Origin of the sequence: Pseudomonas bharatica CSV86, from assembly GCF_000319305.2 — a bacterium.
Taxonomy (GTDB): Bacteria; Pseudomonadota; Gammaproteobacteria; order Pseudomonadales; family Pseudomonadaceae; genus Aquipseudomonas; species Aquipseudomonas bharatica.
In genome coordinates this window covers 228,837-342,982 of record NZ_AMWJ02000001.1, presented here as the reverse complement: position 1 = coordinate 342,982, position 114,146 = coordinate 228,837, and the positions used below count along the sequence as shown (strand labels likewise).

94 protein-coding genes and 13 pseudogenes (2 of these 107 cut by a window edge) are annotated in these 114,146 nt (G+C 64.8%); 39 read left to right on the top strand and 68 right to left on the bottom strand.

All coding sequences use genetic code 11. The features are described 5' to 3' along the window. A protein-coding gene (locus tag CSV86_RS01590) for an FAD-binding oxidoreductase (protein WP_009397186.1) crosses the window boundary here: on the top strand, positions 1–447 show its end. Its footprint begins 984 nt before the window's first position; 447 of the gene's 1,431 nt are visible here — the last part of the coding sequence; the start codon falls outside the window, past its left edge; it ends in the stop codon at positions 445–447. A 312-nt stretch (positions 448–759) separates the two neighbouring features. Here CSV86_RS01590 and CSV86_RS01585 read toward each other — a convergent pair. Continuing rightward, positions 760–1,788 (bottom strand): annotated as a pseudogene (locus tag CSV86_RS01585) (IS110 family RNA-guided transposase). A gap of 884 nt (positions 1,789–2,672) precedes the next feature. Here CSV86_RS01585 and CSV86_RS33200 point away from each other — a divergent pair. Together CSV86_RS33200 and CSV86_RS31575 are read left to right on the top strand one after the other, a co-directional pair. Beyond that, a complete protein-coding gene (locus CSV86_RS33200) occupies positions 2,673–2,759 on the top strand; it encodes a hypothetical protein (protein ID WP_376699742.1) in 87 nt (28 codons plus the stop codon). Positions 2,760–2,822: 63 nt separating this feature from the next. Further along, positions 2,823–3,197 carry an IS66 family transposase gene (locus CSV86_RS31575; RefSeq protein WP_152028203.1) on the top strand — a complete coding sequence of 125 codons (375 nt, stop codon included), beginning with the start codon at positions 2,823–2,825 and terminating at the stop codon, positions 3,195–3,197. 401 nt (positions 3,198–3,598) lie between these two features. Here CSV86_RS31575 and mobH read toward each other — a convergent pair whose 3' ends face one another. The 3 genes from mobH to CSV86_RS01565 all read right to left on the bottom strand — a co-directional run bounded on the left by mobH (position 3,599) and on the right by CSV86_RS01565 (position 7,271). Next, positions 3,599–5,395 carry a MobH family relaxase gene (mobH, locus tag CSV86_RS01575; protein ID WP_037059631.1) on the bottom strand — a complete coding sequence of 599 codons (1,797 nt, stop codon included), beginning with the start codon at positions 5,393–5,395 and terminating at the stop codon, positions 3,599–3,601. 204 nt (positions 5,396–5,599) lie between these two features. Beyond that, the gene (locus CSV86_RS01570) at positions 5,600–6,520 is read right to left on the bottom strand and encodes a nucleotidyl transferase AbiEii/AbiGii toxin family protein (protein ID WP_009397192.1); all 921 of its coding nucleotides are present in this window, start codon (positions 6,518–6,520) and stop codon (positions 5,600–5,602) included. Beyond that, positions 6,513–7,271 carry a type IV toxin-antitoxin system AbiEi family antitoxin domain-containing protein gene (locus CSV86_RS01565; protein ID WP_009397193.1) on the bottom strand — a complete coding sequence of 253 codons (759 nt, stop codon included), beginning with the start codon at positions 7,269–7,271 and terminating at the stop codon, positions 6,513–6,515. The genes CSV86_RS01570 and CSV86_RS01565 overlap by 8 nt, the downstream gene beginning before the upstream one ends. A 230-nt stretch (positions 7,272–7,501) precedes the next feature. On the opposite strand from CSV86_RS01565, the pseudogene CSV86_RS01560 reads away from it, so the two are divergent. Next, a pseudogene (locus tag CSV86_RS01560) lies at positions 7,502–7,869 on the top strand (DUF3742 family protein). 29 nt (positions 7,870–7,898) lie between these two features. Here the strand turns inward: CSV86_RS01560 and CSV86_RS01555 are convergent. The 16 genes and pseudogenes from CSV86_RS01555 to CSV86_RS01480 form a co-directional block, all read right to left on the bottom strand. Beyond that, a complete protein-coding gene (locus CSV86_RS01555; protein WP_009397195.1) occupies positions 7,899–9,419 on the bottom strand; it encodes a conjugal transfer protein TraG N-terminal domain-containing protein in 1,521 nt (506 codons plus the stop codon). Positions 9,420–9,434: 15 nt separating this feature from the next. After that, a complete protein-coding gene (locus CSV86_RS01550) occupies positions 9,435–9,788 on the bottom strand; it encodes a hypothetical protein (protein WP_003292115.1) in 354 nt (117 codons plus the stop codon). Continuing rightward, positions 9,785–11,191 carry an integrating conjugative element protein gene (locus CSV86_RS01545; protein WP_009397196.1) on the bottom strand — a complete coding sequence of 469 codons (1,407 nt, stop codon included), beginning with the start codon at positions 11,189–11,191 and terminating at the stop codon, positions 9,785–9,787. The genes CSV86_RS01550 and CSV86_RS01545 overlap by 4 nt, the downstream gene beginning before the upstream one ends. A 10-nt stretch (positions 11,192–11,201) precedes the next feature. After that, complete coding sequence (locus CSV86_RS01540) at positions 11,202–12,146, bottom strand: TIGR03756 family integrating conjugative element protein (RefSeq protein WP_009397197.1); 945 nt, start codon at positions 12,144–12,146, stop codon at positions 11,202–11,204. Further along, on the bottom strand, positions 12,143–12,592 hold the full coding sequence (locus tag CSV86_RS01535; RefSeq protein WP_026006524.1) for a TIGR03757 family integrating conjugative element protein: 450 nt from the start codon (positions 12,590–12,592) through the stop codon (positions 12,143–12,145). The genes CSV86_RS01540 and CSV86_RS01535 overlap by 4 nt, the downstream gene beginning before the upstream one ends. Positions 12,593–12,756: 164 nt before the next feature. Then, positions 12,757–13,250: pseudogene (gene radC / locus CSV86_RS01530) on the bottom strand (RadC family protein). 195 nt (positions 13,251–13,445) lie between these two features. Further along, the gene (locus tag CSV86_RS01525; RefSeq protein ID WP_009397200.1) at positions 13,446–14,189 is read right to left on the bottom strand and encodes a DsbA family protein; all 744 of its coding nucleotides are present in this window, start codon (positions 14,187–14,189) and stop codon (positions 13,446–13,448) included. Positions 14,190–14,202: 13 nt separating this feature from the next. Beyond that, positions 14,203–17,082, bottom strand: coding sequence for a conjugative transfer ATPase (locus tag CSV86_RS01520; RefSeq protein WP_009397201.1), 2,880 nt, complete (start codon positions 17,080–17,082; stop codon positions 14,203–14,205). Continuing rightward, entirely contained in the window at positions 17,082–17,516 is a 435-nt protein-coding gene (locus CSV86_RS01515) for a TIGR03751 family conjugal transfer lipoprotein (protein WP_009397202.1), read from the bottom strand. Before CSV86_RS01515 ends, CSV86_RS01520 begins: the two co-directional genes overlap by 1 nt. Continuing rightward, positions 17,497–18,930 (bottom strand): TIGR03752 family integrating conjugative element protein, encoded by a 1,434-nt coding sequence (locus CSV86_RS01510; RefSeq protein ID WP_009397203.1) that lies wholly within the window; start codon positions 18,928–18,930, stop codon positions 17,497–17,499. Before CSV86_RS01510 ends, CSV86_RS01515 begins: the two co-directional genes overlap by 20 nt. Then, positions 18,920–19,834: a TIGR03749 family integrating conjugative element protein gene (locus tag CSV86_RS01505; protein ID WP_009397204.1), complete on the bottom strand. Its 915-nt coding sequence runs from the start codon at positions 19,832–19,834 to the stop codon at positions 18,920–18,922. Before CSV86_RS01505 ends, CSV86_RS01510 begins: the two co-directional genes overlap by 11 nt. Next, positions 19,831–20,522 (bottom strand): annotated as a pseudogene (locus CSV86_RS01500) (PFL_4703 family integrating conjugative element protein). Before CSV86_RS01500 ends, CSV86_RS01505 begins: the two are co-directional and overlap by 4 nt. Further along, positions 20,519–20,929 carry a TIGR03750 family conjugal transfer protein gene (locus CSV86_RS01495; RefSeq protein WP_009397206.1) on the bottom strand — a complete coding sequence of 137 codons (411 nt, stop codon included), beginning with the start codon at positions 20,927–20,929 and terminating at the stop codon, positions 20,519–20,521. Before CSV86_RS01495 ends, CSV86_RS01500 begins: the two are co-directional and overlap by 4 nt. 12 nt (positions 20,930–20,941) lie before the next feature. After that, positions 20,942–21,313 (bottom strand): TIGR03745 family integrating conjugative element membrane protein, encoded by a 372-nt coding sequence (locus CSV86_RS01490; protein ID WP_009397207.1) that lies wholly within the window; start codon positions 21,311–21,313, stop codon positions 20,942–20,944. A gap of 22 nt (positions 21,314–21,335) precedes the next feature. Further along, entirely contained in the window at positions 21,336–21,575 is a 240-nt protein-coding gene (locus CSV86_RS01485; protein ID WP_003140997.1) for a TIGR03758 family integrating conjugative element protein, read from the bottom strand. Then, positions 21,572–21,937: an integrative conjugative element protein, RAQPRD family gene (locus tag CSV86_RS01480; protein WP_009397208.1), complete on the bottom strand. Its 366-nt coding sequence runs from the start codon at positions 21,935–21,937 to the stop codon at positions 21,572–21,574. The genes CSV86_RS01485 and CSV86_RS01480 overlap by 4 nt, the downstream gene beginning before the upstream one ends. Before the next feature lie 140 nt (positions 21,938–22,077). Here CSV86_RS01480 and mads1 point away from each other — a divergent pair, with 140 nt between their 5' ends. Both mads1 and CSV86_RS01470 read left to right on the top strand, forming a co-directional pair. After that, complete coding sequence (mads1, locus tag CSV86_RS01475; RefSeq protein WP_426330289.1) at positions 22,078–22,362, top strand: methylation-associated defense system helix-turn-helix domain-containing protein MAD1; 285 nt, start codon at positions 22,078–22,080, stop codon at positions 22,360–22,362. Between the two features lie 61 nt (positions 22,363–22,423). Then, on the top strand, positions 22,424–24,037 hold the full coding sequence (locus CSV86_RS01470) for a DNA cytosine methyltransferase (protein WP_009397210.1): 1,614 nt from the start codon (positions 22,424–22,426) through the stop codon (positions 24,035–24,037). On the opposite strand, the gene CSV86_RS01465 is transcribed toward CSV86_RS01470, so the two are convergent. Next, on the bottom strand, positions 24,034–24,492 hold the full coding sequence (locus tag CSV86_RS01465) for a very short patch repair endonuclease (RefSeq protein WP_009397211.1): 459 nt from the start codon (positions 24,490–24,492) through the stop codon (positions 24,034–24,036). The two genes, CSV86_RS01470 and CSV86_RS01465, sit on opposite strands and share 4 nt — an antisense overlap. Before the next feature lie 135 nt (positions 24,493–24,627). Here CSV86_RS01465 and CSV86_RS01460 point away from each other — a divergent pair, with 135 nt between their 5' ends. Next, a complete protein-coding gene (locus CSV86_RS01460; protein WP_170394303.1) occupies positions 24,628–26,103 on the top strand; it encodes an ATP-binding protein in 1,476 nt (491 codons plus the stop codon). A 42-nt stretch (positions 26,104–26,145) separates the two neighbouring features. Here CSV86_RS01460 and CSV86_RS01455 read toward each other — a convergent pair whose 3' ends face one another. Both CSV86_RS01455 and CSV86_RS01450 read right to left on the bottom strand, forming a co-directional pair. Then, positions 26,146–27,423 (bottom strand): ISL3 family transposase, encoded by a 1,278-nt coding sequence (locus tag CSV86_RS01455; protein ID WP_000610830.1) that lies wholly within the window; start codon positions 27,421–27,423, stop codon positions 26,146–26,148. Positions 27,424–27,435: 12 nt separating this feature from the next. Further along, entirely contained in the window at positions 27,436–28,440 is a 1,005-nt protein-coding gene (locus CSV86_RS01450) for a permease (protein ID WP_040363373.1), read from the bottom strand. A 141-nt stretch (positions 28,441–28,581) separates the two neighbouring features. On the opposite strand from CSV86_RS01450, the gene CSV86_RS01445 reads away from it, so the two are divergent. From CSV86_RS01445 to CSV86_RS01425, 5 genes are all read left to right on the top strand, one after another. Then, positions 28,582–28,896 carry an ArsR/SmtB family transcription factor gene (locus CSV86_RS01445; protein ID WP_000349485.1) on the top strand — a complete coding sequence of 105 codons (315 nt, stop codon included), beginning with the start codon at positions 28,582–28,584 and terminating at the stop codon, positions 28,894–28,896. Between the two features lie 199 nt (positions 28,897–29,095). After that, a complete protein-coding gene (locus CSV86_RS01440) occupies positions 29,096–31,756 on the top strand; it encodes a Z1 domain-containing protein (RefSeq protein WP_009401098.1) in 2,661 nt (886 codons plus the stop codon). Next, positions 31,749–32,714 carry a PD-(D/E)XK motif protein gene (locus CSV86_RS01435; protein WP_009401100.1) on the top strand — a complete coding sequence of 322 codons (966 nt, stop codon included), beginning with the start codon at positions 31,749–31,751 and terminating at the stop codon, positions 32,712–32,714. The genes CSV86_RS01440 and CSV86_RS01435 overlap by 8 nt, the downstream gene beginning before the upstream one ends. Then, the gene (locus tag CSV86_RS01430; RefSeq protein WP_009401101.1) at positions 32,714–34,786 is read left to right on the top strand and encodes an AIPR family protein; all 2,073 of its coding nucleotides are present in this window, start codon (positions 32,714–32,716) and stop codon (positions 34,784–34,786) included. Before CSV86_RS01435 ends, CSV86_RS01430 begins: the two co-directional genes overlap by 1 nt. A 111-nt stretch (positions 34,787–34,897) precedes the next feature. Further along, entirely contained in the window at positions 34,898–37,525 is a 2,628-nt protein-coding gene (locus CSV86_RS01425; RefSeq protein ID WP_009401102.1) for an AAA family ATPase, read from the top strand. A gap of 88 nt (positions 37,526–37,613) precedes the next feature. On the opposite strand, the gene CSV86_RS01420 is transcribed toward CSV86_RS01425, so the two are convergent. The 23 genes and pseudogenes from CSV86_RS01420 to CSV86_RS01310 all read right to left on the bottom strand — a co-directional run bounded on the left by CSV86_RS01420 (position 37,614) and on the right by CSV86_RS01310 (position 58,447). Continuing rightward, positions 37,614–38,363: a TIGR03747 family integrating conjugative element membrane protein gene (locus CSV86_RS01420; RefSeq protein WP_009401103.1), complete on the bottom strand. Its 750-nt coding sequence runs from the start codon at positions 38,361–38,363 to the stop codon at positions 37,614–37,616. Further along, complete coding sequence (gene traD, locus CSV86_RS01415) at positions 38,360–40,516, bottom strand: type IV conjugative transfer system coupling protein TraD (protein WP_009401104.1); 2,157 nt, start codon at positions 40,514–40,516, stop codon at positions 38,360–38,362. Before traD ends, CSV86_RS01420 begins: the two co-directional genes overlap by 4 nt. Positions 40,517–40,524: 8 nt before the next feature. Beyond that, a complete protein-coding gene (locus CSV86_RS01410) occupies positions 40,525–41,058 on the bottom strand; it encodes an integrating conjugative element protein (protein WP_009401106.1) in 534 nt (177 codons plus the stop codon). Beyond that, entirely contained in the window at positions 41,055–41,675 is a 621-nt protein-coding gene (locus CSV86_RS01405) for a lysozyme family protein (RefSeq protein WP_009401107.1), read from the bottom strand. The genes CSV86_RS01410 and CSV86_RS01405 overlap by 4 nt, the downstream gene beginning before the upstream one ends. Beyond that, positions 41,660–42,379, bottom strand: a complete 720-nt coding sequence (locus tag CSV86_RS01400) for a TIGR03759 family integrating conjugative element protein (protein ID WP_009401108.1) — start codon at positions 42,377–42,379, stop codon at positions 41,660–41,662. Before CSV86_RS01400 ends, CSV86_RS01405 begins: the two co-directional genes overlap by 16 nt. A 9-nt stretch (positions 42,380–42,388) precedes the next feature. Next, entirely contained in the window at positions 42,389–43,036 is a 648-nt protein-coding gene (locus CSV86_RS01395) for a hypothetical protein (protein WP_009401109.1), read from the bottom strand. Then, positions 43,033–43,602 (bottom strand): PFGI-1 class ICE element type IV pilus protein PilL2, encoded by a 570-nt coding sequence (gene pilL2, locus CSV86_RS01390; protein WP_009401111.1) that lies wholly within the window; start codon positions 43,600–43,602, stop codon positions 43,033–43,035. Before pilL2 ends, CSV86_RS01395 begins: the two co-directional genes overlap by 4 nt. A 197-nt stretch (positions 43,603–43,799) precedes the next feature. Next, positions 43,800–46,071, bottom strand: a pseudogene (locus CSV86_RS01385) (helicase-related protein). Between the two features lie 109 nt (positions 46,072–46,180). Continuing rightward, positions 46,181–46,486, bottom strand: coding sequence for a hypothetical protein (locus tag CSV86_RS01380; protein ID WP_009401115.1), 306 nt, complete (start codon positions 46,484–46,486; stop codon positions 46,181–46,183). Positions 46,487–46,587: 101 nt separating this feature from the next. Next, entirely contained in the window at positions 46,588–47,697 is a 1,110-nt protein-coding gene (locus tag CSV86_RS01375) for a DUF6094 domain-containing protein (protein ID WP_009401116.1), read from the bottom strand. Positions 47,698–47,762: 65 nt separating this feature from the next. Further along, positions 47,763–48,413 (bottom strand): hypothetical protein, encoded by a 651-nt coding sequence (locus tag CSV86_RS01370; protein WP_009401117.1) that lies wholly within the window; start codon positions 48,411–48,413, stop codon positions 47,763–47,765. Between the two features lie 83 nt (positions 48,414–48,496). Beyond that, positions 48,497–48,862, bottom strand: a complete 366-nt coding sequence (locus CSV86_RS01365) for a hypothetical protein (RefSeq protein ID WP_037060734.1) — start codon at positions 48,860–48,862, stop codon at positions 48,497–48,499. Between the two features lie 89 nt (positions 48,863–48,951). After that, entirely contained in the window at positions 48,952–49,563 is a 612-nt protein-coding gene (locus tag CSV86_RS01360; RefSeq protein WP_009401119.1) for a DUF3275 family protein, read from the bottom strand. Between the two features lie 55 nt (positions 49,564–49,618). Next, a complete protein-coding gene (locus tag CSV86_RS01355; protein ID WP_009401121.1) occupies positions 49,619–50,170 on the bottom strand; it encodes an STY4534 family ICE replication protein in 552 nt (183 codons plus the stop codon). Between the two features lie 342 nt (positions 50,171–50,512). Then, a complete protein-coding gene (locus CSV86_RS01350; RefSeq protein ID WP_009401122.1) occupies positions 50,513–50,878 on the bottom strand; it encodes a DUF3085 domain-containing protein in 366 nt (121 codons plus the stop codon). A gap of 65 nt (positions 50,879–50,943) precedes the next feature. After that, positions 50,944–51,741: a hypothetical protein gene (locus tag CSV86_RS01345; RefSeq protein WP_009401123.1), complete on the bottom strand. Its 798-nt coding sequence runs from the start codon at positions 51,739–51,741 to the stop codon at positions 50,944–50,946. Positions 51,742–52,025: 284 nt separating this feature from the next. Further along, complete coding sequence (locus CSV86_RS01340; RefSeq protein ID WP_009401124.1) at positions 52,026–52,742, bottom strand: DUF5983 family protein; 717 nt, start codon at positions 52,740–52,742, stop codon at positions 52,026–52,028. 250 nt (positions 52,743–52,992) lie between these two features. Then, positions 52,993–53,385 (bottom strand): hypothetical protein, encoded by a 393-nt coding sequence (locus CSV86_RS01335; RefSeq protein ID WP_009401125.1) that lies wholly within the window; start codon positions 53,383–53,385, stop codon positions 52,993–52,995. A gap of 25 nt (positions 53,386–53,410) precedes the next feature. Next, positions 53,411–53,647, bottom strand: coding sequence for a hypothetical protein (locus CSV86_RS01330; RefSeq protein ID WP_009401126.1), 237 nt, complete (start codon positions 53,645–53,647; stop codon positions 53,411–53,413). A 778-nt stretch (positions 53,648–54,425) separates the two neighbouring features. Beyond that, positions 54,426–56,439 (bottom strand): annotated as a pseudogene (locus CSV86_RS01325) (DNA topoisomerase III). Between the two features lie 294 nt (positions 56,440–56,733). Then, complete coding sequence (locus CSV86_RS01320; RefSeq protein ID WP_009401128.1) at positions 56,734–57,117, bottom strand: single-stranded DNA-binding protein; 384 nt, start codon at positions 57,115–57,117, stop codon at positions 56,734–56,736. Next, the gene (locus CSV86_RS01315) at positions 57,114–57,662 is read right to left on the bottom strand and encodes a DUF3158 family protein (RefSeq protein WP_009401129.1); all 549 of its coding nucleotides are present in this window, start codon (positions 57,660–57,662) and stop codon (positions 57,114–57,116) included. Before CSV86_RS01315 ends, CSV86_RS01320 begins: the two co-directional genes overlap by 4 nt. Continuing rightward, positions 57,659–58,447, bottom strand: a complete 789-nt coding sequence (locus CSV86_RS01310; RefSeq protein ID WP_009401130.1) for a PFL_4669 family integrating conjugative element protein — start codon at positions 58,445–58,447, stop codon at positions 57,659–57,661. The genes CSV86_RS01315 and CSV86_RS01310 overlap by 4 nt, the downstream gene beginning before the upstream one ends. Before the next feature lie 236 nt (positions 58,448–58,683). On the opposite strand from CSV86_RS01310, the gene CSV86_RS01305 reads away from it, so the two are divergent. Continuing rightward, positions 58,684–59,901 (top strand): phospholipase D family protein, encoded by a 1,218-nt coding sequence (locus CSV86_RS01305; protein ID WP_009401131.1) that lies wholly within the window; start codon positions 58,684–58,686, stop codon positions 59,899–59,901. A gap of 51 nt (positions 59,902–59,952) precedes the next feature. On the opposite strand, the pseudogene CSV86_RS01300 reads toward CSV86_RS01305, so the two are convergent. From CSV86_RS01300 to CSV86_RS01265, 8 genes and pseudogenes are all read right to left on the bottom strand, one after another. Beyond that, positions 59,953–61,152, bottom strand: a pseudogene (locus CSV86_RS01300) (STY4528 family pathogenicity island replication protein). A gap of 2 nt (positions 61,153–61,154) precedes the next feature. Further along, entirely contained in the window at positions 61,155–61,715 is a 561-nt protein-coding gene (locus CSV86_RS01295) for a DUF2857 domain-containing protein (RefSeq protein ID WP_009401133.1), read from the bottom strand. Positions 61,716–61,732: 17 nt separating this feature from the next. Continuing rightward, positions 61,733–63,372, bottom strand: a pseudogene (locus tag CSV86_RS01290) (ParB family protein). Continuing rightward, the gene (locus CSV86_RS01285; protein ID WP_009401135.1) at positions 63,365–63,601 is read right to left on the bottom strand and encodes a hypothetical protein; all 237 of its coding nucleotides are present in this window, start codon (positions 63,599–63,601) and stop codon (positions 63,365–63,367) included. Before CSV86_RS01285 ends, CSV86_RS01290 begins: the two are co-directional and overlap by 8 nt. Further along, positions 63,585–64,451 (bottom strand): ParA family protein, encoded by an 867-nt coding sequence (locus tag CSV86_RS01280; RefSeq protein ID WP_009401136.1) that lies wholly within the window; start codon positions 64,449–64,451, stop codon positions 63,585–63,587. Before CSV86_RS01280 ends, CSV86_RS01285 begins: the two co-directional genes overlap by 17 nt. 40 nt (positions 64,452–64,491) lie before the next feature. Continuing rightward, on the bottom strand, positions 64,492–64,713 hold the full coding sequence (locus tag CSV86_RS01275) for an AlpA family transcriptional regulator (protein ID WP_009401137.1): 222 nt from the start codon (positions 64,711–64,713) through the stop codon (positions 64,492–64,494). A 116-nt stretch (positions 64,714–64,829) separates the two neighbouring features. Beyond that, positions 64,830–65,591 carry a hypothetical protein gene (locus CSV86_RS01270; protein ID WP_009401138.1) on the bottom strand — a complete coding sequence of 254 codons (762 nt, stop codon included), beginning with the start codon at positions 65,589–65,591 and terminating at the stop codon, positions 64,830–64,832. A 513-nt stretch (positions 65,592–66,104) separates the two neighbouring features. Continuing rightward, entirely contained in the window at positions 66,105–67,016 is a 912-nt protein-coding gene (locus CSV86_RS01265; protein ID WP_009401139.1) for a LysR family transcriptional regulator, read from the bottom strand. A gap of 217 nt (positions 67,017–67,233) precedes the next feature. Here CSV86_RS01265 and CSV86_RS01260 point away from each other — a divergent pair, with 217 nt between their 5' ends. The 6 genes from CSV86_RS01260 (at position 67,234) to CSV86_RS01235 (ending at position 75,947) form a co-directional block, all read left to right on the top strand. Beyond that, the gene (locus CSV86_RS01260) at positions 67,234–67,455 is read left to right on the top strand and encodes an ExbD/TolR family protein (RefSeq protein WP_009401140.1); all 222 of its coding nucleotides are present in this window, start codon (positions 67,234–67,236) and stop codon (positions 67,453–67,455) included. Between the two features lie 269 nt (positions 67,456–67,724). Then, positions 67,725–68,621 carry a LysR family transcriptional regulator gene (locus tag CSV86_RS01255; RefSeq protein WP_009401141.1) on the top strand — a complete coding sequence of 299 codons (897 nt, stop codon included), beginning with the start codon at positions 67,725–67,727 and terminating at the stop codon, positions 68,619–68,621. A 904-nt stretch (positions 68,622–69,525) separates the two neighbouring features. After that, positions 69,526–70,878 (top strand): APC family permease, encoded by a 1,353-nt coding sequence (locus tag CSV86_RS01250; protein WP_009401142.1) that lies wholly within the window; start codon positions 69,526–69,528, stop codon positions 70,876–70,878. 65 nt (positions 70,879–70,943) lie between these two features. Further along, entirely contained in the window at positions 70,944–73,010 is a 2,067-nt protein-coding gene (locus CSV86_RS33805; RefSeq protein WP_009401143.1) for a methyl-accepting chemotaxis protein, read from the top strand. A gap of 30 nt (positions 73,011–73,040) precedes the next feature. Continuing rightward, complete coding sequence (locus tag CSV86_RS01240; RefSeq protein WP_009401144.1) at positions 73,041–73,988, top strand: cation diffusion facilitator family transporter; 948 nt, start codon at positions 73,041–73,043, stop codon at positions 73,986–73,988. 228 nt (positions 73,989–74,216) lie between these two features. Beyond that, positions 74,217–75,947 (top strand): SulP family inorganic anion transporter, encoded by a 1,731-nt coding sequence (locus CSV86_RS01235; RefSeq protein ID WP_009401145.1) that lies wholly within the window; start codon positions 74,217–74,219, stop codon positions 75,945–75,947. 92 nt (positions 75,948–76,039) lie between these two features. Here the strand turns inward: CSV86_RS01235 and CSV86_RS01230 are convergent, their stop codons facing one another. Further along, positions 76,040–76,675 (bottom strand): LysE family translocator, encoded by a 636-nt coding sequence (locus CSV86_RS01230; protein WP_009401146.1) that lies wholly within the window; start codon positions 76,673–76,675, stop codon positions 76,040–76,042. A gap of 54 nt (positions 76,676–76,729) precedes the next feature. Further along, a complete protein-coding gene (locus CSV86_RS01225; protein ID WP_009401147.1) occupies positions 76,730–77,797 on the bottom strand; it encodes a glycerophosphodiester phosphodiesterase in 1,068 nt (355 codons plus the stop codon). Positions 77,798–77,911: 114 nt separating this feature from the next. Between CSV86_RS01225 and CSV86_RS01220 the strand changes: the two genes are divergently transcribed. The 4 genes and pseudogenes from CSV86_RS01220 to CSV86_RS01205 all read left to right on the top strand — a co-directional run bounded on the left by CSV86_RS01220 (position 77,912) and on the right by CSV86_RS01205 (position 83,315). Next, positions 77,912–78,934 (top strand): DUF4917 family protein, encoded by a 1,023-nt coding sequence (locus CSV86_RS01220; RefSeq protein ID WP_009401148.1) that lies wholly within the window; start codon positions 77,912–77,914, stop codon positions 78,932–78,934. A 75-nt stretch (positions 78,935–79,009) separates the two neighbouring features. Next, the gene (locus CSV86_RS01215; RefSeq protein ID WP_009401149.1) at positions 79,010–79,552 is read left to right on the top strand and encodes an RNA polymerase sigma factor; all 543 of its coding nucleotides are present in this window, start codon (positions 79,010–79,012) and stop codon (positions 79,550–79,552) included. After that, positions 79,549–80,496 (top strand): FecR family protein, encoded by a 948-nt coding sequence (locus CSV86_RS01210; protein WP_009401150.1) that lies wholly within the window; start codon positions 79,549–79,551, stop codon positions 80,494–80,496. Before CSV86_RS01215 ends, CSV86_RS01210 begins: the two co-directional genes overlap by 4 nt. Positions 80,497–80,746: 250 nt before the next feature. After that, positions 80,747–83,315: pseudogene (locus CSV86_RS01205) on the top strand (TonB-dependent receptor). A 126-nt stretch (positions 83,316–83,441) separates the two neighbouring features. Here CSV86_RS01205 and CSV86_RS31570 read toward each other — a convergent pair. The 5 genes and pseudogenes from CSV86_RS31570 to CSV86_RS01180 form a co-directional block, all read right to left on the bottom strand. After that, complete coding sequence (locus CSV86_RS31570) at positions 83,442–83,843, bottom strand: M29 family metallopeptidase (protein ID WP_240160363.1); 402 nt, start codon at positions 83,841–83,843, stop codon at positions 83,442–83,444. A gap of 280 nt (positions 83,844–84,123) precedes the next feature. Beyond that, a pseudogene (locus tag CSV86_RS01195) lies at positions 84,124–85,334 on the bottom strand (class I SAM-dependent methyltransferase). Positions 85,335–85,412: 78 nt separating this feature from the next. Next, the gene (locus tag CSV86_RS01190) at positions 85,413–86,030 is read right to left on the bottom strand and encodes a TPM domain-containing protein (protein ID WP_009401154.1); all 618 of its coding nucleotides are present in this window, start codon (positions 86,028–86,030) and stop codon (positions 85,413–85,415) included. A 158-nt stretch (positions 86,031–86,188) separates the two neighbouring features. After that, positions 86,189–86,924 (bottom strand): annotated as a pseudogene (locus CSV86_RS32650) (TPM domain-containing protein). Then, positions 86,924–87,519 (bottom strand): annotated as a pseudogene (locus tag CSV86_RS01180) (LemA family protein). The pseudogenes CSV86_RS32650 and CSV86_RS01180 overlap by 1 nt, the downstream one beginning before the upstream one ends. Positions 87,520–87,704: 185 nt before the next feature. Between CSV86_RS01180 and bglX the strand changes: the two are divergent. The 6 genes from bglX to CSV86_RS01150 all read left to right on the top strand — a co-directional run bounded on the left by bglX (position 87,705) and on the right by CSV86_RS01150 (position 95,974). Next, positions 87,705–90,002: a beta-glucosidase BglX gene (bglX, locus tag CSV86_RS01175; protein ID WP_009401157.1), complete on the top strand. Its 2,298-nt coding sequence runs from the start codon at positions 87,705–87,707 to the stop codon at positions 90,000–90,002. A 60-nt stretch (positions 90,003–90,062) separates the two neighbouring features. Further along, a complete protein-coding gene (locus tag CSV86_RS01170) occupies positions 90,063–91,820 on the top strand; it encodes a two-component system sensor histidine kinase MifS (RefSeq protein WP_009401158.1) in 1,758 nt (585 codons plus the stop codon). After that, positions 91,814–93,148, top strand: a complete 1,335-nt coding sequence (mifR, locus tag CSV86_RS01165; protein WP_009401159.1) for a two-component system response regulator MifR — start codon at positions 91,814–91,816, stop codon at positions 93,146–93,148. The genes CSV86_RS01170 and mifR overlap by 7 nt, the downstream gene beginning before the upstream one ends. 268 nt (positions 93,149–93,416) lie before the next feature. Then, complete coding sequence (locus CSV86_RS01160; RefSeq protein WP_009401160.1) at positions 93,417–94,742, top strand: MFS transporter; 1,326 nt, start codon at positions 93,417–93,419, stop codon at positions 94,740–94,742. 73 nt (positions 94,743–94,815) lie between these two features. Next, the gene (locus CSV86_RS01155) at positions 94,816–95,415 is read left to right on the top strand and encodes a DUF6036 family nucleotidyltransferase (RefSeq protein WP_009401161.1); all 600 of its coding nucleotides are present in this window, start codon (positions 94,816–94,818) and stop codon (positions 95,413–95,415) included. Further along, entirely contained in the window at positions 95,393–95,974 is a 582-nt protein-coding gene (locus tag CSV86_RS01150; RefSeq protein ID WP_170394300.1) for a hypothetical protein, read from the top strand. Before CSV86_RS01155 ends, CSV86_RS01150 begins: the two co-directional genes overlap by 23 nt. Here CSV86_RS01150 and CSV86_RS01145 read toward each other — a convergent pair. Further along, a complete protein-coding gene (locus CSV86_RS01145; RefSeq protein ID WP_009401163.1) occupies positions 95,923–96,681 on the bottom strand; it encodes a COG4705 family protein in 759 nt (252 codons plus the stop codon). The two genes, CSV86_RS01150 and CSV86_RS01145, sit on opposite strands and share 52 nt — an antisense overlap. Before the next feature lie 333 nt (positions 96,682–97,014). On the opposite strand from CSV86_RS01145, the gene CSV86_RS01140 reads away from it, so the two are divergent. Both CSV86_RS01140 and CSV86_RS01135 read left to right on the top strand, forming a co-directional pair. After that, positions 97,015–97,341: a hypothetical protein gene (locus tag CSV86_RS01140; protein ID WP_009401164.1), complete on the top strand. Its 327-nt coding sequence runs from the start codon at positions 97,015–97,017 to the stop codon at positions 97,339–97,341. A gap of 117 nt (positions 97,342–97,458) precedes the next feature. Then, positions 97,459–98,064 carry a flavin reductase family protein gene (locus CSV86_RS01135; RefSeq protein WP_009401165.1) on the top strand — a complete coding sequence of 202 codons (606 nt, stop codon included), beginning with the start codon at positions 97,459–97,461 and terminating at the stop codon, positions 98,062–98,064. Between the two features lie 7 nt (positions 98,065–98,071). On the opposite strand, the gene CSV86_RS01130 is transcribed toward CSV86_RS01135, so the two are convergent. Together CSV86_RS01130 and CSV86_RS01125 are read right to left on the bottom strand one after the other, a co-directional pair. Further along, complete coding sequence (locus tag CSV86_RS01130) at positions 98,072–98,302, bottom strand: hypothetical protein (RefSeq protein ID WP_009401166.1); 231 nt, start codon at positions 98,300–98,302, stop codon at positions 98,072–98,074. A gap of 38 nt (positions 98,303–98,340) precedes the next feature. Continuing rightward, positions 98,341–98,634: an antibiotic biosynthesis monooxygenase family protein gene (locus CSV86_RS01125; RefSeq protein WP_009401167.1), complete on the bottom strand. Its 294-nt coding sequence runs from the start codon at positions 98,632–98,634 to the stop codon at positions 98,341–98,343. 305 nt (positions 98,635–98,939) lie between these two features. Here CSV86_RS01125 and CSV86_RS01120 point away from each other — a divergent pair, with 305 nt between their 5' ends. Further along, positions 98,940–99,839, top strand: a complete 900-nt coding sequence (locus tag CSV86_RS01120) for an AraC family transcriptional regulator (RefSeq protein ID WP_009401168.1) — start codon at positions 98,940–98,942, stop codon at positions 99,837–99,839. Here the strand turns inward: CSV86_RS01120 and CSV86_RS01115 are convergent. Continuing rightward, positions 99,836–101,473 carry a 5-guanidino-2-oxopentanoate decarboxylase gene (locus CSV86_RS01115; RefSeq protein WP_009401169.1) on the bottom strand — a complete coding sequence of 546 codons (1,638 nt, stop codon included), beginning with the start codon at positions 101,471–101,473 and terminating at the stop codon, positions 99,836–99,838. The two genes, CSV86_RS01120 and CSV86_RS01115, sit on opposite strands and share 4 nt — an antisense overlap. A 116-nt stretch (positions 101,474–101,589) precedes the next feature. On the opposite strand from CSV86_RS01115, the pseudogene CSV86_RS01110 reads away from it, so the two are divergent. Beyond that, a pseudogene (locus CSV86_RS01110) lies at positions 101,590–102,461 on the top strand (LysR substrate-binding domain-containing protein). A gap of 83 nt (positions 102,462–102,544) precedes the next feature. On the opposite strand, the gene CSV86_RS01105 reads toward CSV86_RS01110, so the two are convergent. Then, positions 102,545–103,159: an NAD(P)-dependent oxidoreductase gene (locus tag CSV86_RS01105; protein WP_009401171.1), complete on the bottom strand. Its 615-nt coding sequence runs from the start codon at positions 103,157–103,159 to the stop codon at positions 102,545–102,547. Positions 103,160–103,282: 123 nt separating this feature from the next. On the opposite strand from CSV86_RS01105, the gene CSV86_RS01100 reads away from it, so the two are divergent. Further along, a complete protein-coding gene (locus CSV86_RS01100) occupies positions 103,283–104,191 on the top strand; it encodes a LysR family transcriptional regulator (protein WP_009401172.1) in 909 nt (302 codons plus the stop codon). Between the two features lie 415 nt (positions 104,192–104,606). Next, the gene (locus CSV86_RS01095; protein ID WP_009401173.1) at positions 104,607–106,007 is read left to right on the top strand and encodes an MDR family MFS transporter; all 1,401 of its coding nucleotides are present in this window, start codon (positions 104,607–104,609) and stop codon (positions 106,005–106,007) included. Here the strand turns inward: CSV86_RS01095 and CSV86_RS01090 are convergent, their stop codons facing one another. Together CSV86_RS01090 and CSV86_RS01085 are read right to left on the bottom strand one after the other, a co-directional pair. Next, positions 106,008–106,892: a DMT family transporter gene (locus tag CSV86_RS01090; RefSeq protein ID WP_009401174.1), complete on the bottom strand. Its 885-nt coding sequence runs from the start codon at positions 106,890–106,892 to the stop codon at positions 106,008–106,010. It lies immediately after the preceding gene. Positions 106,893–107,048: 156 nt separating this feature from the next. Next, positions 107,049–107,681, bottom strand: a complete 633-nt coding sequence (locus tag CSV86_RS01085) for a TetR family transcriptional regulator (RefSeq protein ID WP_009401175.1) — start codon at positions 107,679–107,681, stop codon at positions 107,049–107,051. A gap of 266 nt (positions 107,682–107,947) precedes the next feature. Between CSV86_RS01085 and CSV86_RS01080 the strand changes: the two genes are divergently transcribed. The 4 genes from CSV86_RS01080 to CSV86_RS01065 all read left to right on the top strand — a co-directional run. After that, positions 107,948–109,099: an efflux RND transporter periplasmic adaptor subunit gene (locus CSV86_RS01080; RefSeq protein WP_009401176.1), complete on the top strand. Its 1,152-nt coding sequence runs from the start codon at positions 107,948–107,950 to the stop codon at positions 109,097–109,099. A gap of 3 nt (positions 109,100–109,102) precedes the next feature. After that, on the top strand, positions 109,103–112,255 hold the full coding sequence (gene ttgB / locus CSV86_RS01075; protein ID WP_009401177.1) for a multidrug efflux RND transporter permease subunit TtgB: 3,153 nt from the start codon (positions 109,103–109,105) through the stop codon (positions 112,253–112,255). Then, the gene (adeC, locus tag CSV86_RS01070; protein ID WP_009401178.1) at positions 112,252–113,685 is read left to right on the top strand and encodes an AdeC/AdeK/OprM family multidrug efflux complex outer membrane factor; all 1,434 of its coding nucleotides are present in this window, start codon (positions 112,252–112,254) and stop codon (positions 113,683–113,685) included. The genes ttgB and adeC overlap by 4 nt, the downstream gene beginning before the upstream one ends. 357 nt (positions 113,686–114,042) lie before the next feature. Continuing rightward, positions 114,043–114,146 carry the 5' end (the start) of an OprD family porin gene (locus CSV86_RS01065; RefSeq protein WP_037060729.1) on the top strand. 1,153 nt of this gene lie beyond the right edge of the window, so the window shows 104 of its 1,257 coding nt (coding positions 1–104); the start codon lies at positions 114,043–114,045; its stop codon lies off the right edge, out of view.

The following is a 114,146-nucleotide window of genomic DNA, read 5'->3' as shown; positions in this document are numbered from 1 at the left end:
TCTCACACGCAGACCCAAGCCTTCTGGGAACTGCGCGATGCCATCTCCGAGATGCTGCGCACCTTCGCGCCCACCATCAACTTCGACGTGTCCGCGCCCATCTCGGGCATCGAGGAATGCGTGGCCCGGATGCGCGAGGCGCTGGCGCGCGATTTCCCCGGCGTTCGGGCGATCTACTTCGGCCACGTCGGCGACGGCAACGTGCATATCATGGTGGGTTCGCTGCCGACTGACGACCGCAAGACCGAACAGCGCATCGAGGCTGCATTCTACGCTATCGTGCGCAGCCTGTCGGGATCGGTCTCGGCCGAGCACGGCATTGGGCTGCACAAGCGGCCGTGGTTGCACTACAGCCGCAATCCGGCGGAGCTGTCCTTGATCGCGACGGTGAAGCGCGCGATCGATCCGCACGGGATCATGAATCCGGGGAAGATTCTGGCGTCTTGAGTGAGGGTGGTGGCGGCTGTCGCCGCCTGATGGGTGCTGCAAGAGATTTTTTGAAGAAAAAATTTATGGTCATCCCGTTTCTGCAATACTGACCAGCGATGATTGTATGGCTTGCCTAAATCTATCCAGCGTCTCGTTGGGGCATGCCCCGCGCCACGATGAGAGTCGCGCCTGGTGATCCTGAAAAGCCGGCGGCTTCGAAAGCCGATTTTTATGTCAGGTTGTTCACCAGGTCGGTGGCCGTTCACGTCATCGGTTGTTCAGCATCGCAAAACCTGGAAGGGTGTTCCGTGGTACAGCTGAATGGCCGGGTCAGGCGGCGTAGACGACTGGCCCTGCTTCGAATTCCGAGTGGTTGGCGGCGAACGCCCAGGCGACTCGGGAGAACTTGTTGGCCAGGGCGCGCACCACCATGTTCGCATGGCGTCGCTGCCGTAGCGAGCGGACCCAGTGGGCCAAGGCACCCTGCTGATGCTCCAGGCGCTGCAGGTAGACCCGGGCGCACTGCACTAAAAGCCGCCGCAGATACTTGTCTCCCTCGTTTGCTGATACCCAGCAAATTGGCTCGACCGCCGGTGCTGTGCTGGCGGGGTACCAGCCCCACCGATGCCGCGAAATCACGGCTGCCGCCATACTGCTTGCCATCGCCCATTTCGGCCGATAACAGGCTGGCTGTGATCGGGCCGACACAGGGAATCGTCAGCAAGCGGCTCCCCAGGTCATCTTCCTCAAGCTGGGTGGTCATTTCCTTGTCCGGTGCCTTGATCTGTCCGTCCAGACAGCGTGAATGCTGATGCAGGCGCGTTAGGAGTACGACCAGCCGAGGCGGCAGCTCATGCTCATCCAACGTGCTCGGCAGTCGTCTGACCAGCGATAGTCCCTTGGGCAGGCTGATGCCGAACTCCAGCAGGAAACCGTGGGCCTGGTTGGCCGTCTTGGTACGATCACGCACCAGCGAATCACGCATCCGGTGCAATACCGAGAGCGTTTGCCGGGCCTCGGTCTTGGGCGAGACGAAGCGCATGCTGGGCCGCGAGGCGGCTTCCCAGATCGCTTCGGCATCAATGAAGTCGTTCTTGTTGCCCTTGACGAAAGGACGCACGAACTGCGGCGAGATCAATTTCACTTCATGCCCGAGCGCCGTCGGTTGGCGCGCCATGAAGTGCGCTCCGGCGCAGGCTTCATCACCACCGTGCAAGCCGGCAGGATGCCAAGCAATCGCATCATTTGCTGGCGTGTCGCTTTCGTGCGAAAGATCTTCCGGCCAGAGCCGTCTTTTCCGTGTAGATGAAAGCTTTGCTTGCCCGGATCAATCCCTACCAGTGCAACTGCGCTCGTGATGATGGCCTCCGAAATAAAACACCCTGCGAAAGTGTGCCCTCGGAGGGTGGGGATGACCATCTCATTAACCCGAATCTCGAACGCGCGGAACCCACCAGGCAGCAAAAGCCACCGATCTTCTCGGCATGCAGCCAACTACCCTGGCTGCTGCCCAGCTCCGCGCTGATCCTCCGCGCCGTTTCGCAAACTACCGGTATCAGCCTGCATGCGCTTTTCATCCATGTATTCGAGCGTGCTGGACAGGCTGCTCGCGGCGACGGTCTTGCGGCTGCCGCCGCGTATCGACAGTAAGCGCCCCCCCTTTGCTCGAACACCCCGCCCTGCATCCTGTGCTTTTCCAGTAGGGGATTTATATGGAAACGATGCACGCGCGCCGCGAGTCCTGGGCTCGGCATGTTCAGGCCTGGCAGGACAGCGGGCTGACGCAGTTGCTTATTGCCAGTAGCATGCGCTCAAACCCGAGGCACTGGCCTACTGGATCAGGCGCAGCAAGCGGGCGGCCACGCCGCTTACCCTGGTGCCCGTGGCAGTGGCCGGGGTGTGGCTGCTGCAGGCATGCCAGTGGCTGGCGGTTGGCGTTGCCGGCGGACGTCGATGCAAGCTGGTTGGCCGGATTGCTGCGGGGGATGGCCTGACGCGAATGCCGGCCCAGGTTTGGCTGGTGGCCGACCGATCGACATGCGCTTGAGGATCGACGGGCTTTGGTGCACCTTCAGCAGGCCCTCGGGTGACCACCCTGCGATGGCACGACCTATGCCTTTCGCAATCGGCACGGCTCCCGGCTCAAGCTGTCGCAGTAGGACGGCACCGGTGTGTGGTTGGGTCAGCGCCGTCTGCATCAAGGCCGTTTTCGCTAGTTCCATGCCGCCGAATGCAGCGCCGCGCTGGTCAAGATCGGCGAAGACATCAGCGAGCAGCTCGACCTGATCCTGGCCAGGTCCTTCGTCCACTGGCACAGTCGCCCGCAATAAGCCTGCCGCCCGTGCGAAAGCATCAGCGCCGCGCCGGTTCCGCCGGCAGTGATCGAAGGCGGCATGGCCGCCCCTGACCTGACCGCCTGCCGCTCTACCGCCTCGAACAGATCGCTGCCCGTGACGGCGTCACCCTGCCCGTTCGGCCCTCGCCGAGTGAGTCGGGCGCTACGGCGTGGCCTTGAGCCCCTGGTGGATCGGCTGCGCGCCTTATTGCTCCAACGCCAGGTGCTGCATGCCGATGAAACACCCTCTGCGGCAACTCGATCCCGGCGAGGGGAAAACCAAACGCCCCTATATCTGAGCCTACTCTGGGCCTACCGCAGCAACGACCTGGAGCCCAGTGACAGCCGAGGCCTTGCGGCGCATCGCCGATCTCTATGCCCTCGATTGGCGCGCCCGCGCACTCGACGCGGCCGTCCGGCAGCTGCTGCGTGAACAGAAAGCCCTGCCCAAACTGCAGGCCCTACACGACCGGCTGCAGCTACCGCGCCGCCGCCATCCAGGGCCTTGCTGGCCACCACCAGACTGAACGGGCTCGAGTCCGGCGCCTGGCTCAAGGACACCCCGGGGAAAACTGCCCATCTGGCCCACCAGCCGGATCGAGGAGCTGTTGCTCCTCGGCGTCTCAACCTGAGTAGCGATGGGACGGCTGGACGCTCACCTTTTTTCATAAGACGAGCCGAAAACGGGCACCTACCCACAGCATGGGTTCGCGGAGGCGGGCTTAACCGTGATCGGTTGCTGAATGGGGGCGATGCCGCTCAGGATGCGCTTAATGCAGCTCACGACCTGCTCAACCTAGATTGCTAATTCCCGGCTTGGATAGGTGGCAGGTTTTACAGAAGGTTCGCGCTTGGTAAGAAGTCCTCATGCAGGAGCCGCAGGTATGGGTTGTCTGGCGGCGTCTCCTGGAACAGCGTATCCGGGCTGGCGAGCAGGTAGCCGTGCAGTCGGCGCGACTTGCGCGGCCCCGTGACTTCGCAGGTCCAGATGTTCAGCCCGCTCGGCTGCTTGCGGTGCTGTCCCAGCTTCTCGAAGCGCTTCTGTACCCACTGCCACCCCTCCAGCTTCTCCTGCCTGGCCAGCGTGGCGACTTGAAGGTACTCCTGCGCGTAGCGCTGGAACACGCCGGGGCTGACGAGGTAGGTCGTACCGGCGACGGTATGCACCAGAGCCTTGGCGTCGTTGATGATGAGCTTGCGCGTCTGGATGCTCTGACGCAGCCAGGCCATGAAGTGCGCCCCGGAGGGCTCCGCGCGATCCTGGGCAGGCGCGCGGCTCATCTGCGGCGGAGGCACGGTCGAAGGGGCCGGTTCGGCCTCGGCAACAGGGCAACTCGGGGCCTCCGGTGCCGTGGGTGGAGCGGTGTCGCCCAGCAGGTCGAGCAGCGCGGCCACGCCGGTGTCCGTGGCTGCGGTCGGCGCCGTGCTCGCGGGTGCAGCTTCGATGCCTTCCACGTGCGGCCCATCGGCCACCGCCTGTTCCTCTTCGAGCTGCACACGGCCTGCGAACGGCGCCGGCCGGTCGGCGGCATCCCAGATCATCGCCGGCGAGAGTTTCAGGAAGGTGAAGGCGTGCGACCAGCCGGCGTCGCTGGTGACGGTAGCCTTCCAGATCGCCTTGCCATCCGGCGTCGGTTGCACGATGCCGTGATCCTGCAGCACGTTGAACACCGCCGTGTTGCTCGACGGGATGCCGTCGATGCCCTGTGACAGCAGATGGGCGCGCAGCTTGTCGGAGACGGTCTTGCTCACCAGCCACAAGGCGTCCTGGGTCAGCCAACCGTCCGCCGGGCCGGCCTGGTTCAACTTGAACTCTTCCCTGAGCAGGTAGCGCAAGCCGTCGAGCAATTTGCGTTGCAGCGCATGCTTGGGCGCCGCCAGCGCCTTGCCGGGATCGCCGCCGAGTTCCTGGGCGACCGATGCCTGATCGGCCTGCACGACCAGCTCGCCGAGCGTGCCGGCGTGCTCGTACTGGCCGGCCAGCACGTACAGCAGCGCGGCCCAGAGGTCGGGATAGCCGCTGAGCCAGTCGAAGATGTCCCGATCGAGAAGGCGCGCGTAGAGCAGCCCGGTGGCGGCACTGTGCAGACGGTACTCACGCTCCTTTCGGTAACGGAAGCGATAGGGCTTTCGCAGTGGGCCGTGCCAGGGATGCCAGGCACTGCCGTCGGCATGCTCGACGTGCAGATCGACCGCGATCTTGCCAATGTCATGCAGCAGGGCCGCGTAGGCCGTGCCTGCGGTCCAGGCTTCGGCCTGGGCCGCCTGTGCCTCCGGCGTGACGCCCGCAGGCAGCAGGTATGACTGCCGCAATTTCAGCGCATAGGCGACGATCTCCAGGCCGTGGTCCAGCATGCCGCCCGGATAGGCGTGGTGGTGGCTCTCGGAGGCCGGAAACTGCTGGACCAGCTCGGCGTAGCGCTCCAGTGGGGCGAGGTAGAGCGTGGCGAACTGTCGGCGCGAGAGCGATGTGCGCTGCCAGATGTGTTCCAGCAGTTTCTGCCGACGCGGCGTCGCCAGCAGCGATGCGGCCGACTCGGGCCGCATCGACCCTTTCGGAGTTTCGATGGCGGATGTGGGCGGTGTGCCGGCGGTGGGTGGCACCCGTTTGCGCTGGAACAGCGAGAGCATGACGCCCCCCGGATGACGGGCTGATCTGGGGCGCCTTTTGGCCTTTTCGGGTAGGGCCTTTCCCCTTGGCCCCGTTCCCTTGCCCCTTCCCAGCCCTTTGGCCTTTGTCGGAAGCCTTTGGGTATAGGGCCGCTGCTTCGCGGATGCCACGATGAATGCGGCATGGGGCAGGCCCGACAAGCGGGGAATACTTCTGTCGCCGCGTCAGATCTGGCCCAGGCCGGCATCGAGCGCAGCGGCTTGCGCGGCGAAGTCCTTGGGGCGCTTCTTGCGAAAGGTCTCCAGGTTGTTGAGCTTCCAGCGCAGTGCCGGCAGTTGCGCGGCGTGCTGGCATTGCACCAGCGACCAGTCCGGTTCTGCGCGTACCAGGCCGCTCAGGAACCGCCTGTGCGCCTTCGTCAGCCGTTGCTGCAACTCGCGTCGCAACTGCGCGCGAGCCTCCAGCAGCGTGTCCAAGGGGCAGTCCACTTCGGCCATACCGACAAAGGCCCGTTCGTACTCGCCGGCGATGTCCTTGTCGTTGCCGAACAACACTTCGTGGGGCGGCCGGTTGTGGCCCGCCAGATAGATCACGAAGCACTCGACCATGCCATCGCTGATGTCGCCCGACTCAAAGAGCTGCCACACGTCGAACAGGTCGCGCGGATGCTGCCGGTCCAGCGCGGCCACCAGCTTGCCGGCGTACAGCTCGTCCGGTGCCAGGATCGGCACGTCCAACTCGATGCCGAACAGATCGCTGGTCCTAGCATTCAGCGGCCGCCGCTCAACGGGCAGCACGCTGCCTCGGAACACGACGTTGACCTCGATCTTCACCTGGTTGGCGTCGTTCTCGACGATCAGCTTGGTGTCCCCCAGGTCCTTGGCGCGAACCAGGCGTGTCTGCACGCCCAGTGGTGCAACGCGCGTGGCGATGGCGGCCAGCTCCTGGTTGATGGCTTGCAGCGCTTCGTCGCGCGGCGTCTGCCACGGGAGGTACACCACGTCGATGTCTACCGACAGGCGCGGCATGTCCCGCACGAAGAGGTTGATGGCCGTGCCGCCCTTCATGGCGAAGATGTCGTTGGCGAACACGTCAGGCGCGACGGCCAGCAGCAGGCGAACGGTGTCCGCGTAGGTCTTATCCATGAGGTCTCAGGCTCAGCAAGGTGCCGTCATCGAGCCGGCTCATCCAGCGCGTGTTGCTGCCGGTGCGAACCGGGTACTGCTCCAGCAGAGCATCGACATCCACGAGGTTGGTCTCGCGCGCCCAGGTGAGGAACAGGCGCACGGCCTTCACGCTGGCGCAGCAGGACAGCAGTTGCCCGAGTAAGTCCTTGCGGGGGGAACGCAGTCCATCAAAGATGTTGCGGGCCTCTTCGAGGCTCTGCTTGGCGCCGGCTTCGTACAGCAGTTCCAGAACGGCACGCTCGGAGGCAGCCACCCGCAGATCCTCGGGCAGGCCAGGCGGCGTGGTCAGGGTCATGCTGGCCAGCGCCGTGTCCGGCCAGTCGAACAGGCGGGCGTGGACGTAGCGGGCCGGAAAGCGCGCGGTGAACCAGGCCGGCAACGCGAAACGACCGTCGCCCCACAGTACCAGCGTCTCCCGGCTGCCCAGGTTGTGGCGCACGCCCTGCAGGGCCAGGGCGCTCTTGCCGCCGACGTGCAGGCCGGGCACGCGCTGTTGCAGGAACTTCAGCGCACTGTAGACCCCGAATTCATCGTTCGGGAAGGCATAGACGCCATGGGCCAGGCGCACGAGCCACCCGCCGTCGGCATAGTGGGCGGCAAGCTGGGGCGACACCCCGAACTGACTCAGGGTGGCGAGGTCGAACGGCGCCCCGCGGGGGAGTCCGGCCTGCAGCCGCTTGATTACCTGGTGCCTAGAATTTCCATCCATGCTATAAAAATAGCACGGAATCCAATCAGCCCATAGAGGTATCGCAAGAACCTCGCAGGGAAAGTAGCATAAGGTTTGATTTCTATTGCAAAATCTAATCATCTTGGCGACACCCGAGCCAGCCTGGCTCTGCCAGCCGCAACCCACCCGCCCTCCTGATCGCGGTCTATGCTGGAGGGCAAGCCACAACCGGCCGCTCCTGAGGTGAGGCACCACTGAAACCGAGGCACATGAGCATGACCACCAACACGCACAACGGGCGCTGGAGCCACCGGCTGGGCGGGGGGCTGGCCGTGCCTGGCGTGGATACCAGCGCCGCGAGCAGCGTGTCGCCGGCCGGCTGGTGACGCGCGGGGTGCCCGCAGGCGCGGCGACGGCGGTGCTCTGGATCGTCAAGCTGGCCGTGCTTGGCATGCTGCTCTACACCGTATCCTGGCTCGTCCTGCTGCTGGCCTTTGCGGTGGTCGCCACATGGTTCGCGCGAAATGCCGATGCGGATGACGAGAAGCAGCCGGAACTTAGAGACGGACACTCGGGCGTCGGCCTGTACGACAAAGATGACTGGCGGATCGACATGGGCGATCCCGACGAGCCGTAGCCGCCGCATCAGCGCGAGGAGAGTGCTCCTTACTTCGCTGCACCTTTCGATACGGCCGTCATCGCAAGACGAGAGCCGCTACCTCCAGCCGACTTTGCATCGGACGTGCCAGTGATGAGACCGCCCAGGAAGTTTCCAGCGCGAACTCCCGCCCATCCGAGTGCCATCACCCAGAACGTCGGTAACACGATGAACATCATCGCCATCACGAAATTCAACAGCATATCGCCGAAAGCGTTATTCAACCCCATCAGCGGGTTGAAGTTGCTGTGCGGCGAATGCCAGCCGTAGAGCGCGTCCAGGATCGTGCTGTCGATCCAGCGCGCGAGCTGGAACCAGAAGTCCACGAAGAACAGCGCGAACTGGACGCAGCTCACCGTCACCACCGTCTTCAGGTCGTAGGTGCCGATCAGCAGCACCAGCGGGATGCAGATGACGAGCGCCATCTTCAGCATGGTCAGCACCATCGGCAGCGCCTGGCGCACCACGTCCATCGCCGGAAAGAAGCCCAGCGAGCCGACGGTCAGCCCCAGGTCGCCCGCGCCGCGCGTGACGATGTTCGGCAGCGTCTTGTCGATCTGGCCGCCATAGTCGGTGTAGACGGCGCCCTGGTTCATCTTCTGCTGCCGCGGTGAGACCACGGCGCGGATCACCGAGTCATTGACCTCGCTCTGCGACAGGAAGCCCGCCCAGCGCCCGATGCGGGTCAGCAGGTCCGGGTCGACCTGTGCCAGCAGCCGGCTGCGCAGTCCCTGGCCGCCATCGGCCCACCACTGCCGGCAGGACGGATAGCCGCCGCCGCTGTCCACCTGTGCCAGCCCCGCATCGCGGGTCGCGTCGTAGGGCCAGGCCGTGCGCGGCGTGCGGGAGTGGTAGTTGTCGTAGAAGCCGGCCGTGTCGAGGAAGTAGCTCGACCCGATCCAGGTGACGTCGTTCATCTGCTCGTCGGTGAGCGTCGGCCGGTTCATGAACAGCTTGGCGCGCGACGGCCCGTAGCAGTCGTGCGTGAAGTCGGCGACCTCCTGTGCCAGCACCGGATCGTCGATGCGCGTGGCATCCACATCCATGCGAATCTGACGCAGGTCCGTGCCGCAGGGAATCGCCGCCACCGCGGAGCCCGTCACGGCTTTCGACAGCGCGTGCATGAAGAACCACCACACCGGCACCAGCGCGCTCTGGTCGTTGAGCGCCGTGTAGACGTTGGACCAGCCCGTGTCGTTGGGCAGCGGGACGTTGACCTGGCATTGCGCGGAGCGCGTGGTGTCGAACCTGATCGTGGCGAGATCCACCGGGATGAACGGGATGCCCGCGAACATGATGACCACGATCGCCACCCACACCCGGTTCTCGATGCGCATCGTCGACAGCACACCCTTGTTGCCCTCGTCCGCACCTTCGCTGCGGGCCTTGAGCCATTCCTGGATCACGATGGCCACGAACGGCAGCGCGAACACGCCGCTGGCCACGAGGATGCTCCAGATGCCGTTGTTGACCACCCAAGCCACCAGGGTCAGGTAATACTCCAAGTAGTCCGTGGTGTAGAGCGTCATGCCTGCCTCCCGGTCTCAGCCGTGCCGCAGCAGCTGGCTGGCTTCCAGCGCGACCACGGCGATGACGGCCGCGATCTCCGTGCGCAGCAGGCGCTGATGCGTTTCGCGGGACGGCTCCCGCCGCAACAGGCGCCGACGCATCCACCACCAGCCGTAAGCCGTCGCTCCGTAGAGGCACAGACGCCACACGAAGAAGTGGCCGGCGTGCGCCTGCAGCCAGTGCTGCCAGCCCTCGACGCCGCCGACCACGTGGATGCCGGCGATGTTCACCGCCACCGCGGCAGCGACCACCAGCAAGGTCCACAGCAGCGCCACGCCGACGCGGCGGTTGAACAGCCATGGCAGCCGCAGCCAGGCCAGCCGGCTCATGGCGTACCGCTCCGCGGCTTCTGGATTTCCCGCAGACGGTCGCGCGTGGTGTCGCCCTCGAAGACGCCGCGCGAGCCGGCAGCGCGGGTGCTGTGGCGCTGGATGATCGCCATCGCCGAGTTGCCGGCCAGCGTGCGCCGCAGTTCCAGCTCGGTCTTGAGGTTGTTGATCTCCTGCTCCAGCGCGCTGTTCTCCTGGTCGACCGCCTGCACGGCCAGCTCGTTGGCAGCGACGTTCGGCTCCTTCTTGCCGGTCAGCAACGTGCGTTGCAGCAGCAGGGCCTTCTCCAGCACGCTGGACAGCGCAGCCTCGGACGCGAGGCGCCGGCCCAGCACGTCCTGGTCGGGTTCGTCACGCAGGGCCTCGATCACGCCGCGGGTGATCGGCAGCGAGCTGCTGCCGGCTGCGTCGAGATTGGCCAGCGTCGTCGGCCGGGCGCCCGTCACCAGTTCCTGCAGCGCCTGCAGCTTGGTCTCGTACTCTTCCTGGATCATTGGCGTCAGCCCGACGCCAGGCGTGGTCTGGGTCTTCGTGCAGTTTTCGCAGGTGCGCTGCTCGCGTTCGCCCAACACGCGGGTCGCCCAGTCGGCGGCCGCCTGGGGCGAGGACCAGGTTTGGCAGGTCAGGCGGTTGCCGCAGGCGCTGCGCGCGATCGACGAGGTATCGGTGGCGTTGCGCCCGTTGAGCAGGTTGTAGCCCGCGCGCGTCACGTCGCCGACCACCTTGATCGAACTCTGGCCGGAGCCGCCCGCGTTGCCGCCGCCGACCCAGGGCACGCCGTTGTTCCCTTTGTTGGACTCGGCCTGCTCGATGGCGGAGACGGCATCGGTGCTGCTGACCGCATCCCGCAGCGCCATCCCCTCGGCGAGCTGGTCCCAGCCGGCTTGGCCGCCGGCCATGTCCGCCATCCGATTGGCGATGGCCCGGCAGGTCATCTTCGAGCGGTCGAAGTCCAGGCGCGCCTGGAGGATGCCGTTGGTCAGCAGGTTGTAGAGACCCGGGTCGGCGCGCTGGATGATCAGGGCCGGCAGCGAGGCCACGGCGCTGGTGGCATTCTGGATCACGTTGCTCATGATCGTCTGGAAGCCGTTGGTGATGCCGTTGAGCTGGTTCTGCAGCGTCGTGGTGATGCTCATGTCGCCGCAGATCAGGTTGCTGTTCCAGCCGACGCCGACGCCGATGCTCTGCATGTTGCCGGCACCACCCATCGACACGGCCCGGCCGCCGCCGATGCTGTAGAGCACGTCGTCGCCGATCACGCTGCCGCTGACGTTCACGCCATTGGGGTCGATGCGGGTCTGCGCCCAGGCGACGCCGACGACCAGCGTGATGGCCGCCACGAGCAGCGTGGCCCGCAGGGGCGACTTCGCGCGGTGCAGGAAGTCAGGGAGGGAGGCGTTCATCGTGGGTTCCTCACATGAAATCGACGCTGCCGAGAAAGACCTGGCCACGGCGCCGGCAGCAGGAGTAAGGCCGCCACAGGGCCCAGGCGTAGTCGCCTTGCTGGGCCTGCACGCGGGTGCGGCTGTGCGGGAAGACCACGCAACTGTTCGAGAGCGTGGGCGTCAGCTCCTGCCACTTGCCCGTCGATGCGTCGGTCTCCATCAGCGCGCCGGCCGGCCAGTAGCCGTCGCGGGCGTTGGCCAGCAGAGGCTGGTACACGTGAATCTGGTTGCGGCGCGTCACGATGTCGCCCGCGCGCTGCGCGACCACGGCGCCGCTCTTGTGGTCGTCGGTCTGGTGCAGGAAGCCACCACGGGGATACACGTTGCCCCAGAGGTTCAGGCCGGTGCGCGTACCGATTTCGCGCCGGCCGGGGATGAGCGCTTCGGGGTAGAACGCTTCCGGGATGTTGTAGCGCCAGGCGATCGTGTCGAGCGTGCTCAGCAGATACGGCATGAAGGCCGTGCCAGCGCCTTCGCAGGTGTAGCCGGAGGCGCTGGCGAACTGGCTGAACACCATCCCGGCCGGATGGCCGATGACATCGGCGTTCTTGAACTTGGCGAGGTTGTTCTCGTTGTCGTGATTGGTCGTGCCGTCACCGCCAGCCTTCGCGGTCGGGTTGGGCATGCTCATCGCCCTGACTTCCAGCCACGGGTTTTCGCCGGTGTTCGAGTAGCTCGACACCACCGCATCGGGGACGTAGTGGCGCACCTTGACGGAGGTGCGAACCGAGCAGCCGAAGGGCGTGCAGTACAGCCAGTAGCAAATACCTGCGACGCGGTACTCCAGGCAGTCGGGGGACAGCGCAGACGAGACGATGGTGGCGGTGTCCAGGGCGAACGTCGATGTGGCCGCGCCCAGCAGCAGCGAGGCGGCGGTGGCGCGCAGACGCCGGGACGCCAGCAGGAGGCTCATGGCTGCGTGCTCCGGTAGGCGTTGATGCGCGCGACGGCGCGGGGCACGTCGGGCTCGCCGTAGACCACGTAGCGTCGATCGACCACCACGGCAGGAATCTTGGCGATGCCCAGTCCCCAGGCATCCGCGACACCTTGGTAGGCGTGGCCGATGCGGCGTTGCAGGGCCTCGCCACCGTCATGCAACCGCTGCCGCACCAGGGCTGCAGCCTGTTGCGGGTCGGCCGGCAGGTGCGCGGCGAGTTCGACCTCGATGCGCGTGGCCTGGTCCAGCTCGATGATCCGCACGCCGGCCGGGGCCTGCACCGGATGACGGCTGTCGGTGACGACGAGCACATCGGCGGCCGCCGCGATGGGACCGAGCAGCGCGGCGCACATTCCAGCGGCCAACCGGGCGGCCAAGGGGCGCCGCGAGGCAGCAGGAAGGTTGAGGGAATGAGCCGGCATGTCGCGCCTCCGCGGAGTCGATGCAGACTCGTAGTCGAGCGCAACGCAGATCAGGGAACGACAAAGAAACCGAAACCGGTCAGTCCCGATTTCCTGCGCACCGGCGAAAAGAAACGGGAGCCAAGGGCTCCCGTGGTGATGAAAGGAATGCGCGTGGGGTGGTGCTACAACAAGCCGGCTTCGGCGAACGAGTACGGGCTGCCCTTGCCGACGATGAAGTGATCCAGCACCCGGACATCGACGGTGGCCAGGGCGCTCTTCAGCCGCTCGGTGATCGCACGATCGGCGGCCGAGGGCTCGGTGTTCCCGAGGGATGCTGATGCGCCAGGATCAGCGCCGAAGCGTTGAGCGCCAGCGCACGTTGGACCACCACCCTCGGATACACCGAAGTCTGGTCGACCGTGCCCTTGAACAGCGGCTCAAAGGCGAGCACCTGGTGCTGGTTGTCGAGAAACACGACGGCGAAGATTTCGTTCGGCTCCGCGACCAGTTTCAGGCGCAGGTAGTCACGCACGGCGGCGGGACTGCCCAGCGCTGGACCGGCCTTGAACACGCGGTTCTCCAGCAGGGTGATGGCCTGCCGGATGATCCAGTCTTCGTGCTGGGCGGCGATCAGGGTGAGCGACTCCGGGCAGGAGTCGGCGATGACAAGAGACATGGCGAACCTCCAATGGATGAGATCGGAGGGCGCCTGCCCCTGGAGGGCAAACCCTCCTGGGGACGATGGGGATGGAACAGGTGACGAGCGGGCATCCACCACCGCGGATGCGGTGGCTGTTCGCGTCAAGGGATGCGATGCGAACGGGTTTCGATCAACGCGGACGAGCCGCGCCGCAGCCTTGAAGATCGATGGCTACCTGGGCATGTCACCGGCGACGCCGGCGGGCATGTCTGGGGAATGGGCGGGTTCGGCTGCGGTCGTGCTGCCGGCGGCAAGCAGGTCGATGGCCGACAGCAAGGCATCGCCTTCGACGGGGCCGTGCAGCAGGAGGGTCTTGCCGGACTCGCGGTCGCGCAGTTGCAGGGCCGGCGTGGCCGCGATGCCCTGCTGTGCTGCTTCCGCCGCCTGGGCACGGATGACCGCATCGGGGCGATCGCTGTCGAGACAACCCTGCATGGCTGGCGTGAGGTCGGGATAGCGCAGGCCCTCCGGCAGGCCCTGGCCGTCGCCACGGGTGTGCGCGTAGAGCCACGCCACGGCTTGCCAGAACGTGGCATGCCCGCCGGTCTCGCCCGCGCACTCGGCCAGGCGCGCCCCGGCAGTCGCGGCCGGCTCGTGCATGGACAGCGGCAGGTGGTGCCACTGCCAATTCACCTCGGGATGGGCGTCGATCCAGCGCTTGAGCGCGGGGAAGTAGGCCCGGCAGTACGGACACTCCAGGTCGGCGTACCCGACCACCGTGAAGCTCGCATCGGCACGGCCATACAGCCAGGGCGGGCCGGCCGGTTTCGGCGCTTCGGACCCGGCGGCGGCCAGGGGCATGGACTCGGTTGCCGGATGCGGCGCGCGCAGCAGCATCCACGAGGCCACCGCAATCGTCGCCACGATCAGCAGACCGATCCGGGGATGACGGCGGGCGAATGAAGGCATGCGCATCGTGTTGCTCCCGTCAGGCCAACGTATCCAGCGCCAGCGGTTCGATGCCCCGCGCACGGTCGATCTTCTCGGCCACGCGGAAGGCGGCATCCAGCTCGCTGATGCCGTGCTGCTGCATCAACTGGAAGCGTTCGGCCTTCTCCTCGGGCTCGGTCATCGCCATCGCCAGGTAGAGGCTGGGCGGCACGGCGCGGAACAGCACTTCCATCGACTTGGACAGGATGACGCCCTCGCTGAACTTGCCGGCCTCCTTGCGTGCCGAGAGCATCAGCGCCTTCTGCGAAGCGTTGAGTTCGCGGAAGCGCGCGATCTTCTCGACTTCATCGGGTGGCATCGACAGGCAGATCCACCACTCGATCATGTTGAGCATGGGCTCGGCCGCTTTCGGCAGGTCGTCCAGGTTCTGCGTGGCGAGCCAGAACCAGGCGCCGAGCTTGCGCCACATCTTGGTGATCTTGACCACGTAGGGCGCGAGCAGCGGGTTCTTCGTGATGATGTGGCCTTCGTCCGTCACGTTGATGATCGGGCGGCCCAGGAACTGGTCGCGCTCGGCGATGTTGTTGACGGTGTTGATGAGCGAGATGTAGGCAATCGAGAGTTGGGCGTTGTAGCCCTCGCGTGCGAAGGTGGCCAGGTCCACGATGGTGATGTCCGCCTCGGGCCACGGTGTGCCGGACCGGTCGAACATCTCGCCGTCCACGCCCTGGCAGAACATATCCATGGCGTCGGCCATCTCCAGCAGCCGTGCGCGCCGCATCTCCGGCAGCGTGGCATCGCGGGCGCGCTCGCGCAGCGCGTCGCGCACATCGCGGGTCAGTACCGTGCGCTTTTCCGCTACGCAGTGCTGTGCCGCATCGAGAATGCACTGGCGGATCAGGCTGCGGTCGGCGCGGGTCATGCGCGCTTCTTCCTTGTCCTCGCCGCCGGTGATCATCAGTCGTGCAGTGATCTCCAGCTCGCCGAGCACGTCGCGCTGCTCATCGCCTTCCACGGCCATGCCGGCATCGGCCTGGTCCTCGTCGAGCGCATCGGCGTCCAGCGTCTGTACCTGACTCGGCGTATCGACCAGCCGCCAGGCGTCGGCGAACGGAGCCAGACTGACGCCCGCGCCCGGTGCGAGCTTCACGCGATGCACGGTGAGGCCCAGCCGTGCCGCGAAGTCGCCGAACAGGCCGAAGCTGTTGCCCGCCTCGACGATGAACAGGCGCGGCCGATAGATCGCCGTCACCTGGTTCAGGATGTTGTTGAGTGTCGCGCTCTTGCCCGAACCCGTCGGGCCGAACAGGAACAGATGCGCGTTCATCTGCCGGTCGAGGCGGTTCAACGGATCGAAGGTGATCGGGCCGCCGCCGCGGTTGAAGAACGTGATGCCCGGATGCCCCGTGCCCTGACTGCGGCCCCAGACCGGCGCCAGGTTCGCCGCATGTTGCGCGAACATGAGCTGGGTGTACCACTGGCGCTTGTCGGCCGCCGGATCGAACACGCACGGCAGCCAGCGCAGATAGCTGTTCAGCGGCGCCACCTCGTCCTCTTCGCGTACCGGTTGCAGACCGGCGTTGAGCATCACGTTGACGAGCTGCAGGCCGCGCGCATCGAGCTGGGCCAGGTCGCGGCCGCGCAGGTAGAACGCCAGCGTGCCGCGGTAGAGCTTGTGCGCGCTGCCGATCAGGCCGCGCGCCTGCTGCACGTCCTGCCGGGTCTGCTCCGAGGCCAGGGTCTCGCCGACGGCCTTCCTGGCGAGGTGGTTGAGGTGCGCCTCCAGCACGTCCTGGGGCGTGGCGACCAGCGTCAGGCACATCACCGTGTCCTCGGGCATCTGGTCGAACAGCGCGTTCATGGCATCGCCGCCCTTGCGCGTCTCGCCCGTCAGATGGCCCGTCACGGGTGGCGTGCGCAGACGATCCATCACGATCACCCGATGCGGCATGCCGTCGAAGAACCACAGGCCGTTGGGCACGTCCGAGCGCGGTTGGCCGAAGAACAGGCGCTGCGCGAAGTCGGTGCCGCTGGCGAGTTCGATCTCGCCCTCCTCCCGCTCTTCCGGGTAGCGGGTCAGCGCGTAGAAGCGTTCCCGATCTTCGGCGGTGGCGCCGAGCAGGGTCGGATTCGGGTTGAACCAGCGCAGCAGCCAGGCGTGGATGTCCGCCGCGCCGAGACGCCGAGCCTTCACGCCGGCATTCGCCAGCCCGCCGGCGAGGCGGTCGCAGATCGTCGTCAGCGCCTGCTCGGGCAACTGGCCGCGCCGCGGGGTCGGGGCCGCGGACGTGCGGCGGTAGACCACCATGCGCACGCGCCGCACCTGGCCGCGCCACGGCAGGCGCGTCACCGTGGTGTCCTCGAACAGGCCACCCGGCTTGGCGATGGCCCGCAGGTGATGGGCGAAGAAGCGCAGGTAGAAGTCGCTGAACGCGCTGCCCTGCGCACGCGGCTGCAGATAGTTCGCCAGGGAGCGCAGATAGTTGTCCCAGTCGGCCTCGTCCTGGGCGTAGAGCTGCACCACCCAGGGGTTGTCGTCCAACTCGTCGAAGGAGTCCTGCAGGGCGTTCTCCAGCGCATCGCGCGCCTGCCACAGCCAGGCCATCTCGCGGCCCTCGGTGCCGACCGGCGCCAGTTCGAAGAAGGCCGCCACCGACTGGCCGTCTTCCAGCAACATGCACTTGCTGCCGGGCAGGTACTCGACCCAGGGCAGCAAGTCCGCGAACGACGGCGCGACGCCATAGAGCGCATCGTGGTCGGCCTGGGTGGCCGGCCTGCGCCGGCCCCGGCCGAGCGCGCTGCCCGGCTCGGCGACACCCTGTGCCGCCAGCGCCGTCACGTGCCGTGTCCAGGCATCATCGGCCGCATCCACGGCGTCAGCGTCGGGCTTGCGTGACCACGGCAGCGACCAGGCCATCAATAGTCCTCCACGCGCTCGCCCGGCATCGCGTACTGCACGCGCTGGTAGAGCGGGAATACCGTGCTGTAGCCGGGCACCGGCACCGGGTCGGTGCCCGCCAGGTGCGGGAACACGTACATCACCAGGTCGGGGTTCGGCAGGCGGTGGAACTGGCGGTAAATCTCGTTCTGCGCGGTACGGGTGTAGCGCGCCTGCACGCCGGGCGCCGCCTGCCCATCGGCCTCGGTCAGCGGCCGGCGCAGGCCCTGGCGCGCATCGAGCAGTTGCCGCGCGGCCTGGCCGCCGCCCGCGCTGCCGCCGGTCTCCTGATGCCAGATGTCGAGCATGGTGCTGTCGCCGTGCAGCAGCAGCTTCTCCTTGCTGGTGGCGCAGCCGCCGAGCAGGGTGGCCGCCAGCAGCACGGCGGCCGCGTCAATCCAGATCCGAGGCATGGGCTTCTCCGGTGCGGTGGTGGACCCGACGCCCCTTGGCGTCGTAGTCGATGTCGAGCGGCTGCTCCAGATGCACGGCCACCTTGGCGCCGGGCTGCACGTAGACCGCCGCGAAGGCCTGGCCGTAGAGCTTGTTGACCCAATCGGCCATGTCGCGCACGCCGCCCGCGAGGATGCGGCCCATCGCTTCGTTGCCGCTGATGCCGACGGTGCCCAGCGAGCCGTTGCTGTTGGCGACCACGGCCACGCTGCCGCTGTCGGACTTGATGAGCGAGGCCGCGCCGGCACCGGCCGCGGTGATGAGCGCCTGGCTGCCCAGGTACTGCTGGGCGTTGCTGCGCCGCTCGCCGCTGACGCAGGGGATGCCGTAGGGGTCGCTGATCCAGCCCAAGCCGCCCTGGATGCTGGCGCCGTTGTGCCCCGAGTTGCCGCCGCTGCTACTGCCCTTGCTGCTGTCCTCCGGCACCGTGCGGATGGTGCCGTCCTGGAACACGAACGTGACCGAGCGGATTTGCCCGCGCACGCACGAGAGCGTCCAGTCGCCCGAGGCCGTGCCGCTGACCACGGCGCCGGCCACGTCGGGGATGTCGATGCCGTTGGCCGTGAGGTTGTCCGGGCCGATCAGCACCTTGAACGGGTACGGGTCGTTGACGGTTCCATCGATCGGCACGCGCCCGATCAGCGCCGTCATGGCGATCGACCCCATGAGCGTCGAGTTCGACGGCACGGTGTAGACCGCCTTCGTGGATGCGCCCACGGCGCGGCTGCCGACGTCGGCGACGGATTCCACTGCGGCCGACAGGCTTTTCTGGGCCGGCCCGAAGCTCAGGGGAAAGCTCGGCTCCTTGCTGGCGTTCTTGGCGTCGACCTTGGCATCGTCGGGCTCGACCCACTGCGTGCCACCGACGCCGCGGTTGAAGCGCTGGCCATCACCCTCTTCCAGCCCCAGCCCGACGGGCAGGTCGGACGGGCCGCCCTTGCCGGAGAGGCCGTCCAGTTGCCGCTGCAGATCCTGCAGCAGCCCCTGGGTCTGCTGCCTGTCGCTGGCCACCTGATTGCGCTCCTGCTCCAGGCGGTTGCGTTCGCCTTCCAGCGCGCTCTGGATGCGTTGGTCGATCGCGCTTTCCCGCGCACGCAGGCGCTCGTTCTCGGCCTTGTGCTGCTTGTTGTCGCCGAGCGCGCTCTGCAGCTCAGTGCGCAACTGCTTCACCTGGGCCACCAGCGTGGCGACGGTATCGCGCGGCGTGTCGCCAGCGATGCCCAGGGCTTTCATCTCCTCGGGCGTGAGCGTACTGGCCGCGCCCTTGGGAGCGGGCTGGCCGCCGGGCGCGCCGGAGAACAGCTTGATGCCGACGAACACCAGCAGCAGCGCCATCGGGATCAGCAGCCACTTGAGCAACGGATTACTTTTCATCGCGCGCTCCTCCGGTCGAGCCGGCCGCGGCGGCCGGCGGCAGGTTCACGGTGGCGTCGATCGGGCTCAGCGCCGGCAGCAGCGACTCGGCCAAGCCGTGGCCGCGCGTGACCAGGTAGAGCACCGTGGTGTCGGACGCGGTGCCGGCCGGCCCCAGGTTCGGATGCTGGAAGGTCGCCGCCACGAAGTTCCCCTGCAGGGCGCGCGGGTCGAGGTCGAGCCAGCGCGCGGCGGTGTTGGTGAGTCGCACGGCCGTCACCCACTGGTCTTCCAGGCGCCACGCGGCCAGTGCCCGCGCGTGCACCGGCAGCGTCGGCAGCAAGGTGTCCAGCGCGAAGCCACGGCGCAGGTTCACGCGCCCGATGCCGGCGACTGGCTCGACGGTGCGCAGCGGCGCGTACAGGTTCTGTGCGGCATGGCGCGTCAGCACGACCGGTACCGGCGTTTCGCGCCGGGGAACGGGTTTGTCCGCGGGCGCATCGGCCCGCTCGTCCGCACCGCTTGCTGCACTGCCGCCGTAGCGCTTCGCGGGGGCTTCCGCTTCCACGATGCGCACCGGCTCCAGCGGCGCCTGGCCGTCCTTCGCCGGCTCGGCGGCGATGTCGAGCAGGATCAGCGCGCCGGACTCCACGTCCTGCAGTTGCAGCCGCGTGGGCGGAATCGGCTCGCTCGCCCGCAGGTAGATCGCGCCGCCTGCACTCTGCACGCGCAGGTGATCGCCGACGCTGGCCGGCACGCCGACGCGCACATTGCGGTCGATGAAGACCACGCGCTCCTGGCCGACCACCAGCGGCACCGGCAGGGGCAGCCGCTCCCAGCGCAGGATTTCCACGGCCTGGCTGGCCGGCACGAAACCGAGGATCAGCAGGACGCCGGCCAGGGCCGACAAGGCAACGGGCTTCATGGGGAGTCTCCCTGCAGGTGGCCGGAGGCGTTGGCGGGCGCGCCGGCCTGGGTCGGCGTCGGCGGCGGTTCGATGCGCTGGGGTGCGCCGGCGTAGCAGTCCAGCGCCAGGCCGAAGGGGTTGCGCTCGGGGTCTATGTCCAGCCGGACGACCTTGATGGGGTAGCGCACCAGGGCGCGCTTGACCTGCTCGGAGCCGTAGTATTCGTCCGCGCTCACGTCGAGCGTGACGATCCAATCGCGGTCGGAGAGCACCTTGACGCGCGTGGCCGGATCATCGCCGTAGCCGCGGCCGGGAATCTCGTAGATGCCGCGCACGCGCTGACGCAGCTCGCCACTGGCGCGCCGGTACTCGTAGTCCTGTTGCAGGAAGGCCCGGCAGCTCGGCGTGAAGTAGGCCGACAGCGCGCGCAGGTTGCGCGGGTAGTCTTCTTCGCCGTTCGTGGGCCAGCGCTGCACCTGCTGCCAGATGTAGAACGAGAAGGCATACACGCTCTCGGGCGGCACGTCCCACCACTTGCGCGTGCTGCCCGAGCGCAGGTCCGGCGGCACATGGATGGTCAGACTCTTCGGCGCACTCCACCAACCGAAGCCGAGCAGCAGCGCCACCACGAACAACGCGCCGGCCCCAGACGCAGCGTCTTCACGTGCGCCTGCAAGTGCGCAACCTCGTTCTTGAAACGGCTCATGGCGCACCTCGATCGGCATTGCGCCGGGTAGTCCAAAAGCCCGAGCGGGTGATGAGGCGCTGCCCGCCCAGGAGTGCCGCCAGCGCCGGGTGCCGCAGGGCCAGCCGCCACTGGAGCTGCCGGTACAGCCAGGTGTCGGGCCGGCCGCGCTTCTGTGCGCGCAGGAAACCGCCGCCGACGAAGACGCCCAGCGCGATGCCGACGACGATCAGCGTGGGCACCATGGCGATGCTGTGCGTGAGCCAGGCCAGCGGCAGGCCGAGCACGAATCCGGCTGCGGCCGACAGACCGGCGCAGATCCACAACTCGTCGGCGGTCAGCCCGCGCACGACCACCGGCTGGCGGTTCAGCCGGTGCGGCAGGAAGGTCACCAGGGTGTCGCGCGGGGTCTCCGAAGGGACGGCCATCGCTTGCCGCCCTCACAGCACGCCGGTGGCCTTGGTGAGCAGCCAGATGCCGACCACCAGCAGGATTGCGCCCACGGCGACCGTCAGGCCGAACTGGCCCCAGGTGGCGCGGCCGGTGTGGATCTCCGAGTAGCGTGTGTAGGCGTGATAGCAGACACCGACGAACATCGAGGCGACCACGAGCAGCGCGATCAGCAGCACAATGTCGTAGCCGTAATTCTGCAAGGTCTGCAGGATGCCGCTGCCCTGGCCGCGCGATGGGTCTTCCATGGTCGGCAGGCCCTGCGCGAAGGCCGACAGCGGCAGGCCCGCGAACGCCAGCGGTAGCAGCAGCAGTGCGACGATGCGGGACGGAATGCGATGGGATGTCGATGGCAGGTTCATGGCGTATGGCCTTTCGTGACGTTCAGGAGAGGAGGAAGAAGGTCAGCACCAGGTACATCGCCACGAAGCGCACGACGACGGCGAGGAACTGACGTTCAGTGATGCGGTGCTCGGCCCAGCCGACGTAGGCGGTGCGCATGGCCCACACGCCCCACAGCAGCAACACGGCGAACACGAAAGCGAGCACCACGGCAGAGACGGCCGAAGGCGCAAAGCCGCCGTTGGCCTGGAAGGCGGCGACCTGATCGGCAGAGGGCGTCATGGCGACGGCTCCTCGTCGTGGGCGCGGTCGCGGCGGACGTAATCGCCGGCCATCGGGACGGGATCGCGCGGCTGGGCGCGCTGGGGCACGAGGTAGTCCTGCAGGCCGGCGCGAACGCGCTTCAGGTCGGCGCGCAGCCGGGCGTAGTCGAAGTGGTAGCGGGCGCGTTCCTGCGGAGCGGTATTGGCGGCGTGCTCGGCGAGGCGGTCGATCAGGTCGAGTTGGCGGGCGAGCGCGGTGAGCTGCTCACGCTCCATGGCGACGCCGTCGGCGGCGACGGCAGGCTGCAGGGCCGAGAACGACACGGCCAACAGCACGGCCAGCGAAGGCCATGCGGATGCGCGGCGTTTGGTCTGTCCCATCGTGCCATTCCCCGTTGAAGCGGATGGCCAGATGCTGTGGCGCGCTCTCGCTTTGCGCCGCAGGGAATGGGAACTCCGGCATGACCGGATTCCCGGGGCGAGCTGGCGATCAACCGTGCAATGCTCCCGGGATTGCGGAGTTGGCCAGCGCCTACCGCAGCTTGGTAGAATTGGCTAAACTTGGCAATCGTAATCTACGAAAGGCCAGATCGGATGGTTTCCGGATGACTGAAGTCGAGAGCGAGATCCTCACGCTTGAGGAGGTCGCGGCCTACCTCAAAGCCGGGAAACGGACGGTCTATCGCCTTGCCCAGAAAGGCGAGATTCCGGCGTTCAAGCTTGGAGGTACCTGGCGCTTCCGCCGCTCGGAGCTGGATCGGTGGATCGCCGAAAGCATCAGCAAGAAGAAGCCGGAGGCAGAGTGAGCGTGCACCAAATCGGCAACCGAATCACGTTCGGGAAAGAACCAAGGGGAGGATTGCTGGCGTGCCAGTTCCCATAATTGATCTTTTTGCTGGCCCAGGAGGGCTCGGGGAAGGATTTGCTTCCCTGCAGGGCCACAAGCGGCAGCCATTCTTCGAGATCGCCCTTTCCATTGAAAAGGATGCTGTCGCACATCGCACGCTGACGCTCAGGGCAGTGTTCAGGCGTTTGCGTGGCACCAAGGACGTCAAGCACTACTACAGCTACATACGGGGCGAGATCGATGAGGCCGCTTTCCGCAGGATCCCTGCCGTGGCCAGCGCCTTCGAGCATGCTGCCGCCGAGGCGAGGTGCCTGGAGCTTGGCAAGTCCGACGAAGCCAGTATCGACAGGGAAATTCGTGCTGCACTGAAGGGGCAGGAAACCTGGGTGCTGATCGGCGGCCCGCCCTGCCAGGCGTATTCGCTGGCGGGGCGCTCCAGACGCGCCAACGACAAGGACTTTCACAAGGATGAAAAGCACTTCCTCTACAGGGAGTACCTGAGAATCATCCAGGTGCACAAGCCCACCATCTTCGTGATGGAGAATGTCAAGGGTCTGCTTTCCTCAAAGCACTCCGGCGACCCGATGTTCGAGAAGATCATTGCGGATCTTTCGATGCCGACCGAGGGGCTCGAATATGAGATCCGATCCTTCACCAAGAAGGGCGACGGCAGTTCGCTGGAACCCACCGACTACCTTATCCATTCTGAGCGCCATGGGATCCCGCAAAGCAGGCATCGCGTGATTCTGCTCGGAGTGAGAAAGGGGCTGGACATGCCTCAACACCAGTTGCTGGCACCAGTAGCAAGGCCTGTCACGGTCAAACAGGCCATTGACGATCTTCCCCGAATCCGCAGCAAGCTGTCGCGTGGCGATTCAGTGGAGGCATGGCGCAAGGCTGTTCAGGCTGCCCCCTCTTACGTCAAGGGATGGAGGACAGAAAACGAGTCCGTCATGATCGGGACAATGCGTGCCTTTGCCGCTGCGGCAACCAGCACCACGACCGGTGGCGCCTTCATTTCACGAGGCTATAGAAGGCCGAAGAAGCCGACCGAGCTTCAGCAATGGCTTCACGACCGAAGCCTGGGTGGTGTCTGTCAGCATGAAGCGCGCGCGCACATGGCATCCGATCTTGCTCGCTATCTTTTCTCGGCCAGCTTCGCTCATTTATGGGGATATTGCCCACGGCTGGATGTGTTCCCTCCCAAGCTGCTTCCCGATCACATCAATGTGCATGTCGATCGGGAATCCGAAGCGATCCCGTTCAAGGATCGGTTCCGCGTGCAGTGCAGGAACGAACCGTCCACCACGGTGGTGGCTCACATTGCCAAGGACGGGCACTACTACATCCACTACGACCCCTCCCAATGCAGAAGTCTCACGGTCAGGGAAGCAGCACGGCTCCAGACGTTTCCCGACAACTACGTCTTCGCGGGCAACCGCACGGAGCAGTACACCCAGGTCGGCAATGCGGTGCCTCCGTTGCTTGCCCACAAACTGGCCAAGATCGTTCGTAGTCTTCTGAACGAGATGAGGAGGCGGAGGCAGGCTGGTGATGCCGTACAGAAGAGGCCGGCGGGAAGCGTGCCGCGAAACCTGCCAGAACAGCTTCCGGTGCTTGCCGAAGCGGGCTAGTCAATGCTCTGACCAATCACCAGGACATCTTCATCGCCATGCAGCCACTCCTCAACCGCTTGCGCAGTCTCCTCGACCGAGTGCTTCAAGGCGCACTCCCAGACGACCGCCACGCGCCAGCCGAGAGCATGGAGCATCTCCGCATGGCGCCTGTCGCGAGCGACATTTCCCTGGAATTTCTGCCGCCAGAAATCTTCATTGGTCCTGGGAGTGGTTGTGTAGCGGCAGCCTTCATGTCGGTGCCAGAAGCAGCCATGGACGAACACCACTGCTCTGCGCTTCGGGAACACAAGGTCGGGGGAGCCGGGCAGCCCCCGCACATGAAGTCGATATCGAAAACCCCTGGCGAAAAGGAGGGAGCGAAGTATCCGTTCCGGCCGGGTGTTCTTTCCGCGAATGCTCGACATCATGCGGCTGCGCTGCGGAGTGGTAGGAACGCGCATGGTCTTGAGCATCTTCCGCCTGAATGTCTGCAGAAATGGCAGCTCCGCGCTTCCGCTTGGCAATGCGAACGGATGAAGACGACACCCGAAGCAGCAATTCGGAGCTTACCATGCACGTGACTCACGAGAAGACGCAAGAGGAAGCCGATGGCTCGTGATCGCAGTCATCCGCCGAGCGCGGCCTGCCTTTCCGAATCGATGCGGGACCTTGGGTACTCGCTCGAAACTGCGATTGCCGATCTGATCGACAACAGCATTTCCGCTGGCGCGGACACCATCGACATCATTTGCGATGTGTCCGGTGAGCATCCTGTGATGGTCATCCTCGACAACGGCAGGGGGATGACGGAAGACGAGCTGCTCGATGCGATGCGTCATGGGACCGGCAACCCCAGGCAGCATCGGTCGCCGAAGGATCTTGGGCGCTTCGGCCTTGGCCTGAAGACAGCCTCGTTTTCCCAATGTCGCTCGCTGACCGTTGTGAGCACGCGCGATGGAACTGTCTGCGGAGCCGAATGGAATCTGGATCGCATCGATGCTGCCGACGACTGGATTCTTTCCATCCTGGACGATGCGGACATCCATGGGTTGCCTTATGTCGAACGGCTCGGCGCCCGGGGCACGGCCGTTATCTGGCGAGAGCTCGACCGATTGATGGAGGACGAGGCCGGGGATCGTCGAGACGAGATCGTCAATGAGAAGCTTGAGGCGGTGGGCAGACATCTGTCACTTGTCTTCCACCGGTTTCTCTCGGGTGAGATCAAGGGACATGCCAGGATTTCTCTCACCGTCAATGGTCGTCCGATTACGGCATTCGACCCCTTCTGCAGGAAGAATCCTGCCACCCAGGTGCTTCCGGAGGAGATCGTCCGCATCGGCGAGGCCGAGGTGCGCCTGCAGCCTTACGTGCTTCCACACCACAGTCGTCTGTCCGCGTCCGAGTACGACTACTACCAGGATCGCAGTGACTTCATCTCCAATCAGGGGGGCTACGTCTATCGAAACGGCCGCCTGATGGCCTGGGGCGACTGGTTCAGACTCGTGCCGAAGGGTGAGGCTACCAAGTTGGCGCGGGTACAGATCGACTTTCCAAACAGTCTGGACGAAGCCTGGACCATCGACATCAAGAAATCGCGTGCCCGCCCGCCGCATGGGGTGCGGGAGCGGCTGCGTCAGATCATCAACAGGATCACTGCCCGCAGCGTGACGGTGCATAGGGGGCGCGGGCAGAAGCTCTTTCAGGAGAGCCAAGCCCCGTTCTGGGAGCGCTACGCCGATCTCGGCGGCATCCGTTTCGCAATCAACGAGCAGCACCCGCTCATCCCATCCCTGGGCACAAGACTTTCGTCCGAGGATGCGGATCTGCTTCGTGTCCTGCTGGATTCGATTGCCGCCTCCCTACCGGTGGAGATGATCTATTCCGATTACTCGACCCATCCGCGCGAGATCAACCAGAAGGCGGTGGATGAAAGCCAGACTCTGGAGCGCCTGAAGAGTCTCAGGAAGGTGCTCTACGGCGACGGGCCGGGCGATCCGAATGCCTTTCTCCAGATCGTGCGCTCGACGCACCTTTTCGATGGCCAGATCGAACTGGCCGAAAAATTCATGGGTATACGGATTTAATGGTTGATGGGGCACCTTTACCCCACCAACCTGATACCATTATCAGATGGTTGATAGATCGACTCCGTAGTTGAGTTCCTCTGCGAAGTCCGGCAGTCCGTAACCGATGGTTTTCTTGTAGAAAGGAGAGACCTTCGCAGTCGGTGCCTTCTTCTTGTGCTTCGTGGTGTAGAGCATTCGTGCCCGCATCACCTCGAAGGAGTAACCGCGCCCTTCACGGTTCTTGTCCTTGGCCAGTCGGTTGATGGACTCCGTGTAAGCGTTGGTGACGGGCATGTCCGTCTCGAAGTAGGTCATGGTCTCTTCGCGCCAGTTTCCCACTGCCCTGACCAGATCGCTCCAGACTTCCTTTTGGCCCTTCGGGATGGTGGCTATCCACTCGTCCAGGGCGGCTTCTGCCTGGAGCCGTGTGGTGGCGTCCCAGATGCCGTAGAAGCGCTCCTTGTGCTCGTAGGCGGCCAGCAGTTGCGGGAACGCGCCTGTCCAGGTCTCCATGATGAGGCGCTCCCGGTCTGAGACTTCGTGAGCGCGTTTCAGCAGGATTTTCCGGTCTCCCTTGAGAGTCCGGCTCTGGGACGGTTTCAGCTCCTTTCTGAGGCCCTTGCGCACTCTCTCTAGGGCATCGTTGGCCATGCGCACCACATGGAACTTATCGACCACGATACGGGCCTGGGGCAGCACAGCCTTGACCGCTGCCCGGTAGGGGTTCCACATGTCCATGCTGACGATCTCGACCTTCTGCCGGTCTTTCAGCTTCATCAGGTAGTTGGTCACCACGTCCTGGCGGCGGGTGGCCAGCAGGTCGAGCAGGGTTCGCTCCTCAATGTTGGTCAGAATGCAGCGGTAGCGCTTGTTCAGGTATAGCTCGTCAATGCCCAGGATGCGGGGCGTCTCGAAGCGGTGCCAGCGCCCCAGGAACTCGGCGCGGGCGTTGAAGATGTCGCGCACCGTCTTCTCGTCCAGGCCGGTCTGTGCCGCCACAAAGGTGTAGGGGTGGTTGAAGGATTCCTTCTCCACGTACTCATGCAGCCGCAGTGTCATACGGAATCCGTCCACCATCTCCGGTAGCTGGGGCCTGAATGTTGTCTTGCAGGCCCGGCAGGTGTATCGGCGGCGGACCACCCAGAGAGTGACCCGCTTGCCGTGGATGGGCAGATCACGATAGGGAACGTCACGCTTGCCGAACCGCACGAACTCACCCTGCACGCCGCACCCCTCGCAGGCTACTGGTGTAGGTGCTTCAAGCCGAAAATGTATGTCTTCATTCTGCTCATCAGAATCCACCAACTGGTACCCAGGAAGGCTTAACGAATTAATCATCTCCCGCCTTGATCAGAAAAACAGGTAGGTGGCGTAACCGGCAATCATCGCCATAGCAAAAATGACTGCTAAAAACGCCGCTAAAAGCTTCAGCGTGAACAAAGAGCGCAACAGAATGAGCTCAGTCAGGCTGGCTCCGGCACTGCCGATGATCAACGCTAGCACCGTCCCGGCACCCACGCCTTTGGCCATCAGAGCCGCTGCCAGAGGTATGACGGCTTCAGCGCGAATATACAACGGCACGCCGATGACAGCGGCAACTGGAATGGCAAAGGGATTATCTGGGCCTGCATACTGCTCCAATAAGTCAGTGGGCATGAAACCATAGATCACGCTGCCAATCGCAATACCGATGAGCAGGTAAGGCAACACATCGATAAAGTCCGACCAAGCTTCCCGCCACACACCACTGTACTTCCCTTCTTTCTTAACCGTGACAGTGGGTTGACTGTCACAGCATTCGCTAGACGTAGAGACTGTTGTCTTCCTATCAGCCCCGCAAGAAGCCGTCTTCGGAGTGGTGTCGCAGCTGTTGGTGCCGCAACTCGATGCGGTCGATGTAGCACTGCACGGGCTTGCTGATGAACTACATCCACTGCTCTCTTGTGTCGCCGTCCGGCGCACATAACGCTCGAAGCCAAGCGTGTGAAGCAGCCATCCGGCACCTACCGCGACCACCAAAGCGGCGAGCACATAGATAGCAGTAAGTGTCCATCCAAACGTGGCAACCAGCAGGCCGACGACGATAGGATTCAGCAACGGAGATGAGAAAAGAAACACCATCATCGGCCCAAAACCGGCCCGTGCCCGAATCAACCCTTTCAACATGGGGATAGTCGAGCAACTACAGAAGGGCGTTATAGCTCCTAAACCAGCAGCAAGAAAATAGCCTCGCTTCCCACTGGAAGTCAGTAACGCTTCCACCTTGGATGGTGGGATGTGACGTTGAAGAACTCCGACCAGCAAGCTAATGCCAATGAATAAAACCGATAGCTCGATAGCGAGAAAGGCGAACATGCCTAGAGCGTCTTGGAGTTGAGATGACATTCAATATTACTCCTATATTTCTAGTATTGTCGAAATGATGTACGCAGCCTACTTGCGTTTATCCGACCTGTCAACTATAATTCTAGAAACATCGAATTATTGGGGCGTGCTATGGATCACGAAAAGGTTGCAGCCAGCTTAGCTGAGCTAGGGAATAGTCACCGACTGTCCGTGTTCCGCTTTCTGGTCAAAGCTGGCCATGATGGGGCTTCGGTCGGAGATATCCAGAAGGGGCTGGGTATTCCTGCTTCGACGCTATCACATCACCTTGCGCGCATGGCCAAGGTAGGGCTGATCCGGCAGGAGAAACATAGCCGCACGATTGTCTGTATACCCGAGTATGGGCACCTAGAGAATTTGATCGGTTTCTTACAAGAGGAATGTTGTGCAGGTGTCCGGATTGCGCATGAACCAGAACCGCTTTGACGCTTGCCCAGCTCTCGCTGTCCTCCCTAGTCAGCATCGCTATGAAGACTCAGGCGAAGGTGGAAACAGAAAATTGGCAGTAGAGTAGGCTGAAGAGGATCAATCAGATAATCCGCTGAGAAAGATTTTCTTCTTTACATCTTTGGCATTTTATCAACCAGAAATTCCGGATACCCAAATTCATCAGCGAGACCTTTGCATGAGCCTCACAGTCATCACGGAAGAACGAAACATTGCCAACGCGCTCATCTCGGGCCTTGCCAACATGGCCGAGACGCCGACGCGCGAGCAGGTGGAGGAAAAGGCGAGACAGATCGCCGCGATCTTCGGCTATACGGGTGATCTCCGCAATATCGTCACCGAGGCGATGATCTCGGTCGACACGCGCATGGGCGCCGGTGTTTCGCTGGTGGATGTCACTGCTAAGCATGATGATCAGTGGGTCCACAAGCGTGAGGATGTCGCCTGGACCTATGCGGAATCCTATGGAAACTTTCTTCTCAAGGAAGGTTGGCCGCCGCAGATGGTCCAGTCGCTGAGCGATGTGACGACCCGCATTCTCGGCCACCTGCAGGACCCGTTGAGCGAGGGCACAACCTGGAACCGTCGCGGACTTGTCATCGGTCATGTGCAGTCGGGCAAGACGGCCAACTACACCGGCCTGATAGCACGCGCCGCCGACGCCGGCTACAAGTTCATCATCGTCGTCGCCGGCATTCACAACAATCTGCGCAAGCAAACGCAGCAGCGCATCGATGAGGCCTTCATCGGCCGGTCAAGCGATCCCGAGGATCGTCGCAACATCGGTGTCGGTCTCGCGCCGGGTTATCCGCATCCGGCCACGCTCACCAACATCAACGAGGACTTCAACAAGAACACGGCGGAAAAGAGCGGCTGGAAGATCAACGACTTCAGTAAGCCGATCATTCTGGTCATCAAGAAGAACGTCACGACGCTCACGGCTCTTCACAAGTGGCTGAAGGAGCTGAACGCCGAGGGCGATGGCCGGATTTCCGACGTGCCGATGCTGCTGATTGACGACGAGGCCGACAACGCGTCGATCAACACGAACAAGGAGGATCTGGATCCGACCCGAACGAATGCGATGATCCGGCGCATCCTCGGGCTGTTCGCGAAATCGTGCTATGTCGGCTACACGGCGACACCGTTCGCCAACATCTTCATCAACCCCGACGCCTATGGCGATGATGTGCGTGAGGAGCTGTTCCCGCGCGACTTCATCTATTGCCTGGACGCGCCAACGACGTACTTCGGTGCCGAGAAGGTGTTCCTCGACGAGGCGACCAGTCAATCGATCGTGAGGCCGATCGACGATTGCGAGGATCTCATCCCGTACGCCCACAAGCGTGACGATCCCGTCCACGAGTTGCCCCCCAGCCTCTATCGCGCACTCGACGAGTTCATCGTCGCCCGCGCCATCCGGAACCTGCGTGGGCAGACCGGCAAGCATTGCTCAATGATGGTCAACGTGTCGCGCTTCGTGCCCGTTCAGAAGGCCGTGCGTGACTTCCTGAGTCTCAGGGAGAAGAAGATCAGGGAAGCGGTTCTCGCCAACTACGCGATGCCGGAAGAGGTTTCCTCAAGAAACGCGTACATGCAGGGCCTGAAGCACGCCTTCGATGCCGAGTATGCCGATGCTGGGTTTACCTGGGCGGAAGTGAAGGCTGCCCTCAGCGGCGTCTTCGAGCACCTCCACCTCTATGTCATCAACAGCAAGAGTGACGAGGTGCTCGATTACGCCCGCTACGCGAAGGAAGGAGTCGGGTTGACCGCGGTCGCGGTCGGTGGTCTGAGCCTCTCCCGAGGCCTGACCATCGAGGGGTTGACCGTCAGCTACATGTACCGCAACACGAAAATGTACGACACCCTCATGCAGATGGGCCGCTGGTTCGGTTACCGGCCGGGCTTCGAGGACCTCTGCCGCGTCCATCTCTCGCGCGATTCGATCAACTGGTACTCCCACATCGCCGATGCCGCCGAAGAGCTTGTACAGCAGGTCAAGCGCATGCGGCGCGATCGCCTTAGCCCGAAGGATTTTGGCCTGTACGTCCGCTCGCATCCGGACAGCCTGCTGATCACGGCGGCGAACAAGATGCGATCCGGCCAGGAGGTCACGGTCGAGCAGAGTTTCAGTGGGCGATTGCGGGAGAGCTACATTGTCTCCACCGACCCTGACGTGAATGCCAGGAACCTTGCGCTGATCGGCGATCACTGGCGAAGTGGATTCGGCGGGCGACCGGAGGAGTCCACCGAAAAGGGCGTCATCTTCAGGGACGTGCCTGTCGAGGTGATCGACGACTTCCTCACCCGGTTCGAATGCCATTCGTCCTTTGCCGGACAGAAGTCGGACGTGGTGAGCTATCTCGAACGGATTGCGATGAAGCGCCCGCTGGCCGATGTTCTGCTGATTTCCCCTTCGGGTGGCTCAGGCGGTGAAAACCCGTTCACCCTGAGGAATCAGGTGCGCGTCGTCGGGAAGGATCAGCCGAACGGCACTTCGTGGCGCCTGAACAAGGACAGGGTTGCCTCGCGTGGCGACGAGAAGCTTGGGCTCAGCGACGCACAACGCAATGAGGCCAGGACGCTGGCTGGCGGCGAAGATGGCTCAGGAGCGGTATCCGACACGCATTACCGCATGGTCCGGAACAAGCCGCTCCTCATGATTCACAGCCTGGAGCCCAAGGGCGAGGCCGTGACGGGACCGATCGCCGCCTTCGGCGTTAGTTTTCCCTACGGGGACTATTCGACGACCATCAATGTCGTCGTGAACAAGGTCTGGCTCCAGCAGATGCAGGGTTACGCCGACGATCCTGACGAGGAGGATGACTACGATGCCTGAGTCCTCTCCGTGGGATGACATCGCCGTTCCGGGAGCGGACTTCAATGTCCGCCAGGTTGCGGTGGGAACGGCCGTGCCCTGTTTCTGGGGACGCGATGCCGGTGGCGCCTGCCTGTTCATCGTGGAGCTTCAGGGCGACCACGCAGCCCAGTACCGGAAGAACGCGGTCACGGTGAACGGCATCGATGTCGATCTTCGTGCCGGAGATCAGGGGCAGCAGCACTTGGTCCTCGCCCTTGAAAGGCAGGTCGATCGCGATCTCTTCGAAGGACTGTGCCGCACCCTTGCATCCTCGCTGGAGCACGCCACCGACTCGGCGAGTTCTCTCGCGGTCTCTCTGGCACACATCCGCCGTTGGAAGACCTTCCTGTCAGGCCGGAGTCAGCACCTGTCCATCGAGGAAGTGCGCGGTCTCTTCGCCGAAATCGTCTTCCTGACGGAACTGATCGATCGGCAGATGTCGAGCAGTGCCGCCGTCGAAGCCTGGCTCGGTCCGGAACGATCACATCAGGATTTCATATTCGGCAACACAGCCGTCGAGGTCAAATCGCTCTCGGGGGCAGAGCGGAGCAGCATCCGCATTTCGTCAGAAGACCAGCTTGAATCCCTGAACGATGCGCTGTTCCTGCGCGTGTACCGGCTGAGCAGCTTGGCCGACGCGGCAGGAGCCCGATCGCTCAACGAGATCGTCGCTGCAGTCCAGGCGCGTCTCGGCGAGGCGGACGCCGTCGAGGCCTTTGACAGGAAGCTGGTTGCGCACGGCTATGCCCCGCTCCCTGACTACGATGAGCCTCGCTTTGTCGTCAGCGACGTGCGCAGCTATCGTGTCGGTGACGGTTTTCCGCGTCTCATGCGGTCGCAACTGCCGACAGGGATTGCTAACGTGGCCTACGACATCAGGCTGGAAACGATTGCTCCCTACGAGTGTGACGAAGCAGCCATCTTCGGGGAGGATTGATGGAGCAGACCGACGAAGAGTTCTTCCACGACTTCCGACAGGAACTGTTGGCGGGCGCCGAAGCCAATGGCAGCTTCCAGCTCTCCGAATTCATGGAGGCCATCGCGAACGACCTTGTCGAGACAGGCTTCACGGAAGGTTTCGAACTCTGCCATTTCCGGGCGCAGCGTGGCATGCGCGTGGACGGCTACTGGTTCAATGACGAAGGAGTTCTGGACCTCTTCATCGCGGACTTCGACTCCCGAAACGAGCTGGCATCGCTCACCAGAACGGAAGTGGCCGCGGCATTCAAGCGTGTTGCCAACTTCTTCGAGGCCAGTGCCAACAAGGGCCTGGCCGGCGAACTGGAGGTCACATCGCCGGAGTACGGCCTTGCCAGGCAGATTGCGGATCGCAAGGACGCCATTCGGCAGGTCAACCTGGTTCTCTTCTCCGAGCGCACGCTCAGCGAGAAGATTCAGGCCCTTCCCGATACGGAAGTGGCAGGAGTTCCGGCTGCTCACCACATCTGGGACATCTCACGACTTCATCGTCAGCGAAGCTCCCGCAGCCACAAGGAGCCACTCGACCTCGACTTCGAGCAGATGTTCGGCAAGGGTATCGCCTGCCTTCCCGCACACCTGGGGACCGATGCCTATCAATCCTATCTCATGGTCATGCCTGCCGAGGTGCTGGCGACCCTGTACGAGAGATTCGGAGCGCGTTTGCTTGAGCAGAACGTCCGAACATTCCTGCAGGCCCGCGGTAATGTGAACCAGGGAATAAGGGCAACGATCCTGAACGAGCCGGGAATGTTCTTTGCTTACAACAACGGGATCACGGCCACTGCGCAGAGTGTCGAGACCGCGACGACGGATTTCGGTCTGGCGATCACAAGGGTTGTCGACCTTCAGATCGTCAATGGGGGCCAGACCACAGCATCGCTGTTCCATACACGGAAGCGGGACAAGGCAGATCTTTCCCAGATATTCGTCCAGTTGAAGCTGTCCGTCATCGACAGCCAACAGAGCGAAACGGTCGCTCCAAGGATATCGGAGTACGCGAACACCCAGAATCGGGTGAATGCCGCCGACTTCTTCTCGAACCACCCGTTCCATGTGCGGATGGAAGGGTTTTCCCGGCGGATCTGGGCGCCGGCGCAGAAGGGCGCCCCGCGCGAGACGCGGTGGTTCTATGAGCGCGCACGCGGCCAGTATGCCGATGCACAGTCGAAGCTCACACCTGCGGAGCAGCGTCGCTTCAAGGCGGAGCATCCCAAGCCACAGATGTTCACGAAGACGGACCTTGCGAAGTTCGAGAATGTCTGGGATGACCACCCCAGGTGGGTGAATCTTGGCTCCCAGAAGAACTTTGCGCGCTACGCCGCCCGAATCGGCAGCGAGTGGGAGAAATCATCCGACGCGTTCAATGAGTTCTATTTCAAGAGGGCTGTCGCGCGCGGGCTGATCTTCCGCGCCACGGAGCGCATTGTTTCCGCACAGCCTTGGTACAACGGCGGGTACCGAGCAAACATCGTGGCCTACACGCTGGCGATACTCGGCGACATCACGAAGCGCAGGAAGGAGAGCATCGACTTTCTGGGCATCTGGAATGCACAGAAGGTCGATCCGGTGCTCGAAAGTGCCATCGCTGTCGTGTCGGGGGTCGTGAATGACGACATCATCAGACCGCCACAAGGCATTTCCAACATTTCCGAGTGGTGCAAGAAGGAAGCGTGCTGGACAAGGATACAGGCTCGTAGCGAAGCGATTGCCAATCTCCTCCCGCCCGAGTTCTACGATCGACTTGTTCCGCAGGATGATCAGGCAGCGATTGTGAAGACAGCGAAGCAGACGCAGAGGATCGACAACGGCATCGAGGCGCAACGAAAAGTGCTGGCTGTTCCCGCTGCGGAATGGGTTCGCATCCATCAGTCGCTGCTTGAGAAAGATCTGCTCACGCCGAAGGAAGACGGCGTGCTCAGAGTTGCCATGCAGATTCCCACCAAGCTCCCGACAGAAAAGCAGAGTGTGGTGTTGCTGGATATTCTGGAGAAAGGGCGTCTCGAAGGCGTGGTTGCGAGCGAATCCTGAACGCCGCAGGTTGGTGGTCACAAGAACTTCTTGAGCTCCCCGCCGAGAAGTTCGACTCGGACACCGAGCGGCGCTTTGCCATCATCCTGGAGCGCGACGGAGGAACAAGAAATGCAGAAGCCCGCCGCACAGCAGAAGACCGTCCTGGAGACGATTCTGGACTGGTCAAAGGATCGTCCACTCTGGCAGCGTGACGCCCTGCGCCGCATCATCGCAAACGGCCGTCTGACGGACGCCGATATCGGCGAACTCGTGGACCTTTGCAAACAAGGCAAAGGTGCCCCCGTAGGCGCGCTGAAAGCGGTACCGCTGGAGAAGGCCCACCTTCCGGCCAACCCCGGTCAGACCGCCGCGGTATCGCTTCTGTCGATCGCCGACGTGACCGGCGTGAACAACCTTGCCGCCGGCCAGACCCTCGGCTTCGAGCCGAATGGAATCACGATCATCTACGGCGACAACGGTGCGGGCAAGTCCGGCTATGCACGCATCCTCAAGCGCGCATGTCGTGCAAGGCATGCCGGAAAGATCGAACCCAATGTGTATGCCGATCAGCCCCCGAAGCGCGTCGGCGCAAACATCGCGTATGGGGTCGGCGGTGTCCCGCAGCCGGTCGAACAGTGGCAGAACGGCGCAAATCCGCATGCAACGCTGTCTGCAGTGAGCGTGTTCGATAGCGACTGCGCCTCAGTGCATATCCGCGAGAAGAACGAAGTCGCATTCCGCCCCTTTGGCCTGGACGTACCGGATGAGCTTGCTGCAGCCTGCCAGGCGGTGAAGGATGCCCTCGCGGCTGAGCAGAAGCAGCTTGAGAAGGCCCGCAATCCGATCTTTGCGGCGCCGACCTGGAAGGCCACCACGGCCGTGGGGAAGGCGCTTGCCGCGCTGAACGCCAATACTGAAACAAAGAAGATCGAAGCCCTGGCGGCGCTCTCGGCAGACGAAAGCGCCCGTCTTGAGCGTCTGCGGGCAGACCTGTCGAAGAATCCGACTAAGGCCGCGGCGGAACAGACCGTCAAAGCCGACAACGTCATGCGGCTGATTACCGCGGTGAACAGCGTTGCAGCCAGAACCACCGATGAGGAACTGCTGGCGGCCGCTGCCCTCGCCAGGGACGCACGGTCGAAACGGGACGCCGCACGTCTTGCCGCGGAGAAGGCCTTCACGGGCGAACCCCTTGCCGGCGTCGGCGGCGAGACATGGCGGGCGCTTTGGGATTCCGCTCGACGCTACTCGACGGAGATCGCATACCCCGGACAGCCGTTTCCGCCGTCGGCCGAAGACGCGCATTGCATGCTTTGCCAGCAGCCATTGGAAGCTGAGGCACGTGCACGGATGGTGCGTTTCGAGGACTTCATCCAGAAGGACACGGAACAGCTGGCACGCGAGGCAGAGAAGGCAGCTCAGACCGCACGTCAGACCATAGCTGCCGCGGCAATCGGCACGCGGGCGGTAAAGGCCAGTCTTGACGAGCTGGGCCTCCAGAATGAGGTGCTGCAGCAGCAGACACGCCGCTTCATCGCCGCAGCCCGGCTGCGGCGCCACGTTCTGCTCAAAGCCCTGGGCGGAAACGGCGAGGTACAGCTTCCGCCCGTTCCAATGTCGCCGCTGCCTGATCTCGACCAGCTTCAGACCACGATCCGCAATTACGCCGCCGAGCTGCGCAAGTCCGCTGACGCGGATGAACGCAAGAAGCTCGAAGCCGATTTCACCGAGTTGAGCGACCGGGCGCTGCTCGCCGGCATGCTGCCGGTCGTCACTGACGAAATCCTGCGGCTGAAGACCATCCGGTTTCTGACCGAGTGTGCGGGCGACACGGCGACGAACACCATCACCAAGATGGGCAATGACATTGCCGACACCGTGATTACGCCTCGGCTGCGCGACAGATTTCAGGAAGAGATTGTCAGGCTTGCGGCCTCGAAGGTTCGCGTCGAAATCGTGCGCTCCGGCGGCAAGTACGGCTCACCGCAGTATCAGGTGCGCCTCTTCGCCAAGCCGGATGCCAAGGTCCACGAAATCCTGAGCGAAGGGGAAAAGACCTGCGTGGCGCTGGCCGCCTTCATGACCGAGCTTGCCACCGCGATGCATCGCTCTGCTCTCGTCTTCGATGACCCGGTGTCCTCGTTGGACCATCGCTGGCGTGGGCAGGTGGCCAAGCGTCTCGTGGAAGAAGCGGAGAACCGTCAGGTCATCGTCTTCACGCATGATCTGGTGTTCGTGAACGATTTGAATGACCACGCGACGAAGACCGGGCGGGCAGTGCGGCTCACGACGCTCAGTCGTGGCGCCGCGGGAGCCGGTATGGTGGCCGACGGCCTGCCCTGGAAGGCCCAGAGCGTCGAAGATCGCATCGACAAGCTGGAGAAGGCGGCACGTGCGGCAAAGCTGCTGCATGACAACAACCAGGAAGACGAGTACGCGGTCGAGGTGGCAAAGCTCTACAACTCGCTGCGCGCCACATGGGAGCGCGGCCTGGAGGACATCGCTTTCGTCCGCGTTATTCAACGCCACAGGGACTACATCAACGCCAAGGACCTGAAGAAGGTCAGTGCGCTCACCGAGGCTGACTGCGATGCTTTCGCTGCCGGATTCAAGAAGTGCTGCGACATTGTTGACGCACACGATCCATCCAGCGGCAGGAATGCCGCGCCGCCACCACCCACTGATCTCTTTCAGGACATCCAGGCTTTAAAGGACTGGGCCGCGTCTCTGCGAGACAGGCAGAAGAAGATTGCTTGAAACGTATTCGTTCACGTCAATGCTGACGTACTTGACGAAGAGAACCGAAACGATGGCATCGTTCATCTGACCTGGCGCAGGGCTGCAGCTACAGGTACTTCTTGAATGTCGCCGCCGCAATGCACACCGCCACCCCCAGCAGTGCAGCGCTGGGCAGCAGGATCAGCAGCGGGTTCACGCTGACCGGCAGTGCCAGGTAAGTCACCCACGGCAGCACGGCCAGCGGGATCAGGCTGGCCCTGGCGCGGTGATAGATGAACCCCGACTCGCGTCCCGCGCCGAAGCGGCGGATGTCCCGGCGCACCAGCCCGTCCACCAGCCCGACGAAGGCGGCCATCAGGAACAGCGGCAGGGTCAGGCACAGCACCAGCAGCCGCACGAGGAAGACCAGCGTCGTGTAGGCCGCCGCGATCAGGTAGCTCTCCACGTTCACGTAGGCCAAGCCGATGTAGTAGCGGAAATCCTTGGTCGGGCGATGGCTGCCGGCGCTGGCCTGCGCCGAGGCATCGCGTATCCAGTCCAGCAGGCCGCTTTTCACGAACAGCCAGTCGTAGCCCTGCTCGACCAGCCGGTGCGCGGTGCGCCCCGGCTCCTGCACCAGCGCGCTGCGCGTGAAATGCGTGGAGAGCTGATCCAGCTCGTAGTGCAGCATGCCCTGCGCGTGGCGCCAGCCCTGATCGGGCCAGAAGAAGTGCATGCCGACGCACTCGATCAGGATGCACAGCAGCAGCGCGCCGCACAGCACGCCGAAGAAGCGGAACGGCAGCGTGACCAGGCCGGCGATCAGGCCTTGCTGTCTTTGCTGCTGGCGCTGGGCCGCGACGGCCGGATCGCTCATGCTTCGGCCTCTTCGGCCGCGGCCATCTGCTTGAAGTCGTCCAGCAGGTCGTCGGGCAGCGCCTTGTCCTGCAGGCCGGGGATGCCTTGGCTCTCCCACCAGTCTCCTGCCTCGACGTAGTGCTGCCGCATGTAGCCGGCCAGCTCCTGCAGATCCTTCGGCATGGCTTCGTCGGGATCGGGTGCCGGCAGCGGCATGCGGACTTTCCAGAGGTTGCCGCCCTCGATCAGCGCGAAGCACTGCCCTTTGGGCAGCGCCACCACATGCGCCGGCTCGATCAATGGCACGCTGGTCGTGCTGATGCGGTCCTGGGTGTTGGACGTGAACGCGGTATTGCCGTGCGGGTCGGAGCTGTCGGTGGCGCCGCTCATCAGTGCCGTGGCGTACACCTCGACCTTGGGCAGTTGTCGCGTCAGCAGCTCGGCGGTGGCGGTCTCGCGCACGCGCAGCATGAACAGATTGTTGAAGTTGCCGACCACCTGGCCGGCCTTGGCACGGTTGCCGATGCGCGCCTCGATGTCGCTCAAGGTCTGCGTGTAGGCCGTCACCTGCACGCCGGCACCGCCGCCCTTGTTGACCATCGGAATGAACTCGTCGCCCATGAGTTCATTGAATTCGTCGGCGTGGACGTTGATCGGAATCTTGGCGCCCACCGCGGCGCCGGGCAGCCCGTCGTCGATGCCGAACTTGTAGATGTGGCCGGCAACCGAGACCAGATCGCTGAACATCGAGTTGCCCACCGCCGCCGCGACTTCGGCGTCGGACAGCGCATCCAGCCCCACGTAGACCACCGCGCGTTTGCGGATGACCTGCATCCAGTCGAAGATCGGCCGCGGGTCGGACAGGTCGGAATAGTTCGGTGCGAGCAGTTGCGCGATCTTGCCGGTGGTGAGCTTCTCCAGCAGCGGCAGCAGCGAAGCGACGATCTTGTCGAAGTACGTCCGGTCGTAGCGCACGGCGCTGCGCAGGCCGTCGAGCACCGGGTCATAGATGCGCACCTGGGACAGGTACTGTTCGAGGGCCACCACGCGCTTCTCGCGCCCGATCATGTTGCGCGGGATGTTCTTGTCGTTCAGCTTCGCTTCGAGCTGGACGATGACCTCCCAGGCCTTCGGCTCGTTCCTGGCGAAGTAGTGCTGGGCGTACTCGATGAACAGCGCGTCGATGTTGATGACGTGGCGCTGGATCAGCAGGTAGTCCGGCCGCTGCCCCAGCTCGACCAGGGCGCGCGCGATGATGTTGACGAAGCGCCAGGCGAACTCGCGGAACGCGGCGCTGTTGCCTTCGCCCGAGAGCTGTCCGGCGATGCGCGTGGCCACCTCGGAGATCCGCCCGAACCGGCCGACGGCGTTGTAGCGCGCCGAGATGTCCGGCCAGCCCAGATGGAACACGTAGAACTCGCCTTCGCGTCCGGCGCGCTTGGCCTCGACGTACATGCGCTTCAACAGGTCCGCATCGCCCTTGGGGTCGAAGACGATCACCACCTCGTGCTCGCCGCGGACCTTGCGGCGGATGTCCTGGGTGATGAACAGCTCGGCCAGCCGCGTCTTGCCCACGCGCGTGGTGCCCAGCACCAGGGTGTGACCGACGCGCTCGCCCAGCGGCAGGGTGACGTCGCCCTCGTGCGGCTCGATGCCATGCAGGCGCGGCATTCCGCCGACCGGCGGCAGCGGCCGCGCCGGGTTGAGCGGGCTGTCCCAGGCCAGCGCGCGCGCCAGCGTCGAGACGGGAAACGGCGCGAACTCAAGCCGCTCCTCCAGCCGCCGGGCGGCCCGGTAGATCGCCGTCGGCTCGACGTAGCGGCGGAACTCCGGCCGGTAGGTCTGCATCAGCCGGTGCGTGTGTCGCTGCTCCCAGCGAAAGCCCCGGCCGACGAACAGCCGTTGCTGACTCACCGGCACGTCGCGGCTGGTCATCACGTAGCGCGGCAGGCGGCGGATGTTGCGGCGATAGCGCAGGATCGCCCAGGCATCGCGCAGGCGAATCGCGCCGAAGGTCAGGAAAGCCAGCGCCGAGCCCAGGCCGAGCAGCGGGTTCAGCGCGAGCGACCACGGTGCCACCAGGCACAGAATCGCGGCGCCGGTGCAGACCGCCACGGTATAAAGCTCCACCGCTGGCCGCAGCAGAACCTCGACCGCATGCGGTTGGGCCATTTGCGCACCTACTGCTCGACGCCGGTGGACGTGATGAGCACCGGGTAGTGGCGCAGGCCCAGGCGCTGGGCCAGGTCGTCGCCGGAGGCCGGCGAGAGAGTCAGGCCGGGAGCCAGCCTGCGCAGCGCCGTCAGCGTGGCCATCGACTCCACGTTGACCACCAGGCCCGCGGCCTGCAGCTCTCGCAGCGCCGTCTGCCGCTGCCGCAGCCAGGCGCGCGAACGCTCGTCGTCGCCGATCAGGAACAGCGCCGTCAGGCCCGGCGCCCGGATGACGCGGCGCTGCACCTCGCCCGGCGACAGTTGCGTCGAGCGCACCGGCAGCATGGCGGCTTCGGCGTCGTCCGCGTTGCCCACGCGAGGGATTGGCATCGGGGCCGGCGGTGCGGCCTGATCCGGCTGGGGATTCAGCGGCCGGTAGTACGGCAGCGCGGAGGCGCCGCCGCGGTCTTCGACGACGATCAGCGGCGCGGAGGCGGTCTGGGCGAAGACGGTGGTCGTGGACAGCAGCCCGATGGCGGCGATGTGGGCGATGTGGTTCATGGCGTAGCGGCCTGGAGGGTTGGAACGGGAACGCCGGGGTCGAGCACGCGGATCAGGTGCCGATGCACACTGCGCCGGTAGCGCGCCGCGGGTGCCCCACCGGCGGGCCGGTGGTAGCGGCCGATGGCAAGCAGCCAGTCCTCGCCCGGGGTGTGCTGTTCGCGCAGGATTTCTGCGGCAATGGCGAGGTTGCGGTACGGGTCCAGCAGCTCGCAGGGCTGCGTGTAGCGATGCGTGTGGTAGCCGAGATTGACCTGGCCGAGGCCGGCGTCGATGCGATTGGCCGGCGTGCGGGCGAGTGCCCGGCGCAGCCCCGCGCAGGCCTCGGCGCGGGTGGCGTAGCGCTGCGGCGTGCCGGCGACGTTGAGCGTCCACGGCCAGGGGATCAGGCGCCCGCGCAGCATGGCGCCGCTCTCCTGCAAGGCCACCGCGTACAGCACCGCCGCCGGCACGTCTGCACGATGCGCCGCCAGTCGATAGGCCGGCGGCGGCACTTCCCGCGCCAGGCCAGCCCACGCCCAGCCGCCGGTGGCGAGCAGCAGCGCGGTGCTGGCGCAGCGGATGGCGACGCGGGACGGCCGACGCTCCCGGCCCGGAGTACCTATTGCCGCTGCCATTGGCCGTTCACCTCGCGCACCACGGCCGGCAGATCGCCGGGCAGGCCCAGCGACAGCCAGCGCCCGGCATCGTGGTTGAGCGTGATGGTGCGGGCGCGCACCCTGGCCGGGTCGATGCCCGCCTGGGTGGCCCACTGCCGGATGCGCGCGTCGTCCTGACGGCTGCCGACCATGTAGAGGTCGAAGGCCGTGCCGGCCGCCTGCAACTGCTGCACGCGCTGCGCGCACGGTGTGCAGTCGGCCTTGACGAAGACCGCCAGGCGCCCGGAGCCGGTGTTGCCGGCACCCTGCGCCTTGGCGCCGGGCAGGCTCACGCGCGGCTGCCCGGGAAACAGGCGCTGCCACGCCGCGTCGTAGGACCGCTGATAGGCCAGCGTCTTGCCGACGCGCCGGGCCTCGGCCTGCACCTGCAGCTCGGCGTAGCGCCTGCGCTCCTCCTCGCTGCGGGCCTCGATGCCCAGCGCCGTGAGCGGATCGAGCCGGGGCGAATAGACCCCGAGCGGCCCCTGCATCAGTTGCCGGTAACGCGCCCACTCCTCGGGGCGAAGCCCCCACTCCCGCGCCTGCCTCTCGTCGAGCGCGGCATCGGCGCCCGGCTGCACCCGGGCGGGCACCATGCGCGAGTTCGTCACCGGGGCCGGCTGGGCGGATGCGCCGAAGGCGGCGAACAGGACGACGGCAGCGAGCAGCGACCGCAGGATCATGGCGACCTCCTACGGCACCGCGACGCGCTGCGTCTGGCCGTTCACCTGGAACACGCCCGCCTGCGCCTCGATGGACTGCAGTTGCCAGCCGCCCTCGGCCTCGCCCTGGCGCATCAGCCGGGCGCCCGCGAGCGAGGCCGCGGCGGTGGAGGTGATCGACAGAAAGCGCTCGCCTCCCCGCAGCTCCACGCCGAGCACCCGGAACGGTGGCTCCGGCACCTTGGGTTTCGTCGCAACCGGAGCGCGCGGGCGAGCGGCGGATGCCACCTGCCGGGCCTTCTCCAGGCGGGTTTCGATTCCGCTCGCGCGCGCCTGCAGCGTCCGCAGGTCGACGGCCAGGGCCCTCGTCTCGTCGGCCTCTTCGAGGCGCGTCATCCGTTCGTCCAGCGCCTGCCGCGCGTTGGCGAATTCGGCCTGGCTGATCGGCGCCGGCCGGCGCTTGTCCGCATCGGCCTGTCGTTCGAGATCGGCCACGCGCAGGCCCAGCGCCTTGACCTGCGCATCCTGTGCGCTGCTCTGGGTCTGTTCGGCGAGCCGCGACAGGCCGACGCGGTTGATGAGTGCCACGGCACTGATGAGCAGCAGCCAGAAGACTGCGGAGATCTTGAGCCAGCGCGTGCGGGAACTGCGCTCGGATGGCGCTTGGGGAAAGGTCATGGCTGCAGCTCCTCGGGCCGGTCGACGTCCGGCACGGGCGTGGCGGTGCCGGGCGGGTTGGCGGAAAGGAAGGTGGGAGCACCGTGCCGGCTGAAGCAGACCTGGCGGGTCAAGTCATCGACCGACAGCTCCCAGGCGGGGCCGGCAAGGGTCAGCAAGGCATCGCGCAGCATCAGCGGACCCAGGCGCAGGTGTGCGGCGGGCAGCGGCAGCGCGTAGAGCGTGGCGGCTTCGGCCGCATCGCAGAGCCGGTAGCCGGAACGCAGGAGCACATGGCGCATGGCATCGCCCACGCTGGCATCGAGCATGGGCGGAATCGAGACCTCCACCGCCTGCTGCAAGAGATCACGCTGCGCAGGTTCCGGCGCCAGCTCGACCAGGGTGTAGCGGCCGTAGCGGGCCACCGGAACGAAATCCGGCTCCGGCGCGACGGCGGTCGGCGATGCGGCCGGCACCGCTGGCGCAGACGGCGCGGCGGTCGTGGCGCAGCCGGCGGCCAACAGGCTGCCGGCCAGCAAGCCAGCGGCGAGGGCCAGGCGGTGAACAGCGCGGATGGATGGTTGCATGGAGGGCGCTTCCCTGGAACACGGAGCGCTCACCATCGCCGCCGCTTGGCCTGCGGGCAGCAAACAAAACGCACTGACGCCCGCCCGAATACATGGCTGGGCAGCGCCATGAGCTGTCATACGCACAAGAAAAACGGCCCGAAGGGCCGTGGAAAGAAGCCGGCGACCCCGAGGGGCCACTGGCATGGGTACATGGATCAGGCCGTGACAAGCTGCCGGGCCAGGGCAACCTCGACGGAATCGCCATCCTGGTTCAGAACATCCAAGCCCGACTCGGGTACGTCGCCCGAGGTGCTCTGCGACACCATGATCTTCCGGGCCATCAACCCCAGGCAGGTCATCTGCGAGGAGTTGGCGTAGCCGAGGTAGATCACGCGCACCGGCTGCTTCTGGCCGATGCGCCAGGAACGCCGGGCGGCCTGCTGCAACGAGTAAACGTTGTAGCCGGACTGGAGGAACACGATGGTCGGGAACTCCAGCAGGTCCAGGCCGGTTTTCACCAGCTCGGGATTGGTGATGAGCACGTCGATGCCACGGTCCAGCTGCTCGGCGATCCAGTCTTCCCGGCGGGAGGCATCCACGCTCGCGCGCAGTACCGCCACCTTGAAGCCTTCCTGCTCCAGCAGCACCTTCAGGCGCGATGTGGTGTCGCGCGTGCCGGTGTAGACCGAATAGGCCAGGGTCTTGCGACCTTCCGCCTTCTCCTGCTTGCAGATCTCGATCAGCTCGCGCTCCTTGGGCATCACCTCCAGCTCGTTGAACTGAGCCGGTACGAACGCCAAGGTGTTGCGCGTGCGCGGATGCACCACCGTTTCCGACCGGAAGCAGCAGTCCGGCCAGGCCAGCAGCACGTTGAGGACTACACCGAGCAGCGTCGTGTCGCGCTTCGCCAGGGCCTGCTTCAGCTCCAGGGTCAGCCGACCCGCCAGATCGCGGTAGGCCGCGGCCTGCGCCGTGTCCATCGCGACTTCGCGGAACTCCTCGTCGTAGGGGGCAACACGTTGCCACCGATGTCCTTCAACTTGAGGAAGACCGTGAACGGCAGGACGCAACGCAGCACGCCCTTCGGCCGAAGCCCGGCGCCTTGACCGTGCGCACCGATACCTTGGTGCCCTTGGCGGTCTTGTGCGCCGTGCCAGTGCTCTCGGAATAGATGTCCTTCAAGACACCGTGATCGCGCATGAACGCCATCGCAGCCGACGTCATGCTGCCGCTCTTCGTCGGCCGGTAGCCGTCTTCGATCATCCGCCCCGGCAGGGCTCGGAACAGCAGGTGGAACAGGTCGTCGCCGTAGCCGCCCATCAGCGTGCCGGTGAGCAGCAGCGTCTTGCGCGCCTTGGCCGCCAACACCCCCATGGCCTGGCCCTGTGCGGAGCCGCCGTTCTTGTACTCGTGCGCCTCGTCGGCGATGAGCAGGTCGAACGTGCCTTGGGGAAGCTGTCTCTTGATGAACTCGGACGGCTGGTAGCCGCCTTCGCCGAAGCCGAACTCCATGTTGGCCATAGCACGTTCCATGCGATGGGCTTGCCGGTCCGAGAAGATCAGCTCACCCCGGTCGTCCATCAGGTTGATGAACTCGTGGATGTTGTCCCCGAGCATCGACGCGAGGAATGCGTCGCCGAACTTCTGCATCAGCTTCTGCGCGGTGACTTCGCCTATGGTCGGAATGCGCTTCAGGGCTTTGAGGACGGCGGAGGACTGATCGCTGGCGGACAGGCCCCTGGGACGGATCAACGACCACAGCGGTGCACGGCAGTGGCTGCACTTGCGGCGGGACTCCTCGGCTTCCAGCTCGACCGGGTTGATCGGCTCGCCGTCGAGGTCGGTGATGACATGCCCGCAATCCGGGCAGGCCCCCACGTCGCCATGAGGCGTGCGCCGCCGAACGAAGACAGGTTTCCAGTGGAACCCCATCCGCATCCGCACGCGGCCCAGGACGAAGAACTCCTGGCCCTCGGCCGGCACGCCCAACTGCTCGCGCAGTTTCAGCAGCTTGACCAGCGTGTCCGGGCCGTTGAGCACCCAGACCTTGGCACCGGCCACCGTCTCCTGGATCTCGCGCCGCCACTTGTAGACCAGGTGGGGTGGCGAGAGCACCAGGGTGCGGCGGTAGCCTTCGGCGTTGAGCACGGCGGCCGTGGCGATGCCGACGGTCGTCTTGCCGCAGCCCATCTCGCCGTTGACGATCGCGGCGCGTTCGCCGCGATCGACCAACAGCTCGGTGACGGCGTGGACCACATCGGCTTGCGCGGGGAACAGCTTGCGCTTGAGCGCGGCGAGGATCAGTTGCCGATGCACCCGCACCTGACCGGTGTAGACCGGAGGATTGGCGCGGTTGAGCGAGTCGAGCAGCTCGTCGCCGAACTCGGACACGAAGTCCTGCAGGCTGAGCGTGAGGGGTGAAGCGGCCGCTTCGAGCAGGTCGCGCTGCACAGCGGTTTCGGGAACGGTTTCGAGATCGAGGGACATGGTGATGCTCCAGAGCAATGGGGCATGCACCTCCCCACGGGGCGGTGACATGCCCCTGGGTGGGAAGAAAGATGCGGCGTAGAAACGTGTAGGTGCCGCTGGATGCGGATCAGTATTCGCTGGGCAACAGCAGCGTGGTGACGCTGCGATCCCATTCGGTGATGATCCAGAGCTTCAGGTCGCGCGTGACCTGGTAGGACGAGAACAGACGATCCTCGCCGGATTGCAGCGCGGCGTCGTTCTGCCGCCGATCGCTGTCGCTCAGGTCGCCCCATTCGCCATGAAGATGGCGGCGCAGGTACGGCGTGGGGTTGAGCCGGCCCTGTCGGACCAGCTCGTCGACGCCGGCGGTCATGACCACCTGCCCGGGCGAAAAGCGTGCTTGTGACGCGAGGTTGAGGACTGCGAGTGCCATGGTGGTTTCTCCTTTCGGAAAAGCGGGCCACGGCACCCCATCGGGGCAACGTGACCCCGGTGGGTGGATGAAAGCGACGGCGAACCGTCAGGGAACAGCGATCAGCGGATGGTCAGCACTTCGCCCCACGTGGGCGAGCCCAGCGTCAAGTCCCATGCACGAATGACCGGCACGAACTTGTCGGTGAGGATGCGCGTCTCGGCCACAGAGCCGTCGTCGCGCTCGGTGTACTCCGTCTGGAGGGTCTTCTCCTTGTGGGTATCACCTTTGACAACGAGCACGCGCCCGGTCCTGGACTTCACCACGCCGGAGATCGCGCCTGCGGCCAGGGCCAGGGCGAGATGCCAGTGCGACAAGGCCCGCGCGGGCGGACGCAGCGATTGCTGCGCGGCGCCCAGGTGGGCATCGAGCGCCGGCCAGAGTCCTTGCAGCCGGCCGACTTCATCGGCGAACTGCTCGGGCTCCATCGTCACGCGATAGAAGTGCTCCGGCTCGGCCGGGCTGGCAGGGACGGGGTACGGCAGGAACGGCCATTCGAGCGGCAGTTCCTCGGCTTCGGCGTCGCCTTGTCCGATCTGCAGCAGCAGACCGCGCACGGCTTTGGCCGACTCCGACGCCTGGTCGCGCTGGCGAACCCGGCGACCGAAGATCACCACCTGCTTGAACTGCGCTTCCACCGCACGGTAGATGCGCAGGTCGGCGAAGTGGCGCGTCAGCCATCCGACCAGCTCGGCGTCGAGCACGTAGGACGGCACGATGAAGATCAGCACGCCGCCGTACTGCAGCAGCGGCAGCGCGCGCTGATAGAACAGCTTTTCCAGCCGAGCACGGCCCTGGCCCTGATAGCCGATGTTGCCGTTCACGTCCTTGCTCAGGTCGCCATACGGCGGGTTCAGCCACAGCAGCCCGAAGGACTGACGCGAGATCAGCGAGTCCATCAGGTCACCGTGGATGCAGCGATCGACCAGTTGCCGTGCGTGGCGGGCACGCTCGGCGTCGTACTCGACGGCGAAGGCCTGGACTTGCTCGCGCCCGAGGGCGTGGGCGGCTTCGGCAATCGCCACGCCTTCGCCGGCGCAGGGATCGAGGATGGACATGGAGCCGGGAGACGGCGCCAGTGCGGACAAGGCCCGCTCCAGCGTCGGCTCGTCGGTGGGGAAGTAGCCGTTACGAATGAAGTTGCGCGCCAGGCGCGGAAACATGAGTGCCATGGATTTCTCCTGGTGATGGATGAGGGAAGGCGGGCACGCGCGGCGCGCATGCCCGTGGGGATGGCTCACGCCACACGCCGAAGCGGTGCGTTCGCGGCCAGTTCGTACTGCGTGGCGCCGAGGGTGCCGTTGCGGATCAGCTCGCCCAGCGCCTTCGTCAGCGCCGGGACATCGAGGGCCAGCCGATGGCCTTCCAGCGGCCCGAGGGCCAAGGGAAGACCGGTCAGCATCCGCTGTGTCTGCAACAGCTCCAGCACGGTGTCGCGCCAGTGGTCGAGCAGTGGCAGCGGGCAGGTGTCCTGCACCAGCGTCCACAACCGGTCGAGCCGGTGAGCGGAATCCCTGGGCAGAAGCGCCAGCGCGCTGGCGTTGGCCTTGTCTGGCTTCACGCAGCGACGATCGAACAGCCACACATTCGTCAGCGAACCGAACAGCGTTCGCCGATAGGCACGGGTGATGCGCTTTTCCAGGTTCTCGACGTTGCCGACGAAGACCGGGATGGATGCGCCCTGCTCGGTGATGACGTGGAACTGATCCAGTCCCTGTTCATCCCGGCCGAGGGTCAGGCGGGCGAGGAACTCCTGAACGGCGGTGTCGCGCGCCCAGATCGAGAGAAAGACGAGATTGCCTTGCTCGTCACCGACGCAACCGTCGGCCATGAGGTCGGGGCATTCGTCGATGCGATACAGCGGCTTCGCCGAAGAAGGTGCAGGCATGGTGATGTCCTCTTGGAAATGAAAGAGCAACCACAGCCCGCGGGCCATGCTCGCCCCGGTTGGGTGAAGGAAGATGTGTGCCGCTAGACGGCGCGTCCCGCGTGGAAGCGGTGAACCCGCTCGCGCCACTCGGAGCTTTGCACCGGCGCCATGTCGAGATAGCGCAGCGGGCACGAGTAGTAGTACGGATGCACGGACTCATCGAGGGATGAGTAGCCCCAATCGCCGCCCGAGCTTTCCAGCAGATGGCAGCCGATGTAGCAGACGGACTCACCGGCCGCGAGGCCCATGACGCCCGCCTGCCTGGCGGTGACGCGAACCACGGTCCACAGGACGTCGCCGTCCAGCGTGTGGTCGATGACTTCGCAGCAAGCGCGTTCGGACGCCTGCGGAGCGATCAGCTCGCGGATCAACTGATCGCGCGTCTGACGAACGAAGGTCCAGCCCATGAAGGTCTCCTTGAAGAAGAGGCCGGAGCCCTCCTCGTCGGGGGAGAACCCCGGCGGGTGGCGGAATGCCGCGCAAGGCGGCGGATGCATCAGGCAGCTTTGAGGTGCCAGTCCTGGGACAACGGAGCGAACTCGTAGCCCAGCTTGTCGAGACGGTCGCGCTGCTGACGCAGCACACGACGATCCACGGTCGCATCGAGCTTCACGGTCTCGCACAGGGGCCACAAGGCACCGAACAGCGCCGCGTCGTCTGCCTCGGCCGAGGCCGCAGCGGACACGGGAGCCGGTTCGCTGCCGAACGGCGTGGTATCGACCAGGGGATCGCGCGGACTGCGCGGCTTCGCCTTCGGCTTGGCCGGGGGCGTTGCCGGCACGGGCGCCTGCGCTTCCTCGTCGATCGGATCGACTTCCTGCGGACTCAGCCGGCGGGCTTCGTCGCGGCTCAGGGCGTCGATGTTGGACAGCGTCATCCCGCCCAGATGGGCGCGGATCTCGATGACCATGCGGCCGTTGGCGTTGTACGTGGAGGGGCGAATCTCGACGATGACGAAATCACCGTCGTACTTGCCCTCGCGGTACTGATCGAGTTCGGCGTTTTTCACGACGAACTCGCCGATCGAGGTCGCCAGGCGGCCGACGTTGAAGTCGCCGTTCCTGCCGTGGATGGTCTTGATGGCCAGTTGGCCGGGGATGGTGATCATGAAGGTCTCCTGCTGACGAAGAGAAGACAAGGCCCCAGTGATGGGGCCTTGCGGATCAGAACGACTCGGCAACGGCCAATGCGGGGGCATCGGCTGCGTCGTCGGCAGCATCGGCGACGGGCTCGGAAGGCTCCGGTGCCGAGGCTTGCTGCGCAGCGGGCGCGTCGGACCTCACAGGGACTTCCGGCTCCCGCTCGTCTGTCTCGGTCGGCTTGGGTTCGGCTTTGTAGACGAGCTTGCCGTCGACCTTGATCCAACTGACGAACAGCAGCCGGGCCTTGAGGCTCACCCCCTGTTCGCCGGCACGCTTGCCCTTGGAGTAGGTGAAGGTGTCGGTCCACAGGTCGCCCAGGCGGAAGCCGATCATCACCTTCTTCTCGGCGTCGACCGCCTGAATGCAGCGGCGCACCAGGTGCTGCGCTTCCGATCCCGATACGCGCGTGTCGAAACGCACATACGAGACGTCGTCGCTGGGACCGTTCAAGGCTGCGATGTCGCAGGCCAGGAACGCATCGCCTTTCTTGGGCTTCACTTCGCGGATGCGATTGAGGTACCCGAGGCCGGCGATGTGCAGATCGAAGTAGGTTTTTTCGTTGGAAGTGGTCATGGTGAATCTCCTGGGAACAATGAGGCGGAGACACACCCGACCCAAGGCGGGGAAGGTGTGGAACCCCCGCGTGGGTTGATGGACAGCTTGGTGGCATCGCCATCGAAAACCGATGGCCGTTCGCGCATGGATGCCGGTGCGAACTGGAGTGATCAACGCGGTCGGAACCGCATCGCAGCCTTGAAGATCGTGGCTGCCTGGGCATGTCGCTGACGGACGTCAGCGGAACATGGCCGGAAGCGTGGCGCCAGGACGGCGCGCAGGCGAGCGGCAATCGGCACTCACGGCTGTCCGCATTGCCGGGAAGAAAGAGGCCCCGGAGCGGGGGCCAGGGATGGGCGGTCAGTTACCGCTGGGCGTGGGAGGAACCGCCTGCAGCGACAGGTGTGTCGCGGTGGCGGACACGTCGAGGTCGTCCTCGCTGCGCAGGATGCGCGCAAACACGCCCTCCTGCGGATCGAAGAACTCGCCGAAGTCGTCGCCGCCGAACTCGGCACGCGCCAGTTCCCACCAGTCGTCGAAGGCACCGACATCCGGGTTGCAGCCGGCGGCATAGGCGATGGTCTTCTGGCGACCATCGGGTCGACGCTCGCCGCGCTCGGCCAGGAAGTGCACGCCGTGATCCTTGGCCAGGACGACGCGGCACTGATTCGCAACCGCTTCGGCGAGCACGGGCCGCAGCTCCGTGCCTTTGAATCGAACAGTCATGGGTGTGACTCCAGGGAGGCAGGAAGAGAGGCTTCCCGCCGCGAAGGCGGGAAGCTGCTGGGAGGTCAGTGCCGGACAGCCTTGCGACCCGACAGGTACTGCACGCGGATGCGCCTCCAGCTCCCGTCGTCGATCAGCCGTTCCAGCGTCTCGCCGAGGGTGTCGAAGAACACCTCATCGACCCGTTCGACCAGCTCGCCGTCGCGGCGCAGCTCAACCGCGTAGAGGTCGAGGCCACGCTCATACAGCACGGTGACGCGACCCTGGAACTTCGTCGTGTCGACGGTGAAGCCGATGGCCGGTGGCGTGCGGATGATGTCGGTGGGCAGCGGATCGACCCAGGTGATGTCCCGCGCACCGGCATCCACCAGCATGTGGGTGATACGCCGGAAACCGTCGGGAGCGGGCAACTGCTCCAGTTGGTCGATCAGTTCCCGCAACTCGGGGCAGCGGGGCTCGGGAATCGGCAGCTTCGCCGGTGCGGACCCGAGCACCAACCGCTTCACCGTGTAGGGCTGGCCGTCGGCGGTGAACTCGGTCTGCTCCTCGGGCGTGTCCGCCCGCTGACCGTCGAAGCGGCGTCTGACATAGGGTTCGACCTGCACCTTGGCGCCCTCGTCGGGCACCTCGGTCACGAGCGTGCGATCGAGCACCGCGAACTCGGCCCGTCCCGTCTTGACGACGATGGCCTCGTCGGTGGTGGCGATGACCTTGCCCTCGAAAGGCTTCGGGTCGATGTGAAAGCCCAGCGTCGAAACCTTGGGCTGGCCGTCGAAGATGTTGAACTTGAACGAACGGACGTTGGAAGGCACATGACCGACAACGAGCGTCGGCATCTGTGCGCGAATGGCTTGGGTATCCATGGGGAGACTCCTTGTGGCAACCAAGGGACTCCCGCCCGCAAGGGAGGTCTGTCCCTTGAGGGTGAAGTGGATGAACGCGGGTGCGCCCGGAGAACGAAGCAACCAGCACGGCGAACCGCGCCGCAGCCTTGAAGGTCTCGACTGCCTGGGCATGCTGCCGGCAACGCCAGCGAACATGCGGCCAGCGTGCGGCACATGGCGGCGGCCGTCCGCCGGGAATCGGCAATGCGCCGGCACCGCGTTCCGCAAATAAGAAGAGCCCCGCAGGGGGGCTCAAGAGAGGGTTACTCGTCGTCGTAGAGCGTCAGCCCGTCCAGCACGGGCGCGTCGGCATCGAACACCAACATGCGAACGTCGGCGAGCGCAGCCAGGTGCAGCACTTCCACGAGGGACTCCGGCATGCCCTTGGCCCGGTGCTCCTGCCGCAGCTCTTCGGCGGTGATGCCCTCGACATGCTGCAGGTTCGCATCCGTCCAGGGGGTGGCGATCAGCTTCACGCCGACCGCCGGGCTGTAGGGAATGCGGAAGGCGACGAACAGAAAGCCGCTCGGCGTGGCGATGTCCGCCAGTTCGGCGAGGAAGCGGCCGGCCTCCTCGGTGATGTGCGCCGAACTGATTTCCCAGGCACGGCTGTAGAACCCGGTCTCGAAGCGCAGGCGCCGCACCACCTCGCGCGCGGCTTCCTCGGAGTAGGTGTCGCCGACGTGCAGCGGCTTGCCGGCTTCTTCGGCCATGACGGCGTAGACGAGGTTTCGGGCGATGCCGTGGCTGGGGCACTGCGCGTCCAGCTCGGGCGGCACGTTCTGGCCCTCGGTGATCAGCGCGAAGTCGTCGCTGAAGACGCAGGCATGGCGCTCGACCTGGCTGTCCGGCAGGTGCGACTGCGAGGCGTGCAGCGGCAGATAGCTCAGCGGGCAGTCGTCGTCGTAGGAAATCGCCAGCAGCCGCTGCACGGACAGGCCATCGTAGCCGCGGACGAAGGGGTTGTCGGAATGGGACACGGGATTCCTCCGGCAGGGGATGGCCGAGGCAATCCCCTGCCGGGGATTGAACCCCAGCGGGTGGGTGAAGTGGCAGCCGGTCAGCCGGCCGCGGCGTCGGGCCGCCCTGGTGGCGGGCGGTGCAGGTCAGTGGAAGATGGTGATTCGGGACATGGCCGCTCCTGCGAAAGGAAGGAGGGACATGGCCCCGAACGGGGACGCATGTCCCTCGTGGGGTGGGATGAAAGGACGGTGGGTTGCCAGGCGCGGCTCACCAGCCGTTGTAGTGCAGCGTGAGGTCGGCGATGACCTTGCGCCGCTCCAGGTCGAGGCCGCCGAAGTCGGACAACCCCTCGAAGCCGCAACGCTTGAGCATCGCGCCGCCCTCGCGGGCGTTGTAGAAGCTCACCATCGCGGACAGGAACATGCGTTGACCGCTGCTCAGCACGCCCAGGGCGTCGTTGAGCATCAGCATGTTGGGCCGCAGGTCCCACTTGGTGGTGGCACGCTGCAGACTTTCGCGTGTGCCGTCGCCGAACCACTCGTGGCCGGCGATCTGCGCGCCGCGCCTCCAGGCCTCGAAGAAGGCCTGCGGTGCAGCGTCGAAGTGCGCCTGTTCCAGCGCCATCTGATCGCGCACGTCTTCGGGTAAAGACAGATTCATGAGAGAACTCCTTGAAGGGTGGGAATCAGGGGTGAGCGCGCTGTGTCCAGGCATGGGTATCCAGGGCGCGCTGTGCTGCGAGGTGGTTCGGGAAATACTCGACGGACTCCCGCGATACCGGGCCTTCGTCGTCTTGCGTGCCGATGTAGTGGCCGGCCGCGCTGCGCAGCACCTGTAGCGGCAGACGCTTGCCGGTCCAGGCCGGCGCCAGCGCACCACTGCGCACTGCGGTTGCAGAGGAAGGTGCGGAAGGTTCAGACATGCCGTGCTCCTTGGTGGGTCGGGGAGCACGCATCCCGCAGGGGATGGGGTTCCCCTCGGGCGGTTGAGAAAAGTGCATCGTCGCCAGACCGGCGAGCGTCCGCGGTGGGCGATGCGAAGCGGACTGGATCGGTCAACGCGGCGAACCGCGTTGCAGTCTTGAAGACCGGGACTGCCAGGGCATGCCGCTGACGACTGTCAGCAACGCATGGCGTGAGGATGGGCGCGAAGCATGGCTGCCGTCGCAGGGAAAACCGAATCGCGGACGGCCCGCTTTAGCGCAGGCCCGCGTCACGGCACAAGGCAAGGACCAGGGCGCCGAAGGCCACGCGGGCCTTCGGCTGGAGAGGAAGGAAAACCACCTGTGGGCTGCGTCAGCGCGGGCCGTCGTCAAAGCCGTTCGCTGCGTCAGCAATCGCACCCGGCCCGTTTCGTGGCTGGGGCCGGAATCCTCTGGCGTGCATCCACACACAAAGGGAGCCCGTTGTTCCGCCGGCGGGCACCGGCACGGAATACCCTCGGCCCAAGGGCCTCCTCACGGCTCGCGCGGCGGCAAGGCGTCAGGAAGCCCCTCGTGGCCGAGGCAAGGCACACCGATCAAGGGAATGGCGGCGGGCGCGATTCGTGGGAGCAATGACCTTCTCGCCCCGTCGCCCGATGGCGGGCAGACGGGGCGCGCACACCGTTGCAGAAGGAGACGCGCGCTTTGGAGTCCCGTGCGGTGCGGAACGTTTGCCTCGCCGCCAGTGAAGGGCCGGCGCGGCAGGGGGAAGCGAGGATCAGGACGCCTTGGAGGCAGCGCGCCGCTTGCGCGGTGCGCTGCGCCGGCCCGTCGGGGACTCGATCGGCAACGTACCCTTGCAGTCCGGGTAGCGCGAGCAGGACCAGAACGCGCCACTCTTGCCCGTGCGCTGCTGCATCGATGCGCCGCACTGCGGGCAGGCCGGCGCCGGCGGCAGCTTGAGCGAGAGCGTCGCGCCGCGGTACTGCTGCACGAGCTGGCCGACCCACACGGACTGTTTCTCGATGAAGGTGTCCAGCGCCATCTGGCCGGCCTCGATCATGTCCAGTGCCTGCTCCCACACCGCCGTGGTGCCGGGGTCGGCGATGGCCGAGGGCACCGCGTCGATGAGCGTGAATGCCGCGTCGGAAGCGCGGACGGCGCGGCCCTTCTTGACCAGGTAGCCGCGACCGATCAGACCGTTGATGATGTTGGCGCGTGTCGCCTCGGTGCCGATGCCGGTGGTATCTCGCAGCTTCTGTTTCAGGCGCGGGTCGGTCACGAACTTGGCGACGGTCTTCATGGCCTTGATCAGCTCGCCCTGCGTGTAGGGTTTGGGCGGCAGCGTCTTCAGCGCCTTGAGATCCACCTTGCCGACCGGGCAGGACAGGCCCGCATGCAGGGCGGGCAGCACCTGGCTGCGCTGCGCATCCTCGCCATCGGCATCGTCCGGCTCCGGCGTCGCCAGCACCTCGCGCCAGCCGGTGACGGCAATCTGCTTGCCCATGGCCGCCAGCGACTGACTGCCGCACGAGAACTGCGCTACCGTCCGGTCGAACTCATGGTGCGGGAGGAACTGCGTGAGGTAGTGCGCGCGGATCAGCCGGTAGACGGCCAGTTCCTTCCCGTTCATGGCCGACAGGTTGGCGGGCTCCAGCGTCGGGATGATGCCGTGGTGAGCCGACACCTTGCCGTCGTTCCATGCACGCGAACGCTGCTGGCGGTCCAGGCGGTCGATCAGCGGCCGCAGGCTGGGGTCGGTCTTGACCAGGCTGTCGAGTACGGTCGGCACCTCGGCCAGCATGCTCTCGGGCAGGTAGCCCGAATCCGAGCGCGGGTACGTTGTCGCCTTGTGCGTCTCGTACAGCGCCTGGGCAATGTCCAGCGTCTCCTGTACGTCGAGGCCCAACTGCTTGGAGCACACCTCCTGCAGCGTGCCCAGGTCGAACGGCAGCGGCGGCCCTTCGCGAACGCGCTCGGTCTCTACCGACAGCACCTGGGCGGAGCCGGCCGTGCGCAGGCGCTCGGCGGCCTGCTGCGCCACCGGCTGTTGCAGGCAGCGGCCCGCATCGTCGGTGCTGCCTTGCGGCGGCGTCCAGCTTGCGACGAAGGACTGGCCTGCATGCGAAAGCGCAACCTCGATGGCCCAGAACGGTACGCAGACGAATCGCGCGATCTCGCGATCACGATCGACGACCAACTTCAGCGTCGGCGTCTGCACGCGCCCACCGACAGCACGCCGGTATAGCCGGCCTGGCGCCCCAGCAGTGTGAACAAGCGGCTCAGGTTCATTCCGATCAGCCAGTCGGCGCGCGATCGGGCGAGTGCGGAGAAATACAGCGGCAGCGTCTCCGCCGAGGGCTTGAGCGCGCCCAGTGCCTTGCGGATCGACGCATCGTTGAGTGCCGACAGCCACAGACGCTGAATCGGCCCGCGGTAGCCGCACAGGTCGATGATCTCGCGGGCGATCATCTCGCCCTCGCGGTCGGCGTCGGTCGCAATCACCAGCTCGCCCGCCTTGGCGACGAGCTGTTGCACGACCTTGAACTGCGCTGCGGTCGCCGCCTTGGGCTCGACACGCCAACGCTCGGAAGAATGGGCAGTTGCTCGATGGCCCAGCGCTTGTATTGCTCACCGTAGCCTTCGGGTGGAACCGCCTCCACCAGATGACCGATGCACCAGGTCACGACGACACCGGCGCCGCTGTAGCAGCCGTTGCCGCGTTGACCGGCACCCAGCACACGGGCGATGTCCTTGCCCTGGGACGGCTTCTCGCACAGGAACACGCGCATGAAGCCTCCTTGGAAATGTGCGGTTCATCGGATGGGCGTCAGCTTGGCGGGGCCAGGAGATGCCGGCAGCAAGGAAGCCGATTGATGCAGACACCGCTTTGTGATCGGCAGGCGGTCCGTTGCCGCAGCGGTGCACATGGACTGCAGGAGCTGGCACAGCAAGAGCGTCGTTTCTGGAGGGCGGCTGGAACTCTGTGGACGACCTTGGAGCTATCCCCAGGGGATAGCTCGCTGGTGCATCGCGGGCGCATGACGGTTGCTGCAGCCGCCCTCGGGGGAACGGCGATGGGCGAATTACTGTCCGCCGGCGGGCTTGGCGCTCAGCGCCACCGACTCGATGCGGTACGGCAGGATGCCCACGCGCCGCGCCTCGATCTTGAAGGTCACCCGTTCGTTCTCGTCGGCGTCCTCCCATTCGTCGCGCACGGTGCGGCCCTCGACCAGCACCCGCATACCTTTCTGGTACAGCGTCTTCCAGTGCTCGGCGTCGCGGTGCCACAGCTCCACCGGCGCCCAGAAGCCGCCGCGATCTTCGTACTCGCCGTCCTTCTTCGGGATCGGGTTGTCGAAATAGACGTTCAGGCGCAGCAGCCGGCGCGGCTCGTCGTTGCCGTTCGGAAATTCGCGGTAGTCCGGCACAGAACCGATGTTGCCCTCGCCGACGAAGTGCGTGCTCATGGTGACTCCTTGGTGGTGGGTGGAACGGCCGCGGTATGCCCGTGGACACGCCGCAGGTAAGCCGCTTCGGCCTGCGCGGCCTTGTTGGCGCATTCCAGGGCTTGGCGAGCGATGCTGTGGGTGAGGCTGATCTGCATGTTCAGCACGATGCGCTGCAGTTCGATCGCGTACAGTTCGTCGATCAGCGAGGCCGGCGTCGCGGGGTTGGCCAGCACGGCCTCCCACAACGCCACGCCCATGGAGGAACGGTCGAGGTTGCGCCAGCGCAGGAAGGTCGTCCCTGCGCCAGTGGCCTGCTGGGCCAGTTGCACGTCGAGCAGACTGAAGGGGTAGGCGCGCGCCTGGGGCAGCACGCGCCGCTGCGCCAGGCCAATCACGTCGTCTCGCAGCGCTGCGCACTGGCTGGCCCAGGTCTCCAGACTCCCCTTACCCTTAAAAGGCTGTAAAAGGCCTTTTAGGTAGCCTGCGTGTTCCAGCCGCTGGAAGTCCGCCTGTTCCAGCGCCACGAAGCGCGTGGAGTGGTTGATGGGAGGCGATGCCGTCATGCGTCAACACCCTCACTACCCGTCGCTGGGTTGGCTGCGCCATCCGTGTGAGCCGGCGCATCGGGCTCGATGGCGGGCGCAGCAGGCGGCGTGCCGGGCTTGGTCGTCCGCCGCGCGATCGGTGGCGCGAAGCGCGAGCGGCGCATGCCTTCCAGCACGTCCTGCGGCAGTTCGCCGAACTTCTCCAACGCCGCTCGCGCCGCGGCGTTCTTCGCCGCGAAGTCGTCGCGCGTCGTGCCCGAGTAGCGGTACTGCTGGGCCAGCGAGAACAGGCTGCGCAGCGCGTGCGCGCCGTCATTGAGCCAGCGCTCCAAGGTGCTGCGGTCGATCAGCGCGGTGTGGTGGGCGAGGATCAGTTTGCGTGCCAGGTCGTCGTAGTCGGCCAGCAGGTACACCGCCATGAAGCCGAGCTGGGCATTCACGAACAGCGGCAGCTTCACCGGCTGCACGTTCATGTTCTCGCCCAGCGACAGCGCCGGGGGTACATCGGCCAGGGCCTGATCCACCTGCTCGCGCAGCGCCTGCAGCGTGCTCTTGGTCTGCTCCAGCTTGTCTTCGATACGCAGCATCCAGAAATCGGAGTACGGATCGTCCTGCTCGGAACCGCGCTTCATCTTGTTCATCGCACTGATGAAGCCGTTGAGTCCGATGATGCCGGCGCGCCCCTCCGTCGGCGCACGGCCGTGCCAGATGCGCGAAGCGTGGTGCGTGTGCAGCGTCAGCGACATCGCGCTGCGCAGCGATCCGAGATTCAGTTGCAGAGGTTCTGTGCGTTCGTTGGCCATGGGAGCGACTCGCGGTGAATTGGCGAGTCGCCAGCATCGGCATCGGCCGGAAGGCTGTCAGTCAACAAACCGCAGCCCATGCGCGCCCGGTTTGTTCCGCGCAGAAGGCTGTGTGTGCCGGCTATCCCCTGGGGATAGGTCTTGAGCCATCGAGTCTTGATGTCGAGGCGTGAACCATGACAATGACTAGCGGCACAGCGCACCTGGGGTTGCTGTGCAGAAGAACGAGGGGAAACATGCAGGATGGAAAAGCCGTTCAGTTGCTGCTGAACGCGGAAGAGCACGGGCACGGCCACGTGGTCGAGAAGCTGCTGAAGCGGGCGGAACGCCTGGAATGCCTGGTGGCCTTCGCGAAGACCTCGGCCCTCGGCGACTTGTTGAAGCCCTTGCGCAAGGCGCTCGAAAGGGGATTGAAGGCCAGGTTTGCGATAGGTCTGGACTTCTACCTGACCGAACCCGAAGCACTCCGAAAGCTCTTGGCGCTGGCCGAGAAGCACGCGCTCATCCTGTATCTCAGCAACGCCAGCGACACCTTCCACCCGAAGATCTACGCCTTCCAGAACGGCAAGCAATGCTCGGTGATCGTCGGCTCGGCCAACCTCACCCACGGAGGCTTCTACGGCAACTACGAGGCATCGGCCCTGGTCGACGACGCGAGCGGCGCGCTGATGGCATCGGTCACGCGACACCTCGATGCGTTGGTCGCGGACAGGATTCTCGTGCCAGCGACCAAGCCCCGGATTGATGCCTACGAGCGGGAATACATCATCCACGACACTTGCCGGAAGGTGGCCAAGAAGCGTGCGCAGAAGGCGAGCCGAACCGAGGGGCCGGACTTCACGATCCTGGCCGACCTCCTGGAGCTGATGAAAAGCGACGATTCAGCGCATGGATTCACTGCGCAGAAAACCGGCCGCAAGGGAAACCTGCGCAAGGCAAGGCGCAGGCTGGCAGAGCTGGCGGCCCTGAGCAGCAATGCCAGGCGGGACTTTCCGAGTCACTACGACGCGCTGATCGGCCTGTTCCATTCCGGCGGGCTGCACCGCGGCAAGAGCCGGATCGCCAACCACCCAGGGCAGTTCGTGGCCGCAGTGGCGGACATCCTTGACCGGCGCAACCTCTCGCCTGCCGAAGCGTTTACCGTTCTACATGGACATTTCGGCGCCATCACCGGAGCAGGCATCAACCTGCTGACTGAGATTCTGCACGCGCTGGACAACAAGCGGTTCGCCGTGATGAACCAGAACGCGGTGTCGGGACTGGCGCTCGCCGGCATCCGGGACTACCCACTGCATCCAACCAAGCAGAACGTCAGTGCGGAAAGCTACGCAAGGTACTGCGGGCATGCCGATACGGTCAGACGATCGTTGGGCCTGGACGACTTCACGGAGCTGGATGCACTGTTCAACTACGCCTATTGGCGGGAAACGGAAGAAGACGAAGCCGCGACCTGACCGGATCACCCCACGGAAGGCGACCTGTTCCGTCTATCCCCTGGGGATAGCTCAGGGATCGCGCAAGGCTGAACGCAGCCGTGCGAGGTAGGCGCGCGCCACCTCGGGGTCGGCTGGGCGGGAGGCCGAAGGCGACGACGATCACGCGGGCCCCGCAGCTCGCGGCGCGAGCGGCGCTGCTGCGTCGGTGCCCGCCACGCCTTGAACTCTCCGCGGATCGCCTTCTGGATGATGCCGAACAGGTAGCCGGCCGGGTTGCGCACCGCGCTGTTGTGGCAGCGTGCCGCCCACTCGTCGAGAACGGCCTGCCGCTGCGCTTCGTCCACCTGCTGCAGGGCCACCAGCGCGCCGGCCTGCTGCTCATCCTTCAAGCGCAGGAAACGCTCGGGCAGTCGCAGGTTCTGCAAGGCCCTCGCGCGGTACTGTACGTACTTCATTTATCCGATCATTACGTACTGTACGGTCCTCCTTCGGAATCCGAAGAGAGCTATCCGGCGCGGGTTTCGGCCCTGCTTCGGATTCCGAAGACGGGCGCGCAGCATTCCGAAGAAGGGCTTCCTGGCCTTCTTCGGATTCGTGGTCCGCACCCTCCTGTGGATAACCTGGCGTCGTCCAGCCATGCAGCGCCATGCGCTGCGCCAGCACCTGCAGGCGGGTCGGCAGCGTGCGGCCGCTGAGCAGCGGGTCTTCGGCAATCTCCTTGAGCGTGTTCATGCCCACGATCTGCACCGCCTTGGCGGCATGGGTCAGCGCCTGGCTGACCAGGCCGAGGTAGTCGGCATCGAGCTGCATCGCCTCGAAGGGCGACAGCGGTTCGTCGTGCAGCACGTAGAGGTTGCCTTGGATGCGGCCGGTCTTCGGGTCGCGCCGTCGTCGCACCAGGCTCAGCCAGCGCGTCAGCCGCAGCAGCGTCAGGGCGCGCGCCACGGTCTCGTGCGAGGCTTGTGCCGCGCAGGGCATCGAGGCCAGGTAGGGGCGCAATTGGTCGTAGGTGGGAAAGGCGGTCACGCCATCGTCGTTGAGCTGCAGGCGGAACACCTGCCAGGCGTTGCGCTCCAGCGGCGTCAGGCGTCGGTCGAGGAACAGCCTGCGCGGCACGCTCTCGTGCCGGTTGCCGCTGTAGAGAAAGCCGTCCTGGCTCGGCGCCGTGCCCTGCGCCGGTTCCTTCGGCTCAAGGTGCCGCAGCGCCTCGTCGAACAACGCCGACAGCGCAACCGGGCCATCGCGCCGTGGTGCGCTGCCCGTGGTCATGGCTACACCAGCCCCTCGTCGATCCAGTTTCGTATCGCAGCCCACACCACCGACATCGGCAGGCTGAGCGCCTCGGCCAGGTCCATGGTCAGCGCCAGCATCGCCATGTCGTCGGTCAGGGCGATATGGCGCTCGGCGACGCCGGCCTTCCAGTGCTCCCACAAGGTTACGTCCTGCGCCTCGTCGAGCACCGGATGCCGGCCCTTGCGCTTGGGCAGCCCGAGGATGTCGCGGCGCAGCGCCACTTCCTGATGCGTGAGGCCGTAGAACCTGCTGACCATCTCCGTGCTCGCCCCCAGGCGCAGCATGCGGTCCACCGTGGCGATCTCCCGCTCCACGTCGTGCACCTGGCTCAGCAGCCGCTTCAACACTTCCCGGTTCACCGACACCGAACACCACGACACCGTGGCATTCACCAGCATGCTCACGAGCTCTGGGTGCTTCAGCGCATCCAGCTCCTCCTCGCCGAAGCCCATGGCCTTGCAGCGGCGCAACTGGCCGTTGCGCAGGTCATGCAGGGCCTGGGCGATCACGGCCTGGTTGAGCGGGTGCGGTGCCGACATACGGGAGCCTCCTGCGCTCAGGAATCCTGGCTCGCTACGCCGGCTTCCAGATCCAGCAGCCGGCGCGCCAGGCGCAGCAGACGGAACAGCTTCACCAGCGCAGCATCGCTCAGGCGTGTGGCCGAGCCGCCGTGGCCATGCAGCAGCGGCCCAAGGTCATCGGCCAGCCGCGCGCCGTCCAGCCCGGTCGCGGGTGCCGGCGCGGTGCTCAGCGCGTGCAGCAGGATCAGCACCGCACGCGCGAACGCCGGCAGCGTCTTCGCCTGGCCCACGGCCGGCGCCGCGCAGACGAAGCCGATGCCGCCATCGCTGGCTTCGATGTGGTCGGCCACCGCCGCTTCCCCGGCGATCTCGCGCGCCAACTGCGCGATGTGCACGCGCAGGCGATCCGGCACGTCCAGCGCCGGCTCGACGTACCAGACGTCCGAGATGGGATAGAGCCCGCCGACCTGCACGGGGATCGCACGCAGCGCATCGGCCTCGAAGTCGGGCAGCTTGTCGCCGAGCTGGTCCGCGACCATCCGCTGGATGGACTGCAGGCGCTCGGTGGTCGGTGCCGGTGTCACGATGTGCCCTTGCAGGCGCTCGTCGCGTTGCCCGTGCTGGTCCTCCGGCGCTTCGGGCGATGCAGGCGGTGTCGCTGCTGGCGCCGCAGGCGCGACCGGCGTGGCGTCGCGCGTCACAGACGAGACGGATGGCTGCCGAGGCGCGGAGACCGGCGCGGAAGGAGCAGCAGGCACGACAGGCGCCGCCGGTTCGCTGGTCAGCGCACGCTGGCGGCTTTCGCTGTCGTTGATCTCCAGCGCCAGCGTGTCGTAGTCCGCATCCAGCAGCTCGGCCATCTGGCCCACGAGCTCGTCCTGCACCCGCTGCGGCGAGAAGTCGTCCGGCTGTGTGTCGAACTGCGTCAGCACGTCCTGAAACAAGGTGGCGAAGTCCACGGCCACGGCGCGGCCCAGCGCACGCCGCTCCCAGGTGCGCTCGCACGCCTTGCGCAGCACCGCGAGCCGGTCCACCTGATGCCGGCCCAATCCGCCGTACAGCAGCGTCGGGATCGCCGGCAGCAGATAGCGCACCGCATCGTTCATGCGGCTGATGTGTGACTGCGGCACCGGGTAGCCGTCGGCAGTCAGCCGCCGCGCGAGTTCGCTCTGCGACAGCGCCTGGCCGCTTTCCTGCTCGTAGAACTCGCGCGCCTTCTCGATGCCCAAGGCCCGCTCGATGAAGGTCAGCCCGCCGCGCAGCTCGTTCTCGGCCAGATGCCCGGTCAGCGCCACGATTTCGCCGCGCGCCGGCCACGGGCGGAACAGGCACGCAATGCGGAAGAAGCGCTCCTCCTTGGTCTCGCTCCACAACTCGCGCAGGATCGCCAGCCGCGTGTTGCCGCCGTTGCGAATGATGTAGTGCGCCTCGCCCGGCCTGCGCGTGATCGCGGGGGTGCATCCAGCCCGCGTTCGCGGATGGACGCCTTGATCTCCGCATAGGCCGGGTTGCGCGTCACGCGCGGGTCGTGGTCGTAGGGCCGCAACTGGTCCAGCGTCACCACCATCGGGGTGTCGGCGATGGGGTCGCTCAAGGTCGCGGCCGAAGGGCCGCCGCGCTCGAAGCCGGTGGCCAGCAGCTTGGCAGCCATGTCCTGCGGCGTCAGCTCAGCCACGGCCGTTCTCCTGCGCTTGCCGGTCGGCGCGGCGAAGCTGCGCGCGGGCATTGCGGTCGGCACGGTGGTCGCTCGCAGTCCGGCTGGTGTGGATCGACGCGCAGCCTTGTTTCGTGAATTTCAGGTGCCCGCCGGACGTGCGCACCACGCGCCAGCCTTCGTCCAACGCGAACTCGATCAGTGCGCGCAGCCGTTCACGGCCGCGCGCCAGTTCATGCGCGCTCGCCATGGCCGGCCCCTCCCGCATCGGCTCGGCCGGTGACCAGCGCGAAGCGCTCCCGCCACGCGGGGAAGAGCTCGCCGGCCAGCGTGCGCATGGTCTCCAGCGCCGCGGGCGCCGTGCGCCCCGCCGGCTGCCGGTACTCCACCCGATGCACCGGCAATCCTCGTGTCGCAGCGCGCGGATAGGCCTCGATGGCCGGCACGTCGGTGCCCAACACCTGCACGCCGGCCTGTTCCTGGAACACCTGTCGCAGCGCCTGCTGGACCAGCCGCGCGTTCGACGACACCGGATGCACACGGTTGATGAGCAGGCGCAGCGGCGGTGGCTCGATGCCCAGGTGGCGATACGGTGCGATGCCCTCGATCAGTTGCAGCGTGCCGCGCCGCAGCTCGCGCGCCGCGAGGATTTCCGGCGTCACCGGCGACAGCGCCAGGTCGGACGCCAGCACCGCCATCTCCAGCAGCACGCTGCGCGCGCCCTGGGTGTCGACCAGCAGCAAGTCATAGTGCGTGCGGAAAACGGGAAGCAAATGGCGCAGTCGCAGGCGTCCATCCGGTGCGTGCAGCAGCAGCGTGTTCAGCTCGCCGCGGTCGTCGTTGGAGAGCACCAGGTCCAGGCCCGCGATCGCGGTGCGCGACACCAGGTGCTCGATGCGCCGTTCGTTGCAGGCCAGCATCTCGTAGATGCCGCCGGGCGCGCGCAGGTCCAGCGTGAAGTAGCTCGACAGCGTGGGCTGCACGTCCAGGTCCAGCAGCAGCACGCGCAGCCCGGCGTCGGCGATGAAGCCGCCCAGGTTGGCCGCCGTCGTGGTCTTGCCCACGCCGCCCTTGGTCGAAATGATGGACACCACCTGCATGAGCTTCTCCTCGTCGAATGGCATGAACCGAGAAGAAGCGTCAGGCGCGTTCTTTGAGGCGGTCGGCGATCCACTGTTCGATCTCCACCGAGTCCCAGCCCACCGCGCGCACGCCCAGGCGCAGCGCCTTGGGGAACTTGCCTTTCTTCATCAGGCTGTAGATGTGCGCGCGCTTGAAGCCGGTCCTGGCCTCGACCTCGGCGCGGCGCAGGATGCGGTGTTCGGTCGGTGCCGCCGTGGCGGTGGTGGTCTGCGAAGACATGAGGGTCTCCTTAACGCTCAGTGGCGCTGATTGGCATGACTCGAATTAAGAACGCCGCGTTGAGGAAAGACACCGCAAATGCGGTTTCCACGACCGCAGATACGGTCTGGTGTCGCTCAGGAAGTTGTGCTCTGCAGATTGCGTCGAGCCAGTGCGAACTTGGCCTGCAGGGTGCGCTCGGTGATGCCCATCGCGTTGCCGTGGTGCGCCACCATCGCGCTGATGATGGCCTCCTGCGTCAGGAAGCTGGAATACGGCGTGCCGCTGGGCGACTTGCCCAGCAGCAGCGTCAGTAATCCGCCCACGATGTTCAGGTAGGTCGATTCGCTGCGCGGCCCCAGCGTTTTCGCACGCCCCGTGTCGGCCGCGCAGGCGGCGTGCGTTTTCAGCAGCGCCTCGTGCTCGGCGCGCAGCGTCTGGTGCATGCCCAGGTGTTCCACCAGCCGCGCCTTGATCGCTTCCCGCTCGGCCAGCAATGCGCCCACGGTGTCCAGGCTGATCGCCGGGTGAAGCGCTCGCTCGATCTCATCGAACAGAAACGCCGGTCTCTCGCCGGGGTAGTGGTGCGCCATCCAGGCTTTCAGATCGACGTGGCGCACCGTCAGCGACGGGTCGTCCATCGCGAAGCTTTGCGTCTCCCGCACCAAGCCCTCCTTGCCATACCGCATCTCGCCGTGGGCCAGCGCATCGAAGATTCTTTCGGTGTTCAATCGCAGCATCGGCCAGCGCGGAAACTCCGTTGCCTCCGGCAGAGGCCGCCCTCCCAAGGTCGCCAGGATGCGCAGCTCGAAGCGCAGCAATCCACTCCAGCGGATTGCCGCCTCGACCGGGCGGTAGTAGGTCTTGGCGCCATCGGCCAGGCTGCTCGACTTCGGCATATCGCGCGCCTCCTTTCGTCATCGAACCGAGTCCAGGCACGCGCACCCGCCGTACAGGCGGCGTGTGTGGCTGTGGACTCTCCGGGCGAAACGAGCAGATGGCGAAGCGGCGAAGACCGTGGCATCGTTGATGCTGCCGGTTTCGTTGCGAGATGCGCGCCTTGCTGCGCATGGCACCATCACTCACAATTCGCAAGCCGCGAACACGCTGTCACCAGCGTCATTCGCGGGCACCATGCCTGACCCGGATAACCAGGCCAAAGTCTTTGCAGGGAAAGAGGCCCAGTAAAGCGCGATCAGCTCAACACGCCAGAGCCGATGCGCATATGGCAAGCACTGTTGCGCCTCGCGTCTTCGCTGTGACGCGCCACGTTGGGCATGCGAAGTTGCTCGCAGAATGCCAACGACAAGCGCGAGCAAGGCCTGAGTGCACCGCGGCGATGGAATCCCGCTATGACAAAACAGGTCTGGCGTTTGACCAAAATGGAATCGGTCAACCCGCCTGAGGCAGCCTCATGCGAGCCGTTGCGTATCCAACGGCGTATGGCCGACACGCTGCGCACGGTCGATGAAGTGGCGCAGCGGCTCCGACATCGCGCCCTCGGGATGTAGCAGGTAGGTCGTCAGCGCTGCCGAGTCTTCATCCAACGGTCGGACGATCACGTCCGCCTGCCGGCGTGCCGCCACGTGCGCCGCGCTGGAAAATCCCACGCCATAGCCGGCCGCCACCAGGGCCAGCATCAGCGAGTGGGTCGTCACGTACTCGGCCACGACCGGCGGTGTCTCCACCCGGCGCAGCAGGCGCTCGCATTGCCGGCTGCACTCCTCACACACCTGCGGGTGGCACAGCACCAGCGGGTAGCTCATCACCTCGTCCAGCGGCACCCGCTTGTGCGCCAGCAAGGGGTGCCGCGCGGGTATGGCCACCACCAGCGGGTCTTGCCACACCGGCTTGGCGACCATCCCGGCCGCCATCTCGCCGGCCATCGCAAAGGCCGCGTCGTACAGGTCGTTGCCCAGCCCGCCCACCACCTGCGACAGCGGCGCCTCGAACAGCCGGATGCCCACTTCCGGCGCCTCCTCCCGGCACAGCGCGAGCAGCGCCGACAGCCGGGTCCGCCCGACGCCGCCGGCCAAGGCGATGCGCAGGGTGTCCCGGTGTCCCGCTGCCACCGCCCGCGCCTTGGTCTGGGCTTGCTCAAGGGTCAGCAGCACGCGCCGGGCTTCCTCCAGGAACACCTGGCCGGCCGGGGTCAGGCGCACGCCGCGCGGCGTGCGCTCTAACAGCATCACGCCCAGGCCTGCCTCCAGTTGGCGAATCGTGCGCGACAGGGGCGACTGCTCCACATGCAGCCGCCGCGCCGCCCGGCCGAAGTGCAACTCCTCGGCCACGGCGATGAAACAGCGAAGATGGCGTAAGTTCATGGACTTCTCCTCAGAAAGTGGAGTCCATTCCTCTGGCTTTAGGGAACTGCATGAGCGCTTCCCGGCGGCGATGCCGGTCACAGAGGCTTGCCAGTCGCCGCCGTCCGACCTTCTGTCGTGGCCACGGGGGGCGAGTGTCCAAGCAAGTCCGGTTATCCCGTCGGTGTTGCCTTATCGGAAAATTGCCAGATTGTCATTATTGTGTTGTCTGAGTGGAGTGAAGTCGATCAAGCCCGACTCGGCTACCCTGTCCATCACTGCCGACCGCAGCGTGTTCTGGAAAGACGAACGCATGAGCGACGAGCAGCTCGCGCAGTGGCTGCATGCTTCGGCGCAGCGTCATCCGCAGCCCAAGGACTTCATGCGCGGCGACCGCCAAGCGGGCCTACCGGCGCGTCGCCCAGGTGATGGCGGCTGCGCAGAAGTCCGGGCGTGTTAGAACCGGACTTCGTGACCGATCTGGGAGGCGATCGGGGTGACCCGAAAGACACCCAACTGCATCGGCATGCTCGCCCTGACGCCGGCGTGACGTCATCGGCTGCACCGATCGCGGACTCCAGCAAACGTGAGCGCCTGCGCGCCGTGCCCGGCGCACCGTGCGGGCATGAGGCTTTGACGCGATGCCACCGAAGGAGGTGCTGACGGGATGCGGAAGGAGATGCTGGCGTCCGATAGGCTGAACCAGAAGAAGACAGACAGGAGGCGGCCTTGGATTTCAGATTGCTGCGTTACTTCGTCGCAGTTGCGGAAGAACTGCATCTGGCCCGTGCAGCCGAGCGTCTGGGCATCGAGCAATCGCCTGTGTCGCGTGCGATGCGCGACCTGGAAAGCCAGCTCGGTGTACAGTTGTTCGACCGCAGCACACGCCTGACGCGGCTGACCTGGGCCGGCCAGGTGTTCCTCGGCGAATGCCGGCGCGTGCAGGCTACCGTGGAGCAGGCAGTCAAGAGCACCAAGGCCGCGGCGCAGGGCTACCAAGGCCATCTGCGCATCGCCATCTGCGACAGCCTGGCGCAGCCCCGCATCGCTACCTTGCTGGCGCGCAGCCGCGAGGATGAACCCGAGCTGGAGATTCGCGTCTTCGAGTTGCCGTTCGTGCAGCAGCTCAAGATGCTGCACAACGATCTGCTGGACATCGGCTTTGCGTTGTCGAACGCGGTGCATGATGGGCTCGTCGCCGAGCCGGTGTGGACCGATCCGCTGTCGGTGATCGTGCCCGCACGCCATCCCTTGCTGGCACACGTCCAGGTGCCGCTGGCCGAAGCCTTGAAGTTCCCGCTGGTTCTGTGCCATCCCGAATCGGGATCGGGCTGCCGCCATCAGATTCAAGCGATGCTGCAGGACGCAGGCACGCCGCTCAAGCTGGTCGATGAAGTGACCAGCCTGGGCGTGATGCTGACCCTGGTCGGCGCCGGCTACGGCATCGGCTTCGCCATCGCCTCGCAGGTGCAGACGCTACAGCGCCCGGACATCTCCATTCGTCCCCTGACCGGCACCCCACCGATGCTCTCTACCTACCTGCTGCGCCGCCGGGGCGAACCCTCGGAGCCCATGAAGCGGTTCCTCGCGCGAGTGAAAGACGAGGCCTCACCGGTCGATGACTAGCCGGTCCGTTGAGGCCGTAGCTCGCCTGTCCATTGCGGCCTGTGGCGTGATGTGCCAGTAGACGGATAGACTTCGGAATGAAATCCGTTGCTCTGGCTGTTGATGGATGTGCTTGGCTCGCTTTGGATCACCCTCAACGGCCTGCGTTGACCAGGCCGAAGACTTGAGTCCACAATCGAGTCCATTCCGTGACGTCTGGATCGGAAAAAATGTTCGTAATAAACGAGTTGGTGACCGGGTGCTGTTCCCTTCACCCGCTCCAGATTCCCTGCGCTATGCCCCGCCAAAGACTCCTTCTGGTCTGTAGCCTTTCTTGCTCATTGATCCAGAATCTCGGATCTTTCTGACATACCAGTCTGCCTCTCACTGCTAGCTCGATTACCCCGTCATCGCTCATAACGACGAAAACAGCCCCTGGATCAGTTGCCCCGATGTGAGAGCTCTCAGTGGTCGCCGCTTGAGTCCTCTCAATCGCCGGCATGGAACACAGGCGCCCTGTAGTAAATCGCCCTACAAAACGTAAACTTTTATGGACAGCAAAATCGAACAACTGACAGAAACCGTCGTAAACCCTTCCTAAAACGCCAAAAAAGTCGATAAAACCCCATCAAAGAAAAATAATGTAACGATTTACTTGACGCACCCCACCCCAATCGTTTCTTATTTTTCCCACCTTGCCCAGCGTCCGATACCCCAAGAACAAGCAGCGCCGCCCCCTGACGCCCGCGCGCGTCGTACCTGCACGCTCGTTTTACCGGTCCGGTCCTTGCCAGTGACACCGGCGCCTCGCCCGCGCCCATTCCAGCTCCAACATAAAAGGTGAACAACATGGAGCCCACCCGTTCGACCCTGTCGTGCCCGTTGCAAACCCCGTCCGTGGTCCCACACCAGGAGCAGCGCCCGCATGCAGCCTGAGCACAGCACCCACGGCAATCTGCAACTTCGCAAGTCCCTGCGCCTGTGGCAGGTGGTGATCATCGGCCTGGCCTACCTCACGCCCATGACCGTGTTCGACACCTTCGGCATCGTCTCCGGCCTCACCGCCGGGCACGTTCCCAGCGCCTACATCCTGGCCCTGCTGGGCATCCTCTTCACCGCCGTGAGCTATGGCGTGCTGGTGCGGCACTTCCCGCAGTCCGGCTCGGCGTACACCTACACGCAAAAAGCGATCAACCCGCATGTCGGCTTCCTGGTGGGCTGGTCGTCGCTGCTGGATTACCTGCTGCTGCCGATGGTCAACGCCCTGCTGGCCAAGCTCTACCTGGGCGCGATGTTCCCCGAGGTGCCGGGCTGGGTCTGGGTCACCGCCTTCGTCACCCTGATCACCCTGATCAATATCCGCAGCATCAACCTGGTGGCGAACTTCAACGTGCTGTTCGTCGGCGTGCAACTGGTGATCATGGCGGTGTTCGTCTACCTGTGCCTGCGCGGCCTCGGCCAGGGCGAAGGTCAGGGCACCCCATGGACGCTGATCCCGTTCAGCGATGACAAGACCCAGCTCAGCGCGCTCATGGCCGGGGCGACCATCCTGTGTTTCTCCTTCCTCGGCTTCGACGCGGTGACCACCCTCTCGGAAGAAACCCACCAGCCGGAGAAAGTCATCCCGCGGGCGATCTTCCTCACCGCCTTGATCGGCGGCGCGGTGTTCATCCTGATCTCGTTCTTCATCCAGGCCTATTTCCCGACCATGGAGCGCTTCCAGGACCACGAAGCGGCCCTGCCGGAAATCGCCCTGTATGTCGGCGGCAAGCTGTTCCAGTCGATCTTCATCGCCTGCACGGTGATCAACACCATCGCCTCGGGCCTGGCCTCGCAGACCAGCGTCTCGCGCCTGCTCTATGTGATGGGCCGCGACAAGGTGATTCCGCACGGACTGTTTGCCCGCCTGCATCCGCGCTACAAGACACCGGTGCTGAACATCATCGTGGTCGGCCTGATCTCGCTGTCGGCGATCTTCTTCGACCTGGTCACCGCCACCTCGATCATTAACTTCGGCGCGCTGGTCGCCTTCAGCTTCGTCAACCTGGCGGTCATCAACCACTGCTACCTTCGCCAGGGCATGAAGCAGGGGCTGGGCAACAAGCTCAAGCACCTGATCCTGCCGACCATCGGCTTTTGCATCATCGCCCTGCTCTGGCTCGACCTGAACGAGCATTCGCTGCTGTTCGGCGGGGTCTGGGCGGCGGCCGGCGTGCTGTACCTGGGCTGGCTGACCAAGTCGTTCCGGGTCGCGCCGCCCAGCTACATCGCCGAGTGAGACCGCCCGTCGAACGCGCCCGCGCGGACCGCGGGCGCGCTTCATGACCGAGAAGGAAACCCCTCATGCTCCCGCGCCGCCTGTCCATCCAGTGGAAGATCATCCTGCTCGCCGGCCTGTGCCTGCTGGCCATCGTCATCGTCCTGGCGGTCACGTCGCTGACCCAGTCGCGGCGCAGTGCGGCCGAGGTGTTCCAGGCCAATACCGAACTGCTCGATCACAACGCCCGCCTGCGCCTGCAGGCCCATGGCGAGACCCAGGCGCTACGCATCCAGCGCTATTTCATGGATGCGTACCAATATGGCAACGGCTTCGCCCGCCTGGCCCAGGTACTGCGCGAGCGCGGCGACGGCGACCTGCGCAGCGCCCTGGTCACGCAGGCCCGCACCGCGCTGGCCGGTAACCGCGACCTGATCGGCCTGTACCTGGTGTTCCAGCCCGATGCCCTCGACCACCAGGACGCCCGCTTCATAGGGCAGGCCGAGCAAGGCAGCAACGACAGCGGGCGCTTTTCCCTGTATTGGTCGCGCAATGCCGCCGGCGAGCTGGAATCGGAAGCCATGCCCGAATCCATGCTCGCCGACGCCAACCTCGGCGCCAACGGCTCGCCCTACAACCGCTGGCTGACCTGCCCACTGGAAACCGCCCGGGCCTGCGTGCTCGACCCGTACTTCGACGAGGTCAACGGCAAGCAGGTGCTGATGACCAGCATCGCCCTGCCGCTGCTGGACCAGGGCAAGGTGGTCGGCGTGGTCGGCCTGGATATCGGCCTGGACAACCTGCAACAGTTGGCCCTCGAAGGGCGCGAGGAAGTCTACGAGGGCCAGGGCCAGGTCAGTATCGTCAGCCCTGCCGGGCTGCTGGCCGGGCACAGCGCCGATGCCTCGCAGTTGAGCAAGCAGGCACCGAAGTCCGTTGAAGACGGACTGATGCGCATTGCCCGCCCCTTCTCGCCGATCCCGGACGCAACACCCTGGCAGGTCTTGCTGGAAGTGCCGCAAAGCGTCCTACAAGCCCCGGCCATCCAGCTCAACCAGCGCCTCGCCGCGAGCAACCAGAGCGCCAACCTGAGCAACCTGCTGATCGCCCTGGTCACCGCCCTGGCCGGGCTGGTGCTGATCTGGCTGACCGCCCGTGGCGTGACCCGGCCGATCCTCGCGGTGGCCGAGCGCCTGCGCGAAATCGCCAGCGGCGACGGCGACCTGACCCAGCGCCTCGACTATTCCCGCGATGACGAACTGGGCCAGTTGAGCGGCTGGTTCAACCGTTTCCTCGACAAGCTGCAACCGGTGATCGTGCAGGTCAAAGGCTCGCTGCAGGAGGCCCGTGGCACCGCCGACCAGTCCGCCGCCATCGCCAGCCAGACCAGCGGCGGCATGCAGCAACAGCAGCGCGAGATCGAACAGGTGGCCACCGCCGCCAACGAAATGAGCGCCACCGCCCACGATGTCGCCAACAACGCTGCACAGGCGGCCCATGCCGCGCGCGGTGCGGACCAGGCCAGCCGCGAAGGCCTGGAACTGATCGGCCATACCCGCCAGGCCATCGACCAGCTCGCCGCCGACATGGACCTGGCCATGGAGCGGGTCCAGGCCCTGGCCGGACGCAGTGAGCAGATCGGCTCGGTGCTGGAGGTGATTCGCGCCATTGCCGAACAGACCAACCTGCTGGCCCTCAATGCCGCCATCGAGGCGGCCCGGGCTGGCGAGGCCGGGCGTGGTTTCGCCGTGGTCGCCGACGAAGTGCGCAACCTGGCGCAACGCACCCAGGTCTCGGTGGAAGAAATCCGCCAGGTGATCGAAGCTTTGCAGGGCGGCACCCGGGGCGTGGTCGAGGCCATGCACGACGGCCAGCGCCAGGCGCGGGACAGCGTGACCCGCATGGAGCAGGCGGTACCGGCGCTGCAACGGGTCGGCGAGGCGGTCACGGTGATCAGCGACATGAACCTGCAGATCGCCTCCGCCGCCGAAGAGCAGAGCGCCGTGGCCGAGGAGGTCAATCGCAATGTCGCCGGGATCCGCGATGTCACCGAGTCGTTGTCCGGGCAGGCCGACGAGTCCGCACGTATCAGCCAGGCGCTGAATCGCCTGGCCAACCAGCAGCAGGCGCTGATGGAGCAATTCCGGGTCTGACGGCCCGGCGTCTTATTGAGGAGGCCCGTGGTGGCAACCAGGTTTTTCGATTTGAACGACGAGCAGGGCGTATTGCGTACGTCCATTGCCGTCACCCTGTTCATCGCCGCGATCGGCATCGGCTTCGGCCTCGCTTCGGGCTCGTTCTCGATCGTCTTCGACGGCGTCTACTCGATGGTCGACGCGAGCATGAGCGGGCTATCGCTGGTGGTGGTGCGGCTGATCACCGCCCACACCCGCAGTGCGCACCTGTCGCGCAAGCTGCGCGAGCGCTTCACCATGGGCTTCTGGCACCTGGAGCCAATGGTCCTGGCGCTCAACGGCATCCTGCTTACCGGGGTGGCGGTCTATGCACTGATCAACGCCGTGCTCAGCCTGCTCGAAGGCGGGCGCGACCTGGAGTTCGGCCTGGCGCTGATCTATGCCGTATTGACGGTGATCGCCTGCCTGACCATCGCCGTGCTGGAGGCCCGGGCCAACCGGCGGATCGGCTCGGACTTCGTGCGCATGGATGTCAAGGGCTGGGTCATGTCGGCGAGTATCACGGCGGCCTTGTTGATCGCGTTCTGCGTGGGTATTGCGGTGCAGGGCACGCAGTGGGAGTGGATCTCGCCCTATATCGACCCGGCGGTGCTGGGGCTGGTGTGCCTGGTGATCATTCCGCTGCCGCTGTCGGTGATTCGCCAGGCACTGGCGGATATGTTCCTGGTCACCCCGGGTGACCTCAAGCAGCATGTGGACGACGTGGCGCAAGCGTTCGTCGAGCGGCACGCCATGTTGTCGTATCGCGCCTACGTTGCGAAGGTCGGGCGCTCGCGGGAGATCGAGCTGTACTTCATCGTGCCCAGGACCATGCCGGCGCGGAACATCGCCGAATGGGACGCCTGGCGCGACGAGATCGGCGAGGCCATTGGTGGTGAAGGGCCGGATCGCTGGTTGACCGTGGTGTTTACCGGGGATCCTGAGTGGGCTGAGTGATGTATTGATCTTTCGGGCCCTATCGCTGGCAAGCCAGCTCCCACAGGGTTTGTGGGAGCTGGCTCGCCAGCGATAGGGCCCGAAAGAACACCCTCCTTTGGTTGGCCTTGCCCTCCCTAGCGGTTACGATGCTGGCCAAATGCCCAATCCCTCCCGACCTTCTCCCCGAAGCGCCGGGTGCCGGGCTTTTGCGCTAGCGTCTGTCAGATACATCAAAAGGACCTGAACATGTTTCTTTCCCGCTGGCTTCCGGGCCTGGCCAACCTGCTGCATTACCGGCGCGAGTGGTTGCGCGCGGACGTGCAGGCCGGCCTGTCGGTGGCCGCCATCCAGATTCCCATCGCCATCGCCTACGCGCAGATCGCCGGCCTGCCGCCGCAGGTCGGCCTGTACGCGTGCATCCTGCCGATGATCGTATACGCCCTGGTGGGCAGTTCCCGACAACTGATGGTCGGGCCCGACGCTGCCACCTGCGCCATGGTCGCCGGGGCCATCGCGCCACTGGCCATGGGCGACCCTGATCGCTTGCTGCAATTGTCGGTGGTGGTCACGGTGCTGGTCGGCCTGATGCTGATCGCCGCCGGGGTGGCCCGGGCCGGCTTCATCGCCAGCTTTTTCTCGCGACCGATCCTGATCGGCTACCTCAACGGTATCGGCCTGAGCCTGCTGGCCGGGCAACTGGGCAAGGTGGTCGGGTTCAAGATCGAAGGCAGCGGTTTCATCCTCGCCATGATCAATTTCTTCCAGCGCCTCGACGAGATCCGCTGGCTGACCCTGAGCATCGGCCTGGCGGCCCTGGCCTTGCTGATCTGGCTGCCGCGCCGCTACCCGAAACTGCCGGCGGCGCTGGTGACGGTGGCGGTGTTCACCCTGATCGCCGGCGTCTTCGGCCTCGACAACCATGGTGTCGCGGTACTCGGCCATGTGCCCGGCGGCATGCCGGAGCTGGCCTGGCCGCAGACCTCCCTGGAAGAAATGAAAAGCCTGCTGCGCGACGCCCTGGGTATCGCCACCGTGAGCTTCTGCAGCGCCATGCTCACCGCCCGCAGCTTTGCCGCGCGGCATGGCTATGCGATCAATGCCAACCATGAATTCGTCGCCCTCGGCGTGTCCAACCTGGCCGCCGGGGTGTCCCAGGGCTTCGCCATCAGCGGCGCCGATTCGCGCACCGCAGTGAACGACATGGTCGGCGGCAAGAGCCAACTGGTGGGCATCGTCGCCGCGCTGGTGATTGCGCTGATCCTGATGTTCTTCACCGCACCAATGGCCTGGATTCCCCAGGCGGCGCTGGGCGCCGTGCTGCTGATGGCCGGCTGGGGCCTGATCGATATCCAGTCGCTGCGCAAGATCTGGGCATTGAGCCGTTTCGAACTGTGCCTCTGCGTGCTCACCACCATCGGCGTGCTCGGCGTCGGCGTGCTGCCGGGCATCATCATCGCCGTGACCCTGGCGATCCTGCGTTTGCTCTACAGCATCTACCAGCCCACCGATGCGGTGCTGGGCTGGGCGCCGGGGGTCGAGGGCCAGGTGGACATCAGCCGGCACAAGGACGCGCGCACCGTCCCGGGGCTGGTGGTGTACCGCTTCGACGACGCGATCCTGTTCTTCAATGCCGACTACTTCAAGATGCGCCTGCTCGAAGCGGTACAGCGCGAAGGTGATGCCAAGGCGGTGCTATTCGATGCCGAGGCGGTGAGCAGCATCGATGTCAGCGGCATCGCGGCGTTGCGGGAAGTGCGCGACACCCTCAAGGCCCGCGGCATCGAGCTGGGGATCGCCCGGGCACGCGGGACCTTCCTGCGGATGCTGGTGCGCTCGGGGCTGGCGCGGGAGATGGAGAACCACCTGCTGTATGGGTCGGTCAGGGCGGGAATCCGGGCTTATCGGTTGTGGCGTAACCGGGTCAGGAGGGAGGAAGCGGATGCCGGGAAAGCCGCGCCCGTTCCGAATCTTCCTTAGTGCTTGAGGGCCCTATCGCTGGCAAGCCAGCTCCCACAGTGACCGCGTGCGCCGCCGGACCTGTGGGAGCTGGCTTGCCAGCGATGAGGCCATCAGCCTTTCCGAGGAATCAAGCCGGGTACGGCATGCATCAGCGCATTCAGCGCAAACCCGATGAACATCACCCCGCAAGCCCGGGTAATCCATAGTTCATAGCGCATATACAAGGTACGCACCTGTCGCGCGCCGACCAGCACGATCAGAATCAGGTACGCCAGCAGCCCGCCGAGGAAACTCAGGGCAATCAACGCCGGCAGCATCGACCAGTCCAGCGCTTCGGCCCGGCTCGACAGCAGCGCGGTGAAGGTCGCCACCGCCACCGGATAAGCCTTGGGATTGGTCAGCCCGAACACCACGCCATGCCAGAAAGGCCGCCGTACCGCGCCCTGCTCGGCGCCATTGCCCGGCTGGCTGCGCAACGCCCGCCAGCCCAGCCAGCCCAGGTACAGGCCGCTGATCACGCCAAGGATGTCGAACACCGAGCTGCCGATCTGCCGCGCCCCGACGATCGCCACCAGTGCAGTGCTGCACCAGAGCACATCACCCAGCAGATGACCGCAGAGAAACCCGGCGCCGGCACGCCGGCCGCGGGTGGCGCCGATACCGAGCACGGCCAGCACTCCGGGGCCCGGAGTGATGCCGTAGATGAAGCCGGAAGCAAGCACAGCGAGCAGCAGCGAGAAGGTCATGACGCTGGGGTCCCAAAAGGTGGAGGCCGCAGTCTACGCCGCCTCCAGGGAGGCTTACCAGCCGCCGGCCCCGAGCAGCAGCGCTTCATCCTGCGCTACCGGTCGGCCATGGTATTTCAGCAGCGCACCCGGCCTGTTGGTAAAGATGCCATCCACGCCCGCCTCGCTGACCCGCTTGAAATCCACCGGCTCATCGACGGTGTAGACATGCACCAGCAGGCCCTTTTCATGCGCCATGCGATTCATCCACGGCTGGGCCAGGTCGGCATAACTCTGCTCGCCGCCGGCGGCGAGTGCGGTGGACGGCCCGATGCCGACGGCGCCCGTGTGTTTGGCGATGTCCAGCCAGCGCTCGAATTCGCCACGGTCCTTCGGCTGCTGGCGGGCATACCAGGCAGCCTTGTCGGGCAGGCCGGATTCGGCGAAGGCCTGGCCCGGCGCTGCCTCGACATGGTCCTCGCCCAGCCACAACAGCAAGACCTTCGGCGTTTGCGGCATGGCCTTGTGCAGCAGGGCCAGGCTGTTGCGGTCGAAGGTCTGCAACACTACCCGCCCGGGCTGATCGAGCCAGCCGCGCTTTTCCAGGGCCTTTTGCAGGTCCTGTTCGATCCCGGGAAACTGGTTCGGCACCTTGGTCTCGATATACAGCCCGGGCGTGCGCGCCGGATTGGCTTCGGCGATATCCATCACCTCGTCCAGGGTGAGGATCTTCAAGCCAGCGAAGGTGGGTCGCGCGCGGTCCGGGTAAGCACGGTTGAACCAGCTGCCGGCATCCAGCGTCTTCAATTCGGCCAGGGTGAAGGCACTGACCGGACTGGCCTTGCGCTCGGGAAAACGCTCGGCCACGTCGCTGGTGCGACCCAGGTCGTCATCATGCACCACCACCAGCACGCCATCACGGCTGCGTTGCAGATCCAGCTCCAGGTAGTCGGCGCCAAGGTCCCGGGCAAGCTGGTAGGCCGCGGCGGTGGATTCCGGTGCGTCATGGGAAGCACCGCGGTGGGCGATAACGGCGGGATACGGAATGCCCTGGGCTTTCGCCAGCGCCGCAGTGTCGCTGGCCTGGATCTGGAATGTGAGGCCGACCAGGGCCAGGCCCAGGCAGATGTCCTTCAATCGCATTGGCTGTCTCCTTGTAAAAACCGGCCCGAAGCATAGTCGCCGTCCCGGATGACAACCCGTGGCGTGCTAAAGTCCCGCCCTGCCGATTTGCAACAGATTCCTACGAGATACGCCATGACCGCCGACCTAGACGCTTCCCTCGCCTCCTGGCCAGACCTCGCCGCCCGCCATCCCTGCACTGGCCTGCTGCTGGGCAATGGTGCCAGCCGGGCGATCTGGCGGCCGTTCAGCTATTTCTCGCTGTTCGAAATCGCCCAGCGGGTGCGCAACAAGCCGCTCGGGGTCAGCGACCAGGCGCTGTTCAAGTCCTTGGGCAGCGAGCTGTTCGAGCCCGTGCTCAGCGCCCTCAACACCACGGTGCGGGTCAATGCCGCGCTGGCGATCGGCTCGTCGGCGCCGCTGAACCGCTATTACGCGATCAAGGAAGCGCTGATCCATGCCGTGCGCAGCGTGCACATCCCCTGGAAACTGCTGCCCGAGGCCACCCTCGCCACGATCAACAGCGAACTGCGCAACTACCGCAGCATATTCAGCGGCAACTACGACCTGCTCTGCCATTGGGCGATGAGCCATGACCCGCAAGGCTTCCAGTCTCTGTTCGACGAGGATGGTCACTTCGATGTCAGCCGCACCCATGGCCAAGGCACCCGCCTGCACTACCTGCATGGCGGCCTGCACCTGCTGCGCACCGAAAACGGCGGTACACGCCTGCGCGCCGCCACTGGCAGCCAGTTGCTCGACGGTTTTGCCATCAACACGCCGGGGGACGTGCCCCTGTTCGTCAACGAATGCACCAGCGAGCACAAGCTCAGGGCGATCCGCAGCTCCGACTACCTGACCTGGAGCTACGCTGCCCTGTCCAACCATGCTGAAGGCCTGTGCCTGTTCGGCCATCACCTGGACCGCGCCGACCGCCATCTGCTGCACGCCATCCAGCAGGCCCGGCCGCCTCATCTGGCCATCGCGATCCTGCCGTTGAGCGAGGCCGCCATCATCAGCCAGAAACAGCATTTCATGCGGATCTTCGGGGACACGCCGGATATCGCCCTGTATTTCTTCGACGCCACCAGCCACCCGCTGGGCAGCGCCGATCTTAACGTTCCAGCGCCGGCGGCGATCACTCGGAAACGCCGCTGATATCGAGTAGCAAATAGCAATAATTCTCGATAACATTCGCGACCTTTCCCTTCCGGCATTTCCTGGAAAGTTCGCATGCAGCGCACCAAACCCGATCGCTTCGCACAGGACACCTGCCATGGCTTCTACGCCGATATCCTGCACTTCCTGCGCAAGCGCATGGATAACGCCAGCGATGCCGCGGACATGACCCAGGACGTCTTCACCCAATGGCTGGGCTACCGCGACAGGGCCCGGGTCGAGCAGCCGCGCGCGTACCTGTTCCAGATGGCACGCAACCTGCTGCGCGATCATTGGCGCCGGCAGAAAGTCCGCCATGGGGTGATCGACGACCAGGCCGACAGCGGGGAAGCAGGCACCAGCGAAGCTTGCGCGGCCGATCCCCTGGCTGCAGCGCAGCGCATGCAACGCCTGGAACGCTTGAAAATAGTCCTGGCCGAACTCTCGCCGCGCCGCCGCGAAGCCCTTATGCTGCACCGCTTCGAAGGTTTGAGTCAGGCACAGATCAGCGCACGCATGGGGATTTCCGTCAGCATGGTGGAAAAGCACATCGCCGCTGGATTGCTCTACTGCAAACAGCGCCTGGACAGTGACAACGTTGCGGAGCAACCGGAATGACCCTACCTGAAACGGACATCCGTTCGCTCGACGCCCAGGCGGCGAGCTGGTTCACGCGCAACCGCAACGACCACACGCGGGCCTCGCGCAAGGCCTTCGCGCAGTGGCTGGAACAGCCCGGCCACGCCCGCGCCTACCAGCAATTCGAAGAGCTGTGGGACGATCTCGCCGCGCTGAAGGCACTGGACAAACCGGTCCAGTTGCGGCCACGCAGGACCGCGTCCTGGCGCCCCGCGCTGGCAACGGCGGCGGCGCTGGTCTGCGCCCTGCTCGCCGGCACTATCGGCGTGCCTGCCACTTCGGTCCAGCGCCAGTTGGCCAGCCAGGACGGACAGCCCACCAACGTCACCCTGCCCGATGGCACGCGCCTGCAGCTCAATGCCAACACACGCCTGAGCATCGACTTCGATGCCGAGCGGCGCCTGGTGCATCTGGAGCAGGGCCAGGTTTATCTGGACGTCGCCCCGGACAAGGAACGGCCGCTCTTCGTCGATGCCGGCACTGCGCGCTTGCGGGTGGTGGGCACGGCCTTCGACCTGCGCCGCGGCGAGCGCGAGCTGGTGCTCAGCGTGTCCCATGGCCTGGTCGCCTTCGAAACCCCAGGGGAACGTCGCCAGCCGTTGCTGGTGGGCGAACGACAGCGCGCGGTGTACAACCTGGCCCGTGGCGACCTGAGCCGGCAGGCCTTGAGCGACGGCGAAGTGGCTGACTGGCGCGGCGGGCACGTGGCGTTCCGCAATCGCGAGCTGGCGAGCCTGGTGGACGAGCTCTCGCTGTACCGGCCGGCGGCGGTGCTGCTGGCCGATCCGGGGCTGGGCGGATACAAGGTTTCCGGCAACCTCGATGTACATGATCCGGATGCGCTGCTGAATGCCCTGCCGGTGTTGCTGCCGGTGAAGACCGTGGCGCTGGCGGACGGGCGGATGCGTATCGAGCGCAAGTAATCTGACGGGAGCGCCAAAAAACCCTGTGGGAGCTGGCTTGCCAGCGATTAGGCCAGACCTGGCAACATCATTGCCCATGCCAGCCTCATCGCTGGCAAGCCAGCTCCCACAGGGTCCGTGTTCTGTCTCAGAAGAGCTTGGTAAGAAATATTTTCATTCGCAGGTGAGGGTTTTCCCCGCCCCGCGTCTTCCTCCCCGACTGCGCCGTCAACACCGTCTTTTTTGGCCTTTGGCCGTTCCGGGGGAATTCATGTTTCGAGCTTTCAAGCCGTTGCCAGCCCGCCCATCGCTGCTTGCCGTGTGCCTGGCCCTGAGTCTGCAGGCCCAGGCCGCGCCGGTGCAGTTGCAATTGCCGGCGCAGTCGCTGGCCACGTCGCTGAGCCAGGTGGCGCAGCAGGCCAAGGTGCCATTGCTGTTCGACGAAAACCTGCTGCGCAATGTGTCCGCGCCGGCCATCAACGGCGAGTTCAGCGCCGAGGAAGCCATCACCCGCCTGCTCGCCCGCAGCCGCTTCGCCCTGGTCAAGGTCGGCAACACCTTCGTGGTCCGGGCCCGGGAGAGCGAGACCACGCCTCCCGGCAACGACAACACCAGCCTCCAGCTTGGCGCCCTGAGCATTGTCGGCGACGGCCAGCAGGTCACCCCCGCCACCGTCGGCCGCTCGACCCTGACCCAGCGCGATATCGATCGCGAACAGGCGAACAACGTGCCCACGCTGCTGAGCACCCTGCCCGGCGTGGAGATGGCCGGTTCGATGCTGCCCGGCGGACAGAAGATCAACATCTGGGGCATGGGCGACGCCGAGGACATCCAGCTGACCGTCGATGGCGCCACCAAGACCGGCTTTGAGCGCTATCAGCAAGGCACCATGTTCATCGAGCCGGAACTGATCAAGCACATCGAAGTGGAGAAAGGCCCGCACTCGCCCTTCGTCGGCAACGGCGGCCTCGGCGGCCTCGGCGGGAGTGTCAACATGACCACCAAGGACGCCCCGGACCTGCTCGAAGAAGGTCGCGACAGCGGCGCCATGGTCAAGTACGGCTACTCCAGCAACGATCATCAGCAGGTGTACAGCTCGGCACTGTTCGGTCGCACCGAGGACCGCCGCATCGACGCCCTGGTGTACCTGACCAAGCGCGATGGCGATGACTTCAAGCTGGCCTCGTCGCTGCCCGACCCGCGCAACCAGTACCCGATCAACCCCAAGCGCCTGCCCGACAGCGCCCAGGACCTGGAAGGCGGGCTGTTCAAGCTGAATGTCCAGCTCACCGACGAGCAGTCCCTCGGCCTCTCCTACTCGCGCTCGAAGAACGAGCGCATGACCCGTTATTCGTCGACCAACTATTCCACGCCCCCACCCAGGCCAACATCGACCGCTACGGCTACGACCAGGCCATTCGCCGCTTCCTGGCCGACCGCGAAACCATCGACACCACCTGGTCGGTGAAGTACCGCTACCAGCCGGTGGACAACCCGTGGGTCAACCTCGAGGTGAAGTACTCGGAGTCCGACGTCGACCAGACCGACGAACGCGGGCCCAACGCCTTCTTCCAGCTCGCCACCGGCGGGCGCAGGATGGACACCGAGTACAAGGACCGCAACGTCGAAGTGCGTAACACCTCGCAGTTCGACACCGGTGTGCTGGAGCACTCGCTGACTACCGGCGTCGAACTGCACCGGCATGCCCGGGAAGTGGACATGTGGATGCCCGGTGCCACGTACAACACCCGGAACTACAACTACGGCCATTTCCAGCCGGCCTTCATGCCCCACGGCAAGGTGGACACCAACAGCGCCTACGTACAGGACGCCATCACCCTGGGCCAGGTGACCCTCACCCCGTCGCTGCGCTACGACCACGTGCGCAACCGTGGCGAGCAGAACGACGCCCCGTTCTACAACGTCGCCTCCGCCGGCCATGACTACGGTGACAAGACCTACACCGGCTGGTCGCCGCGCCTGGCGCTGTTCTGGCGTGCCACCGATAACACCGCCTTTTTCGCCGACTACTCGAAAACCTGGCGGCCCCGGTGATCGACGAGCAGTACGAAGTGCAGAGCGCCGCCAGCAGCCGCAGTGCTACCAGCCGCAACCTCGACCCGGAACGCATCACCGCCTTGCGCGCCGGTAATGTCACCGACTTCTCCGGGTTGCTGTTCAACGACGACAACCTGCAGGTGCGCACCACCCTGTTCCGCAACAAGGTCAAGGACGAGATCTTCAAGAACCTCGGCGTCGAGTGCCAGGCGCAGAACCCGACCGGGGCCAGTATCAGCAGGGCCTGCGGCAACTACCTGATCGGCAACTACCGCAACCTCGACGGCGTGACCTACAAGGGCTTCGAGGTGGAAAGCTTCTACGACTCCAGCAGGCTGTTCGGCACCCTGTCCTACACCTGGATGACCGGCAAGCATGAAGGCGCCTACACCAACCCCTGGGCAGAGGATGTCTGGGCGCGTGATGTACAGGCACCGAAATGGGTGGCGCGCCTGGGCGTGAAGATTCCCGAATGGGACGCGGTGGTGGGCTGGAAAGGCCTATGGGTACGCCAGACCGACCGCCTGCCCAGCGACAAGTACGGCCCGGGCGACCTGGGCAGCGCCCTTGGCGACAGCGCCTGGGACCACCGCGCCAACGATGCCTACAACGTCCAGGGCCTGTTCGCCAGCTGGAAGCCGCGCCAGCCATACCTCAAGGGCACCGAGGTCAACTTCGTCCTCGACAACATGTTCAACCGGGATTACGCGCCGATGCTGAGTGACAACAACGTCTACAGCACGGGGCGCAATGCCAGGGTGAGTGTGACGCGGTTCTTCTGAGGGGGTGGAGGCGGCTGTACGAGAGTTAGCAGACCGGTCAACGAGCAAACCCGGCGCACCCTGAGGTGCCCTCGCGTACAGCAGCCATAAACGACAAAGCCGCGGAGCCAGGCCCCGCGGCTTTTTTCATACCGGTATGGTCACCGGTGACGGCGATTGGGCAATCGCCAGCAAGGCCTTGGAGATCCGCATGTTCAGCACGGCGTCACTGAGCATTTCCCGGTGCCGTGCATCGGGCGGGTCGGGAAGGTATGAGGTCTTGAGGATGGCTCTGGTGAGGTGTTCCACCGCGCGGGTGATGGCTTCTTCATGGGAGAGGCCGGGGCCGACGCAGAGGGCGGGAGGTGGATCGGGGACAAGCTTTTTCATGGTGTGGTGCTCACTGAAGTTCGAGTGGGCCACATCCGCTGCTAAACGAAGGGTGGCGACTGTACGTGGGTTAGCAGACCGGTCAATGAGCAAACCCGGCGCGCCCAAAGGCGCCCACACGTACAGCCGCCATAAAGCGCTGGCTGATGGTTTGCTCATAGCCGAACTGCTAATCCGGCATCGTCAATATCGCGACGACCGACGCAGACTAGGCAGCGTTTCCACATGACGCAACCACCAGGCGGGGTCGGGGAGTATGCTTGGGAAATTACCTACAAGAAAGTCGGAAATCGGTGAAGTTCACGACTGATATGCAACAGTTTATGGATGGGTTGCCCATCCTGGCCTCATCGCTGGCAAGCCAGCTCCCACAGGTCCAACGGCGCACGCGGACCCTGTGGGAGCTGGCTTGCCAGCGATGAGGCCATCAGCCACACCCTCAAATCAACCCATCCGCCCGCAGCAGCGTTTCAAGGCAGTGCTCCGAAACCCCATAGAACGCCTTCAGCTCGGCAATCTTCTCCAGCAACACCGCCGGATCCCCCGCCTCCTTGCGCTTGGTCGCGAGGATCATCTTGTTCTTGTTGGTGTGTTCCAACGAAATGAACTCGAACACCTTGGTTTCATACCCGCACGCTTCCAGGTACAGGGCCCGCAGGCTGTCAGTGAGCATCTCGGCCTGCTGGCCCAGGTGCAGGCCGTATTGCAGCATCGGCTTGAGCAGCCCGGGCTGCTCAGTTGCGGGCGGATCTGCTTGTGGCAGCACGGCGAGCACATGATGATCGCGGCTCCACAACGGATGCCGGTATGGATCGCGTAGTCGGTGGCGATATCGCAGGCATGCAGGGCGATCATCACGTCGATGCTGGCCGGCACCACGCTGCGTACATCACCCTGTTCGAACACCAGCCCCGGGTGCTCCAGGTGGCTGGCGGCCTTGTTGCATAGCTCGACCATGTCCGCGCGCAGTTCCACGCCAGTGACCTGCGCCGGACGCTGCAACGTATTGCTCAGGTAGTCGTGGATGGCGAACGTCAGGTAGCCCTTGCCCGAGCCGAAATCCGCCACCCGCACCGGCTGTTCGACCGGCAACGCCACGCTGCCGAAGGCGTGGGAGAACACTTCGATGAACTTGTTGATCTGCTTCCACTTGCGCGACATCGCCGGAATCAGCGCCTGCTGCTTGTCGGTCACGCCCAGGTCGTGAAGGAAGGGCCGGCTCAGTTCCAGGTAGCGCTTCTTCTCGCGGTCATGCTCGCCTGCCGCAACCTGGCGCACCTGCTGCGCGGCGTTGCGGTGGAGCATGGGCTTGCCCTTCTTGCTGAACTCCAGTTGCGCTTCATCCGCCAGGCTGAGCAGGTGGGCGTTGCGGAACGAACCCGGCAGCCATTCGCCGATCTGCGCCAGGGCCTCGTCCAGCGCCAGGTTGCGGGTGATGTCGCGGGTCTTGTAGCGATAGACGAATTGCAGGCTGGGCGTGCCCTTGACGGTCAGCGGCTTGGCGGTGATGCGCTGCAGGTCGGCTTCGTCGCCGACATGCCGGGCCAGTACCAGCTTGACCAGGGACTGCTGGTGCAGGGCGTCGGCGAGCAGAGCGAGAAACTGCGCACGGGCATCCGGCGCGGCCTGGGTGGAGGGAATAGCAGACATGGGAGAGGGGTGCCTCGGGTTCAATGCCGGGCATTTTACGTGGATGCCCGGCCAGCGCACAGGTTTTCGATCAGCGCGTCATTCCAGCAGGACCAGGCGATTGGGCAGTTCGTTGCGCTGGCTGGTAGCCGGAACATGGGCCTTGAGCAGGTCACCGCAGGCAGCGATGCAGGTGAGGAAGCCTTCGAGCACCTGGCCGGCGCGGACCTGGGCGGTGAACGTGGCGACGAGTGCCTCCCAGACCTGGTCGTCAAGGCGCGCGGCGATGCCGTCGTCCACCAGTATCTCCACGTAGCGCTCCGCCTCGCAGACAAAGATCAGCACCCCGGTGCGGCCGGCGGTGTGGTGCAGGTTCTGTTCGAGGAACTGACGGCGGGCCAGGTTCGACGCGCGCCACTGGCGAACCCGGCGCGGCACCAGGCGGCTGGTGAAGACGGGTAACCGCAGGATCAGGACCAGCACGATGAAGGTCAGCCATTGGGTCAGCAGCAGGCCGTGGGCGCTGAACCAGCCGGTGAGGTAGAAGAGCAGTCCCGGCACCAGCAGCGCCAGCAGGCTGGCCCAGACCAGCGGGACATAGGCGTAGTCGTCGGCGCTGCGGGCCAGGACGGTGACCAGCTCGGCGTCGGTTTCGCGCTCGGCGGCGGCGATGGCCTCGGCGACCTGGCGTTGCTGGAATTCGTTAAGTAGTGCCATTGTGTTTCCTTTGAACAGTTTCAGCCTCACCACAGAACCCTGTGGGAGCTGGCTTGCCAGCGATGAGGCCAGCAGGAGCAATGATGGTGTCTGTCAGGGCCCTATCGCTGGCAAGCCAGCTCCCACAGGGTTCTCCAGGGGCTAGGGAAATGGTGGGATCACCAACTACCGGAGGAGCCGCCACCGCCAAAGCTGCCACCGCCTCCACCAAAGCCGCCGCCACCTCCGCGACCACCCCCAACCCGCCAAACCCGCCACCGAATCCACCGCCAGGCCCACCGCGCCGGCCTCCGCCTCCAAGGCCCTGGAGATAAAGCACAACCACCACCAGCACGATGAACAAACCGATCGCCCACAATGACGGCGGCTCGCCCTCGCCGTCCGCGGAACTGGCCCGCGACGGCTGCGCCAGCGGATTGCCGCCGAGCACCTGGAGGATCGCCGCACTGCCCTGGACGATGCCCTGGCTCATTTCGCCACGCTTGAACGCCGGGAGGATGATGCGGTTGATGATCACCGAGCTCTGCGCATCGGTGAGCAGCCCTTCCAGGCCGTAACCCACCTCGATCCGCACCTTGCGCTGCTGCGGTGCGACGATCAGCAGGGCGCCGTTGTCCTTGCCCTTCTGGCCGATGCCCAGTACCGGCCGAGTTGATAACCGTACTCCTCGATGGGCAAACCCTGCAGGTCAGGCACCGTGGCCACCACCACCTGCTCGCCGGTGGCCTGTTCATGGGCTTCGAGCATCTGGCTCAACTGGACGCGGGTGTGGGCGTCAAGCAGGTTGGCATCGTCCACCACCCGCCCGCTCAACGCGGGAAACACCACGTCGGCACGCACCACCAGCGCTGCCAGCAGCAGCGCCAGCAAGGCAAAGGCCTTGAACGCGCGCATCAGAACTTCACTTCAGGCGCTTTGTCGGCATTGGCGCTGGTAGCCTCGAAGCTCTCGCGCAGCGGCAGGTCGCTGTACATCAGGCTGTGCCAGATGCGCCCGGGAAGGTGCGGATCTCGGTGTTGTACTTCTGCACCGCCGCAATGAAGTCCTTGCGCGCCACGGCGATGCGGTTTTCCGTGCCTTCGAGCTGGGACTGCAAGGCGAGGAAATTCTGGTCGGCCTTGAGGTTGGGGTATTGCTCGGCCACCACCATCAAGCGGCTCAGCGCACCGGTCAACTGGGCCTGGGCGGCCTGGAACTGCTTGAGTTTTTCCGGATCGTCGAGGGTTTTCGCATCCACCTGGATCGAGGTGGCCCGGGCCCGGGCTTCGATCACCGCGGTGAGGGTGTCCTGTTCATGCCTGGCGTAGCCCTTCACGGTTTCCACCAGGTTGGGAATCAGGTCGGCGCGGCGCTGGTACTGGTTCTGCACCTGGCCCCAGGCCGCCTTGACCTGTTCGTCGTAGCTGGGAATGTTGTTGATGCCGCAGCCGGCCAGCAGGCTGGCGAGCAGGATCAGCACCCAGGTTTTGCCACGGGTGATTGCAACCATCGTGTGAAGCTCCTTGTTTGTCCGTTTGCCGCCGCACTTGAGGCATAATCCGTGACCGCTGCTGGCGAGTACGGGTTCCATCGGCTAAAAACGTGCCCCAGCAAACTACAACAATAGCCGCTCCCCCAATTTCGGCTGGCCGGTATCGCCCGTGAATACCGGTGTGAGCCACGAGAACAGAATTCATGAAGAAACTGTGTTTGCTGGGTCTGCTCGTCAGCCTGGCCAGTCAGGTCGCCCTGGCCGATACCTCCGCCGCCGCCGCGCAGTTGCAGGAAAAGAAGGCTTTCGTCGACAAATTGCTGGGCCAGATGACCCAGGACGAGAAGATCGGCCAGTTGCGCCTTATCTCCATCGGCCCGGAAATGCCTAGGGAGAAGATCCGCGAGGAGATCGCCGCCGGCCGCATCGGCGGCACCTTCAACTCGCGCACCGCCCCGGAGAACCGGCCGATGCAGGACGCCGCCATGCGCAGCCGCCTGAAGATCCCGATGTTCTTCGCCTACGACACCATCCACGGTAACCGCACCATCTTCCCGATCGGCCTGGGCATGGCCTCGTCCTGGGACATGCAGGCGATCGCCACGGTCGGCCGCACCTCGGCCGTCGAAGCCGCCGCCGACTCCCTCGACATGACCTTCGCGCCCATGGTCGATATCGCCCGTGACCCGCGCTGGGGCCGCACCAGCGAAGGCTTCGGCGAAGACACCTACCTGACCTCGAAGATCGGCAAGGTGATGGTCGAGTCGTTCCAGGGCAAGAGCCCGGCCGAGCCGGACAGCATCATGGCCATCGTCAAGCACTTCGCCCTGTACGGCGCGGTGGAAGGCGGACGCGACTACAACACGGTCGATATGAGCCTGCCGAAGATGTACAACGACTACCTGCCTCCCTACCGCGCGGCCATCGACGCCGGTGCTGGCGGGGTGATGGTGGCGCTGAACTCGATCAACGGCGTGCCGGCCACCTCCAACACCTGGTTGATGAACGACCTGCTGCGCAAGGAGTGGGGCTTCGATGGGGTGACCATCAGCGACCACGGCGCCATCCAGGAACTGATCCGCCATGGCGTGGCCCGCGACGGCCGCGAGGCGGCGAAGCTGGCGATCAAGGCCGGCATCGACATGAGCATGAACGACACCCTGTACGGCGAGGAACTGCCGGGCCTGCTCAAGTCCGGTGAAGTCAGCCAGGGCGAGCTCGACCAGGCGGTACGCGAAGTGCTGGGTGCCAAGTACGACATGGGCCTGTTCAAGGACCCTTACGTGCGTATCGGCAAGGCCGAGAACGATGTACCGGACTACTACGCCGACTCCCGCCTGCACCGCGAAGCCGCCCGCGACGTGGCACGCCGCGGCCTGGTGCTGCTGGAAAACCGTGCGCAGACCCTGCCACTGAAGAAGAGCGGCACCATCGCCCTGGTCGGCCCGCTGGCCGATGCGCCGATAGACATGATGGGCAGCTGGGCCGCCGACGGTAAGCCGGTGCATTCGGTGACCGTCCGCGAAGGCCTGCGCCGCGCCATCGGCGACAAGGCGAAGCTGGTCTACGCCAAGGGCTCGAACATCACCGGCGACAAGGCGATGTTCGATTACCTGAACTTCCTCAACTTCGACGCCCCGGAAATCGTCAACGACCCGCGTCCGGCCCAAGTACTGATCGACGAAGCGGTGAAGGCCGCGCGGAGCGCCGACGTGGTGGTGGCCGTGGTCGGAGAATCCCGTGGCATGTCCCACGAATCCTCCAGCCGTACCACCCTGGAAATCCCGGCGGTGCAGCGCGACCTGATCAAGGCCCTGAAGGCCACCGGCAAGCCGCTGGTGCTGGTGCTGATGAACGGCCGCCCGCTGTCGATCGCCTGGGAGCGCGAGCAGGCCGATGCCATCCTCGAAACCTGGTTCTCCGGCACCGAGGGCGGCAACGCCATCGCCGACGTGCTGTTCGGCGACTACAACCCGTCGGGCAAGCTGCCGATCACCTTCCCGCGCTCGGTGGGGCAGATCCCGATGTACTACAACCATATGCGCATCGGCCGGCCGTTCACCCCGGGCAAACCGGGCAACTACACCTCGCAGTACTTCGAGGAGCCCAACGGCCCGCTGTATCCGTTCGGCTATGGCCTGAGCTATACCGACTTCTCGCTGTCGCCGCTGACCCTGTCGGGCAAGACCCTGAAGAAAGGCGCCAGCCTGGAAGCCAGCGTCACGGTGAAGAACACCGGCAAGCGCGACGGCGAAACCGTGGTCCAGCTGTACGTGCAAGACGTCGCCGCGTCGATGAGCCGGCCGGTGAAGGAACTGAAGAACTTCCAGAAGATCCTGCTCAAGGCGGGCGAAGAACGTACGGTGACTTTCCGCATCAGCGAGGACGACCTGAAGTTCTACAACAGCCAGTTGAAGTACGCCGCCGAAGCGGGCGAGTTCAACGTACAGGTCGGCCTGGATTCCGAGTCGGTGCAGCAGCAGAGCTTCGAGCTGCTGTAAGCGTCGCCACGCCCAAGGGGAAGCGCCCTCCGGCCTTCCCCCTCGCCCGGATGGCTTGTCATGTCGCTTTCCTTTCGCACCTTGCGCCTGGGCCTGATCGTCCTCGCAATCGCCGCCGGCACCCTGATCGCCGCCACCTGGGCGCGGCAGCACGCCGAGCAGCAGGCAATGCTCGAGGACGCCGCCCGCGCCAGCCAGCAGCTCGGGTTGTACGCCAACTCGCTGCATACCCTGATCGAACGCTACCGCGCCCTGCCGGCGGTGCTGGCCCTCGATCCCGAACTGATCAGCGCCCTGCGCGGCCCGGTCGAAGGAGCCACCCAGGACCATCTCAACCACAAGCTGGAGCGCATCAACGGCGCGGCCAACTCTTCGACCCTGGAACTGCTCGACCGCACCGGCCTGGCCGTAGCCGCGAGCAATTGGCGGCTGCCCACCACCTACGTGGGCCACAACTATGCGTTCCGCCCTTACTTCAAGCAGACCCGCAGCCAGGGCACCGGGCGCTTCTACGCGGTCGGGGTGACCAGCGGGATTCCCGGCTATTTCCTCTCCAGTGCCGTGACCGACGAACAGCAGGGTTTCCTCGGCGCCATGGTGGTCAAGCTAGAGTTTCCCGAGCTCGAACGGGAGTGGCGCCAGGGCAATGACGTGGTCCTGGTCACCGACTCGCGCGGGATCATCTTCATCGCCAACCAGGATGGCTGGCGCTATCGCAAGCTGAATACGCTGTCGGCCCATGATTTCAACGAGCTGGAACAGACCCGGCAGTACGACAAGCAAGCGCTGGTACCGCTGCAGCGGCAGGTGCTCGAACGCTTCGACGACACCAGCAACCTGGTGCGGGTGCAGGGGCCACAGGGATCGGTCGATTACCTGTGGGAAAGCCTGCCGCTGGAAAGCGAAGGCTGGACCCTGCACCTGTTGCGCCAGCCACAGACCGGCAACGACGGCAGGAACGCCGCGCTGGCGGCAGCGGCGATATGGCTGAGCCTGGTCTTCGCCGTGCTCTTCGTCAGCCAGCGCCTGCGCCTGGCCCGCCTGCGCCAGCGCAGCCGCGAGGAGTTGAAGCGGCTGGTGGAAGAACGCACACGCGAGCTGCGCACTGCTCAGGAAGGCCTGGTGCAATCGACCAAGCTGGCGGCGCTGGGGCAGATGTCCGCCGCCCTGGCCCACGAACTGAACCAGCCATTGACTGCCCAGCGCATGCAACTGGCGACCCTGCGCCTGCTGCTGGACCACGATCGCCTGGAAGACGCCCGCCAGGCCCTGGTGCCGCTGGAACAAATGCTCACGCGCATGGCCTCGCTCACCGGCCACCTCAAGACCTTCGCCCGCAACAGCCCCAGTGGCCTGCGCGAACGGCTGGACCTGGCCACGGTGGTGGACCACGCCCTGCAACTGCTGGATGCACGCATCCGCGCGGAAAACGTCAGCACCGCGCTGTACCTGGCGCGACCGGCCTGGGTGCGCGGCGATGCGATCCGCCTGGAACAGGTACTGATCAACCTGCTGCACAACGCCCTCGACGCCATGCTCGACAAGGGCTTTCGCCGCCTGGAAATCCGCATCGAGGCCGAGACCGATGGCTGGCGCCTGAGCGTGCTGGACAGCGGTGGCGGCATCGCCCCGGAACACCTGGGCAATGTCTTCGATCCGTTCTTCACCACCAAGCCGGTAGGTGAGGGGCTGGGGCTGGGCCTGGCGATTTCCTATGGCATCATCCACGAGGCCGGCAGCCGCCTGGTAGTCGAGAACCAGCCTGGCGGCGCCCGTTTCAGCTTTACCCTTCCCCGTGATCCGGAGCCCGTATGTTGAATTCGGTGATTGTCGTCGACGATGAAGCCAGCATCCGCACGGCGGTCCAGCAATGGCTGGGGCTCTCCGGTTTCCAGGTGCAGCCGTTCAGCCGCGCCGAAGAATGCCTGGCGCAACTGCCGGCGCATTTCCCCGGGGTGATCCTCAGCGATGTCCGCATGCCCGGCATGGATGGCCTGCAACTGCTGGCAGCGCTTCAAGCGCGTGATGCCGACCTGCCGGTGATCCTGCTCACCGGCCACGGTGATGTGCCGATGGCGGTGGAGGCCATGCGCAACGGCGCCTACGACTTCCTGGAAAAACCCTTCAGCCCGGAAAGCCTCTTGGGCAGCCTGCAACGGGCGCTGGAGAAACGCCGGCTGATCCTGGAGAACCGCCGCCTGCACGAACAGGCCGATCTCAGGACCCGCCTCGAAGCCACCCTGCTCGGCATGACCCAGGGCATGCAACAGTTGCGCCGCCAGGTGCTGGAACTGGCGGCGTTGCCGGTCAACGTGCTGATCCGCGGCGAAACCGGCAGCGGCAAGGAGCAGGTCGCCCGTTGCCTGCATGATTTCGGGCCACGGGCGGACAAGCCGTTCGTGGCCCTGAACTGCGCGGCTATCCCCGAGCACCTGTTCGAGGCCGAGCTGTTCGGCCACGAGAGCGGGGCCTTTACCGGCGCCCAGGGCAAGCGCATCGGCAAGCTGGAATATGCCAACGGCGGCACGGTGTTTCTCGACGAGATCGAAAGCATGCCCCTGGCCCAGCAGGCCAAGCTGCTGCGGGTGATCCAGGAGCACAGGCTGGAACGCCTGGGGGCCAACCAGAGCATCGAGGTGGATCTGCGCATCGTCGCCGCGACCAAGCCGGACCTGCTCGAAGAAGCCCGCGCCGGGCGCTTTCGCGAGGACCTGGTGTACCGGCTGAATATTGCCGAGCTGCGCCTGGCGCCGCTGCGCGAGCGGCGCGAGGACATTCCCCTGCTGTTCGAACATTTCGCCCGGCATGCCGCCGAGCGCACCGGCCGCACCGCGCCGCCGTTGAGCATCGCCCAACTCGGGCAATTGCTCGGGCATGACTGGCCGGGCAACGTGCGCGAGCTGGCCAATGCGGCGGAACGCCATGCCATGGGCCTGAGCGATCCGTCGGCGCCGCAGGTGGCGGCGGACTCCTCGCTGGCAGCGCAGAGCGAGGCGTTCGAGGCCAACTGCCTGCGTACCTCGCTGCGGAGGCATAAAGGGGAAATCAAGGCGGTGATGGAGGAGCTGCAACTGCCGCGGCGGACCCTGAACGAGAAAATGCAGCGCCATGGGCTGGTGCGGGAGGATTTTCTCGATAGGCCATGAGCGGATTTCCGCTTGCATCCTACATTCCATAAGCGGAAATCCGCTTATCAAGCCCTTCATTGTTGTTGCCTGGGCTGGCCTCATCGCTGGCAAGCCAGCTCCCACAGGTTCCCTGCAAGCCGCTGAATACGGGCCTGACACAGGACCTGTGGGAGCTGGCTTGCCAGCGATTGGGGCCACCCCGGTTCCCCTGGCACACCTCCTGCTATAGCCCCCGCAGGCCGCGCTCCAACGCGCCACCACAAAAACAACATGAAGGTTCCGTCCAATGGATAACACTTCCACCCTGCCTGCCGGGGCAGCCACTGCCACGGCTGCGCCAAAGACCACCTCCAGCCGCCTCAAATCGATCTTCAGCGGGTCGGTGGGCAACATGGTCGAGTGGTACGACTGGTACGTCTACGCCGCATTCTCCCTGTACTTCGCCAAGGCGTTCTTCCCGGCCGGCGACACCACCGCGCAACTGCTCAACACCGCCGCGATCTTCGCCGTGGGCTTCCTGATGCGCCCGATCGGCGGCTGGCTGATGGGCCTGTACGCCGACCGCAAGGGGCGCAAGGCGGCGCTGATGGCTTCGGTGCTGCTGATGTGCTTCGGCTCCCTGGTCATCGCCCTGACCCCAGGCTATGAAACCATCGGCGTCGCGGCGCCGGTCCTGCTGGTCATCGCCCGCCTGATGCAGGGCCTGTCGGTGGGTGGCGAATACGGCACCTCGGCCACCTACCTCAGCGAAATGGCCGACAAGAAACGCCGTGGTTTCTTCTCCAGCTTCCAGTACGTGACCCTGATCTCCGGCCAGCTCATCGCCCTCGCCGTGCTGATCGTCCTGCAACAGACCCTGACCACCGAGCAGTTGTACGCCTGGGGCTGGCGCGTACCCTTCGTGATCGGCGCGCTGTGCGCGGTGGTTGCGCTGTACCTGCGCCGCGGCATGGAAGAGACCGAGTCCTTCACCAAAAAGGAAAAGCCCAAGGCCAAGGAAAGCCTGATGCGCACCCTGCTGCGCCATCCGAAGGAACTCGCCACCGTGGTCGGCCTGACCATGGGCGGCACCCTGGCGTTCTACACCTACACCACCTACATGCAGAAGTACCTGGTCAACACCGTGGGCATGAGCATCACCGACTCGACCATGATCTCGGCGGCCACCCTGTTCCTGTTCATGTGCCTGCAACCGGTGATCGGCGCGCTGTCGGACAGGATCGGCCGGCGTCCGATCCTGATCGCCTTCGGTGTACTCGGCACGATCTTCACCGTGCCGATCCTCTCGACCCTGCACACCGTGCAAAGCTGGTGGGGCGCGTTCTTCCTGATCATGGCGGCGCTGATCATCGTCAGCGGCTACACCTCGATCAACGCCGTGGTGAAGGCCGAGCTGTTCCCTACCGAGATCCGCGCACTGGGCGTCGGCCTGCCGTACGCGCTGACCGTATCGATCTTCGGCGGTACGGCTGAATACGTAGCGCTGTGGTTCAAGAGCGCGGGCATGGAGACCGGTTACTACTGGTACGTCACCGCTTGCATCGCCTGCTCGCTGCTGGTGTATGTGTTCATGAAGGACACACAGAAGCACTCGCGGATCGTGACTGACTGATTAGATCACCCGTGATCTGCTGAAAACGAAGCCCTCGACCGGAAAGTCGGGGGCTTTTTTATTGGAGACATCAATGAACAACCACGTACCAGAATACTTCGAGACACCTCTTACTCTTGCTGTGATTCGTCTGTTTGATCGCGTTCTTCCGCTACTGGAAGGAAAGCCTTCGGGTGCATTCAAGGCTTACATCTTTGGCGGCTGCGCGTTGCATATGCTGACCAACGCTCGCGGCAGCGCAGATGTCGACGCCGAGCTAGAAATAGCCGCGGGGGTGAACCGAACGGAGATAATCGCATTACTTGACGGCGAGCCAGAAGACTATGAACTGAACGGACGTGACATGCAGGTCCAATACGACACGCGCTTCAATACCTCACTGTGTCCGATCCATGAGGACTTCAACGAACGGGCCATCCCGCTCTCCCCCGGCCAAGAGGCCGCTCGCTTGCAGGTTTTCGTGGCAGCTACCATCGATCTCATCATTACCAAACTCGGTCGTTTCACCGATCGTGACCACGAAGATATTCGTACGCTTATCCGAACAAGGAATGTGAACCTGAAAAGTCTTGATATGCTTGCCAGGCAAGCCATCGACTACTGTCCTTGCGACAAATCGACCACCCTGAGCTATCTGAGACTGGTATTGGATGAGTTTGGTTACCAATTCTAAAGCCAAGGCCCGCAAGCACGATGCACTCGAGCAGGTCGTGGTGAAAGTCAGCAAAGAACCTCTCCACAAAGTGGATGAGGATGTTTTTGCCTGCTTTGCCAAATCTGTCTGGTTCGATACCGATCATGCCAAAGCGAAGGTTCATGAGCGTCTGGATGACCCTGCACTGCCCTTGCTACGCAAGCGCAGGTTGCTCTATCTGATGGACCGCTTGCGCCGCTATCCCTGTCTGGATGATCACGATGCCGGATTACTCAAGGGCTTCGTGCAAGCATGGGAAAAGCGGCTCAGCGCAGCCGGCCCGTGGCGTCAGACAGCGGTGCATACCAGGGACAAGCTCGCCCAGGCATGGGGGGTGGACGAGGACGCTAGCCGCCTGTTTTCCTCGGTGCTGGATTTCCAGACACGCCACTATGTGGATGCACACAATTTGAAGTCAGGGTACCCCCTCTCTGAATCCACCTGCCACGAGGGATCGCACAACGACCTCTCGTGGCAAAGTGACGTTCAGGATATCCGCGCCAACTCAGCCTGCTGGGTCCGCCGGGCATTAAAGTAATAAGCCATCCCCACCATCAGCAGCAACACCCCGCCCAGCACTGCCGAAGAGCCCACGGTGCCGAAATCCAGCCCGCCCTTCTCGTAGGGTTTGGTCAGGAAATCTCCAAGGGTCGCGCCGAACGGCCGGGTCAGGACAAAGGCGATCCAGAACAGCGCCACTGGCGAAATCCGGGTCACGTAGCGCGCGATCACCACCAGGCAGATCGCCGAACCGATCAGCAACGCACCACCGGCAAAGCCCAGCCCCGAATCATCCGCCAGATAATCGCCCAGCGCCGTGCCCAGGGTGTTGGAGAACAGTATCGCCACCCAATAGAAGATCTCGCCGCGCCGGCTGCTGATGTGGTTAACGTTGAGGGTGTTGCCGCTCATGCGCCACAGGGCGAAGGTCAATGCGAGGATACCGATCAGGATCGCCGAGCCGGTGGCGTAGCCCAGGCCCAGGGTGCGGTCCATGAAGTCGGACATGGTGGTGCCGGCGGTGCTGGTGGAGAGGATCACCAGCCAGTACAGCGCCGGGTGGTATTTGCGCGAGACCAGTTGCGCCAGAAGCGTGGCGAGGAACAGGCTGATCAGGATCACCGAGCTTAGCGCGTAGCCGACGTTCAGGGTCATCGACAGCAGGTCGCCGGCCGTTTCCCCAAGGGTGGTGGCGCAGATCTTCATGATCCAGAACGCCAGGGTGATTTGCGGGAGTTTATTCATTGTGGGAGTCGCTCCAGGGTCGATTGCCGCGGAGATTGCTCAGGGAGCGATGAAAAAAGCGTGGGTGAAAAATGAAAAATGCGTAGGTGAAAATTCTTTCATTTTTCCTTTGAGCGGCGCAGATCCCTGTGGGAGCGGGTTCACCCGCGATTACGGTGGTGAATTCACTGACGTAATCGCGGGTGAACCCGCTCCCACAGGGATCCGCGAATGCCATTAAATCGATTTAGTCGATCCTTATGGCCGATTTTTTGCGCTTTTTAATCAAATTAATCGGCGTAGTATCAAACCCATAGAAACAAGCAACCCACTCACTACCCCGGAGCAACCACCATGAAAAGCAAACTGATCCTGACCCTGGCTTTCTCTGTCCTGACCGCCAACGCTTTTGCCGCCGACGGCTTCGACCGTACTGGCAGCCATAACTTCAGCCAGGCGCAAACCCACGCGGCCGCAGTCGCCGAAGATGGTTTCGATCACACCGGCGCTGCCAAATTCGCCGAAGACGGTTTCGATCGCACCCACGGCGCCAAATTCGCTGAAGACGGCTTCGATCGCACCAACGGTGCCAAATTCGCCGAGGATGGCTTCGATCGCACCAAGGGCGCTCAATTCGCCGCCGACGGTTTCGACCGCACCCAGGCCCATCGCTTCAGCTAAGACCTGCGGTTTCACCTTCCACAGCCCGGCTTCGGCCGGGCTTAATCGTTTTCAGGGCCCGCCACTCTTGGCACACTAGGTGTCCTTCCCCCTGTACCCGCCAACAAGGCCCGCCCGATGTACTACTACGAACCCGCCAAAGGCCACGGCCTGCCCCATGATCCGTTCAATGCCATCGTCGGTCCGCGCCCGATCGGCTGGATCTCTTCCCACGACACCGAAGGCCGCCTGAACCTGGCGCCCTACAGTTTCTTCAACGCCTTCAACTACATTCCGCCGATCATCGGTTTCTGCAGCGTCGGGCGCAAAGACAGCCTGAACAATATCGAGCAGACCGGTGAGTTCGCCTGGAACCTGGCCACCCGTCCGCTGGCCGAGGCGATGAACCAAAGCTGCGCGCCAGTCGCGCCGGAGGTCGATGAGTTCGCCCTGAGCCAGCTGACCCCGGCAGCCTCGCGGGTGATCGCGGTGCCGCGGGTCCAGGAGAGCCCGGTGTCATTCGAGTGCAAGGTGAGCCAGATCATCCAGCTCAAGCGCGCCGATCAGGAACCGGTACCCAGCTGGCTGATCCTGGGCGAAGTGGTGGCGGTGCATATTGCCGAGCATCTGCTCAAGGACGGTATCTACGATACCGCCGCCGCCGAGCCGATCCTGCGTGGCGGCGGCCCGGCGGACTATTTCGAATTGGGCAACCTGTTCAAGATGGGCCGCCCGCAGCGCTGAAGCGCGCCTACCAGACCAGCTCGGCGTCGGCGCTGACGCCTTGCAGGCGCTGCAGTTCGGCATTCGCCGCTTCGTCGGCGGCCGTGGCGGTCTTGAACACCTGGCCATCGAGTACCTTGTGGAAGGTCGGCGCGCCCACGGCGCCCAGGCCTTTTACCGCGATCGCGGCATGGTAGCCACCCTCGGTGGGCACCATCGCCGCGACCGCTTCAAACCCTACGAATACCCTGCGCGCCATTGTCGTCAAACCCGATGATTGCGAAAAAGGCCGTCATTCTAGCTGAAGGTGTGCAGATCGAGGCTCTCCAGAACCCGTGCCTGCACCAGTTCGCCGAACAGTTGCAGGCTGGGCGAGTGAAAGTAGTCGTTCATCGCCGACGGATCCTGCCACTGACTGCTGAGCAACCAGAGGTGGCTGTCGCAAGACGAGCGTTGCAGGCTGAAGCCCAGGCAACCCGGGGTGCTGCGGGTCGGCTCGCGCAATTGTTGAAGACGTTCGCCCAGCTCTGCCGAGCGCCCTGCACTGGCGCGCACGAAGGAGAGATGGCTGACCGGTCGAGATGTCGTCATGTGCGGTGCTCCTTTGAAGCGGTCAGGGGAAACTGCCAGGCTGCCAAGATTAGCCAGCCCGCCGCCATCGCCGTTAGGCCGATGCTGTCGGTAAATTGCCTGATCCTGCATGACGACCATGAGACGGCCGGGCAGTCGATGAAACGCCCAGGCGGCGCCATGAATCCCCCGGGACAGGCCAATCGCTTAAGGTTGGTAGCGATCCGCCTGTCCCGGCAGGATCGTGCAAGAACCCGACAGCTTTCGGCTAGCGCCGGGACTTGCACAAACCTATGCTGCGAAAATCCTGCTGAGGAAGCTCGTCCATGTCATCCGCCGAACCTCTCGATCCTGCCCTCGAATCGCTGCGTGAAGCCCTTGCCGACCTGGTCCGCCGACACGTCGACTCGCCGGCGATCAATGGCCTGTTCCTGGTCCGCCATGAAGAGAACATCCGCTCCATGCCGACGCTGGCCCACCCTGCCCTGTGCATCCTGGCCCAGGGCAGCAAGGCCGTGCACCTGGGCGACGAGCGCTATGTCTACGACCCGCTGCATTACATGGTGGTGTCGGTGGCCATGCCGATCAGCGGCGTGTACCTGGATGCCAGCCCGGAAAACCCGAGCCTGGGCATTCGCCTGGACATCGACCCCGCAGAAATCAACAACCTGATCGCCGATGCCGGGCCCATGGGCGTGCCGGCGGCGTCCGAGCGCGGGCTGTTCGTCGAGCGCCTAGACCCGGCGCTGCTGGACGCGCTGATTCGCCTGATCCGCCTGCTGGATACGCCGAAGGACATCCCGGTGTTGGCACCGTTGATCCGACGGGAAATCCTTTACCGCCTGTTGCGCGGGAAACAGGGCCACCGCCTGTATGAAATCGCCATGTCCAACAGCCAGACCCATCGGGTCTGCCAGGCGATCCAGTGGCTCAACGACTACTACGACAAGCCGCTGCGCATCGAGGACCTGGCCCGGGAGGTGAACCTGAGCGTCTCGGCACTGCATCACCGTTTCAAGTCGGTGACGTCGATGAGCCCGCTGCAGTACCAGAAACAACTGCGCCTCCAGGAAGCTCGTCGGCTGATGCTCAACGATGGCCTGGAGGCGGCGGTGGCAGGTTATCGGGTCGGCTATGAAAGCCCGTCGCAATTCAGCCGCGAATACAGCCGGCTGTACGGCGCGCCCCCGTTGCGGGATATGGCGCGCCTGCGTAACGCGATTTAATCCAGGGCGTTGTCGGTCCAGCGACGCTGGTCGATCTCGATCAGCGTCGGTCCCTGGCGACCGGCAGCGGCGACCAGCGCCGCCTTCAGGGCCTGGACTTCACTCACCGCTTGCGCCGCGCAGCCGAAGCCCCTGGCGATGGTGACGAAGTCCGGCGTGTGGATATCCACGCCCACCGGTTCGATATCGCGGTTGACCATGTAGCGCTTGATTTCCTCGTAGCCCTGGTTGTTCCACAACAGGACGATTAGTGGCACCTGTGCCTCCACGGCACTGGCCAGCTCGGGCAAGGTGAACTGGATACCACCGTCGCCGATCAGGCAGACCACCGGCAGGCGCTGTGCGGCTTCCTGCGCACTGCCCAGCCAGGCCCCCATGGCCGCCGGCAGGGCATATCCAAGGGTGCCGTAGCCAGTGGACGCATTGAACCAGCGGCGCGGATGGTCCAGATCGAGGGTCAGGTTGCCGGTGTACACCGGCTGGGTCGAATCGCCCACCAGCACGGCCTGTGGCAAGGCTTCAAGAATGGTATCGAGGAACAGGGTCTGGGCGGTTGCCGCGTCGTCCCACTGTGCGGCCAGGGTTTCTTTCAGCCGCGCCGCGCGGGCCGGGCCCCACTCACCGGCGCGAACCGGTGATGGCTGGTCGCCAAGGGCATGCAGCAGCGCATCGCAGGCATGCCCGGCATCGGCGACCATGGCCAGCTTCGGCGGGTAGTTGCGTACGGTCTGGTCCGGGTCGATGTCGATGCGCAGCAGGGTGCCGGGGATCTCGAAGCCACCCTTGAAGGTGACGTCGTAGTCGGTCTCGGCCAGTTCCGTGCCAATGGCCAGTACCACATCGGCCTCGCGCACCAGCTCACGGGTGGCGGCCAGGGACTGGGTCGAGCCGATCAGCAGCGGATGACGGGACGGCAACGTGCCCTTGGCATTGATGGTCAGCGCGGTCGGCGCCTGGAGGTACTCGGCGAGGCGGGTCAGCGAGGCGCTGGCGCCGATGGCGCCGCCACCGGCAAGAATCAGCGGACGACGGGCACTGGCCAGCAGGGCGGCCATTTTCGCCGCTGTGCCCGGAGCTGCGGCGGCACGCTCGACGCGCACCGGCTCGCTGCCCAGCAGGTGATCGGCCGGCTCGACGATCACATCCAGCGGAATCTCGATATGCACAGGCCGCGGACGTGCGCCATCGAACACGGCAAAGGCACGGGCCAGGACTTGCGGCAGGTCGTCGGCGGACATCAGGGTATGGGAAAAGGCAGCGACACCGCGAACCAGTTCGCTCTGGTTCGGCAGTTCATGCAACTTGCCCCGCCCGCCGCCCAGGGCGCTGCGCGATTGCACGCTGGAAATCACCAGCATCGGGATCGAATCGGCGTAGGCCTGGCCCATGGCGGTGGTGATGTTGGTCATGCCCGGGCCGGTGATGATGAAACACACGCCAGGTTTGCCACGGGTACGCGAATAACCGTCAGCCATGAAGCCGGCGCCTTGCTCGTGGCGCGGGGTGATATGCCGGATAGCGGACGCCGCGAGGCCTCGATAGAGTTCCACGGTGTGCACGCCCGGGATGCCGAACACATGGTCCACACCGTAGTTTTCGAGGAGTTTTACCAGCACTTCGCCGCAAGTCGCCATGTTCGTGAGCCTATTGTCTGTGTTCGGGGCCAGGCCTTCATTGGACCGCCGGGCGGCTACCGGCACAAGGCAAAGTTCCTCATACTAGCCATGCGCCCAGATCATGGCTTATTCCGATGAAACGACTCCCTCCCCTTGCCGCCCTGCATACCTTCCTGGTGACGGCCCAATGCTGCAACTTCACCCGTGCCGCCCAGCAGTTGCACCTGACCCAGGGGGCGGTCAGCCGGCAGATCGCCGGGCTCGAGGAACACCTCGGCTATCCGCTGTTCATCCGCCAGGCCCGCGGTTTGAGCCTGACCCGCGAAGGGCAGGAATGGCTGCCCGGGTACAGCAGGTGTTCAGCCTGATCGAAGACGGCGTGCAGCAGATCGGCGCGCCACGCGGCACCCTGCAATTGAAAGCGCCGACCTGCGTGATGCGCTGGCTGCTGCCACGGTTGATGGAATGGCAGGCGTTGCGGCCGGACGTGCCGGTGGAACTGACCACCACCATCCAGCACGGGGTGGATTTTCGCCGGGAGGGCTTCGATGCGGCGGTGGTCTATGGCGCCGAGCCGGAGGGCGAGGCATTGAAACTGTTCGACGAGCAACTGACGCCGGTCTGCTCGCCGCATTTGCTGGCGGGTACCACGCCGCTGCGCGAGGTGGCGGATCTGGCCGGGCACATGCTGCTGCACCCGACTCGGGACGAACGGGATTGGCAGACCTGGCTGGAGGCGGCCGGAAGCGGGCTGGAGATCCAGGGCCGGCGCCAGCATTTCGAGACGCTGGATATGGCGATGGCCATGGCCTCCCAAGGAACCGGGGTGGCGATCGGGGATTGGGCGTTGATCGGGGATGATCTGGTCGGCGGCAGGTTGGTAATGCCATTCGATTTGAAGGTGCCTACCGGGAAGGGTTACTACCTGGCAAGGCCGGGAAAGGTGGCGGCACCGGGGTTGGTGGAGCTTGTTGCATGGTTGAGGGAGCAGGCACGGAGGCGGTGATCTTTCGGGCCTCATCGCTGGCAAGCCAGCTCCCACAAGGTCAGTGGGAGCTGGCTTGCCAGCGATGAGGCCCGAAAGGTCAATCAATAACCCACAGTGAACCGCTGCCGCGAATGCTTCGGCTGTTCCAGCTCATCCAGCAAGGCAATTGCGTAGTCGGCAAAGGTGATCCAGCTCCTGCCATCGGCACCGATCAGCAGATGATCCTTGCCCAACTTGTACGACCCGGTCCGCGGGCCTTCCACGAACTCCGCGGAAGGCGAGAGGAAGGTCCAGTCCAGGTCCTGCTCCTGCTTCAACGTTTCCAGATAGACCGCACCCGCGCTGGCCTCGGCCTTGTAGGCCTCGGGGAAGTCCGGGCTGTCGATCACCCGCGAATCGTCCGGCAGCAGCAGGCTGCCTGCCCCACCCACCACCAGTACGCGCTTGACCCCGGCCTGCTTTGCCGGCGCCAGCAGGGTCTGCGCGGGGATCCCGGTGAAGTGCGCAGCGCTCAGCACCGCATCGTGCCCGGCCAGGGCCTTGGCCAGCGCCGCGCCATCCTTGATGTCCAGTGCCACGGCGTTCACCCCGGCGCGGCCCTGCAGTTTCGCCGGGTCCCGGGCGATGGCGGTGACGCTATGGCCACGGCGCAGGGCTTCTTCCAGCAACTGGCTGCCGGCACGGCCGGTTGCACCGATGATTGCGATCTTGCTCATGACAAACCTCCACTGAGAGTTGAACCTGTCTCGAAGACGACGACTGAGCACAGCTTAGTTGCGCGATCCGGGGCAAAAAATGCGATTCTTGCGCATAGTTTGTTTCTGAAACCGGACAGATCAATGGACCGTCTCACCGCCATGCGGGTCTTCGTCACCGTGGTCGATCTCGGCAGCCAGTCCGCCGCTGCCGATCACCTGGATATGTCGCGCCCGGTCATATCCCGCTACCTGGCGGACCTTGAGGATTGGGTCGGCGCGCGCCTGATGCAGCGCACCACCCGCAAGCTGAGCCTGACTGCCGCCGGCAAGGAAACCCTGCCACGCTGCCGACAAATGCTGGAGCTGGCCGGTGACCTGCAGGCCGCCGTCGCGACCCCGGACCAGACGCCCCGGGGAGAATTGCGCATCAGCGTGAGCACTTCGTTCGGCCAGGCGCAGTTGCTAGAGGCGATCACCGAATACGTGCGCCGTTATCCCCAGGTCAGGATCGACCTGCAGATGCTCGATCGCACCGTCAACCTGGTGGACGAACGCATCGACCTGGCGATCCGTACCAGCAACGATATCGATCCCAACCTGATCGCCCGGCGCCTGAGCGTTTGCCGCTCGGTGATCTGCGCCGCCCCGGCCTACCTGCGCGAGCATCCGCTGCCACAAACGGTGCAGGAACTGGCCCGGCACAATTGCCTGACCCATTCCTACTTCGGCCATAGCCTCTGGCATTTCGAGGTGGACGGGGAAAACGTGTCGGTACCGATCCAGGGCACTATCAGCGCCAACGAGGCCCTGACCTTGCAACAGGCGGCCCTGGCCGGCGCCGGTATCGCCATGCTGCCGACCTACCTGGCACACCGGCCGCTGCGCAGTGGCGAATTGGTGCAACTGCTGCCCCAGGCCCGGCCGAAGACCCTGAACCTGCATGCGGTGTACACCTCGCGCAAGCATATGCCGGCGACCTTGCGCAGCATGTTGGACTTCCTCGCCGAACGCTTCACCGATCCGCCGGAATGGGATCGCGACCTGTCATAAGTGAACTAGGCTTGTAGCAGGGTGTGTCGTAGCGGGAGGTCAGCATCATGGGTGTCAAATCCAGGAAATGCGCGGTCGTCTTCGCCATCGCCGCCGTCATGGGGCTGTATGCCACAGCTGCCTGGCGGGTCGAGCAGGCGCGTAACCAGCCCTGGTCCGCGGCGAGTTGTTCGCTGGTCCATTGTGTGCCGCATACGGCCACGCTTAGCGCGTTGAGATAGGGGTCGCCTGTAGCGGCCTCATCGCTGGCAAGCCAGCTCCCACAGGGATTGTATGCACCGCTGCCAGCGATGAGGCCTGTGAAGACGCTTAGCAAGCTATCGGTTAAACTCGCGTGAAAAAACATCCGAGCCCCGCCGTGACCCTACCCACCACACCACCCCAACCCGCCATCCGTACCGTGCTCGTCGCCCTGATGCTGGCGATCTTTCTCGGTGCCCTCGACCAGACCATCATTGCCGTGTCCATGCCGGCGATTTCCGCGCAGTTCAATGATGTCGGCCTGCTGGCCTGGGTGATTTCCGGCTATATGGTGGCAATGACCGTGGCCACGCCGATCTACGGCAAGCTGGGCGATCTCTATGGCCGTCGGCGAATGATCCTCGGCGGTACGGCGATCTTCACCTTGGCCTCGGTGTTCTGTGCCATGGCCCAGAGCATGGAACAGCTGGTACTGGCGCGGGTGATCCAGGGCATCGGCGCGGGCGGCATGGTCTCGGTGAGCCAGGCGATCCTTGGCGATCTGGTCCCGCCACGGGAACGCGGGCGCTACCAGGGCTACTTCAGCAGCATGTACGCCGCCGCCAGCGTGGTCGGGCCGGTATTGGGCGGCTTGCTGACCGAGTACCTGTCATGGCGCTGGGTGTTCTGGCTGAATCTGCCACTGGGCCTGGTCGCCTGGTGGGTGACACGCAACAGCCTGCGCGGGCTGGCGACGCCACAACGGGCAGCCAGGGTGGACTACCCCGGCGCGCTGCTGCTGATCCTCGGCCTGACCAGCCTGCTGCTGGCCATTACCCTGATCGGCCAGGGCCATGCCTGGCATGGCGAGGCGGTGCTGGCACTGCTCGGGGTGGCGCTGGTCGGCCTGACCCTGTTCATCCTGTATGAGCGCCGTGCACCGGAGCCGTTGCTGCCCTTGAAGCTGTTCGGCAACAAGGTGGCGGTGCTGTGCTGGTGCGCGATCTTCTTCACCAGTTTCCAGGCCATCTCCCTGACCATGCTGATGCCTCTGCGCTACCAGAGCATCACTGGCGCCGGCGCCGACAGCGCGGCGCTACACTTGCTGCCGCTGGCCATGGGCCTGCCGATCGGCGCCTATAGTGCGGGTCGCCTGACCAACCTGACCGGGCGCTTCAAGCCGCAGATCCTGTTCGGTAGTGTGCTGATGCCGCTGGCGATCATCGGCATGGCGTTCAGCCCGCCGTCAGCCACCCTGCTCAGTGGCTTCTTCATGCTGCTGACCGGCATCGCCGGCGGCACGCAGTTCCCGACCTCGCTGGTGGCGGCACAGAGTTCGGTGCAGCCGCAGGATATCGGCGTCGCCACCAGTACCACCAACCTGTTCCGCTCCCTCGGCGGTGCGATGGGCGTGGCACTGATGTCGGCGCTGTTGCTGGCGATGCTGCAGGACGGTGGCTATGCGCTGGCCGGCGAGGCCCTGCTGGGCAGCCTGCGTACCGGCGAGGCGAGTCTCCAGGTACAGGCCGAACTGTCGGTGACCTTCCGCAACCTGCTGCTGGGCAGCGCCTCGATTTCGCTGCTGGGCCTGGCCGCGGCGCTGGCCCTGCCCAACCGCGAACTGCGTGGGCACTGATCAGCCGCGCCGCTGCACCCAGGCCACGGCCAGGCCGCTGAGGCAGATGATGGCGATGCCGACCACGCCGTAGATATCCGGGCTGTGGCCAAAGACCAGGTAGCCGAACATTCCGGCAAAGAGGATCTGCCCGTAACTGAACGGCGCCAGCATGGCCGGCGCCGCATGTTTGAACGCCGAGGTCAGGAGCATGTGGCCGAGCATGCCGCAGGTGCCCAGGCCAATCATGAACAGGCCGTGGGTGAAGCTGGGCAGGGTCCAGAAGAACGGCACCAGGGCAGTCATGATCAGGCTGTTGAAGATGCCGGTAAGGAAGTTGCTGGTGGTCGGGCTGTCGGTGGCGCTGAGCTTGCGGGTGAGCAACTGGTAGCAGCCGAAGCAGAAGGCCGAGCCCAGGGGCAGGAGGATCGCTGGGGTGAACAGCGCACCGCCCGGTCGGATCACGATCAGCACACCGATAAAGCCTGCCGACACGGCCATCCATTGTCCTCGGGTAACCCGCTCGCCGAGCAATGGCACCGACAGCGCAGTGACCATCAAGGGCGCGAGGAAGTTGACCGCAGTCGCTTCGGCCAGCGGGATATAGCGCAGACCTGTGGTGAAAAGCAGGCTGGTGCCGATCAGGCACAGCGCTCGAGCCAGTTGCAGCAATGGCCGCCGCGTACGCACCACCGCCGAGAGCCCGGTGCGCGGCACGAATACCACCAGCATCAGCAGGGTGTGAACCACATAGCGCGCCCATACCACCATGACGATGGCATAGAACCCGGACAGGTACTTGGACAAGGCGTCGTGGCTGGCGAACAGCAAGACCGCCATACAGATCAGGGCGATCCCCCGCAGCGGTTGATCGGCGCCTTTCATTGTCGGGGTTTGCGCGGTCATGTGCGGACTCGATGAAGAAAATTTAATTAGCCAGCTAAGTATCCGGACGGACCCAAGCCTACATAATGTTGACGCCGGTCCGACTTTCGTCTGGACCGGCGCCTACACTACCAACGGAATCTGGAAATACAAAGATTCACAAATGCTCACAAAACCTCAATTGCGCAGGGAGGGGCTCAAGCGCAGCATGTCCAGCCCCGCATCGATCCAGCGTTCGGCATCGCCGAGCAGGTCGAAGCTGTCCGGCAGCAGCAGCCAGCGCCGGATCAGCCCGTCGATGTAAGCGAACATGGCCAGCGCCGCACGCTGCGGATCGGTATCGGCTGGCAACTGCCCGCGCTTGACGGCATTGCTCAGGCTACGGGTGATGCGCTCGTGACAATCGATCGTCGCGTTCTGCCGCTGGGCGCGGATCTCGCACATTTCATCGGTGAATTCGCACTTGTGATGAAGAATCTCATTGATGCGCCGGGTTTTCGGATCACTGGCCATCCGGTGCATCAACTGCACCAGCAGTTTGCGCATGCAACCCAGCGGGTCGGGTTCGTCCTCGCTTTCGCTGGCGCGGGCCAGGGCGTCCAGCGGTTCCTGCAGGCTGTCGAGCAGCGCTTCGACCAGTTCGGCCTTGTTATCGAAGTGCCAATAGATGGCTCCCCGGGTGACGCCCGCCAGCTCGGCGATATCCGCCAGGGTGGTACGCGCTATTCCACGCTTGTAGAAGGCTTTTTCCGCAGCTTCGAGAATCTGGTTACGGGTTTCCTGTGCTTCCTCTTTGGTTCGACGGACCATGGCAGTACAACCTCATCAAGGAGCCGGTCGCCTGCGTCGGGTAACCGGGTTCTGAGCGGCGGCGGCCTTGTTCAGGGCGCCCGCCGGGAGTTCTGGTATCGCGCCTTGCAGCTTGTATTTGACAAGGTAGCGGGTATTTACAAACAAGCATGAATGTAAGTATATTCCTTAGCATGCTACTTATCTAGCCGGACCCGTTAATTTTCCTTAATCCGTTTTCCATTATTCTTGAGCGTCTTCAGCTCTATTCTGACCCGAGGATCTTCATGCAACTCAAGCCAGCTGTTACCGCTCTGGTATCCGCCGTCGCCCTGGCAACACTGCTCAGCGGCTGTAAAAAGGAAGAAGCGGCGCCCGTGGCGCAGGCTCCTCAGGTCGGCGTCGTCACCCTCCAGCCGCAATCCTATACCCTCGTCTCCGACCTGCCGGGCCGCACCATCGCGTACCGGGTGGCGGAAGTACGTCCACAGGTCAACGGCATCATCCTCAAGCGCCTGTTCAAGGAAGGCTCGGAGGTGAAGGAAGGCCAGCAGCTCTACCAGATCGACCCGTCGGTCTACGAAGCGACCCTGGCCAGCGCCAAGGCCAACCTGCAATCGACCCGCTCGCTGTCCGATCGCTACAAGCAGTTGGTGGACGAACGCGCCATCAGCCGCCAGGACTACGACGATGCATTGGCCAAACGTTTGCAGGCTGAAGCCACGCTGAAAAGCGCCGAGATCGATCTGCGCTACACCAAGGTGCTCGCCCCGCTCAGCGGCCGTATCGGTCGCTCCGCAGTCACCGAAGGTGCCCTGGTCAGCAACGGCCAGGCCACGGCCATGGCCACCATCCAGCAGCTCGACCCGATCTACGTCGATGTGACGCAGTCTTCCGCCGAACTGCTCAAGCTGCGTCGCGAGCTGGAGAGCGGCAAGCTGAAGAAGGTTGGCGACAACGCCGCCGAAGTCAGCCTGAAGCTGGAAGATGGCAGCGATTACAAGCAGAAAGGTCGCCTGGAGTTCTCGGAAGTATCGGTCGACGAAACCACCGGCTCGGTGACCCTGCGTGCCGTGTTCCCCAACCCGGAACACAACCTGCTGCCCGGCATGTTCGTGCATGCCCGCCTGAACAACGGCGTCAACGAAACCGCCATCCTCGCGCCGCAGCAAGGCGTGACCCGCGACCTCAAAGGCCAGGCCACTGCCCTGGTGGTCAACCAGGACAACAAGGTAGAGCTGCGCCAGCTCAAGGCCAGCCGCACCGTCGGTAACGACTGGCTGGTGGAAGAAGGCCTGAATGCCGGTGACCGCCTGATTACCGAGGGCCTGCAGTACGTCAAGCCAGGCATCGAGGTGAAGGTCAGCGATGCGACCAACGTCAAGCCTGCCCAGCCAACCCAGGCCAGTGCCGCGAGCGCAGGGGCCAAAGGGGAGTAAACCATGTCGAGATTCTTTATCGATCGCCCGATCTTCGCCTGGGTGATCGCCCTGGTGATCATGCTGGTCGGGGCGTTGTCGATCCTCAAGTTGCCGATCAACCAGTATCCGAGCATCGCTCCGCCGGCGATCGCCATCGCCGTGACCTACCCGGGCGCTTCGGCGCAGACCGTGCAGGACACCGTGGTCCAGGTGATCGAGCAGCAGCTCAACGGTATCGACAACCTTCGCTATGTATCGTCGGAAAGTAACTCCGACGGCAGCATGACCATTACCGCGACCTTCGAGCAGGGCACCAACCCCGACACGGCCCAGGTCCAGGTGCAGAACAAGCTGAACCTGGCCACCCCGCTGCTGCCGCAAGAAGTGCAGCAGCAGGGTATCCGCGTGACCAAGGCAGTGAAGAACTTCCTGCTGGTGATCGGCCTGGTTTCCGAAGACGGCAGCATGACCAAGGACGACCTGGCCAACTACATCGTCTCCAACATGCAGGACCCGATTTCCCGCACCGCCGGTGTCGGTGACTTCCAGGTCTTCGGTGCCCAGTACGCCATGCGCATCTGGCTCGACCCGGCCAAGCTGAACAAATTCCAGCTGACCCCGGTCGATGTCAAAACCGCGGTCGCCGCACAGAACGTCCAGGTGTCCTCCGGCCAGCTTGGCGGCCTGCCCGCCCTGCCCGGCCAGCAACTGAACGCCACCATCATCGGCAAGACCCGCCTGCAGACCGCCGAGCAGTTCGAGAAGATCCTGCTAAAGGTCAACCGCGACGGTTCGCAGGTGCGCCTGGGCGATGTCGCCAAGGTCGGCCTGGGCGGTGAAAACTATGCGGTCAGCGCCCAGTTCAACGGCAAGCCGGCCTCCGGCCTGGCGGTGAAACTGGCCACCGGCGCCAACGCCCTGGATACCGCCAAGGCCCTGCGCAAGACCATCTCCGACCTGGAGCCGTTCTTCCCGCCGGGCATGAAAGCGGTCTTCCCGTACGACACCACGCCAGTGGTGACCGAGTCCATCAGCGGTGTGATCCACACCCTGATCGAAGCGATCGTGCTGGTGTTCCTGGTGATGTACCTGTTCCTGCAAAACTTCCGCGCCACGGTGATCACCACCATGACGGTGCCGGTGGTACTGCTTGGCACCTTCGGCATCCTCGCGGCGGCCGGCTTCAGCATCAACACCCTGACCATGTTCGGCATGGTCCTGGCCATCGGTCTATTGGTGGACGACGCCATCGTCGTGGTGGAAAACGTCGAGCGGGTGATGACCGAAGAGGGACTATCGCCCAAGGAAGCGACCAAGAAATCCATGGGCCAGATCCAGGGTGCGCTGGTGGGCATCGCCCTGGTGCTTTCGGCGGTACTGCTGCCGATGGCGTTCTTCGGCGGCTCCACCGGTGTGATCTACAAGCAGTTCTCCATCACCATCGTCTCGGCCATGGCCCTGTCGGTGCTGGTAGCGCTGATCTTCACCCCGGCGCTGTGCGCAACCATGCTCAAGCCGATCAAGAAAGGCGAGCATCACACCGCCAAGCGTGGTTTCTTCGGCTGGTTCAACCGCAACTTCGACCGCAGCGTGCAGAGCTACGAACGTGGCGTGGGCAACATGCTGCGGCACAAGGCGCCGTACCTACTGGCGTACCTGCTGATCGTGATCGGCATGGTCTGGCTGTTCACCCGCATCCCTACCGCGTTCCTGCCCGAGGAAGACCAGGGCGTTCTGTTCGCCCAGGTGCAGACCCCGGCCGGCTCCAGTGCCGAGCGCACCCAGGTGGTGGTCGACCAGATGCGCGAATACCTGCTGGACAAGGAAGCCGACACCGTTTCTTCCGTGTTCACCGTGACCGGCTTCAACTTCGCCGGCCGTGGCCAGAGCTCGGGCATGGCCTTCATCATGCTCAAGCCGTGGGGCGAGCGCTCCGCCGAGAACAACGTGTTCAATCTGGCGGCCCGCGCCCAGCAGCACTTCTTCAGCTTCCGCGACGCCATGGTGTTCGCCTTCGCCCCGCCTGCGGTACTGGAGCTGGGTAACGCCACCGGTTTCGACGTGTTCCTGCAGGACCGTGCCGGCGTCGGCCACAACAAGCTGATGGAAGCGCGCAACCAGTTCCTCGGCCTGGCGGCGCAAAGCAAGATTCTCTCGGCAGTACGTCCCAATGGCCTGAACGACGAACCGCAGTACCAGTTGACCGTCGACGACGAGCGCGCCAGTGCCCTGGGCGTGACCATCGCCGATATCAACAACACCCTGTCGATTGCCCTGGGTGCCAGCTACGTCAACGACTTCATCGACCGTGGCCGGGTCAAGAAGGTCTACATCCAGGGCGAAGCTTCGTCGCGGATGAGCCCGGAAGACCTGCAGAAGTGGTACGTGCGCAACGCGGCTGGCGAGATGGTGCCGTTCTCGTCCTTCGCCCATGGCGAATGGATCTACGGCTCGCCCAAGCTGTCGCGCTACAACGGCGTCGAGGCGGTGGAAATCCTCGGTGCGCCGGCTCCCGGCTATAGTACCGGCGAGGCCATGGCCGAAGTCGAGCGGATCATCGCGCAACTGCCGTCTGGTATCGGCTACTCCTGGACCGGCCTGTCCTACGAGGAGCGCCTGTCGGGCTCCCAGGCACCGGCCCTGTATGCCCTGTCGCTGCTGATGGTGTTCCTCTGCCTGGCCGCCCTGTATGAAAGCTGGTCGATCCCGATCGCGGTCATGCTCGTGGTGCCCCTGGGGATCATTGGTGCACTGCTGGCCACCAGCCTGCGCGGACTGTCCAACGACGTGTACTTCCAGGTGGGGCTGTTGACGACCATCGGCCTGGCGGCGAAAAACGCCATTCTGATCGTCGAGTTCGCCAAGGAACTGCACGAGCAGGGCCGCAGCCTGATCGACGCGGCCATCGAGGCCTGCCGCATGCGTCTGCGCCCGATCATCATGACCTCGCTGGCATTCATCCTCGGCGTGGTACCGTTGGCCATCGCCAGCGGCGCAGGCTCGGGCAGCCAGCACGCGATCGGTACCGGGGTGATCGGCGGCATGCTCACCGCGACCATCCTGGCCATCTTCTGGGTACCGCTGTTCTTCGTAAGCGTGTCGTCGTGGTTCGGCAGCAAGAAGCCGGAAGAAGACGCCACACCTGAAACCCCACGTTATGAGGCTGGGCAATGACCAAGTCCTTGATGTCCCTGGCGGTGACCGCGTTCATCCTGAGCGGTTGCTCGCTGATCCCCGAGTACAAGACCCCCGAGGCGCCGGTGGCGGCCCAGTGGCCGACCGGCCCGGCGTACTCGCCGGCCGAGTCGGCCCAGGTCGCCGCGGCCGAACAGGGCTGGCGCCAGTTCTTCCATGATCCGGCGCTGCAGCAACTGATCCAGAGCTCGCTGGAAAACAACCGCGACCTGCGTGTCGCGGCGTTGAACATCGACGCCTACCGCGCCCAGTACCGCATCCAGCGTGCCGACCTGTTCCCGGCGGTGTCGGCCGACGCCAGCGGTTCGCGCCAGCGGGTCCCGGCGGACATGTCGCAGACCGGTCGCTCCGGCATCACCAGCCAGTACTCGGCCACCGTCGGCGTCAGCGCCTACGAGCTGGACCTGTTCGGCCGGGTGCGCAGCCTCAGCGAGCAGGCCCTGGAAACCTACCTGTCCAGCGAGCAGGCGCGTCGCTCGACGCAGATCGCCCTGGTGGCCAGCGTCGCCAACGCCTGGTTCACCTGGCAGGCCGACCAGTCGCTGCTCAAGCTGACCGAAGAGACCCTCAAGACCTACGAAGAAAGCTTCAAGCTGACCCAGCGCAGCGCCGAAGTCGGCGTGGCGTCGGCGCTCGACCTGAGCCAGTCGCGCACCGCCGTGGAAGGCGCGCGGGTCAAGCTGGCGCAGTACCAGCGCCTGGTGGCCCAGGACCTCAACGCCCTGACCCTGCTGGTCGGTGCCGGGCTGCCGGTGAACCTGCCGGCGGCCAGGCCGCTGGACAGTGACCTGCTTTCGGAAATGCCTGCCGGCCTGCCGTCGGACCTGTTGACCCGGCGCCCCGACATCATGGAAGCCGAGCACCTGCTCAAGGCGGCCAACGCCAATATCGGCGCGGCCCGTGCGGCATTCTTTCCGCGCATCAGCCTGACCGCCAATGCAGGGACCCTGAGCCCGGACATGGACGGGCTGTTCAAGGGCGGTTCGGGTACCTGGCTGTTCCAGCCGTCGATCAGCCTGCCAATCTTCAATGCCGGTGCGCTGAAGGCCAGCCTGGATTACTCGAAAATCCAGAAGGACATCAACGTTGCCAGGTACGAAAAGACCATCCAGACCGCCTTCCAGGAAGTCTCCGATGGCCTCGCCGCACGCCAGACCTACAACGAACAGTTGCAGGCCCAGCGCGACCTGGTCGCCGCCAACCAGGATTACTACCGCCTGGCCGAGCGTCGCTACCGCATCGGCGTCGACAGCAACCTGGTGTTCCTCGATGCCCAGCGCAACCTGTTCAGCGCGCAGCAGGCACTGATCGGCGACCGGCTGTCGCAACTGGTCAGCGAGGTGAACCTGTACAAGGCACTGGGTGGCGGCTGGTACGAGAAGACCGGGGATGCCCAGGCTTCGCGTTGATGCTGTAGCGCTGTGAACAAAGAGCCCACCTCCCAGGTGGGCTTTTTTATCGGTGTTCACTCAAGGGCCTCATCGCTGGCAAGCCAGCTCCCACAGGTTCGGCGGTGTGGGAGCTGGCTTGCCAGCGATGAGGCCCTCAAGTCCACAGAGATTTCCTGAATAAATAAAACTAACTATTCAGTTAGTGTTCGATTATCGCCCAAAACCGCCTGTAACGAATTGATTCACCCCCGCCCCGCACAGCACCATCCTCCCTGCCGCTTGTCCCCAAGCACACCCAAAAAGCACGCAACCCGATCTGCGCCTTTCCAGTCGCAGCGGATGGTTTCGGCTTACATAAAAACAAGAGATACATCGATGAAGAACACTCCGCACACAGCACGGCACCTGCTTCCCGGCGTTCTCGCCATGACCTGCGCCCTCCCCGCCATGGCCGCTGAAAGCGGTTTTCTCGAGGACGC

What these genes read in the sequence shown, in the direction of transcription:
- CSV86_RS31575 (WP_152028203.1), top strand. Translation starts at nt 2,823, where the DNA reads ATGGCCGCCCCTGACCTGACCGCCTGCCGCTCTACCGCCTCGAACAGA.
- mobH (WP_037059631.1), bottom strand. Translation starts at nt 5,395, where the DNA reads ATGCTCTCGCTGTTCCAGCGCAAACGGGTGCCACCCACCGCCGGCACA.
- CSV86_RS01570 (WP_009397192.1), bottom strand. Translation starts at nt 6,520, where the DNA reads ATGGATAAGACCTACGCGGACACCGTTCGCCTGCTGCTGGCCGTCGCG.
- CSV86_RS01565 (WP_009397193.1), bottom strand. Translation starts at nt 7,271, where the DNA reads ATGGATGGAAATTCTAGGCACCAGGTAATCAAGCGGCTGCAGGCCGGA.
- CSV86_RS01555 (WP_009397195.1), bottom strand. Translation starts at nt 9,419, where the DNA reads ATGACGCTCTACACCACGGACTACTTGGAGTATTACCTGACCCTGGTG.
- CSV86_RS01550 (WP_003292115.1), bottom strand. Translation starts at nt 9,788, where the DNA reads ATGAGCCGGCTGGCCTGGCTGCGGCTGCCATGGCTGTTCAACCGCCGC.
- CSV86_RS01545 (WP_009397196.1), bottom strand. Translation starts at nt 11,191, where the DNA reads ATGAACGCCTCCCTCCCTGACTTCCTGCACCGCGCGAAGTCGCCCCTG.
- CSV86_RS01540 (WP_009397197.1), bottom strand. Translation starts at nt 12,146, where the DNA reads ATGAGCCTCCTGCTGGCGTCCCGGCGTCTGCGCGCCACCGCCGCCTCG.
- CSV86_RS01535 (WP_026006524.1), bottom strand. Translation starts at nt 12,592, where the DNA reads ATGCCGGCTCATTCCCTCAACCTTCCTGCTGCCTCGCGGCGCCCCTTG.
- CSV86_RS01525 (WP_009397200.1), bottom strand. Translation starts at nt 14,189, where the DNA reads ATGCGCATGCCTTCATTCGCCCGCCGTCATCCCCGGATCGGTCTGCTG.
- CSV86_RS01520 (WP_009397201.1), bottom strand. Translation starts at nt 17,082, where the DNA reads ATGGCCTGGTCGCTGCCGTGGTCACGCAAGCCCGACGCTGACGCCGTG.
- CSV86_RS01515 (WP_009397202.1), bottom strand. Translation starts at nt 17,516, where the DNA reads ATGCCTCGGATCTGGATTGACGCGGCCGCCGTGCTGCTGGCGGCCACC.
- CSV86_RS01510 (WP_009397203.1), bottom strand. Translation starts at nt 18,930, where the DNA reads ATGAAAAGTAATCCGTTGCTCAAGTGGCTGCTGATCCCGATGGCGCTG.
- CSV86_RS01505 (WP_009397204.1), bottom strand. Translation starts at nt 19,834, where the DNA reads ATGAAGCCCGTTGCCTTGTCGGCCCTGGCCGGCGTCCTGCTGATCCTC.
- CSV86_RS01495 (WP_009397206.1), bottom strand. Translation starts at nt 20,929, where the DNA reads ATGGCCGTCCCTTCGGAGACCCCGCGCGACACCCTGGTGACCTTCCTG.
- CSV86_RS01490 (WP_009397207.1), bottom strand. Translation starts at nt 21,313, where the DNA reads ATGAACCTGCCATCGACATCCCATCGCATTCCGTCCCGCATCGTCGCA.
- CSV86_RS01485 (WP_003140997.1), bottom strand. Translation starts at nt 21,575, where the DNA reads ATGACGCCCTCTGCCGATCAGGTCGCCGCCTTCCAGGCCAACGGCGGC.
- CSV86_RS01480 (WP_009397208.1), bottom strand. Translation starts at nt 21,937, where the DNA reads ATGGGACAGACCAAACGCCGCGCATCCGCATGGCCTTCGCTGGCCGTG.
- CSV86_RS01465 (WP_009397211.1), bottom strand. Translation starts at nt 24,492, where the DNA reads ATGCTCAAGACCATGCGCGTTCCTACCACTCCGCAGCGCAGCCGCATG.
- CSV86_RS01460 (WP_170394303.1), top strand. Translation starts at nt 24,628, where the DNA reads ATGGCTCGTGATCGCAGTCATCCGCCGAGCGCGGCCTGCCTTTCCGAA.
- CSV86_RS01455 (WP_000610830.1), bottom strand. Translation starts at nt 27,423, where the DNA reads ATGATTAATTCGTTAAGCCTTCCTGGGTACCAGTTGGTGGATTCTGAT.
- CSV86_RS01450 (WP_040363373.1), bottom strand. Translation starts at nt 28,440, where the DNA reads ATGTTCGCCTTTCTCGCTATCGAGCTATCGGTTTTATTCATTGGCATT.
- CSV86_RS01445 (WP_000349485.1), top strand. Translation starts at nt 28,582, where the DNA reads ATGGATCACGAAAAGGTTGCAGCCAGCTTAGCTGAGCTAGGGAATAGT.
- CSV86_RS01440 (WP_009401098.1), top strand. Translation starts at nt 29,096, where the DNA reads ATGAGCCTCACAGTCATCACGGAAGAACGAAACATTGCCAACGCGCTC.
- CSV86_RS01435 (WP_009401100.1), top strand. Translation starts at nt 31,749, where the DNA reads ATGCCTGAGTCCTCTCCGTGGGATGACATCGCCGTTCCGGGAGCGGAC.
- CSV86_RS01430 (WP_009401101.1), top strand. Translation starts at nt 32,714, where the DNA reads ATGGAGCAGACCGACGAAGAGTTCTTCCACGACTTCCGACAGGAACTG.
- CSV86_RS01425 (WP_009401102.1), top strand. Translation starts at nt 34,898, where the DNA reads ATGCAGAAGCCCGCCGCACAGCAGAAGACCGTCCTGGAGACGATTCTG.
- CSV86_RS01420 (WP_009401103.1), bottom strand. Translation starts at nt 38,363, where the DNA reads ATGAGCGATCCGGCCGTCGCGGCCCAGCGCCAGCAGCAAAGACAGCAA.
- traD (WP_009401104.1), bottom strand. Translation starts at nt 40,516, where the DNA reads ATGGCCCAACCGCATGCGGTCGAGGTTCTGCTGCGGCCAGCGGTGGAG.
- CSV86_RS01410 (WP_009401106.1), bottom strand. Translation starts at nt 41,058, where the DNA reads ATGAACCACATCGCCCACATCGCCGCCATCGGGCTGCTGTCCACGACC.
- CSV86_RS01405 (WP_009401107.1), bottom strand. Translation starts at nt 41,675, where the DNA reads ATGGCAGCGGCAATAGGTACTCCGGGCCGGGAGCGTCGGCCGTCCCGC.
- CSV86_RS01400 (WP_009401108.1), bottom strand. Translation starts at nt 42,379, where the DNA reads ATGATCCTGCGGTCGCTGCTCGCTGCCGTCGTCCTGTTCGCCGCCTTC.
- CSV86_RS01395 (WP_009401109.1), bottom strand. Translation starts at nt 43,036, where the DNA reads ATGACCTTTCCCCAAGCGCCATCCGAGCGCAGTTCCCGCACGCGCTGG.
- pilL2 (WP_009401111.1), bottom strand. Translation starts at nt 43,602, where the DNA reads ATGCAACCATCCATCCGCGCTGTTCACCGCCTGGCCCTCGCCGCTGGC.
- CSV86_RS01380 (WP_009401115.1), bottom strand. Translation starts at nt 46,486, where the DNA reads ATGGCACTCGCAGTCCTCAACCTCGCGTCACAAGCACGCTTTTCGCCC.
- CSV86_RS01375 (WP_009401116.1), bottom strand. Translation starts at nt 47,697, where the DNA reads ATGGCACTCATGTTTCCGCGCCTGGCGCGCAACTTCATTCGTAACGGC.
- CSV86_RS01370 (WP_009401117.1), bottom strand. Translation starts at nt 48,413, where the DNA reads ATGCCTGCACCTTCTTCGGCGAAGCCGCTGTATCGCATCGACGAATGC.
- CSV86_RS01365 (WP_037060734.1), bottom strand. Translation starts at nt 48,862, where the DNA reads ATGGGCTGGACCTTCGTTCGTCAGACGCGCGATCAGTTGATCCGCGAG.
- CSV86_RS01360 (WP_009401119.1), bottom strand. Translation starts at nt 49,563, where the DNA reads ATGATCACCATCCCCGGCCAACTGGCCATCAAGACCATCCACGGCAGG.
- CSV86_RS01355 (WP_009401121.1), bottom strand. Translation starts at nt 50,170, where the DNA reads ATGACCACTTCCAACGAAAAAACCTACTTCGATCTGCACATCGCCGGC.
- CSV86_RS01350 (WP_009401122.1), bottom strand. Translation starts at nt 50,878, where the DNA reads ATGACTGTTCGATTCAAAGGCACGGAGCTGCGGCCCGTGCTCGCCGAA.
- CSV86_RS01345 (WP_009401123.1), bottom strand. Translation starts at nt 51,741, where the DNA reads ATGGATACCCAAGCCATTCGCGCACAGATGCCGACGCTCGTTGTCGGT.
- CSV86_RS01335 (WP_009401125.1), bottom strand. Translation starts at nt 53,385, where the DNA reads ATGAATCTGTCTTTACCCGAAGACGTGCGCGATCAGATGGCGCTGGAA.
- CSV86_RS01330 (WP_009401126.1), bottom strand. Translation starts at nt 53,647, where the DNA reads ATGTCTGAACCTTCCGCACCTTCCTCTGCAACCGCAGTGCGCAGTGGT.
- CSV86_RS01320 (WP_009401128.1), bottom strand. Translation starts at nt 57,117, where the DNA reads ATGAGCACGCACTTCGTCGGCGAGGGCAACATCGGTTCTGTGCCGGAC.
- CSV86_RS01315 (WP_009401129.1), bottom strand. Translation starts at nt 57,662, where the DNA reads ATGACGGCATCGCCTCCCATCAACCACTCCACGCGCTTCGTGGCGCTG.
- CSV86_RS01310 (WP_009401130.1), bottom strand. Translation starts at nt 58,447, where the DNA reads ATGGCCAACGAACGCACAGAACCTCTGCAACTGAATCTCGGATCGCTG.
- CSV86_RS01305 (WP_009401131.1), top strand. Translation starts at nt 58,684, where the DNA reads ATGCAGGATGGAAAAGCCGTTCAGTTGCTGCTGAACGCGGAAGAGCAC.
- CSV86_RS01295 (WP_009401133.1), bottom strand. Translation starts at nt 61,715, where the DNA reads ATGTCGGCACCGCACCCGCTCAACCAGGCCGTGATCGCCCAGGCCCTG.
- CSV86_RS01285 (WP_009401135.1), bottom strand. Translation starts at nt 63,601, where the DNA reads ATGGCGAGCGCGCATGAACTGGCGCGCGGCCGTGAACGGCTGCGCGCA.
- CSV86_RS01280 (WP_009401136.1), bottom strand. Translation starts at nt 64,451, where the DNA reads ATGCAGGTGGTGTCCATCATTTCGACCAAGGGCGGCGTGGGCAAGACC.
- CSV86_RS01275 (WP_009401137.1), bottom strand. Translation starts at nt 64,713, where the DNA reads ATGTCTTCGCAGACCACCACCGCCACGGCGGCACCGACCGAACACCGC.
- CSV86_RS01270 (WP_009401138.1), bottom strand. Translation starts at nt 65,591, where the DNA reads ATGCCGAAGTCGAGCAGCCTGGCCGATGGCGCCAAGACCTACTACCGC.
- CSV86_RS01265 (WP_009401139.1), bottom strand. Translation starts at nt 67,016, where the DNA reads ATGAACTTACGCCATCTTCGCTGTTTCATCGCCGTGGCCGAGGAGTTG.
- CSV86_RS01250 (WP_009401142.1), top strand. Translation starts at nt 69,526, where the DNA reads ATGCAGCCTGAGCACAGCACCCACGGCAATCTGCAACTTCGCAAGTCC.
- CSV86_RS33805 (WP_009401143.1), top strand. Translation starts at nt 70,944, where the DNA reads ATGCTCCCGCGCCGCCTGTCCATCCAGTGGAAGATCATCCTGCTCGCC.
- CSV86_RS01235 (WP_009401145.1), top strand. Translation starts at nt 74,217, where the DNA reads ATGTTTCTTTCCCGCTGGCTTCCGGGCCTGGCCAACCTGCTGCATTAC.
- CSV86_RS01230 (WP_009401146.1), bottom strand. Translation starts at nt 76,675, where the DNA reads ATGACCTTCTCGCTGCTGCTCGCTGTGCTTGCTTCCGGCTTCATCTAC.
- CSV86_RS01225 (WP_009401147.1), bottom strand. Translation starts at nt 77,797, where the DNA reads ATGCGATTGAAGGACATCTGCCTGGGCCTGGCCCTGGTCGGCCTCACA.
- CSV86_RS01220 (WP_009401148.1), top strand. Translation starts at nt 77,912, where the DNA reads ATGACCGCCGACCTAGACGCTTCCCTCGCCTCCTGGCCAGACCTCGCC.
- CSV86_RS01215 (WP_009401149.1), top strand. Translation starts at nt 79,010, where the DNA reads ATGCAGCGCACCAAACCCGATCGCTTCGCACAGGACACCTGCCATGGC.
- CSV86_RS01210 (WP_009401150.1), top strand. Translation starts at nt 79,549, where the DNA reads ATGACCCTACCTGAAACGGACATCCGTTCGCTCGACGCCCAGGCGGCG.
- CSV86_RS31570 (WP_240160363.1), bottom strand. Translation starts at nt 83,843, where the DNA reads ATGAGCAAACCATCAGCCAGCGCTTTATGGCGGCTGTACGTGTGGGCG.
- CSV86_RS01190 (WP_009401154.1), bottom strand. Translation starts at nt 86,030, where the DNA reads ATGGCACTACTTAACGAATTCCAGCAACGCCAGGTCGCCGAGGCCATC.
- bglX (WP_009401157.1), top strand. Translation starts at nt 87,705, where the DNA reads ATGAAGAAACTGTGTTTGCTGGGTCTGCTCGTCAGCCTGGCCAGTCAG.
- CSV86_RS01170 (WP_009401158.1), top strand. Translation starts at nt 90,063, where the DNA reads ATGTCGCTTTCCTTTCGCACCTTGCGCCTGGGCCTGATCGTCCTCGCA.
- mifR (WP_009401159.1), top strand. Translation starts at nt 91,814, where the DNA reads ATGTTGAATTCGGTGATTGTCGTCGACGATGAAGCCAGCATCCGCACG.
- CSV86_RS01160 (WP_009401160.1), top strand. Translation starts at nt 93,417, where the DNA reads ATGGATAACACTTCCACCCTGCCTGCCGGGGCAGCCACTGCCACGGCT.
- CSV86_RS01155 (WP_009401161.1), top strand. Translation starts at nt 94,816, where the DNA reads ATGAACAACCACGTACCAGAATACTTCGAGACACCTCTTACTCTTGCT.
- CSV86_RS01150 (WP_170394300.1), top strand. Translation starts at nt 95,393, where the DNA reads ATGAGTTTGGTTACCAATTCTAAAGCCAAGGCCCGCAAGCACGATGCA.
- CSV86_RS01145 (WP_009401163.1), bottom strand. Translation starts at nt 96,681, where the DNA reads ATGAATAAACTCCCGCAAATCACCCTGGCGTTCTGGATCATGAAGATC.
- CSV86_RS01140 (WP_009401164.1), top strand. Translation starts at nt 97,015, where the DNA reads ATGAAAAGCAAACTGATCCTGACCCTGGCTTTCTCTGTCCTGACCGCC.
- CSV86_RS01135 (WP_009401165.1), top strand. Translation starts at nt 97,459, where the DNA reads ATGTACTACTACGAACCCGCCAAAGGCCACGGCCTGCCCCATGATCCG.
- CSV86_RS01130 (WP_009401166.1), bottom strand. Translation starts at nt 98,302, where the DNA reads ATGGCGCGCAGGGTATTCGTAGGGTTTGAAGCGGTCGCGGCGATGGTG.
- CSV86_RS01125 (WP_009401167.1), bottom strand. Translation starts at nt 98,634, where the DNA reads ATGACGACATCTCGACCGGTCAGCCATCTCTCCTTCGTGCGCGCCAGT.
- CSV86_RS01120 (WP_009401168.1), top strand. Translation starts at nt 98,940, where the DNA reads ATGTCATCCGCCGAACCTCTCGATCCTGCCCTCGAATCGCTGCGTGAA.
- CSV86_RS01115 (WP_009401169.1), bottom strand. Translation starts at nt 101,473, where the DNA reads ATGGCGACTTGCGGCGAAGTGCTGGTAAAACTCCTCGAAAACTACGGT.
- CSV86_RS01105 (WP_009401171.1), bottom strand. Translation starts at nt 103,159, where the DNA reads ATGAGCAAGATCGCAATCATCGGTGCAACCGGCCGTGCCGGCAGCCAG.
- CSV86_RS01100 (WP_009401172.1), top strand. Translation starts at nt 103,283, where the DNA reads ATGGACCGTCTCACCGCCATGCGGGTCTTCGTCACCGTGGTCGATCTC.
- CSV86_RS01095 (WP_009401173.1), top strand. Translation starts at nt 104,607, where the DNA reads ATGCTGGCGATCTTTCTCGGTGCCCTCGACCAGACCATCATTGCCGTG.
- CSV86_RS01090 (WP_009401174.1), bottom strand. Translation starts at nt 106,892, where the DNA reads ATGACCGCGCAAACCCCGACAATGAAAGGCGCCGATCAACCGCTGCGG.
- CSV86_RS01085 (WP_009401175.1), bottom strand. Translation starts at nt 107,681, where the DNA reads ATGGTCCGTCGAACCAAAGAGGAAGCACAGGAAACCCGTAACCAGATT.
- CSV86_RS01080 (WP_009401176.1), top strand. Translation starts at nt 107,948, where the DNA reads ATGCAACTCAAGCCAGCTGTTACCGCTCTGGTATCCGCCGTCGCCCTG.
- ttgB (WP_009401177.1), top strand. Translation starts at nt 109,103, where the DNA reads ATGTCGAGATTCTTTATCGATCGCCCGATCTTCGCCTGGGTGATCGCC.
- adeC (WP_009401178.1), top strand. Translation starts at nt 112,252, where the DNA reads ATGACCAAGTCCTTGATGTCCCTGGCGGTGACCGCGTTCATCCTGAGC.